Origin of the sequence: Campylobacter sp. IFREMER_LSEM_CL2101, assembly GCF_025771825.1 — a bacterium.
In the GTDB taxonomy this organism is placed as follows: Bacteria; Campylobacterota; Campylobacteria; order Campylobacterales; family Campylobacteraceae; genus Campylobacter_D; species Campylobacter_D lari_C.
Genome location: NZ_JAKMQZ010000007.1, coordinates 1 through 85344, shown reverse-complemented (window position 1 = coordinate 85344; position 85344 = coordinate 1). Strand labels below are relative to the sequence as shown.

Below are 85344 nucleotides of genomic sequence, written 5' to 3'. Positions count from 1 at the left end.
CCTTTTCTTGTATTTTTATAGAATCAGCTTGTATTTTATCTACATCAATACTTCCAACAATATCAGCAATAAATTCACTTAAATCTATTTCACTAAAATCTAACTTTTGAAATTCTTCTGGAGTAAATCCTCTACAATCAGGACTCTTTGGAGAACCCCAACCTCTTTTAATTTGTGGGCATCCTTGTTCATTAAATATTCTTGCTAATTTTGAATTAAAACAACAATGTGTTTTTTTATGCTGAATACAACCTATGAATTTAATTTTTTTAGAGCAATATTCACCAACTTCTACACATCTATTTTGCTTATTGAGTTTTGCTAGCTTTTTTTCATCTTCTTTACAAGGTACAAGCCCTATAAATACTTTATTTTATCACAGCAACCACCACCAGTTAAACCAAAAAATTTGTCTTTAGAGCGACATCTATTATCTTTTCCATTAAAGATAAAAATTTGTCCTCCACAAGAACCATCATCTTCCCAACCATTATTATTTTCATCATTAATACCAACTTGAGTATCTTCATCTTCGATATGGCTAGTGCTTTTTTAAAACACAACTATTACATTTAAAATAGTTATCGTTTTAAACATACAATATCTTTACTAACTTCTAAAACTATCTAAAGCATAGCATTTATATTTTATTTTACAGTATAAACAGGACATAAAATAAAATATTTAGTATAGTATAATGTAGAAGAAAAAATTTAAATGGTAATGATTTTAAAAATGTTTATAGCTTTGAAAAAATAACTAAAATTATACTAGGGGTTAAATCTTTAAAATAAGATTAATCTACTTTAGCAATTCATATAATAGCAAATATTCTATTTTTGAAATTGTTTCTTGAATATATTAACACTTACTCTTCATTAGTCAGGCAGTATTTTTCTTTATTAGAATTTAAATTCACAATATTCTTTCCTTGAAATTCACACTCTAAAAATTTTAATACATCACCTATTTAGCAAAACAATATCACTTTTTTACACATTTTTACAATAAAATACAAAGTATGTGCAAAAGTATGTGCAAATGAAAAAATATTTCATTAAAGTATGGATATTTAGGAGTTTAGTTGGTAAATTACACGCCTGCTAAATCCACCATTTTATTTAATCTCATATTTTTATTTTGGTTAAAACTTTTTTTAAATTTCATTCTTATTTTGATTATTTTTTATATGTTTTGCGTTAAAACCAAAAAATACATAATTTCAAATTTCTTATATGTTTAATTAGAGTATTAAAAAATACTCAAGAGGCTAATGAAAATCATTAAAAGTAAGATTAATAAGTTTTTATTTACTCTATAATTAATTCAAATTCTTTGAAAAAATTTCATTAGGAATTGGTTGCGAAGGGGAGATTTGAACTCCCGACCTTCGGGTTATGAGCCCGACGAGCTAACCACTGCTCTACTTCGCGGCATCATATGAAGTGGATGGGGTAAAGGGATTCGAACCCCTGAATGACAGGACCAAAACCTGTTGCCTTACCGCTTGGCGATACCCCAATAAATGAAGTAATTTTTAAATTAAAAGTGGTATTATATATTATTTTTTACATAATGTCAAGAAAAATGTTATATAATTTCTTAAAAAATAAAAAAAGGAGATTAATAGTGGGATATATTAGTGTAGAACAAGCTATAAAAGAACTTCAAGATGGCAAAATGCTAGTTATGGTAGATGCGGAAGATAGAGAAAACGAAGGAGATTTGATTTTCCCTGCACAATTTAGCTCACAAGAAAAAGTAAATTTTGCCATTACTCATGCAAGAGGTGTGGTGTGTGTAGCATTGAGTGAGAATTTGGCTAAAAAATTTGAACTACCTTTAATGGTGCCTAAAAATACATCAAATCACGAAACAGCTTTTACCATAACCGTTGATGCAAAAAATGCAACAACAGGGGTAAGTGCCTATGAAAGGGATATGACTATACAAATTTTTGCTGATGATAATGCAAAGGCAAGTGATTTTGTGCGTCCTGGCCATATTAATCCTTTGATAGCAAAAAAAGGCGGGGTTTTAGAAAGAACAGGTCACACAGAAGGCACGGTGGATTTATGTCGCTTGGCAGGATTAAAAGAAGCGTGCGTGATATGTGAGATTGTTAAAGATAATGGAGATATGGCTAGAAGAAGCGATTTGCTTGAGTTTTGCAAAAAACACGCTATTAATATGATTACTATTTCAGATTTAATCGAGTATCGTCTAAAAAATGAAAGTTTGATTTCTTTAATTAAAGAAGAAGAAAGTATTTTAGCAGGTTTTAAAGCTAAAAAAATGACTTTTAAAGATCACAATGAAAATGAACACATAGCTTTTAGCTTTGGCACTTTGAAAGAATGCGAGAATGTTAAATTTTATCTTAGTGGAAGCGACTTTGAGCTTCTAACTTCTAATAAATTTAATGAATTATTAAAACAGATTGAATTTTTAAGTCAAAAAGGTGGTGTAATTATTTTCATGAAAAATGAAAAACAAGAAAACACACAATTTAAAAATTACGGCATAGGAGCGCAAATTTTAAGGTATTTAAAAATTTCAAAAATCAAACTTCTAAGTCAAAATACCGATAAAGAATTTATAGGCTTAAAAGGTTTTGGGCTTGATATTACAAGCAGTGATTTTAAAGCTTAAATTCTAAAAACTTAAACTTATCGCCAAAGTTAAACATCAAATTTTTACTTTGGTTGATAAAGTTTTTACAAATTTGAGGGTTAGTATTTTTAGCTTGCTCGATAATTTCTTCTAAGCCAAAGTCAATTAAAGCTTGATTTTGATTTTTATATTCCAACACCTCAAAGCCCTCTTCTTTTAAAACTTGTAAAAAATGATCAAAATTTACATTATATGTAATATCACTTTTAGCAAAAAAATCTTTTAAATTCTCTTCAAAAAGATTATACACTTGATGATTTTTATACATTCTAATACTAATTTTTTCCTCTTTTTTTGCATAATCAAAACATGCAAAAGTTAGTTTTTCACAAGTTTGTTTTAATTTGGATAAAAAAGGTTTATAAGAGATACAAAGCTCACTATTAGTGATAGCATATTTTTCACATTCTTTTAAAAGATCTTCACTCATAGGCTTAAAAACAATGTTTAAATCATCATCAACATATGCCATTGTTCTATCTTTTATAAGTTCACACGCAAAACAATCAAATAATTCATTAGCATAAAAAAAGGCGTTTTTAAAATGACATTCTTCTAAAGAATTATAAATTTTCACGTCTAAATCATACTCATCAAAAAGTTTTTTTTGAACACATCTTAACTTTTCATGCGGCTCTATGACAAAACACTCAATCTGCTCTAAAACATCAGCTCTAAGAGTGTATAAAGCTTGTATGAAATCAAGCATTAAATGCCCTTCATTTGCCCCTATTTCTACAACTTCAACCGGTAAAGTTAATTTTTTATCATCTATAAGTTTTAAAAAATGCTTAGCTAAGAGCACACCAAAAAGATTTCCCACACTAACTGCAGTATAAAAATCTCCATTTTTGCCAACACTCACAGCTTGGGAGTAATATTTATCAATCCAATTTTGAAAAAACTCACTAAAAGCTATCATTATAAAGCATTAAATTTAGCGATAAAATCAAGTGGATCAACTTGCACACCATTGACTAAAATTCCAAAATGCAAATGTGGCCCTGTAACCCTACCACTAGCTCCACTCAAACCTACAAGTTCGCCTTTCTTTACCTTTTGTCCTACTTTTACATTAAGTTTTGATAGATGATAATATTGAGAATAAATCCCATATCCATGATCAATCACTACTGAATTTCCCGCATAGTAACGATTTGAAGCAATCCTTACAATACCATCATTGCTAGCATAAATTTTTGTCCCACTTGCTGCTCTAAAATCAGTTCCACTATGATAACTTTTAAGAGTATCATTAAACAATCTTGCCTTTCCAAAATCACTTGTAATTTTACTTTCTAAAGGGTATGTAAAACTGCCTTCAAATAAAGCTGTATTAGTATAAGTATTATAAACCTTAATAGCTTCTTGATATTCTTTGCTAATGCGATCAAGTGTTTCTTTAGGTGGATTAACCTTAGAAGCACTAACTTTTAAAAATTCTTTTTTGTAATTTCCTTGGCTAAATTTTATGTTAATTTCTTCTTTAGAATTATCTTTAAATTCAGCTATTAATTTTCTATCTTTAGGATTTTTATAAGGCATAGCTATACTAACAATAACTTTATTTTTATACTCAAAAAAAGGAAGTTTTTTAGAATTTGAGCTAATTTGTAAAAAATTATTTTTATCAAATTCTAAAAAAACTACTTGACCTTTTACAAGCTCAATCTCTCTAGCTTCTAAAGTAAAAATCAAAAAACATAGAAAAAAAAGAATTTTTCTCATACACTAAGCTCTTTAATATCAGCTATTTTTAAAAACTCACGATAAATTGCACATACTAAAGCTTGGCGATTGTTTTTAATATTTTCATCTTTGTCATTAATCATTACTTTATCAAAAAAAGCATCAATTTGCGGTTTGAGTGCAAAAAGGCTTTCTAAAAGCTCTTGGGTATTATTTTCTTTTGTTTTACAACACGCAAATGTTGCTGCCGCTAGAATGGGGAAAAAAACTTTACCTTGAGTGCTATTTTCTTTTGTTTTACACTGCATAAAAGCTTGGTATAAATCTTTTTCCTCTTGAGTCTTAAACAAATTTTCATTAACTTGAGCTTCACTCAATACTGCAATATTTGCCAAACGCTTAAAAGTAGCAAAATTTTGACTAAAATCTGCCTTATTTGCGCTTTGAATTAAAGCTTTAATACAAGAATCAATATAAATAACATCATAAGTTTTAGAGCTAAGCACAGCTTTAACAAAAGAAGCATTTACTTCATAAAAAGTATATAAACGCTCTAAAATAAAATCTAATAAAATTTTCAAATCAAAGCTTTTATACTCGCTAGCTATTGTTTCTAAAAATATCTTAAGATCAAAATTTTTATTTAAAGCTAGGATAATTTTTAAAACACCATTTGCTGCTCTTCTTAAAGCATAAGGATCTTTTGTACCACTTGGGATTTTTCCCATTGAAAAAAGCCCCATGAGTGTATCAAACTTATAAGCTAAAGCTACAATAGAGCTAAATTCATTACTTGGCATAGCTGAATTATCGCCATTTGGAAGGTATTGCTCTTTAATAGCCAAAGCAAGCTCATCGCTCATACCCATAGCCTTGGCATAATAAGATCCCATAATGCCTTGAAGATCAGTAAATTCATACACCATTTGAGTACTTAGATCAGCTTTTGAGTATTCTATGGCTTTTAAGATTTCATCTTTTTGAGTATTAGCAAAAATCTCACAAAGCTTAGTAGCGATTTTTTGTTCTCTAATGATTTTATCTTTTAAGGTTCCAAGTCCTTCAAGATAAACCATTTGGCTTATTTTATCATTATTTAAGCCCTGTGCTAAGTCATTTTTCCAAAAAAACATCGCATCGCTTAATCTTGCTCTTAAAACTCTTTCATTTCCATTAATGATTTTAGAATAATCCTCACAAACCGCATTAGAAACTACAATAAAATGATTGCTCAAAGTATTGTTTTTAAATACTGCAAAATAGCGTTGGTTTTCTCTCATGGAAGTGATGATTACCTCACTTGGGATTTCTAAATACTCCTTTTCAAAACGCCCTAATAATGCCTTTGGATACTCTGTGATAGCTACAACTTCAGCCAAAAGCTCATCATCTTCTGCAATAGTAATATCATTTTCTTTTTCAAGTGTCTTTAGCTGTTCAATGATAAGTTTTTTTCTTTGTTCTTGATCTAAAATAATATAATTTTGCTCTAAAGTTTTAAAATACTCATCAATGCTTTCAAAAGCTATCAAATCATAACTAACACTTCTATGCACAAAAGTACTTTTTGCACTTTTAACACCATAGCTTTCAAACTCAATCAACTCATCATTTAATACACAACAAAGCGAGCGAATAGCTCTAATAAATTCAAATCTACCATCACCCCATCTCATAGTTTTACCAAAGCTCAAGCTTTTTAAGAAAGCTTCGATCATTTGAGCTAAAACTGCTTTGCTTTGTAGGCCTTGCACTTGTTTTTGACAATACAAGACTTCTTTACCTTTAATTTCTTTAAATTCAAGCTCTTCTTCTTTTAAACCACTTTTTTCTAAAAAACTAATTCCTGCTTGAGTAAGTTTTCCATCTTTATAAGCTATCGCCCTAGGTGCGCCTATAAATTCCACAAAAGAATCATCTTGTTTTTCTTTAAAATTTTCATGGATAAAAACCAATCTTCTAGGAGTATAGAAAAATTTAAATTCAGATTCTAAATGATACTCTTGTAAAATCTTTTCCCATTTTTTAGTAATATTTGGAAGCTCTTTTAATAAAGGAATAGCAGGAAGTTCTTCTGTGCCTACTTCTATTAACAATTTCATTTTACACTCTTTTTTAAAAATTTTTAGTGTATTTTACCTATTTTTTTTAAAATCTTTCTTTGTTTTTAGTTTTTCTTCTCTTTGTTTAGCTTTTTCTTGCATTTGGCGGTTAAAGCCAAACACAAGAAAAACCATAAAAGCTACAAACAAAGCAATAATAATATAATCTATCATTAGTCCCAACACTCTGCGTTTTTAATACCAAGTTTTGAAGCACTAAATACCGGATCTCTACCTTGTCTTTTTTGCTCGCTAAAGTCTTTTAATACCTTTTTCACTATACCACCAAGCAATAAAATAGAAATGATATTAATCGTAGCCATAAACGCCATGGTAGTATCAGCTAAATCCCACGCAAATTTTAAATCCATATTTGCACCAATAAAAATCATAAGCACAGCGCTTGCTTTAAAAAGATTAATAATAATAGGATTTTGAGTAAGGTATTTAATATTTGCTTGAGCATAATAATAATTTCCTATCAAAGAAGTAATAGCAAATAAAACTATACTAACAGTAGTAAAATGCACACCTAAATTTCCATAATATTCTTTCATGGATTCTTGCACCAAAGGCAGTGCTGTTAAAATAGGCTTACCATCTACACCGATATTATTTGCATAAGCAAGTGAAAACAACACTAAAAATCCTGAACTTGTACAAATAATCACATCAATTAATACAGAAAATGCCTGAATAACCCCTTGTTTTGCAGGATGAGTTGTAAGAGCTGAAGCTGCTGCATTTGGCGCTGAACCCATACCCGCTTCATTAGAAAATAATCCTCTTTTTATACCTATAACCAAAGCAGAACCTGCAAATCCGCCAAAAATAGCTTCAAAATCAAAAGCACTTTTAAAAATCATAGAAAACACTTCAGGAATTTTATCAAAATTCATAAACATTGCTATGATAGATAAACCTACATAAATCATCGCCATAATAGGAACGATAACCGAACTTACTTTACCTATTTTAGTGTGATCGCCAAAAAACATATAAGCAGCAAAAACAGCTAAAATTGCTCCTATTACAATAGGCCACCAACTTTGAGCAAAACTCACTTCGCTAGCATCAACCATGCCTTTATAGTAAAACTCAAATGCTGAAGTCATAGTTTGGCTTTGAAGACCATTAAATCCATAAGCATAAGTGATGATCAAAATCACCGCAAAAACAGCTCCAAGCCATTTTAAATTTAAGGCTTTACTAATATAATAAGCAGGACCACCTTTAAAACTTTTACCATCACGGCTTTTATAAACTTGTGCTAAAGTACTTTCTGCAAAAGCTGAGGCACCACCAAAAAACGCCATAGCCCACATCCAAAACAAAGCACCTGGCCCACCCAAAACAACCGCTACTGCAATACCTGCGATATTTCCTATACCAACTCTTGAAGCTGTTGAAATCATCAAAGCTTGAAAAGGAGTAATATGGTGTTTTTCATGCTTTTCTTGCTTTTCTGTTAAGATATCAAACACATAAGGGAGCATTCGAAATTGCACAAAACCGGTCAAGTAACTATAATAAAACCCTGTGACAATAAGTAAAATTACTAAAATAGAATAATACTGATTATTCACAAAGGCAACAAATTGGGATATCAAATCCATATTTATCTCCTTTTTTATAATTTCTGAGCATAAATTTATCATAAAAAAATGAATTTGTCATAAAAAAATATAATTTTAGGTTAAATTTATTTTATTTTTTAAAGCTATGTGAAAATTTAACTCAAAATACTAGTAATAAAATCATATAAGACACCTTTAAGTAAAAAGAAAACTTAATTTTTATACACTTAGATTTTTAAAATTTTACAAGGTGCGTAAGTTGAAACAAAATACGATGAAAATTTTTGTATTTTTTGCCATTATTGTTTTTTGGGCTTATTTTTCATTTCCTATTGAAATTTTACAAGTTAAAGATCAAAATGGTTTAGCCACAGGTGAATATGCTTATACTATAGAAGCCAAAGCTTATGTTCATAGTTATTTCACAACACTTGGTTTAACAGTGGGTGGAATTCTAATAGGCATTGTGCTTGGTTTTTTTCTAGCATTTTTAAGATTTTTAGAAATCCAAAGTTTAAATTTTATTATAGATGAATACATAGACATTATACGCGGAACCCCACTACTTTTACAACTTTTAATTTTTTCAGTAGTGATTTTTGCTACTTGGAGTGATAATTTTTATGTGGCTATTATCGCGCTTGGACTTAATAGTTCTGCTTATGTAGCCGAAATCGTAAGAAGTGGAATTCAAAGTGTAGACAAAGGACAAATGGAAGCAGCAAGAGCAATGGGGCTTAATTATTCTGCTTCTATGAGACTAATCATCTTCCCACAAGCAATTAAAAACATTTTACCTTCTTTAATGAATGAATTTATTTCTTTATTTAAAGAAACTTCAATAGTAGGCTATATTAGCGTTATGGATATTACCATGCAAAGTAAAAGCTTGCAAGCAATTTATTATAACCCTAAACCTATTATTTTTACAGGACTTGTGTATTATGTAAGTGTTAAAATTTTAACACTCATTGCAAGATTTATAGAAGTGAGATTAAATAAACATGATTAAAATAGAAAATTTGATTAAAAAATACGGAGATTTAGAAGTTTTAAAAGATATTAGTGTTGAAGTACATAAAGGCGATATTATTGCTATTATAGGGCCTAGCGGGGGTGGAAAAAGTACTTTTTTACGCTGTTTAAATAAACTTGAAACACCAGATAGTGGTAATATTTATATCAATAACATTAATATACTTGATAAAAAAACAGATATCAATAAAATTCGTCAAAAAGTTAGCATGGTGTTTCAACATTTTAATCTTTTTAATAATAAAAATGTTTTAGAAAATTTATGCTTAGCACCAGTACAAACTAAAATCATGAGCAAAGATGAAGCAGCAAAAAAAGCACGAGAATTACTCAAAAAAGTTGGCTTAAGTGATAAAGAAAGCTATTTTCCTCACAAGCTTTCAGGTGGACAAAAACAACGTATTGCTATAGCAAGATCATTAATGATGAATCCTGATGTGATTTTATTTGATGAACCAACTTCAGCTTTAGATCCTGAGATGATAGGTGAGGTTTTAAACATCATGAAAGAAGTGGCTAAAGAAGGTCTAACCATGCTTGTAGTTACGCATGAAATGGGCTTTGCAAGAAATGTAGCTAATCGAATTTTCTTTATGGATAAAGGCATTATAGCAGTAGATGAATGTCCTAAAATAGCATTTGAAAATCCAAAAAATGAAAGACTGAAAGAATTTTTAAATCAAGTTTTAAATCATTAAAATTTTTCAAAAGAGGCAAAATTTTGCCTCAAAGCCTCATAACTCACTATACCTACACTCGTAGCTAAATTTAAACTTCTACCACAATCTCTCATCGGTATAGTAATAGCATTTTCCCATTTTTTTTGCATTAAATCCATAGGTAAACCAAAACTTTCACTTCCAAAAAACAAAAAATCGCCTTTTTGATAATTTACGTCAAAGTAAGCTTGAGTGGTTTTAGTTGTTGCAAAGAAAAATCTATCTTGAAATTTTTCATATTCTTTTAAAAAATCTTCTAAATTATCCCATAATAAAGGATTTAATTTTTTCCAATAATCAAGCCCTGCTCTTCTAACCGCCTTTTCATCAATACTAAAAAGTGGATTAATAATATGTAAAGTAAATCCTGCATTAAAACACATTCTACCTATACTTCCTGTATTTTGTGGTATGCGAGGTTCAACCAAGACTATATGAAACATCTTTTTCCTTAAATGGTGTCCCCAGCAAGGTTTGAACTTGCGGCCTCAGAATTAGGAATTCTGCGCTCTATCCAGCTGAGCTATGAGGACAAATATTTTTATTATTTTAAGAAAAAATTTATTTTATAGAGCTTAAATTTTAAGCTCTATAAAAAAACATTTTGGATTTTCATCAAAACCTAAAATCCCATTATGTGCATCAATAATTTGTTTTGACAAAGAAAGCCCTAGACCATTGCCTTTTAACTTGGTTGTTTTAAAAGCTTCAAAAACCATTTTTTTATCTTTAATGCTTACTCCATTATCATAAACTTTGATAAAAACTCTATCTTCTTTTTGCTCACATTTAACTTTTATACAACCTTCATCATTTTCGCTTTCTTCAATAGCATCTATGGCATTATAAAGCAAATTTTGCAAAACTAAAGCAAGCAAAGATTTATCTGCATTGATTTTTAAATCCAAAAATTCAAATTTAAAATCAATATTAGCTAGATAATTATAAGCTCCAATAGCTTGTTCGCATTCATCTTGTAATTCTTTTAAATTAAACTCATTTAAATTAACATGCACACCTTTTGTAAAAAGCAAGGTAGAATTTACAATACGCTCCACTCTTGAAATTGCTTTTTGAATTTCTAAAACTATATGTTTGTTTTTTAACTCACTTCTTTCAAACAAAGTAGAGCTTAATAAAGAAATAGAACCGATAGGATTGCGTATTTCATGCGCTAAGTGTGCAGCAACCGTTCCCATACTGGCTAATCTTTCATTTCTTTTTTCATCACTAATATCTGTTGCATTCACTATAAGTTTATCAGTATGAGAGGTAATTTTGATTAAATAAAATTTATGATCAAACTCAAGCTCATAATGCGTTTTATCAAGATCAATACACTCTAAAAGCTTTGGCTTTTGTGTAGCTAAATTATTTTGCAAAATGATATTTTTATTTGCATCTAAAATCCATAAAGCCATAGGTAAAACCTCTATAATCTCACTTACCATTTGTCTTAATGCTGTGTAGTTTTCATTAAGTTGCTTATATTCATTTTCTATAACATAGGTTTGTTCTATTAATGCTTTTAAACCTTGTTGTAAGTTTTCTTTTTCACTAGAATCTAAACTTTTTAAAATATTTTCATCCATATTAATCCTTAATCAAAAAATCAAAATCATCTAAAGTATATAAAAGCAAATTACGCTCTTTATTTAATACAAGCTCTTTGCTAAAACCTTGCTTTGAAAAAAGCACATACAAATTTGGTTGAATTTGCAACTGCTTTGCCTTATTTTTTAAAGTATTTAAAATATTTTTACATATTTTTCTTTCTTTAAATTTAACCTCACCTAAAACACAAAAATTATTTTCATGATAATACAAATCTATTTCATGGTAATAATTCCAAAAACTATATACTTGATCCACTTTAAGCTTTTTGGCTAAAAATTCTTTACACAAAAGCTCAAAAGTAAAGCTTTGATATTTTTCTAAATTTTCTTGGATTATTTCTATTAATTCATTGTATTTTTTTATCGCAACTAGGTTTAAATTAGGATATATAAAATAAAAGAAAAATCTCAATCCTTGGTTTTTAAAAATAACCTTATCTTGAATACTATAAGAGCGTAATTCTTTTTTAATTTTTTGTCTTTTATTTTTTATAATAGGTTTTTCTTGACTTTTTTCTAAAATCAAAATATTTCTTTCTAAAAGCTTATTGATAAGCCCTAGTGCTTGAAAATGCGGAATGGATTTATTAATAGAATAGCGTTTTCTATCATTTTTACTCAAAACACTTAAAGCTTTTAAGCTATTTTCATCTAAATTTAAATCAGCTAAAATATCAAAAGCATTTAAAACAAAAACATTTAAAATATTATCATATAAATTTAATTTCAAATCAAATTCAAATTCATCAAAAACACTATAAAAATCAAAAACACTTTTAAGCTCTAAAGAATCACAATGCTTTGAAAATTCACTAAATTTTATAGTCATATCCTTATTTTAAATATTTTGTATGTTATAATTTTAACAAATTTTTAGGGGAATTTTTTGAATATTGAAACATTAAAAAAAGATATTATTTTAAAAAAAGGAATATATTATTTTGACTTTACAGCTAGCGCTTTAGCTCTAAAAAGCATAGAAAAGGAAATTAAAAAAATTCTTATTACCTATGCAAATACACACTCAGATAGCTCTTTAAATTCTTTCATCACACAACAACATTATGAAAATGCAAGAATAAATTTAAAAAAATATCTTGAATTAGATGATAGCTTTGCTCTTATAGCTTGTGGGAGCGGATCTTCAGCTGCTATTAAAAAATTTCAAGAACTTTTAGGTCTGTACATACCCCCGCTTATTAAAGAAAAATATTTTAAAAATACAGATAAAAACACCTTGCCTTTGGTTATAGTAGGACCTTATGAACACCATTCTAACGAACTTTCATTCAGAGAGGCTTTGTGTGAGTGTGTTCGCATACCCTTAGATAAAAATGGCGAGCTAGATTATGTTTTTTTGGAAAAATTATTAAAAAAATCTAAAAATAGACAAATCATAGCAAGCTTTAACGCAGCTTCAAATGTCACAGGAATTTTAAGTGATTATAAAAAAATCTATACCCTAATCAAACAATATAATGGCATAGTTGCTTTTGATATTTCCACCTTAGCTCCTTATGCTAATTTAGATCCTAAATTTTACGATGCAGTGTTTATTAGCTCTCATAAGCTACTTGGAGGTGTAGGATCTTGTGGTTTGCTTGCTATTAAAAAAAGTCTATGTGGTAATACTCCTAGCTTTGCTGCAGGTGGAACCGTAGGTTATGTTTCAAGAACTTCTCAGCAATACTTATGCGAGGTTGAAAATTTAGAAGAAGGTGGTACACCTGGAATTATTCAACTAATTAGAGCAAGTTTAGCTTTTAAAGTACGCAATGAAATAGGTTTAAAAAATATAGAAAAAAAAGAAAAAGAGCTTTGTGAGTATTTTTTTAAACAATGTGCAAATTTTCCAAAAATGATCTTATATGCAAAAAATATCACTCATAGATTACCTATTTTTGCTTTTAATATAGAAGGAATTTCTCCTTTTGATTTAGCTTATAAATTAAGCAAAACCTATAAGATAGAAACAAGAGCAGGTTGTGCTTGTGCAGGACCTTATGGGCATGATTTACTCAATCTAAAAGATAATCAAGAATTAAAATTTAAACCAGGATGGCTAAGAGTGGGTTTTCATTATACGCATACAAAAGAAGATATAGAGTATTTTTTTAAAGCCTTGAAAGCAAGTATCAAGGCTTTAAGTTAATTATTGTAAATCGTATTTTTCTACGATTTTTTGGTAAGTACCATCAGCTTTAACTTTTTCTAAACCTGCATTGATTTTTTGAACAAGCTCAGTTTGTTTTCCTTTATCAAAAGCTACACAAAAACCTGAACTTCCATCATTTTCTTCTAAAAATGCTTCTAATTCTTCATTAGTTTTTAAATAACCTTTACCGATATCCTTATCTGTTAAAACCACATCTATTTTACCAGCTTTTAAAGCTAAAATCGCAGCTAACATTTCCTCGCTAGCTACCACTTGAGCATTTGGAATAGCCTTAGCAGCACTTTCTTGAATAGTTCCAAGTTGAACACCTATTTTTTTACCTTCTAAACTTTGCTTATCACTAACACTAGAATCTGTTTTTAATTTTAAATATAAATTTTTAGTATTAAAATAAGTATCACTAAAATCCATACTTGTTAATCTTTGTGGTGTTGAGCTCATAGCAGAAGCTATCATGTCAATCTTTCCAGCTTTTAAAGCAGGGATTAAACCATCAAAACTCATATTTACCCATTCAAGTTTTAAATTTTCTCTTTTTGCTATCTCTTCTAATAAATCAACATCAAAGCCGGTAATTTTTGCATCTTTAATAAAATCAAAAGGAGGATAATTTGCAGCTATACCTACTTTATAAACCTTTTCACCAGAAGCACTAGCTTGATTTTTATCGCTTGAGCAAGCACCTAAAGCTAATATACCAAATAACGCTAAAACAACATATAATATTTTTTTCATTTTTTTCCTTTGTTAAATTAAAATAAAATTGATAAATGATTATAATGTGTTTAAACGCCTGTATTTCTTCATATCCGCCTCCTTTATAATAAATGTGAGCATAATTATAGCAGAAAAAAGTTTTTTGTAAAGAGTTGTTATAAAATATTTTTTATTTAAGTTAATTTTTATATATTTTAACTAATGTATTTAAATTTTTACTTTCTTACTAATCATTAAAACATAACCTATTCCAAGACAAATAGACCACATCGAACTACCACCATAACTTAAAAGTGGTACAGCAACTCCTTTTAACGGGGTTAAAGAAATAATTCCAAAGGCATTCATAAAAAATGAAAACAACAAAAGCAAAGCTACGCCTGAGCAAAACAAAAAATGAACCTTATTTTCACAACGCCCTGCTATTCTAAAAATTCGAAGTATTACCATCAAATAAATAAAACATATAATGCTTAATCCTAGCAGTCCTATTTCTTCAGTAATCCCTGATAAAACAAAGTCTGTATGAACCTCGCTTAAAAATCCTAGTTTAAAAGTTCCAAGTCCTAAACCCTCTCCAAAAAATCCACCATGAGCTATAGCATTTAAACTATGTGAAATTTGATAAGGCTCTGAATTATGACTTACCCTTAAAGCGCTTGCTAACCAATCAGGAAAGAAAGGCAAAAATGCATCTTGGATATTTCCCCACCAAGCAGAAATACGCTGAATTCTTCTTTGATTACTTAAAATCACCAAAACACCAATCATTCCAACAATAACCACACCAAACGCAAAAAGTCTTTTGCTAGCTCCTGCAAAAAAAGCTAGAGCAAAAACCAAGAAAAAAGAAATAACACTTTGCCCTAAATCATTTTGTGTCATATAAATATAACCAATAACAAAAGCAGCTAAAATAAAATAAGGAATTAAGATTAAAACTTCATGCTTGATTGCTTTTTTACTATCATCAATCCTTCTTGTATAAGACCAAGCAAGGAAATAAATCAAACCTATTTTAAAAAATTCAACTGGAGAGATAGATAAAGGACCAAGCCTAATCCACCTTTTAGCACCACCTGCTGCAGTAGCAAGAAAGGTAGGCAAAAAAGGTAAAATAAGTATAAATAAAAAAGAGATGAGTAAAACGCTTATCATTAAATAATGCGCCATTTTACTATCAGGATTTAATCTTGAAACAAAATAAATAATAGCTATACCACTAAGCCCAAAAAAAAGCTGTCTGATAAAAAAATGAAATTCATTATACTCTAAATAAAGCACAGTAAAAGCACTTAAAGAATATGAAAAAAGTATTCCTATAGTTATAAGAATACAACTTAAAAAAAATAACTTTCTATCAGCAACCAATATTATTCCCTAAATTTTTATAAAAAAGTTAATTTTAATAAATTGCAACTTAAAATGATGTTATTTTAACTTCAAGTATTATTTTTATATAAAGATTTTAAACTCTCATAAGCAAGTTGAATTTTCTCAAATTCTTCACGGCAATAAGCTTGCTCGATCTTACTTTTACCTTGATGACGATCAGGATGATAAATTTTAACTAAATTAAGATAATTTTGTCTAATAGTAGCAAAATCATCACTAGAATTACACCCCAAAGTTTGAAAATAATTTTCAAAAAGCTTTGCTAGAGCATTAAATTTCCAATTAGTACTAGCTTTGTTTTTCATTTTATTTCTAAATTCTAAAAGCTGAGTTTCATTAATTGTAAAATCAACACAATATTTTAAATGCTCATTCACACTTGCTAAAATTTCTAAAAGATTTAAAGTATTATCGTCTTTGTATTCTACTGAAAAAATACAATTTTTTTCATCATACACGCTTTTATGATCTTTAAAATACTGCTCTAAATATACAGCAAATAATTTTTCATTCGAACTTAGTGTGATTAAAATATTCTTTTGTGCAAAGCCTATTTTAGCAAAGATTACAGGTTTTAAAGTATTTGCTTGAGCAAGGTTTAACTTAAAGGTTTTATAGTGCGCAAAGGCAAGATTATCGATTTGATTTCCAGTATTTTTTTTATATTTATGATTAACAAGTTTTAAAAAATACCTTCTTTGAGGAATTTCATTTTCTACAAAAAAAGATAAGGTTTTATTTTTGTTACCTATAACTTTAGAAAAATTTTTACGGATAAGATCTTGAAAATATTTAAACATTAAAAAATCATCAGTATTAACACTAACTGATTCTAAAGTTTGTACTACTTGCATAAAATCCTCTCTATAAAACTAACTCCACAAAAATGCTTGCTCATTTAAAGCACTAGTGTGTTTTAAAATTTCATTTGGACTATAATCGGCTTTATATGATAAAGATTGACACCCTTTTACAAAATATCCCAAATAAATATATTTTAATTTTTTTAATTGCGCAAGCTTGATTTCTGTTAAAAGTGAGTATTTACCAAGACTTAGATGAGAAAAATCAGGATCATAAAAACAATAAATACTAGAAATTCCATCTTCTAAAATATCAATCAAATCAACACAAACCAACTTATTATCGATATAAAAATCAAGCTCGTATCCAAAAGTACCTGCATTATCCACATAAAGATTATAATATTTTCTAAAATTTAAATCATAAATTTTCCAATTTCTTTTATCTTTTTGATAATGGTGGTATTTTTCATAAAGTAATAAATGCTCATCACTTAAAGAAGGTTTTTGTAAGATTATTTTAGTAGCTGTATTTTTTTTCAAAACTCTACGATAGCTTTTGCTAAAATGGAAATTTTCTACCAAAATACGCAAATTTTGACATTCATTACAATCATTACATATTGGTCTTGAAAAATACGAGCCAAAGCGACGCCAACCTCTTGAAACTAATTCTTGATTTTGTGCTTTATTAATAAAAGATACATAATTATACTCATTTCTACAATATCTATTTTCAAGATAAGGGCATTCTTCCTCTAAAGTACAAAAACCAATAATATTATTCATTAGATCTTTTTTATGTCGCTATTTTTTACAAATTCCATAAATTCATTAGCTAAACGCTCTTCTTTTAAAAACATATCTTCAAATTCTTGCTCTTGTTTTTTATCTTCATTTTGCTTAGCCAAGTCTTTTTGTATAGTATCTAAGTCAGCATTTTTCATACTCACTCCACTTTTACTTGCTTTAACTTTTTCTTTTTTTGTTTGACCTTGTTCTTTTTGGAGTGCCTTTTTTATATCTTTTAATTCATCTAAAAAACTCATGATTGTCTACTTTCTTTTATCTTTTGTAAGGCTGCAGCTATAGCAGCAATTACTTCTTCTTTATTTTCTTGGTGTCTATCTTCTGTTTTTTCCAAAAGCTCTTCCATATGTGTTTCTATAAAAGAAGTATCAAAATACCCTCTTCTAAATTCTCTTATTTTGGTAATTGCAATCAAAAATGGCACAGTTGTTCTAATATCATCAATCACAAATTCTTTCAAAGCTCTCTCAAGTCTATTAACCGCACTATCATAACTTGAACCTTTAACGATTAATTTTGCAAGCAAAGAATCATAATAAGGTGGCACAGTATAGTCTTTATACAAATGACTATCCACTCTTACAGACGGTCCTAAAGCTGGAAAATATTCTGTGATTTTACCCGGACTTGGAATGAAATTTTTCCATACATTTTCTGCTGTAATCCTAGCTTCTATTGCAAAGCCTCTTGGTTTTATATCGCTTTGCTCAAGATCTAAAATTTCCCCATTTGCTATACGAATTTGTCTTGTGATAAGATCAATTCCTGTGATTTCTTCTGTGATTGGGTGTTCTACTTGTATTCTTGTATTCATTTCCATAAAATAAAATCTATTATAATCATCAAGCAAAAACTCAACCGTCCCAACATTCGTATAACCTACAGCTTTCGCAGCAGCTACTGCGGTAACCCCTATGGTTTTTCTTAATTTTTCTGAGATACTTGGACAAGGTGCAATTTCAATGATTTTTTGGTGTCTTCTTTGTATTGAGCAATCTCTTTCACAAAGATGAATGATATTACCATAATTATCTGCTAAAATTTGAAACTCAATATGCCTTGGATTAATAACATATTTTTCCATAAAAACTTCATCATTTTTAAAAAAGCTTAATGCTTCTCTTTTACAAGCTTCAAAAGATTTTTCTAAATCTTCTTCTTTATGTACTACGCGTATACCTCTACCACCACCACCACCGCTGGCCTTTAAAATCACCGGATAACCTATTTTTAAAGCTTGAAGTTTGATTTCTTCTAATGTGCAATGGTTTAATTTTTCAGTACCTGGAACCACAGGAATTCCATTTTTTTTCATTAGATATCTTGCTATATTTTTATTTCCCATTTTACGAATAACATCTGATTTTGGCCCTATAAATATAATCCCTGCTTCTTCACATTCTTTAGCAAATTCATAATTTTCACTTAAAAAGCCATATCCAGGATGTATAGCATCAGCTCCACAAGCTTTAGCAATTTCAACTATTCTTTTACCATCTAAATACCCTCTTATTGCATCAGTTCCTATTCTATACGCTTCATCAGCAACTTTTACATGCAAACACTCATGATCAGGTTCAGTATAAACAGCAACACTTTTTATATGCAAATCCCTACAAGCACGGATTACCCTTACTGCAATCTCACCTCTATTGGCTATTAAAATCTTATGTATCATTACTTTGCCTTAAGCTAAAATATTATTCAAAGAAGATTAGCATAAAAATATAAAAATTCTATAAAATTGCTTATTTTTGCTAATTTTAAGAATTTTTTGATAGAATTACTCTTTTATTTTGCGCCCATAGCTCAGCTGGATAGAGCATTTGATTGCGGTTCAAAAGGTCAGAGGTTCGAATCCTCTTGGGCGTACCACTTTATTTACATTCTTTGTCTATAAAATTCTTTTCTAAAATTTTCAAATTCATCTTTTATGATAGCTTCACGCATTTGCTTTACCAAATTTAGATAGTAATGCAAATTATGAATACTTGCAAGTCTAAAAAAGGTTAATTCTTTAGCTTTAAATAAATGATTTAAATAAGCTCTTGAAAAGTTTCTACATGTATAACAAGAACATTTATTATCTATAGGAGCATGATCAGTGATAAATTCTGCTTTTTTGATATTAAATTTTCCAAAGCTAGTAAACAAAGTTCCATTTCTTGCATTTCTTGTTGGCATCACGCAATCAAACATATCCACACCTCTTGCTACATTTTCTACTAAATCCTCAGGTGTACCAACTCCCATTAAATATCTAGGGCGATTGTTATCCACATAAGGCATCATAGCTTCAACTGTATCATACATAGCCTCATTTTCTTCTCCTACGCTTAATCCACCTATAGCAAGTCCATCAAAGTCCATCTCACAAAGTGCTTGAGAACAAATTTTTCTAGCTTCAAAATCCGTTCCACCTTGGATAATACCAAAGATATTTTGCCCTATTCCCACACCTTGGCTTTGCTTTAATTTATGATAATCAATAGCTTCTTTTGCCCATTTTATAGTGCGTTTTAAAGAAAGCTCTATCCTTTCTTTGCTTGCAGGTAAAGCCACTAAATCATCTAAAATCATCATAATATCTGAGTTAAAATCATATTGTGCATCTAAAACGCTTTGCGGGGTAAAATAATGCAAACTTCCATCAATATGACTTTTAAATTGAATTCCTTTTTCATCAGGTTTGGAATTTTTACTTAAAGAAAAAGCTTGAAAGCCTCCACTATCTGTTAAAAAAGAACCATTAAATTTACTAAAACCATGCAAGCCACCCATTTGCTTAATCACCTTAGAACCTGGTCTTAAATACAAATGATAAGTATTTGCTAAAATAATTTTTGCATTTAAAATTTCACTCATATCAACAGCATCTAAACTTTTAATCGCAGCTAAAGTCCCAACTGGCATAAAGATGGGAGTTAAAATTTCACTATGTGTAGTTTTTATACGACAAGCTCTAGCATTTGCACTTTTATATTGAACTTCAAATTCCATTGATTATCCTATATTTTTTTTGCATAATCATACCAAAGACTTGCTTATAAGTTTTTTGAAAGAAAGCCTGTTTTTAACAGGCTTAAGAAATTAGTAGTTTTTTACAAATTCAACGATTTTTTCACAACCTTCAATGATATCTTTTTCATTAGTTGCATAAGAAAGTCTAAAATACCCTTCCATACCAAAACCTATGCCTGGTACTAAAGCTACTTTTTGCTCTTCTAATAATCTTTTACAAAATCTCATAGAATCACTATCAACTTCTTTACAAGAAATAAATAAATAAAAAGCTCCTTGTGGAATTTGTTCTAATTTTAACTTATCGCTTTTAGATAAAATTTCACACGCTAATTCTCTACGCTTTAAAAAAGCTTGTCTCATCATTTCAATATCACTATCTGCTTTTCCAAGTAAAGCTGGTAAAGCTGCATGTTGAATGATTGAGCAGATATTTGAAGTGCTTTGTCCTTGTAATTTTTTAACAGCATTGTTAAACTCACTCATTTTGCTTGCCATATAACCAAAACGCCATCCTGGCATAGCACCGCATTTACTAAGACCGTTAATACTTACAGTTCTATTTAAAGCATCTTCACTAACTTGCGCAAAAGCACAAAATTCTCCATCATAAACTAATTTTTCATAAATTTCATCACTTAAAACTACGATTTTAGTTCCTTCTAAAACCTTAGCTAAAGCAGTAATTTCTTCTTTAGAATATATGGCACCTGTAGGATTTGATGGGGAGTTAAACATTAAAACTTTAGTTTTTGGAGTAATAGCTTGTTTTAATTGCTCAGGAGTGATTTTAAAGCCATTTTTTGCTTCACCTTCTATAAATACAGGAGTTGCGCCTGCAAATTTCACCATTTCAGGATAACTCACCCAATAAGGACTTGGTATGATAACCTCATCACCTTCTTCAACCAAACACTCAATCGCCATAAATAAAGAATGCTTAGCACCAACATTAGTAATGATTTCACTTGCTTTATATTCTAAATTATTATCATTTTTAAATTTATATTGTATAGCTTCTATAACTTCTTTTATGCCAACAACTGGAGTATAAGCCCCACAACCTTTTTCAATAGCTTCAATTGCTGCTTTTTTAATGATTTCTGGAGTATCAAAATCAGGCTCACCTGCTGAAAAACTAATAACTTTTTCACCGTTTGCTTTTAAAGTTTTGGCTATATCAGTCATTACTAAAGTTAAGGATTCTCCTAAATTTTGAGATCTTTGACTTAGCATTTTTTATCCTTTATTTTTTGCTTTGATTTTTATTTGTGTTAATTGTTACAACTTGGAGCTTAAAAAAATCTACGAATAAAATTAAGAGTGTATATTTTTATAAATTTGTGTAGAAACTATACATTTTCTACACATAAAAATTTTATATTGTTTCTTTGAGTAATTATTCTAAAGCTTCTATATCGCTTTCATTATGATGGATAAAACGCCCATCTTTTTCTATAGTTTCAACCAAACGCCCTACTCTTTCCCATCTAACTTTTTTATTTTCATCCCATGAAAAATAAATAAACCAAGGTTGACCAACTATGTATTTATAATCTACACTCCCCCAAAATCTACTATCACTAGAGTGATCACGATTATCACCCATCATAAAATACTCATTTTCAGGCACTTTATAATAATAAGCATTAAAACCATAAATATTATTAGCACCTAATTCATCAAAAGAAGCAGGCTTCATAGCAAATTGACCTAAATTTAAATAGCGAAAAAACACACTTTCTATATCCACTCTAGAATCATAATGTATTCCTTTTTCTACAAAAGGCTCTTTTACAAAAAGTCTTCCGCCTATGATTTTTGTTTTATTAGGATAATAATCTTTCATATACTCATCACCCTCAACCATACGCACATATAAGGTTTTATTTGCAAAAACAACCTCGTCCCCACCCTTAGCCACACATCTTTTTACATAATGAATTTTTGGCTCATGTGGATATCTAAATACTACAATATCTCCTCTTTTAGGACCTTCAGCGCTTACTAAATGTCCATTTTTATTAAAATCAGGTAAAACAGGAATTTCCACCCAAGGAATATGCGGAGTTGGAATACCATAAGAGAATTTTTTTACAAATAAAAAATCCCCTACTAATAAAGTATTTTTCATAGAACCACTTGGTATGGTAAAAGCTTGTATAAAGAAAAATATAATCAATAAAACAACTATTAAAGTCCCTGTCCAAGATTGCGTGAATTTATAGATTTTTTTCAAAAAATTCATTTTTTAATCCTATTTTTAGCCGATTTTATAGTATTTTCTAAAAGCATTGCTATAGTCATAGGCCCTACTCCACCTGGTACAGGAGTAATATAACTAGCTTTTTTACTTACATTTTCAAAATCAACATCACCTACTATTTTTCCATCAACCCTATTAATCCCTACATCAACTACTATCACACCCTCTTTAACCATATCTTCTTTCAAAAGATTTGGACAACCTGCTGCTACGATGATAATATCAGCATTTTTTGTATAAGCTTTTAAATCTTTTGTATAAATATGACAAATACTCACACTAGCATTAGCATTTAATAAAAGCGTAGCCATAGGACGACCTACTATATTAGAAGCTCCTATTACAACTACATCAGCACCTTCTAATTTTATATCATAATGTTCTAAAATTTTCATAACACCCAAAGGTGTGCATGGCAAAAAACCACCTTTTAAATTTAAATTTAAATTCCCGACATTAAAAGGATGAAAACCATCTACATCTTTATTAAAATTAATACTTTCTAAGATTATATCTTTATTAATATGTGCTGGTAATGGAAGCTGAACTAAAATTCCATCAACACTATCATCATGATTTAAGGTATTAATCAAAGCCAAAAGTTCATTTTGAGTTGTATTTACATCAAGTCTATAAACCAAAGACTTAATCCCACATTGCTCGCAAGCCTTTGCTTTAGAACCCACATAAGTAGCACTAGCAGGATCTTCACCTACTAAAATCACGGCCAAACAAGGCTCTATACTTTGGGTTTTAAGTTCTAATACTTCTTGTTTTAGATTATTTTTTATCTCATCACTTAGCTTTTTACCATCTAAAAGTGTCATTTCTTTCCTTAAATTTATAGCTTTCTTTAACTTAAAAAATTGTATCATAATAAAACTTCTTTTTTGTTAAAGGTGATAAATGAAAATTATTTTATTTTTGTTTTTTATAGTTTATGGTGTTTGGGCTGAAGATTTTATCTCACCTAAAGAATACCAAGAATCCCTTTACAAAAATCCAAGAGGCATAAGTTGTGCTAAATGTCATGGTGATGGAGGACAACAAATACTAGGATATTATACTAAAAATGGAGAAAAAACACCTTTTATAGTGCCAAGTATTAAAAACACTCCTTATACACGTTTTAGAGAAATTCTAAGCCAACCTCAAGAGGCAAAAAGCATTATGCCAACTTACTCATTAACAGAAGATGAGATGAAATCGCTTTATGATTATATTACTAACAACAAAAGGAGTAAAAAATGAAAAATAATAAAAAAGCCTTTGAAGAAGCTTGTGAATATATAGCGGGCGGGGTTGATTCTCCTGTGCGTGCTTTTGCAAGTGTAGGTAGCAATCCTTTATTTATCAAGCAAGGAAAAGGTGCTTATATTAGCGATATAGAAGATAATACTTATATAGATTATGTACAAAGTTGGGGGCCTTTACTTTTTGGGCATTGTGATGAGGATATTGAAAAAGCTTGCAAAAAAGCTTTAGAACATGGTTCAAGCTTTGGCGCACCAACCCTAGCTGAAACCAAATTAGCTAAATTTATCTTAAAAGATTGGCCACATTTAGACAAAATACGCTTTGTAAGCAGTGGCACAGAAGCTACTATGAGTGCTATTCGTCTTGCAAGAGGATTTAGCAAAAAAGATAAAATCATCAAATTTGAAGGATGTTATCATGGGCATTCTGATTCTTTATTAGTAAGCGCTGGAAGTGGTGCAGCTACTTTTAACACCCCAAGCTCACTAGGAGTTTTAACCGATGTAGCTAAAAATACTCTAGTGGCTATTTATAATAACATTGATAGTGTTAAAAACTTAATCAATAATGATGATAATATAGCTTGTATCATTATAGAGCCAATTGCAGGAAACATGGGTTTAGTACCTGCTAAAATAGAATTTTTACAAGAGCTAAGAAAACTATGTGATGAGCATCAAATTCTTTTAATTTTTGATGAAGTTATGAGTGGCTTTAGAGCTTCATACCTAGGCTCTTTTGGAATTAATAATATAAAAGCTGATATAGTAACTTTTGGTAAGGTTATAGGCGGAGGTATGCCTGCGGCTGCTTTTGCTGCAAGAGCTGAGATTATGGATTTATTAAGTCCTTTGGGCGGGGTATATCAAGCAGGAACACTAAGCGGTAATCCTCTTGCTATGGCTGCAGGTTATGCGAGCTTAAAAAAAGCAAGAAATTATGAAGGTTTATATGAAAAATTAGAAAAACTAGGTAAAAGACTTACTCAAGGCTTTAAAGAAGCTGCAAATGATTGTAAAATTCCTTTGCAAGTTAATTGCGTTGGTTCTATGTTTGGATTTTTCTTTTGTGAAAACCCTGTTAATAATTATCAAGATGCTTTAAAATCAGATACTAAATTATTTGCTAAATTTCATGCACAAATGCTAAGCAAGGGTGTGTATTTGGCACCATCTCAATTTGAAACAGGTTTTATATGTGAATGTATGGATAAAAAAATCATTGATAAAACCATACAAGCAGCACAAGAAAGTTTTAAAGCCCTATGAATAAAAGACAAAAAATCATTCGCAAAGGTATAGAAGCTGCAGATGGATTAAGCCTTGGCATATCCATGGTTGTAGCTGTTTTAATCGGGGTTGGTATAGGCTATTTTTTAAAAAATTTAACCGGTATAGCTTGGCTTTTTTGGGTAGGAGTGTTTATAGGAGTAGCTGCGGCGATTTTAAATGTTTATAAAGCTTACAAAGCACAAGTAAAAAGCTATGAGGAATTTAAAGAAGAAAATCGCTATAAAGATTTAAAAAATGATCCTAAAGCCTAAAATTTTACTAAAACTCTTGCTAGGATTAAATTTACTTTTCTTAGCAGGAGTTTTTTTCTATAAAGAATTAAGCTTTAAAACCTTTATAAGCTTTGAATTTGGCTTTTTGGCTCAAAATTTAATCATTCTGATATCTTTTTTAAATTATAAAAATTTTATTTTTAAAGCAGCTAAAAATTATAATTTTACACAAAGACCTTTGCAAATTTTTGCTAAAAAACAATATTCTTTGCCAAAAATTATAAAATTTATCCATATAGATGACGATTTAAAACCAAAATTTAAAAGTATTTTTAAAAACGCATTAGCTTTTTTTTCTTTATTTAAAATTTTTGCTTATGTGTTTTTAATAGCAGGATTTTTATTTTTAGAGTTTCAAGGCTTAATGAGTATTTTTGCCTTGTTTTGTGCAATGTTTGTCACACCCATAGCGGTATTAATATATAATTTTTTAATAAGAAAATGTTGAGCTCAAAGAGAACGATTAGATCATTAACTGCATTGTTTTTTGGTATGATTTTTGTTTTTATAGGAAGTGCTTTAACGGTAAATTCTATAGCAATTATTTTAAAACATAACGATGTTAGTAATTTTTATATAGGGATAATAGGAAGTTGTTATTTTCTTGGTGCTATGGTAAGCACTATTAGCGCTCATAGGATAGTCTCTAAAGTAGGACATATAAGATCTTTTGGAATTTTTGCCATCATTTTTGGTATAGCCACTATGCTTCATAGTTTAAACTCTAATCTATATTTTTGGATGGTTTTGAGATTTTTGCTTGGTTTTTGCTATTATGCACTTTTAATGGTCATAGAATCATGGCTTAATGAAAAAGCAAAAAATGCTATTCGCTCAAGAGTAATAGCCTTTTATGAAGTAGTATTTTACTCATCATCAGGCTTTGGAATTTTACTTATGTCATTTGATTTCCCAAGTAATACAGTATTTATTTTAAGCGCTAGTTTTATTATGTTTGCTTCTATTCCTTTATTTTTAATCCGTATTAAAGAGCCGGTTTTACCACAAAAAACCAAAATTTCCATCCCTAAAGTTTTTGACATAGTACCTTTAGCTTTAGTGACAAGCTTTATAGCAGGTATGCTTTTGAATGGATTTTTCTCCATGGCTTCTTTATTTATACTCATACAAGGATTTGGCGCAAAAGAAGCTTCGATTTTTATATTTTGTACCATGCTAGGAGGGTTTATATCTCAACTTTTCATCGGAACCCTTTCTGATAAAATTAGTCGTAAATTTGCTATTATTTTATGCGCTTTTACCGCTTTAAGTGCTATGCTTTGTATTTTATTATTAAGCTATAATATTTATTTAAAATACTTTTTTGGCTTTTTACTAGGTATGGGAATGTGTTGTTTATATGCTCTTTCTTTAGCTAGAGCAAATGATATGCTTGATGATTCTAGCAAAAGAGTTGAGCTAGGTAGAGCCGTTCTTTTTACTTATTCTTTTGGTGCTTTATTTGCACCTGCTGTGCTTGGAACTTTGATGTATTATTTTGAAGGCAATGGTTTTATGTATTTTTACATTGTTTTATTAACTGTTTTAATTGCCTTTGCTATAGATAAACCAAAATTTAAAAATCTAACCAAATTTAAAAGAAAACCAGGTAATATGGTAATGCTAGATGATAACTAATATTTCTAACAATCAAAATCAATTTGCAAAAAACGAAACAAGCAAAGACAACAAAAGCGAGAAATCAGACAAAAAAACCTCACTTAATGATGCTTTAAAAAATCCTTTATTTTCTAAAAATGATCCTGAAGTCAAATTACCTAAAGATTATGTAAGCAAAATCGATCAAAAGCTACAAGAATTATTAAATAAACTTTTAGATCAAATCAAAACCAACAAAGATCCTGATTTAGCAGTATTAAAAAATCACAAAGATTTAAATTTTGCACCTAATTTTGCTAATGAAGTTAAAAAACTTCAAGCAGAGCTTTCTAAAAATCCTGAATTTGAAAAACTACTTAAAGTTTTAGAAGATCTAGTTAAACCCGCTAAAGATATCAACAATAAAAATCTTTCATCTTTGGTAAAAAATTCAGGTGTATTTTTAGAAGCAAAACTCAATCATTCTTTAAAAGAACAAAATTTACCACAAAGCTTTTTTAATCTTTTAAATACCATAAAAGGGGCTACTAGCGAAAATCTAAAACGCGATATAAGTAATTTAGATCTTAAAAATCTTGACACCACAAGTACACTAAAAGAACTTATTCGCATCTTACAAAATCATAAAAAAGATAATAAAATTTCTTTAGAAAATACAAACTACAAGACACTTTTTAAACTATTTGATAAAATAGAAAATTTTAAAAACTATATCAATAAAAACCCAAACTCCATTAGTCAAGAAAAGCTACAAAATATTGCTAATAATTTCATTAAAAATCTTAATAAAAATTTAACACTTATCAATAAAGAACTAGCTAAACCTGAAAATATAAAAATTCAAAATACGCATATACTAAAAGAACTTAGTCAAAACATTAAAGATCTTATAACACTTTTAAAAGACATAAAAAATCACAAAAACAAAACTGAAACAACACAAGAAAATTTAAATAAAACTCCACACACTAAAGACATTAAAGAAGAGTTAAAAGAGGAAATAAAAACTCCGCAAAAAAACACAGAGGATAAAAAAGAAGCTCAACAAAAACAAGAAAGCATAGCAAAAGATAAAGAAATTCAAAACACAAAAGAAGAAAAAATACCACAAAGCAAAGATATCAAAGAAAATCCTAAAGAAGAACCAAAAACACTACAAAAAAATGCTGAAGAACCAAGCAAAAATGATAGTAAAAGTCAAAATTTACAAACAAATAATACTAAATTAGAAGATATATTTAAAAGCACTTCGGGCAAAATTTTACTAGAAGATATTTTCAAACAAAATGTAAGTAAAAATCTTAATTTTAGTCAAAATTTACAAGAAGAGCTTTTAAATAATCTAAACAAAGAACTAGGCTTAATAGGAAGAAAACTCAATGAGGTTTTAAAAGCTTTAGATCCTAAAAATTATGAAGCAAAAAATTCTTTAGATGATATAAAAAACATAGAAAAAAAATTAGAACTTTCTATAAAAGATCTTGGAAAAATTACTCCAAAAGATACTGCAGAAATTTCTTCAGAATTACAAAAAGATATCAAATCCACTCTTTTACAAGTTTCCAATCTGGCTAAAAATTTAGACAATGAAAACATACTAAATCAAGCAAATCGTCTTATAGCTCAGCTTGAGTTTAACCAGCTTTTATCTTTAGCCAATAATAGCATTCATACTTTTTTACCTTTCTTTTGGGATGATTTAGAAAAATCCAATGTAGTTTTTAAGCGCGGCAAAAAAGATAAATTTTATGCGCAAATTAATCTTGAATTTGAAAAATTAGGAAAAATCAATGTATTTTTATCTCTAAGTAATGATAAATACATTGATATAAATATGATGATAGAAAATGCTAATTTTAGAAAAAAACTTTACGAAAGAGCACATGAGCTAAAAAAAGCCTTAGTTAAAGTAGGACTTCTAAGCTCTAATTTTTTCATCAGTGATATAGTTAAAAGCAAATTTCACAATCAAGAAGAATACAATGACTTTAATATGGGTTTTGACACAAGGGCTTAAAAATGGCTAAAAAAACAAAAAAAGCCGTTGCGCTAGGCTATAACAAAGAAGATCAAAATGCACCAAAAATTCTAGCTAATGCTAAAGGCGAAAACGCTGCTAAAATCATCTCTTTAGCTAAAGAAAATGGCATACCTATAAAAGAAGACAAAGACTTAGTAGAAGTTCTTAGTAAGCTTGACTTAGGTGATGAAATCCCACCTAATATGTATAAAGCAGTGGCTGAAATTTTTGCCTTTTTATATAAAGTTGCTAATGAAGATGAGACTAAACAAAGTCCGCAATCTTCTTAGAAAATTCAACTTGCTCATAAGCATTTTTGCTAAATTTTAAAAACCCTTTTTGAGCGATTAAAACTATAGTTGAACCTAGCTCAAAATTTCCAAGTCTTTGGCCTTTTTTTACAAAAAGATCTTCATAAGTATGAGTAAAATCAAAATTTGCAGCATTAGTTTGTATACTAGTATCAAAGCTAAAGTGCATTTTACCAACATTTAGCGCACCCACAAATACCATCCAAAGTATAAATTTTTCCTCCACTAAACACTTTAAAACTACTCTTTCATTTTTAGTATAAAGATTTATAATCTTGGCTAACTTTGCCTCACTCACGCTAAATAAAGCCCCACTCATATAAGTAGCACTTAAAATTTGCATATTACAAGGTGCATGATAATGATGATAATCTTTTGGAGATAGATAAATATTTGCATAATCTATGCCATTTTCTAATTCTTCTTTACTAGCTGAGTTTTTTAAAAGCTCTTCTATACTATAACTTGAACCTTTAATGCTAAAGGCTAAATTTTCTTTTAAATCATTTTGAAAGCTACTTCCAAGTTCTAAAATTTTACCATCACTTGGACTTATAAAGCCATCTTCTAATTCTCGCTCATTTAATAAAGTTCTTGTAAATAAAGCATTTAAACTCTCATATTCTTCTAAAGGTTTAAATTCACTCATATTGATATTAAAAGCATTTACATAAGCTTTATTTATATTTTTTTGTATAATTTTTGGAAATTTATATTTTGCTATGATTCCAAACATTTTTGAAGCACTATTGCTAAATCCCACTCATTCTCCTTTTAATCTAATCAAAGCTATCTCACTAGGAGCTAAAAATCTCACAGCAGGCCCCCAAAATCCAGCTCCACTACTTACATAAAGCAAACTATCTTTGCTTAATTTATAAAGCCCATACACAAAGCCTTGCTCTAAATATACTAGCAAAGAAAAAGGAAAAATTTGTCCTGCGTGTGTATGCCCTGATAAAATCAAATCAAACCCACTCACATCATAAGTTTTTACATATTTTGGCTGATGCGTGATTAAAATATTAACTTTTTCTTGATTGATTTGAGTTTTGATTTTTTCTATATTGCTTTCTTTAAAACCCAAACGCTTAGCAACCAAATCCAAAGTCCCACTTAAAGTAAAATCTCCAAAATCAATACTTTCATCTTCTAAAACTTTGAAATTTTTAAGCGTTTTAAGCTTTTTGCTTATTGCATTTATATCATTGTAATACTCATGATTTCCATAAACAAAATAAGTACCATATTTTGATTTAAAATTTTCTAACAAATTAATATAAGACATGCTAGCTATATCTGCATCGATTAAATCCCCAGCGATAATGACTATATCAGCATTTAAAGCATTAACCTCATCGATTAAGGTTTTTAAAAAATCTTCTCCTAAATTTTTCCCCAAATGCACATCAGAAAGCAAAGCTATGTTTAAATCTTCTTTTAAATTTTTAATTTTAATATCTACCTCATTAACCCTAGGTGTACTAATAGCATTTACAAAACCTTTAAACACCATACTAACGCTAAGTATAATAAGCCAAGAATCAAAAATTAATTTTAAAAACTTTCTTCTTTGGACACTGAAAATTTGCTCTTTTTTATTTCCATTAAAGAAAATCCAAGAACCAATTTCAAAAACCACTCCAAAAAGCAAGAAAAAGCAGGTAATGGTAGGAAAAATTGCTAAAATATAATAAAGCTTTTCATGCAAAAAATCCCCGCGCATATTTACAAAAAAGATTAATTCACATGCAAAAACTATTAAAACAAGAGCTAATACAAACTTCTTATAAGGTTTTAAAAAATCAACCTTACTTAAAAATCTTTTATAAATATACCAATTTGCCAAAGCAAAAAATAAAACTAATAAAGTAAAAAAAACAAACACTCTCATAGTGTAATTTTATTTAAGCAAAATTAATACTTTTTAAAGTAAAATCGCAAAAAACATTTGGGAAAGAAATTTGGCTTTAATAGATTTAATCGATGCAAATAAGAAATTTAATACAAAAATAGTTTTAGAAAATGCAAATTTTAGTGCAAATTTAGGAGAAAAAATCGCCATTATAGGCAAAAATGGCGAAGGAAAATCAAGCTTTTTAAAAGCCCTTATGGGAACTTTAAAACTAGATAGCGGTAGAGTGATTAAACAAAATAACACTAGCATAGGCATGCTAAGCCAACAAGTAAGCTTTGAAAGCACCTTAAGCGTGAGCGAAGCCATCAAAAAAGAACTTGAAGAAATTTATCAAGCCTTAAAAGAATTTGAAAACTATAACGAAAAACTAGCTCTTGATCCTGAAAATAAAGAATATTTAAAAAAAGTAGATGAATTAAGTTTATTTATAGATTCAAAAGATGCATGGAATTTAGACCAAAAAATACAAAGAATACTAGAAGAGTTTAAACTATTAGAGTATAAAGACAGAATACTTTGCTCTTTAAGTGGAGGCGAGATAAGACGCGTAGGGCTTTGCACGCTTTTGCTAAAAAATCCTGATATATTATTGCTTGATGAGCCAACTAATCATCTAGATGTATATATGAGTAGTTTTTTAGAAGAAAGATTAAAAGCTTCTAAAATGTGTGTTATTTTCATCTCTCATGATAGGTATTTTATCGATGCGATAGCGCAAAAATGCGTAGAAATAGAAGCAGGAAAATTAAGCGTTTTTGAGGGTGGGTATACGCAATATCTAGAAAAAAAAGCAGCTATTTTAGCCTCCTTAGCTAAAAGCCACGAAACCCTACTTAAGCAACTAAAAAGTGAGGAAGAATGGCTAAGAAGAGGAGTTAAAGCTAGACTTAAACGCAACGAAGGACGTAAAGAACGCATTTTTAAAATGCGTGAAGAAGCTAAGAAAAATCCAGGAGCTATCAAACGCTTACAGCTTGAAATCAAAAGAGCAAGTAAAAATTTCAATCAAACCCAAAGTCAAAACCGCAAAAAAATGCTTTTTGAACTTAAAAATATTTCAAAATCTATCGCCAACAAGACACTTTTTAAAGACTTTAATGCACGAATTTTACAAGGTGAACGCATAGCTATAGTAGGTAAAAATGGCTGTGGTAAATCTACTTTTTTAAAAATTTTACTTGATCAAATTCCGCTTGATAGCGGGGAAATTAAAAGAGGTGAAGTTAAAATAGGTTATTTTGATCAAAGTAGAAGCTTACTCAATACCGATAAAAAACTTTTAGAAATTTTTTGCCCAAATGGTGGTGATCATATTCAAGTGCGCGGTAAAAATATGCATGTTTATGGGTATTTAAAACAATTTTTATTTCCAAAAGAATTTTTAGAGCAAAGTGTGAGTGTGTTAAGCGGGGGCGAGAAAAACAGAGTTGCCCTAGCCTTGCTTTTTACTAAAGAATATGATGTATTAATCTTAGATGAACCAACAAATGATTTAGATATAGCTACAATAAATATCTTAGAAGAATATTTACTTTCTTTTGAAGGTGCGATTTTGCTTGTATCACATGATAGATATTTTGTTGATAAAATAGCAACTAAACTTTATGCTTTTGAAGAGAATGCAAATATTAACATAGAAGTTCTTTCTTATAGTGAGTATTTAGAAAATGAAAAAGAATATAAAGACTTTGAAGAATTTTCTAAAAGTTTAGAAACAAGCACTACAACAAGTGTAAAAACAAAAGAAAAATCAAGTAAAAAACTAAGCTATAAAGAAAATGAAATTTTAAACTCATATCCTGATAAAATTCATAAATTAGAAGAAGAAATCAAAGAAATCAAAAATGCTCTAAGCAATCCTGCAATCTATCAAGAACTAGGTATAAATACCCTTTATGAAAAGCTAAATTCCTTAGAAAATGAACTTAGTATTTTAGAAGAAGCTTATTTTGAGGTTTTGGAAAAAAGTGAAAGCACTGATTAACTTTATATATTTTAAATAAGATAAAATTACTCAAATTTATTTAAGGAAAAATTATGACTTTAATATCTATTTTATGTATTTACACGGCCTTTTTGGTTTTTATATCTTATATGCAAATTTCTTTTTTAAAAAAAGAAAGAGAAAAACAAGCGATTATTTTAAATGAGCATGATTATAAAAATGCTGCAAATATCGCCATAGAAAATGAAAAATACAAAATCTTTTCTAATCTTTATAATCTGATGATTAATATTTCTTGGATTAGCTTTGGCTTTTTGTATTTAAAAGAAATTTTTATAAAAGAAAATTCTACTTTAGAAAATACTTTATTTTTACTTGCATTTTTATTGATTATTAGTATTTTAAATTTACCACTTAGTTATTATGAAAGCTTTATAAAAGATAAAAAACACGGCTTTTCAAATATGACTTTAGCACTTTTTATTAAAGACAGCATTAAATCTTTAGCTCTAATGCTTATTTTTGGCTTTTTAATCATCTATGCTTTAGTGTTTTGTTTTGAATTTTTTAGCACATACTGGTGGATTGTTGCTTTTGCTTTAAGCTTTATAATCATACTTATTATAAATCTCATCTACCCTACTCTTATTGCACCTATATTTAATAAAATGAAAAAACTTGAAGATGAAAATTTATTAGAAAAAATCACTAATTTAATGCAAAAATGTGGTTTTAGCGCAAATGGTGTTTATGTTATTGATGCAAGTAAAAGGGATAAAAGATTAAATGCTTATTTTGGCGGTTTATTTAAAAGCAAAAGAGTAGTGCTTTTTGATACACTTTTAAATGCTTTAAAAGAAAAAGAACTCATTGCTGTTTTGGGTCATGAGCTAGGACATTTTGTGCATAAAGATTTGCTAAAAATGTTATTTTCTAGTGCTTTGATGCTTTTTGCTTTATTTTTTATCTTTGCACATTTACCAAGCTTTTTTTATATTGAAAGTCATTTAGATGGAGTAAATGCTGGAGTTTTTGCGCTTTTATTGATTTTTGGAAATATTTTTACTTTTATTATCTCTCCACTACTTAATAAAATGAGCCAAAAAAATGAATTTAATGCTGACTTACATGGAGCAAAACTAAGTTCTAAAGAAGATATGAAAAATGCCCTCATAGCCTTAGCAAAAGAAAATAAAGCCTTTGTTAAAACAAGTAAAATTTATACTTTCTTTCATCTAAGTCATCCTTGTATTTACGAAAGAATTAAAGCTTTGCAATGATTTCAATCAAACAAGCTTTAAAGCAAGCTTACGCAAAAGATCCTACTCACAAAGAATATATACTTTTTATTCTTTGTGAGCTTTTACAAAAAGATAAGGCTTGGATTTTTTTAAATCCTGAATTTCAAATCGATGAAAAAGTTTTTTTAGAATATGTGGATAAATTTTTAAATGGCGAGCCTTTTGAGTATTTATTTCAAAAAACGCAGTTTTATGGTTTAGATTTTTTTATTGAAAAAGGGGTTTTAATACCGCGTTTTGATAGTGAAATATTACTTGAAAGATGCTTAGAAATTTTAGATCATAACTCTTTTAAAAATATACTTGAGATCGGCTTTGGGAGTGGAATTTTAAGTATCTCTCTAGCAAAGTTAAAGCAAATTTTCATACAAGCTTGCGATATTAATCCAAAAGCGCTAGAGCTTGCTAAAAAAAATGCAGATTTTCATAATGTTTCAAATTTAATTAATTTTCAACTTTGTGATTTTAAAACTATGCAAGGAAATTTTGACTTTATTTTTTCTAATCCTCCTTATATAAAAAATAATTATCCTTTGGATAAATGGGTGCAAAATGAACCACATAATGCTTTATTTGGCGGGGATAAAGGTTGGGAAATTTTACATGAAATTATCCTTTTTGCCAAAAATCATAACACAAAAGTCTTAGCGTGTGAGTTTGGCTATGATCAAAAAGCAATTTTAAATAAAATTTTAGAAGAAAATGATTTTAAAGCTACTTTTTATCAAGATTATAATGGATTTGATAGAGCCTTTGTTGCGTGGAATTTAAAAAATTAGACTATAATTATCTTTTTATAGGAGAAAATATGAAATCAATATATTTATTTTTACTAGCAAGTTTAATTGGGATTGAAATTAGCATAGGCGTATTTTTAGCTCCGACTATATTTTATCCTGCTAAATTCATAGGCGAAGGGGTTTTAACTCATTTTCAAAGCGGACTTTTAATGACACACATTTTTGTGCAATTTGGTTATGTTTTGCTAGGTGTGAGTGTTTTATCTATTTTAATGGAAATTTTCTCATTTAAGGATAAAAATTTAACTTTTAAAATAAATTTTTCAAAATTTATGCTTTCTTTGATCATTTTGGCACTAAGTTTGCTTTTTGTATTTTACTTCACTGCTTATGTTTTAGAAGCACAAAGCTTAGGAGAAGAAGCAACTAAGACTCAAGAATTTATAAAAATTCATGGTGCAAGTGAAGTTGTGATGAAAATTATCATGTTATCACAAGTAATTTTGTTTTTTTTAAATTTTAAAACAAAAAAGTGATATAATAAATAAGTCTTTAAAAGGAGTCAAAGATGAAAATAGGCGATATAGGAACAACTCAACAAAACCATTACTTAAATCAAGCTCAAAAAAGCCAAGAAAAAGCTTTAGAAAATATAGCCGCAATGCGTGCTATAGACGGGAGCGATGGGGCAAATTTAGCCATAGCTGATTCTTTAAGAAGTCAGTATAGCACTATAGATCAAGGTATTTTAAACGCTTATGACTCAGTGGGTGTTTTGCAAATTGCAGACTCAGCGCTAAATAATATCTCAGCTACTGCAGATAGACTTAATGAACTTTCAGTACGCTCAAATAGTGCTGCATTAAATGATAGACAAAAAAGTATGCTAAATACCGAAGCAAATAAACTCATCAGCTCAATCAATGATGCATTTTCAAATGCAACTTTTAATGGAAAAAATGTTTTCCAAAGTATGGATTTTGTTGTTGGATCTGGGGTTGAAAGTATCAATTTAAATCAACCAAGCACAGCAAACTTAAGCCTTGAAAACCAAGATGGAATTCGTGATTTTCAAGATCAAGTAGGTTCTTTACGCGCAGATATTGGTGCTGGGATCAATGCTATCCATTCTAATATCAACTCATCTTTGCAAACTAGCATTAACACTAAAGAAGCTGAAAGTAAATTGCAAAATAATGACTTAGCACAAAATATCAATGATTTTAATGCAAATTACCTAAAAGAAAATGCATTTTTATTTGCAAATGCTCACTCAAATGTAATGCTACAAACTAAATTAGCAAGCCTACTTCAATAATAAAACTCCCAAATAAGGGAGTTTTTCAAGGAAAAATATGCAAGATAATGCTTTGTTAAAGCAAGTTTTAAAACATCCTTTATATGAAAAAATTCAAAAACTTAGCACAAAAGTTCAAAACTCAAATTACCTTATAAATGAAAGTTTTGATATTTTTTGTGATAAAAGCTTAGATAATGAGATTAAGGACATTGCCTTAGAATTAAAACCTTGGCGTAAAGGACCTTTTAAAATTAATGATTTGTTCATAGATACAGAGTGGCAAAGTTTTATTAAATTTAACATATTAAAGTCTTATATGCAAGAAATCAAAGACAAAGTGGTCGCAGATATTGGCTGTAATAATGGTTATTATATGTTTAAAATGCTTGAATTTAATCCTTCAAAACTCATAGGTTTTGATCCTTCTATTAAGTATTATTTGCAATTTTTACTTTTAAATTCCATTGCAAAAACTCCTATACAATATGAGCTTTTAGGTGTGGCTGATGTACCAAATTATGGCATAAAATTTGATGTGATTTTTTGTCTTGGCGTAATTTATCATCGTAGTGATCCTATAGCCATGCTAAAACAACTCAAGCAATCTTTAAATAAAGATGGTATAGTCTTTTTAGATACTATGTATATAGAAGATGAAAGAGAAATTGCACTTATTCCTCAAAAAACTTATTCAAAAATACCAAATATTTTTTTCATTCCGTCGATATTGGGTTTAAGAAATTGGTGTTATAGAGCTGGATTTAGTGAATTTGAAGTTATAGCAACTAAACAAACTGATTTTGAAGAACAAAGAAAAACACAATGGATTGATTCTTATTCTTTAGATCAATTTTTAGATGAAAACGACTCAAATTTAACTTGCGAAGGCTATGAGGCACCAAAAAGAGTTTATGTTAAATTAAAGGTGTAAAAATGGCAAGAACAGTAAGTGCTGTTAGTATAGAAGAATTAATAGATCCAGAAGAATTAAATCGCATTAAATCAGAACTTATCACTTGTCCAGGGATAAACAATACTTTAGCAGGAAGCATTTCTCATATAGAAAAAAATTTCGCCAAGGGTATTTTAATCACAACCCATGATATGGCAGTAGATGAGCTAGGATTAGTGCATAGTGGTTTTGTATTTAATGCAGCAAATTATATAGCACAAGCTGCAATCAATAAAGAATTTAGTGTATTAATAGGCTCAAGAAGTTTTTTTTATGCTCCTTTAAAAGTTGGAGATATTCTAAATCTTGAAGCAAGTGCATTATTTAGTGATGACTCAAGAAAAAGAGAAGTTAAAGTGGTTGGTTTTGTCAATGAAATTAAAATTTTTGACGCATCATTTCAAGTAATTACCACCGATGATCATATATTTAAACTCAAACAAAATCAAACTGCCACAAACAACAATCAAAACCAACAAGAACCAGCCAAACAAGAAACTACACAAGAAGAGCTTAATGCAGTCTTAAAAGGAATCGGGGGTTAAAGGCAAATCCACCCAATTCTTTGGGCATTCTTTATGATAAGTCCCGCTTGCATCATAATATTCTTTACAATCATCATAAAAGCGGTTTGAAATTCCTCTTTCATTTACAAAGCAACCGCTAAAAAATAATACTAAAAACCCTAGAAAAAATACACTTTTAAACATTTCTCATCCTATTTTAATCTTATTTGCTTACGCCATTTATAAGGCTCTATAGGATTTTCATCAACCCATAAACCTTTTTTGTTTTCTTTGGCATAAGTTTGCTCATTTACATACAAATCACTATAATGTTCATAAGCCCAAGCAAAGCCATTTTTAACCATAACTTGATTAATATCTTTATCATTTAAATATACAATGGCTAAAATTCTACCATATTTATCCTCATCTTTTACATTCAAAACCACTTCTTTATTCAACACAATTGCATTTAAAAATTGCGTAGCCATTTTTCCATAGGCTTGATCACTCTCAGGCGCGTCTATACCAAAAAGTCTAATTTTAAGCTTCTCATCTTCAAATTTAGCCTCAATAGTGTCCCCATCTATCACACGACTTATTTTAGCATTAATATACGAGCCACTATCATAATTTAAAATATAAGCAAAAGCAAACAAAAAAAGTACAATTAAAAATTTCTTTGGATCTTTTAATAAAGTTATCAATAATTTAATTTGCTTTTTAGAAATTTTCATTTAAACCTCATCTATATAAAAATATGCCATAATTACAATAAAAAGGAGATTTTATGCAAAAAATTATACAAAATTTTAAACAAATTACTCAAATACCTCATTGTAGTTTTAAAACCGAAGAATTAAAAAATTTTCTCATTGACTTTGCTAAAAGTCAAAACTGCCAAGTAAGTGTTGATAAAGCAGGTAATATCCATGCATATAAAGGAAACCCTAAAATTTGCTTACAAAGTCATTATGATATGGTTTGCATGGGAGAAGCTCCAAATATACAAATGTATAAAGAAAATGGATATTTAAAAGCTAAAAACTCAAGTTTGGGTGCAGATAATGGTATAGGAGTATCATTAATGATGCAGGCTTTAAAAGACTTTGAAAATATCGAATGTCTTTTTACCAATGATGAGGAAGTTGGACTTTGTGGAGCAAATAATCTTGCACATACTTTAATTTCAAACAAGCTGTTAAATTTAGATCATGAGAGTGATGATGAAGTTGTTATAGGTTGTGCTGGTGGTGTGGATATTTTTGCTAACTTAAACTTAGAAATAGGCGAAAAAGAAGGCGAATGCTATGAAATAGAGGCAATTGATTTTAAAGGCGGACACTCGGGAATTGATATTGTTAAAAATATTAAATCATCTATTAAAGAAGCAAGTTATTTTATCACTCAAAACCAAGGCGAGCTTTGTGAATTTAGCGCAGGTGAGAGAATTAATTCTATACCAAAACATGCTAAAATCATAGCATTTTTTCAAAATCCTCCAAAAGAAAATAATCATTTTAAAGTAAATTATCTAGGTAAAATCAAAAGAACATATTATAAAAATTCTCAAATCATTTTAAATCTTATCAATGCTTTTGCACAAGGTGTTAGAACTTTTAATCATCAATTAAATTTAGTCCAAACAAGTATCAATCTTTCATTAGCTTATGAAAAAGAAGGTAAATTTCATTTTGAACTTTTTGCAAGATCAAATGATTTACAAGAGCTTAAAACTATAGAATTTGAAACCTTAACTTATTTTAAAATGCAAAATTGTGAAGTTTCAAGTGCGAATTTTTATCCACCTTGGGCTAATAAAGATACTAATTTTGGAGAAGAAATTCTAAGCTATTTTAAAAAAGAAAATCCAAATGCCAAACTTTACACTATACATGCTGGTTTAGAATGTGGCATTATCAGCGAAAAACAACCGCTAGAATGTTGCTCCATAGGGCCAAATATCCATAGCCCTCACTCAACAGATGAAAAATGTGAAATAGCTTCTATTGAAAAAATCAGCAAAATTCTTTTTGCTGTCTTAAAAAATTACCAATAAACTGAAAAAAACCAATATTTTGACAAACAAATTCAAAATATTGGTAAATATTTATTTAAATAATAAAAAATTTTATTTACTATTAATAAAACTTACACTATACTCTCGCATATTTTAAAAACAAGGAGAGAGTATGGAAATGCTAACTAGCCTTAGCGAAGGCACTCAATTTAGTATCCAACTAGCCGTAGTTCTCATTTGTCTTTTCTATGGGGCAAAAAAAGGTGGTATCGCTCTAGGTTTATTAGGCGGTATAGGTTTATTAGTTTTAAGTTTTGGTTTTGCTGTAGCACCTGGAAAACCTTCAATCGATGTTATGCTTACCATATTAGCTGTTGTTGTTGCTAGTGCAACTTTACAAGCTAGTGGTGGTTTGGATGTAATGTTACAAATCGCAGAAAGAGTTTTAAGAAGAAATCCTAAATTTTTAACCATCTTAGCTCCTTTTGTAACTTGTTTTCTAACCATGCTTTGTGGAACCGGACATGTTGTTTATACTATGATGCCTATTATTTATGACATTGCTATTAAAAATGGCATACGCCCAGAAAGACCAATGGCTGCTTCTAGCATTTCTTCTCAACTTGGGGTTATAGCAAGTCCTGTTTCAGTTGCTGTTGTAAGTTTAACTGCATTACTTTTAAATCCAGAAATCAATAAACATCCTTTAGCGGGATTTGATGGCTATGTAGATTTACTTGCTATTACTATACCTTCTACTTTAGTAGGCGTTTTAGCTATAGGAATTTTTTCTTGGTTTAGAGGAAAAGATCTTGATAAAGATGAAGAATTTCAAGCTAGAATCAAAGATCCAGAGCAAAGAGAATATATCTATGGCGATAGTAAAACTCTTCTTGGGCAAAAACTTCCAACTATTCAATGGGTAGCTATGTGGATTTTCCTAGGCGCTATTGCAATAGTGGCTATACTCGGAGCCTTCCCAGAACTTAGACCACAATTTACCTCAAAAGGTGTTACTAAACCTATGAATATGGTCGCAACCATTCAAATGTTTATGCTTTTAGCAGGTGCAGCACTCATCATCTTTACTAAACTTGATGCAAGTAAAATTGCAAAAAATGAGATTTTTAAATCAGGTATGATAGCTTTAGTGGCTGTTTTTGGAATTTCTTGGATGGCAGATACTATGTTTGCAGTACATACTCCTATGATGAAAGAGTCTTTAGGTAATATCGTTATAGAACACCCTTGGACTTATGCAGTTATGCTTTTATTAATTTCTAAATTTGTTAATTCTCAAGCAGCAGCGATTGCAGCATTTGTACCACTTGCATTAGGTATTGGTGTTGAACCAGGTATTATCATTGCTTTTGCAGCAGCTTGCTATGGATATTATATTTTACCAACCTATCCAAGCGATCTTGCAACTATACAATTTGACAGATCAGGTACTACAAAAATAGGTAAATTTGTTATCAATCACAGCTTTATCTTACCAGGTTTAATTGGTGTAATTGTTTCTTGTATAGTAGGTTATTTCTTAGCTTTAGGTGCAGGATATTTATAAAACTAAAGGGCTTTAAAAAAGCCCTTTTTTTATTTAAATGCTTTTTCCAAATCAATAGGCATAGCCTGATAACCAGTACTTGCTCCACTAAAGCGAATTTGCACCGAAGGTTCTTTAGCTCCCCATTTAAACTCATCTATTTCAGGTTTTGGTTCTCCTATAGCAACACCCTTGCTTAAGTCAAAAGACATTCCAGCACTAGCGCTATAAACCATAATAGAATTTTTATCTTTATGATACTCAGTTAAAGAAGTAATAGGTGAAAACCATTCATTGCCTCTTTGCTTTCCGTATTCCCATACCTGTTCTACGGTTTTATTTTTTTGATCTATTTTATATACAACCGCTCTTGAATATTTCATCGAAGCAAAAGCAGGTTGTGTTATAGCTCTTGCATCGCCATTATCAAAAGCTGTAATGTAAATATATCTTTTATTAGATTTTTCATCTATTCTAAAGGCAGTATGCTGTGTCCATGTAAAATCAAAGCCACCTTCCTTGTTTTTATAACCAGGACATTTACTATAATCATCTTCACAAATTATATTTTTGCCATTTTTATCAATAGGTTGTAAAAGTGCTTTTTTATACTTTTCTCCCCAGCCCTTATGTGCTCCTAGTATCCATTTTACTTTTTTATCACGTCCGATTTTTATAATAGCACTTTGATGACGACTTGAAATGATAATGCTATCATCACTTGGATCATAATCTACACTATTTACATGAGCCCAGTTACGCCCTACTCCAGTGCCTGCTATATCCCCAAAAATTTCACTTGTATCCATTTTGGCTAATTCTTCATTGCTTAGAGTTTTACCCGCTTTTGAAACATCTACATTTAAACAAACCGCACCTTGATCTAAAACTTTGATAATATTAGCTCTATATGGATCTAAAATTTCAAAAAGCCTCCACTCATCTACTACATTGCCATTTTTATCAACTTCTACTATCACATCACGCACCGAGCGCACATTTTTACCATCAGGACGCTTAACATTAGCCAAGGCCACTCTTAAAAGATAATTACCATTTGGCATTTGGCTCATAGAATGAGAAAAATCTATATAAGAAGAAGGTAAAAGGCGGTTAAAAATTTCTCTACCCATTAAATCATATTTTACATATCTTTGACCAAACCCAAAGCTTAACGCCCCATCTAAGTTTTGTCTAAAGCCCATCATAATGCCACGATTATAAATATTGTTTTTATCCATTAGTTTATCATTATCTAAATACCAACGAATTTCACCCTTTGTGTCGACAATGAAGACATTAGAAGCCTCATCCCATTCTAAAGCACCACCACTTGGATTATTCCATATAGCTTGAGAGCTTTTTGCACTGTATTTTCCTGGAGTATTATTTACTAGATACAATCTATCTTCAAATTCTTTACCTACTTTAATCACTTCCACTTTTTCAAAAGGCACACCTCTTTGCATAAGACTTCCACTTGGCTCTATATTTACCCCACTAGTTGCTATTTTATATACCTCATCTATTATTTTTTCACTTTTTCCAAAAGCACTTTTAGTATAACTTACTTTTACTGTATTAAAATACGATGGATAAAGTCCAAAAACAGGAATTCCTCCATAAGTTTTGATTTTACTAGGGCTAACCTTATAAGATATAGTTTGCCCATTTGGTTTTGGAACTATAGTTACGCTTACATCGCTTAGTTTATATCCACCATCCATAATTACAGCGCTAAGCGGAGATAAACCATAAGGATTAAGCTTTATAGCTCCAATTTGCCCTTGCACTTGATAATCCACTTTAGCACCACTCATCCCACCTATACCAAAAGCAACATTAGGTAACAAAGCCATGCTTGCAAGCAAGCTAATGCTAATGATTTTTTTAAATTTCATATTTTTTCCTTTTTTAGCGGATACATATCACTTAGCAGAAAGTTCTTTAACTATACGGACTAGTTCTTCCAAAGAAGTGATATACTCAGGATTGATTTGATATTTACCATTTACCACAAAAGCAGGTGTGCCATAATTTCTTGAAATTTCATTAGCCACATCATAAGCAGCTAAAAGCTCTTTGGCTTCTTTAGTTTGTAAAAATTTTTGCAATTCTTCTTTACTAGCACCAATAACATTTAAGCCTATTTTATAAAACAAATCAAGATCATTTAAATTTAACTTTTGCTCAAAATGACTTATAAAATACACATCAGCAAGCTTATAAGTAAGACTTTTTTCACTAGCAACATCTAAACCTAAAGCTTTTTCTTTAAAAGAAGCTAAAGCAAACATCTCATTTAAAGCACCACCATACTCACTCATAGAACTTACCGAGAAAAGATCATATTTTAAATTTGGCAAAGCTTCTTTAACCTTTGCTAGAGTGTGAAATTGATGATGATTATAGCAATGAATACAACGATAAGAAAAAATTTCTATCAGTGAATTTTGTGCATTTGGGATAGGTGTTTTTAAAGTAATATACTCTTTACCCTCACTTAACGCATTTGCGTTTGTACTAAAAACAAAAGCTATAATAGCTAATAATTTAGACATTTTTTGCAACACTTGCATGATTTTCCTTTTTTTGATGATATAAAATACAATTCTAACATAAGATATAAAATCAAGAATGTTTTATGCTTTTCTTATAGCGTTTTAGATAAAATTTACTAAAATTTATAAGGACTTTCATGCGCTTTGATTTAATACCACTTCAAGAATTCATCAAAAATAATGCAAAAACGCCAACTAAAGACATCATAAAAGATTTTAAAGTCAAAATAAATGAATTTTTATCTCAAGCTTCAAAAGCAAATGAAGAAGATTATCAAAAGAAAGAAATATCAAATTTTTTAGAGAAAACATACAACTACAAAACAAACATAAAAGGCAATATAGATTTAACTATATATGTAGATGATATTGCAAATGTTATATTTGAAATAAAATCCACTATAAACAAAAAAGAATTCCCACAATCAAACCAAGACTTATCATCTAAAGCGTTTTATGAAAGTGTTTTGTATTTTTTAAGAGAAAGAAAAGGCAATAAAAACAATTTTATAAAATTCATCATTATTTGCACTGCAAAAGATTTTTTTATCATAGATGCAAAAGAATATGAAAAATTATTTGAAAATGATAAAACTATCATCAGGCATTATAAAAATTGCGATGAAAAACAAGGCACTAACACAAAAACACAAGAATTTTATGATCAACTTTCATCTTATTTGAAAACCCTTGATAAAAATTTAAAATACACACATTTTGAATTAAGAGATGATTTAGACGAAACAACACTTAGCTATATTTATCAAATTCTCTCACCGCAAGTTTTATTAAAAGAAAAAACAACCCAAGATGCTAATGCTTTAAATGAAAATTTTTACAAAGAATTGCTTTATATACTAGGTTTAAAAGAAGAGGGAGATAAAAGCAAAAAAATCATCTTATCAGACACTCCAAACACACTAAGCCATGCTATAAGACAAACTTATAAAGATATAAGTTTTGATGATATTTTTGCTCTTTTAATTACTTGGAATAATAGAATTTTATTTTTAAGATTATTTGAGTCTATGCTTTTATCTTTTAATCACATGCAAAAACCTTTCTTAACAATAGAAAAAATTCCAAATTTTGCAAAATTATCCGAGCTTTTCTTTGAAGTTTTAGCCAAAAAAGAAAACCAAAGAAGTATTAAAGAATTTGATTTTATACCTTATTTAAATTCATCTTTATTTGACAAAAACACACAAGAACAACAGCACAAAGACATAAGATTGCTTGATTCTAAGCCACTTGAAATTTTTCAAGGCTCTAAATTATCACAAGAATACAAAAATCTAAAATCCTTACCGCTTTTAGAATATCTTTTTACGTTTTTAAGGACTTATGATTTTACTACCACAAGCAAAGATATACAAGATAATCAAAAAATCAACCACGACAAACTCATAAACGCAAGTGTTTTGGGAAATGTTTTTGAAAAGCTAAATGGTTACAAAGAAGGAAGCTACTATACGCCAAGTTTTATCACTTCATACATGTGCAAACAAAGCATAGAAAAAGTCGTGCTTGATAAATTCGAACAAGAGCATTCTTTAAAAGCAAGCTCGATAAGTGATTTAAGAGTATTAATCGATAGAAATTTCACTCTAGAAAAACAAAAAGCTTATCTTGACACCATACTAAGTATAAAAATCTGCGATCCAGCTGTAGGAAGTGGGCATTTTCTAGTTTCAGCTTTAAATGAGCTTGTTTATATTTTATATCAACTAGGGCTTATAAAATCTTTACTTAGAGAAAAACTAATCCTAGAAAATGATGAGCTTATCATCTATACTAATGATAAAGGAATTTTTAATTACCAAAAACCAACTTTTCAAAACGATCCTATTCATCAAATTCAAAAAGAGCTTTTTGAGTGCAAAAAACTCATCATAGAAAATTGTCTTTTTGGGGTAGATATCAACCCAAACTCATGTGAGATCACTAAACTAAGGCTTTGGATAGAGCTTTTAAAATATAGCTTTTATATCTTTGAAAATGACAAAAACACAAATACACTTCAAATTTTACCAAACATCGACATCAACATAAAATATGGGAATTCTTTAATAAGCTATTTTAACGCAGATAGAAATTTTTCTAATTATCCAAACATTAAAGAAAGCATTAATCAATACAAACAAGCCGTAAAAGACTATAAAGAAGGCTTTTATGAAAATAAAGCTAAGTTACTAGAAAAAATACTTCACATTAAAGAAAGTTTTAAAAATTTCTGCTTGAAAGACATTTACGCAAATAAAATTAAAGACCTTGTAAGAGATGCCAACAAATACTCTGAAAAATATGGCGATTATTTAGCACAAGATGAATTAGATCCTAAATTTAAATTTTTATTTTCAAAAAATATTTTTGAAATTGACTTTGACAAAACGCAAGCAAAAAAAGAATTTGAAGCACTTAAATCATCTTATGAAAATATTTTTAACTTAGAAAAATTTAATCCTTTTGAATGGCGTTTTGAATTTCCTGAAATTTTAGATGAAAATGGTAATTTCAAAGGGTTTGATCTCATCATTGGTAATCCACCTTATATATCAGCGCCATCACAACTTGAAAATGAAAATTTAGCACTACAAAGACAAACAATAGCCGATTTAAAAAAATATAAAAGCTTATATCAAAAATGGGATTTATACATACCATTTATTGAACTTGGAATTTCAGAACTTTGTAAAGAAAATGCAATATGTGCTATGATAATACCTTATCCTTTTACAAATCAACTCTATGCAAAACCATCAAGAGATATAATAACAACAGAATTTAACCTTTATGAACTCACAGATTTACAAGATGTGAAAGTTTTTGATAATGCAGTAGTAACAAATTGTATAGTATTTATCTCAAAAAACAAATTTCAAAATAATATCACTATATCAGGCATTGATGAAAATTTACAAATACGTGCTTTTTTAGACAAAACCTATGACAATCTAATCCAAGATAAAAAAACCTTAATTTTTAACACAACATCACAAGAGAGAAAAATCGACAAGCACAAAGATTTAAATACTTTGGGAGATTTTTGCTATATAAGTAAAGGTATGGTTTTAAATGCAGACGAAAAAACAGCCAAAGGGGAATTTAAAAAAGATGATTTAATTAGCAATATCAAAGATAAAATTCATTGTAAAGAATACGTAGAAGCAAAAGATATAGAAAAATATACCATAAAAAGAATAAGATATTTAGAATACAACACTCCACGCTCTCCATCTAAACTAAGTCGCCCTACTTTTCCACAATTGTATGAAAATGAAAAGATAATGATTAATACCTTAGGTAATATTAATTGTATATTTGACACTAACAATATAATCCACAATCATTCTTTAACATCATGTGTTTTATGGAAAAATTTAAAAGGTGTGGAAAACAAAAGCATAAGTGGTAGTATTAAAAAATTTTCAAGATTTTCAAGAGACGAATTAGAAAAACTATCTTTAGATATGAATTTAAAATACATACTAGGAATTTTAAATTCTGAATATGCGAATATTCTACTAACTAATATTAGAGGTGATGCTAAAAATATATACCCAGAATATATTAGAAATATCCCTATCCCAAAAATAAATTCTAAAAATGAAAAACTAGCAAACGAGCTTATAAGTTTAGTCGATGAGATTTTAAAAGCTAAAGTTCAAGACAAAAACACAAACACCAAAACCCAAGAAGATAAAATAAACTCTATCGTTTATAAACTTTACAACCTAAGCAAAGAAGAAATAAAAATCATTGAAGGTAAGTAATGGAAAATATAAATATTTTAATAGCAAAGGAATTGAAAATTCCAGTTGAAAAATGTTATTTAAATCATGACGAGCTAATTATACAATCTGTAGATCTAGAAGAAGTAAATATTTATATCTTGCAAAATAATTTTAATATACAAAAGCTATATATTGAAGAAAGTAATATTCAATCTATAGTATTTTCTACCAATGTCACTATGAGGATTGATTTTGTAGGATGTAAGTTTCAAAATTTTCATTCTCAAACTATCTCGTATAAAGAAAAAATAAATATAGCGCATAGCGTTTTTTATGGAAATGCTTATTTTTCTTATGCTGAATTCCAACAAGAAGTAATATTTAAAAATGTTGTTTTTGAAAAAAAAGTAACTTTTGCATCATCAGAATTTAAAAAATATGTAGAGTTTGATGTAGTGTATTTTAATGGAGAAACAAATTTTGATTATTCTGTTTTTAAAAGCAGAGTCATGTTTAATGAAACATATTTTAATGCAGAACAAAAATCAAATAGATTGGATATTATTACAAGTAATGATAATATAGAAACTAGTTTTAGAGGTGTTGTTTTTGAAGATAAAATTGACTTTCAGCACTCTTTTTTTTATTCTAGAGTTGATTTTGTTAAAGCCAAATTTAAAGATGAGCTTTGTTTTCAAAAAACCAAATTCTTAGCTGAAAATACATATAATAATATAGAAATTAAAGAAAATTTCTTCACAGACACAATTTTTAAAAAAAAGGTAATTTTTGTTAATGTTATTTTTAAATCTAGTGTATATTTTAGACTTTTAGTTTTTGAAGATGAAGTTAGATTTGTAAATACAATATTTCATAGAAATATTTGTTCTTTTGATGAAATTAGATTTTCTAGATTTAGTTTAATAAATGATAAAAATTATAAAACTGATATTTCTATAGATTTTACCAATTCATCTTTTGATGGAATGGTATTTTTTAATAATGTCAATTTTGTTGGAATGAAATTTAATAATGTGATATTTAATGACAATGTTAATTTTAACAAGACAAAATTGTTAAATAAGCCAGAATTTATAAACTGTACCTTTTCTAATCAATTTAATATAGAACATAAGCATATAGAATATAATTTTAGTGAGATTGAAAAAAAACAAGAATACGATAAATTGTTAAACTATAGAGATTTATTTAGAAAATTAAAAAGCAACCGTATAGCTCATCATAATCTAATCGATGCTTCAGAGCTTAGAACACAAGAGCTTTATGCTAGAGAATTAGAACTAAAACATAAAGAAAATAAAAATTTAAAAGATACTATCGAGCAATGGCAACTTTTCTTTTATCGCAAACTTTGCGATCATCATACAGATTTAGTTTTAAATGCAAAATGGCTAATTTTTACCATAGCTTTATATATCTTGCTTATAGGAAAAATTTGGTATATATATCCCATAGCATTAATAAGTTTTTTTATTATTGATGTTTTTTTTAAAACAAAAAATACCTCTATAATAATATCATCTATAATAATTTTTATAACATTATGCAATCAACCCAAAATGATTTTAGCAATACCAAATTTATTAAGTAATGATTTTAACTGGTGGCAAAATTTAATCACATCAATTTATATCATAGTTTTTGGTTTAATCATCTTTTCCTTGCAAAAAACAGCAAGAAAAAATACTATCATACCAAATTAAAGGATTTTAAATGCAAATACGAATTTATTATGAAGATACCGATGCAGGTGGGGTGGTATATCATAGCAACTACTTAAAATTTTGCGAAAGAGCAAGAAGTGAGATATTTTTTCAAAAAAATGCAAAAATTTTTGATAAAAATACAGGACATTTCCTACTTACTAAAGCAAATTGTAACTTTTTAAAACCCGCTAAACTTGGAGATCTCATAGAAGTAAAAACATTTATCACAAAGATTAAAAAAGCTTCAGTTTGCATAAAGCAAGAAATTTATAAAGAAAACACCAAGCTTTTTGAAGCTGATTTTACCCTAGCTTTTTTAAAAAATGAAAAAGTAGCCCCTATAGATGAGGCTATAGCTAGGGTTTTTACTGATCTTGCAAAGGAGTAAAACCTAAGCCTTGCGAGCGAATGATTTTAACCTTATAGTCAAATTGATTATCATTTAAACTCTCATCGAAAATTCTTTGAGAGTCTTTATCTAAAAACTGCGTATAAAAATAATCAAGACCCACGCTAGTTGCATACGCTATCCAGTTATAATTAATATTTTGCGAAAAAAGCTCATTAAGATAGCTTAGGGTTTGATCTTCATTAGAAATGGAATTTGCTAGCAAAAGTTTTTTTCTATCATTAATTTGCGTTAAGCTTAGCAAAATAGGATTATAATTAATCTGAGTTGATAATAGCACAAAAGGTTCTATATCATAAGTTCTTATTTGCGAGCTTATAAGTGCTGTTTTTATCAAAGAAGTATTTAAAATAATACTAGAATCTTGAAAACTTCTATTTTGATTTAAAATACTTCTAAAATCAAATTTAGAACTATTAATAGTATAAATTTTCTCACTACCATTCCCTGCGTTTAAAACATTCTCATCTAAGCGATTTGCCAAAGGTGTTCCGTCTGAAAAAATAATATTTTTACCATTTGAATACTCTAAAAGTCTTTGAATTTGTTTTTGATAATCTATACTTCCAAAATATACATTTTCATTTTGCGTATCAAAATTTCTTTTGTGCGCAGTTGGTATGAAAACTTTTACATTTAAATCAAGATTTTCTTTTAATAAATTTTTCACACCCTTATCTGTAAAACCTGCGATAATATAATTAAATTTTTCTTCTTGAGCTTGTTTAAAAGCTTTAGTTATCTTGTTCTCATCTTCTGTGCCTATTAAAAACACCTTTACTTTTATTTGCGCTCTTTGTCTTAGCAAATACGCTATGCTTGAATTTATAATAGTATTAGAATAGCTTTTAATCGTTTGCTCAGGTAAAATAATAGCTAGTTTTACACTAGCATTTTTTTGAATTCTTTTTTCAAAATCTATAATGGAATTTAAAAGTTTAGTATAGATATTAACCAAAAGTTCATTTGCATTATCACTGTTAAATCTTGATAAGAAATTAAAATAAAGTCCTGTTTCTAACAAAGTAAATAAACAATCATTATCACAATTTTGAAATTCTAAATTAGGATAAAAAGACTCACTAGGTTCTATGGGTGATGGTTTTTGCTCTTTTGCAAAAGCACTTAAAGTTAAAACAAAACTCATCATCAAACAAACTAAACTTTTTCTCATAAATAACCTTTTATTTTTTTAATATCTTCTATAAATTCAGTATAAAAGCTAGGATTTTTACTCACAAAATTCAAATCATAACTTGGCAAAAGCAAAGCATTATTAAAACGCATACATTGCCCTTTGTATTTTTGAAAATTCTCAAAACCCAAACTCGCAAAAGCTTCTTGACCAAGACATAAAATAATCTTTGCTTTTACAAAATCAAGCTCATTATAAAAATATGGCAAGCATAATTTTAATGCTTGATCATCTATTTTAAAATTACTAAAACATTTAAACATATAAGAAAAATATATTTCATCTTCTTTTAAATTTAAAAGCTCTTTGCATAATCTTAAAAACTCTTGCTTATTTTTAGAAGCAAAAAACTTTCCACTTTCATTTTCTTCTCTATCAATAAAAGCTTGATAAATCAAAATTTTAGCATTTTTGGCTTCTTTTTCCATTAAACTATACTTTCTTAATTTAGAAAAATGACAAAGATTGCAAGTTTTCACTCTTTCATTTAATTCTTTAAAGTTTAAGTTAAAATGTCTAATTTTCTTTTGTTCGTTAAAGTATTCATAGCCAAAAGCTTTTAGATAATACAAACTGCGTTTATTCATCACATCAATGCTTCTAAATTTTCACCCTCTAAACGATAAGTTCTCCACTCGCTCATATGTCTTGCATTTAACTTGGTATAAAATTCAATACCCAAATCATTATCATTTAAACAAACCCACTCTAAGCGTTTGAGATTTTTTTCTTTACAAATTTGTGCTAAGTATTTAAAAACAGCTCTAGCATAGCCTTTTTTTCTATGTTTTGGCTGTATGTAAATATCTTCTAAGTACAACCCACCCAAACCCCAAAAAGATGAAAAAGTAAAATAATACATCACATAACCTATTATCTCACCATCAACCTTTAAGCTCAAAGCCTTAGCGTATTCATATTTAAAAAACGATTCTTCAAGTTCTTTAGTTGTGCATTTTACATCATCAAGCATATTTTCATGAATAGCAAGCTCTTTGAGTAATTCCAAAATTTTTTCTAAATCTTCTTTTTTACTCTCACAAATTTCAAAAGCCATTATTTTTCCTTAATTTACAAAATAAAATCAAAATTTAGCAAAAAGTTTTAAAATAACTCTTAATTAAAAGCAGATTTAAGTAAGATTTTGCTAACATACTCGCTTATTATTTTGTTTTTTATTTTAAGTTAAGGAAAAAATATGAAAAGAACATACCAACCACATAAAACCCCTAAAAAAAGAACTCACGGCTTTCGTGTACGTATGAAAAGTAAAAATGGTCGCAAAGTGATCAATGCTAGACGTGCTAAAGGTAGAAAAAGATTAGCGGTATAAAAGATTTTCTAAGTATTAATGACTTAGGAGAGTTTGCAACAATTTATAAAGAAGGTAAAAAATGGCATTGCGAAGGCATGATCATCTTTTACATTTTAAGCGATGAAAAAAAATTCGCTGTTGTTGCTAGCAAAAAAGTTGGAAAAGCTGTCGTAAGAAATAGAGCCAAAAGGCTCTTAAGATCAGCTTTTTTTCAGGTTAAAAATCAAGTTGAAAACGGAAAATACATACTTGTAGCTAAAACAAGTATTAATGAAATTCCTTTTTTAAAATTAGAAAAAAACTTGAAATGGGGTTTGAAAAAAATAGGATGTATAAAATAGCTTGTCTAAAACTTATCAGATTTTATCAACTCTTTATCAGTCCTTTTAAACCACAATGCTGTAGGTATTACCCAAGTTGCTCTGAATATGCCTTGTGGCAATTTAAAAAAAATAATATTTTTAAAGCATTTGGTGCAGTTTTTTTAAGAATTTTAAAATGCAATCCGTTTTTTAAAGGTGGTATTGATTATCCTAAGATACGCAAGAATAATCTAAACTCAGGTATATGTTTTAAACCTAGTTTTAACGCTTTAAAACAACTCAACTATCTTTATATCCCTTGCAACGATAATCAATTTTTTTTAATTAAGATTATATTTCCAAAGGACAATCCGTGTCAGAAAATTTATCTCAACAAAAACGCATTTTAATTGCTGTTGTATTATCATTTTTATTTTTTGTAGTTTATGATTATTTTTTTATCCCCAAAGCTCCACAAACTGAGCAAAATATCACCCAAATAGAACAAAACAACTCAGCTCCACAAACCACAACTGCAAATACAAATACACAAGCTCCAAAAACAGAACTTAGTGTTAATCAAAAAGAAGAAATAGCAGTTGTTAAAAGTGAACATTTTGAAGCACATATTGACTCTTTAGGTAGGATAGCTAAATTTTATCTAAGTGATGAAAAATATAAAGATGAAAATGGTAAAAGTATTAATCTAGTAGATACTTCCTTATCGCCTTTACCACTAGAAGTAAGATTTAGCGATGCAAAAATCAATCAAGAAGCTTTTAATACTTCATATACCACAAGTCAAAAAACTATCAATGTAAGCAATGAAAACACAACTTTAATTCTTACTCAAAATCTAAACGATTTAGTAGTAACTAAAAAAATTACTTTCCATAAATATGGAAACTATGATTTAGAGGTTAATCTAAGTAAAGACGCAGCTTATTTTATCACTCCAGGTTATCGTCCAAATATAGCAGTTGATAGCTATACAGTGCATGGGGTTTTAATCTTAGATAAAGATGATAAAATCACAATGTTAGAAGATGGCGATGTAGAAAATGATGAAAGTTTTTCTAATGTAACCCTTATGGCAGCTTCAGATCGCTATTATAGCGCCTTCTTTTATAATTTTGAAAAACCACTTAATGCTGTAGTTACTAAAGACAATCACGAAAACTCTATCGTTTTTGCAAGTGCGACAAATACTTTTAAAGCAAGCGGTTATGTTGGCTCAAAAGAGCATGAAATTTTAAGAAGCATTCATGCGGATTTAGATGATGTTGTGGAATATGGTTGGTTTACTTTTATAGCTAAGCCTATGTTTGAATTTTTAAATTTCTTACATGGCTACATGGGCAACTGGGGTTGGGCTATTGTAGTGATGACTTTAATCGTGCGTATTATTCTTTTCCCACTTACTTATAAATCAATGATTTCTATGAATAAGCTCAAAGATTTGGCACCTAAAATGAAAGAAATCAGAGAGCGTTATAAAGGCGATCCACAAAAAATGAATTTACATATGATGGAACTTTATAAAAAACATGGTGCAAATCCTATGAGCGGATGTTTGCCAATACTTATTCAAATTCCAATTTTCTTTGCAATTTATAGAGTTTTACTAAATGCCATAGAACTTAAAGCTGCACCTTGGGCTTTTTGGATTACAGATTTATCTGTAATGGATCCATGGTTTATTTTACCTATATTTATGGGTCTAACTATGTTTGTCCAACAACTTATCACACCAATGGCCATACAAGATCCTATGCAAGAAAAGATTATGAAATTTTTACCATTAATTTTCACTTTCTTCTTCTTAACCTTCCCAGCAGGTTTAACTTTATATTGGTGTGTAAATAATATATGCTCACTTATTCAACAAGTGATCGTAAATAAACTTTTCAAAAACCACAAAAAAGAGGAAATAGCTAAACATGAACATAGAAGCTAAAGACTTACAAACCGCACTCATAGAAGCCTCAAAACAACTTGAGTGCTCTGTGATTGATCTAGAATATGAAGTTATTCAACATGCTAAAGCAGGTTTTTTTGGTTTGTTTAGAAAAAATGCTATTATTTGTATTAAAGGGCATAAAAAAACTCAAAAACCTCATCAAGAAAGAGCTAAAAAATTCCAAAATGAGAAATTTAACAAGCATACACAAAAAAACTTTGATAAAAATGAACCAAAGAAAGAATACAAAGAAAATTTTCAAAAACCAATTGAAGATATTACTCAACCTAAAGAGCACTATAAAGTAAAAAATGATGCCATTTTTGATTCATTTCATAAAGAATCCTCAGAAGAAAGAAACATCGCTTCTTATATTGATGAGATAAAAATTTCACTAGAAAAGCTACTAGCAACTTTTGATTTTGACATCAAAGTTGTACAAGTTAGCATTTGGGATGAAAATTGCGTACTAATAAAACTTGATGGAGAAGATGCGGCTTTACTTATAGGAAAAGAAGCTCATAGATATAAAGCTTTTTCTTATTTACTTTATAACTGGCTTAGCGCTAAATACAAAATTCAACCAAGACTAGAAATTGCTCAATTTTTAGAAAATCAAACCCAAGCTATAGAAAATTATTTAAAAATTCTTATAGAAAAAGTAGAAAGTACAGGAAGAGTTCAAACAAAACCACTTGATGGAATTTGGCTAAAACTTGCTTTAGAAAAATTAAGAGAACGCTTTCCTGACAAATATGTAGCTATCAAACAAAATGACGATCAAAGATATATCGTTGTGAATGATTTTTTGAAGAAAAATGAATGAATGACACTATAGCTGCCATTGCCACAGCCCATGGAGTGGGCTCTATAAGTATTATTAGAATAAGTGGGGAAAAAGCTTTAGAGCTTGCATTGAAAATTACCCACAAAAAAGAGCTAACACCACGCTATGCACATTTGTGCAAACTTTATAAAAACAGCAATGATTTTTTAGACGAAGCTTTAGTGATTTATTTTAAAGCCCCCTACTCTTTTACAGGAGAAGATATAGTAGAATTTCAACTTCATGGGGGTTTTTCTTTGAGTGAAATTTTACTTGATGAGCTTATTTTAGCAGGAGCGCGTCTTGCTAATCCTGGTGAATTTAGTAAAAGAGCTTGTTTAAATGGCAAGATGGATCTTTTAAAAGCTTTAAGCATACAAGATGCCATCATGTCAAAATCAACAAGTGCTGCAAATATCATAGCAAAAAACATTAAAGGTGATTTAAGTAAATTTTTAAATACCATTAGAATGGATCTTGTTCAAACCCTTGCTTTTGTAGAAACAAGCATTGATTATGCAGATGATGATTTACCGCAAGATTTACTTGATCGAATCATTGCCATGTGTGAAAAAAATTCAAAACTTTTACGTGATATAGTAGATATTTCTTTAAGTAAAAAAGGACTTATAGAAGGCTTTAAAGTTGCTATTATCGGTAAGCCAAATGCAGGAAAAAGTTCCTTGTTAAATTCACTTTTAGCTTTTGATAGAGCTATTGTTTCTAATATTGCAGGCACCACAAGAGATCGTATCGAGGAAAGTTTAAAAATAGGCTCACATTTAATCAAAATCATCGACACAGCAGGTATAAGAAATGCAGATGATGAGATAGAAAAAATCGGGGTTAATTTAAGCTATGAAAGTATTAAAGAAGCAGATATTATCATAGCTGTTTTCGATGGATCTAAAGAATTTGAAGAAGAAGATGAGCGTATTTTACAAGCTTTAAAAGATTGTGATAAAAAAATCATTTATGTTTTAAATAAAAGTGATCTAGCCACCAAATTTCAGCATGAAATTAGCACTTCTTGTATACGCATTTGCGCCCAAGAAAACACTCAAGCCATTAAGGAAAGTTTAAATGAATACTTAAATACTTTAGATGGCGATGGAATGCTAATTAGCAATACCTTAATACTTAATGCTTGTAAAAATGCTAGCGAAGCTATTTTGCGTGCAAGAGATTTATTAAAAGAAAGTTCTTTAGAACTTTTTGCTTTTGAATTAAATTTAGCCATAGGAGAAATAGCTCAATTTACAAAAGATTTTGAAAGAGATGAAATTTTAGATGCTATGTTTAGTAATTTTTGTTTAGGAAAATAAAAAGGAGAGAAAATGGATAAAGAAATTATAAAACAACACAAAATTAGCGATGAGGAATATCAAGAAATTTTAAACATACTAGGTAGAGAGCCTAATTTGCTAGAGCTTGGAGTAATTTCTGCTATGTGGAGTGAGCATTGCTCATATAAATCAAGTAAAAAATACCTTAATGGCTTTCCAACCAAAGCTCCTTGGGTGATCCAAGGTCCTGGTGAAAACGCTGGGGTGATAGATATAGGCAAAGGAATGGCGGCTGTATTTAAAGTAGAAAGTCATAATCACCCAAGCTTCATAGAGCCATTTGCAGGTGCAGCAACAGGTGTGGGCGGAATTTTACGTGATGTTTTTACCATGGGTGCAAGAGTTGTTGCAGGTATGAATTCTTTAAAATTTGGCAATATCCACGATGATAAAATAGGCAAACATCAAAAATATTTAGTTAAAGGTGTAGTAAGTGGAATTTCACACTATGGTAATTGCATGGGTGTGCCTACCATAGGTGGAGAATGTGCTTTTGATGAGTGTTTTAACGGAAATATCTTAGTTAATGCTTTTGCACTTGGAACTTGCAAAATCGAAGATATTTTTTATGCAAAAGCTGAAGGTATAGGTAATCCTGTAATTTATGTGGGTTCAAAAACTGGTCGTGACGGGCTTGGTGGAGCTGTAATGGCAAGCGATAGTTTTAATGAATCTAGCAAAAGCTTAAGACCAACCGTGCAAATTGGCGATCCATTTGCTGAAAAATTATTAATGGAAGCTTGTTTAGAACTTTTCAAAACTGATTATATAGTTGGAATTCAAGATATGGGCGCAGCAGGACTTACTTCAAGCTCTTTTGAAATGGCAGGACGCAGTGGTAGCGGTATGAAACTTTACCTTGATAAAACTCCTATGAGAGAAGAAGGTATGACTCCTTATGAGTTAATGTTAAGTGAATCTCAAGAAAGAATGCTAATTTGTGCTAAAAAAGGCTATGAAGAAAAAGTTATTGAAATTTTTAACAAATGGGGGCTTGATGCAGCTATTATAGGCGAAGTTACCGATACTGGTAAAATGGAACTATTTTGGCATGATGAATTAGTTGGCTTGATCCCGATTGAGCCACTAAGCGAAAAAGCACCTATGCTTGATAGACCTGTGGCTAAACCAAAATACTTAGATGAGATAAAAAACTATCAATTTAAGCTTAACATTCCTACTCAAGAAGCATTTGAAAAACTCCTTGCAGATGAAAATGTTAGCAATAAAGCTTATATTTATGAGCAATTTGACTCAAGCGTACAAACCAATACTTTAAAAAGTGATGGGGCTTTAGGTGCAAATAGTATTAGAATTAAAGAAAATAACTGCTTACTTTCTATGGCAATTGAATGCAACTCAAGATTAAACTATGTAAATCCAAAAATCGGTGCAGCAGCAGCCGTTGCAAGCGCAGGAAGAAAAATAGCATGCTCAGGAGCTAGACCTTTAGCAATTAGTGATTGTTTAAACTATGGCAACCCACAAAATCCTGAGGTAATGTGGCAATTTGCCCAAGGTTGCGAAGGTATTAAATTAGCTTGTAAAGAACTCAATACCCCTGTAGTAAGCGGCAATGTTTCTTTATATAATGAAACCGATGGTGTAAGTATTTTTCCAAGCCCAACTATAGCTTGCGTTGGTGTAAATGAAAAAGCAGAAAATGTTCTAAAATCATATTTTAGTAAAGACACTAGGGCTATTTATCTACTTGGAGAAAGCAAAGGTAGTTTTGGTGGATCTTTAATTGCTAAAGTGCTAGATCAAAAAGTAGCAGGAGAGCTTGAAGATATTGATTTTAAAGCAGAATTAAAACTATGGGATTTTCTGTTAAAAGCAAACGAAGCAAAATTACTTGATTGTGCTAATAGCATAGGCATAGGTGGTCTTGCTATTACGTTAGCTAAAATGAGCGCAAAAGCAAATTTAGGCATTGAAATAAAAACTGATTTTGAAGATAAGAGTTTTATTTTCGAAGAAAGTCCGACAAGAGTTATAGTTGGTGTTAAAGATGAGGAAAAATTTATTAAATTTGTAAATGAAATGGGAATTAAATTTACAAAACTTGGAAATTTAAATGAAAAAGATTTCATTTTAGATGATATTAAGATATCTTTAGCAAAACTACAAACAATTTATTTTGATAAATTTAATGAGTATTTAGGATAAAAATGCTTTTTGTTTTACTTGTATTGGCAATTTTGGCATTTTATTGGTATTATAAAACATGGGGCAAAGATAATCTTTTAGGCTCTTTTAAAAAAGGGGCTAAAAGTTTCTCTCAAGGTTTTAAGCAAGGTTATCATGAAGAAAGAATTGATGGCTTTAAAAGAAGATTAAACTACTATACAATAGCACTTTTAGCAAAAATAGCAAAAAGTGATGGCAGGGTTAGCGAAAATGAAGCTAATATGATCTCACAAATTCTTGATTATAACGCTAAAGATTCAAGAGAAAGAGAATTTTTAAAACAAAGTTTTAATGAACATAAAAATACCTTAAATGATACCTATGAAGTAGCCAAAGAACTCATCAAAGAAGTACCTTTACCTCAACAAGAAAGAATTAATATATTAAATGTTTTGGTTGCAATGGCCTTGATTGATGGAGAACTTAACAGCACTAAAAAAGATGTATTAAAAGCCATTGTCAAAGCCTTTAATCTTGATCTAAATATACTTGAAAGACTTCTAAATTCTATGCAAACTCAAAAAGTAGGCATGAATTTGCAAAAAGCATGTGAGATTTTAGGTGTAAGCGAAAATGTAAATTTACAAGAGCTTAAAAAACGCTATAGAGAACTTGCTAAAAAATATCATCCTGATATTTTAAACGCGAACAACAGCGATGAAGCAAAAATAAAAGAAGGTGTAAAAAAATTTCAAGAAGTTAATGAATCTTATGAATTTTTAAAACAATACATAGAAAGGAAAAATCAATGAAAGCACTAATTAGCGTCAGTGATAAAGAAGGAGTAGTAGAATTTGCTAGTGAGCTTGCAAAATTAGGTTTTGAGCTTTTATCTACTGGAGGCACTTATAAGCTTTTAAAAGAAAATAACTTGCAAGTACAAGAAGTTAGTGATTTTACTCAAAGTCCTGAAATGTTTGAAGGACGTGTAAAAACCTTGCACCCAAAAATTCATGGCGGAATTTTATACAAAAGAGAAGATGAAAATCACCAAAAGCAAGCTAAAGAACATAATATAGAAAGCATAGACTTACTTTGTGTAAATTTATATCCTTTCAAAAAAACTACAATTTTAACCCAAGATTTTGATGAGATTGTAGAAAATATCGATATCGGCGGTCCTGCTATGATACGCAGTGGTGCAAAAAACTTTAAAAATGTCATTGTGGTTTGCGATATTTTAGACTATGGTAAAATCATACAAGCTTTAAAAGATAATACTTTAGATCTTGATTTTAGAAGAACATTGATGATCAAAGCTTATGAGCATACAGCAAATTATGATGCTTATATAGCAAACTATATGAACGAGCGTTTTAATGGTGGTTTTGGGGCAAGTAAATTTATTGTAGGTCAAAAAGTATTTGATACAAGATATGGAGAAAACCCTCACCAAAAAGGTGCCTTATATGAATTTGATGACTTTTTCACGCACAATTTTACAACCTTAAAAGGTGAAGCAAGTTTTAATAATCTAACCGATATTAACGCAGCTTTAAATTTAGCAAGTGCTTTTGATAAAGCTCCAGCAGTAGCCATTGTAAAACATGCAAATGCTTGTGGATTTGCCATAAAAGAAAACTTACTCCAAAGCTATATCCATGCGCTTAAATGCGATACCTTAAGTGCTTATGGAGGAGTTGTAGCTATTAATGGAACTTTAGATAAAGAATTAGCGCAAAAAATCAATGAAATTTATATAGAAGTAATCATTGCAGCAAATGTAGATGATGATGCTTTGGAAGTATTTAAAGATAAAAAACGTATTAAAATCTTTACACAAAAAGCGCCATTTTTAACTAGAGCCTATGATAAATATGATTTTAAACATATAGATGGTGGTTTTGTATATCAAGATAGCGATGAAGTTAAAGAAGATGAATTAAAAAATGCGGTATTAAAAAGCGAAAGAAAAGCTAATGAACAAGAATTAAAAGATCTTGAAATAGCTATGAAAATTGCTGCATTTACCAAATCAAATAACGTAGTTTATGTAAAAAATGGCGCTATGGTGGCTATTGGCATGGGTATGACAAGTCGTATTGATGCAGCTAAAGCAGCTATTAATAAAGCTAAGGAAATGGGACTTGATTTAAATGGTTGTGTTTTAGCAAGCGAGGCTTTCTTTCCATTTAGAGATAGCATAGATGAGGCTAGCAAAATAGGTGTAAAAGCTATTATTGAACCAGGTGGAAGCATAAGAGATGAGGATATCATCCAAGCTGCTAATGAATATGGTATTGCACTATATTTTAGTGGCGTAAGACACTTTTTACATTAACACAAGGAGCTTAAATGTTTAAAAGCATAGGTGCAAAGATATCTTTAGCAATGATTTCTACATTGCTAATTAGTTTTATTATTATGCAAATTATTTTACAAAAAGACTCTCAGCAAACGACCGATAGAATCAGTCGTGCAAATTTAGATACCTTAAGCACTTCTGTTTTTCAAACACTAAGAATGGCGATGAATTTGGGTGATCCTGCTATTATAGAACAAGCTATAAAAGAAGCAGGTGAGATAGAAGGTATAAAAGATATTAAAATTTATCCTTCCAAAAGCACCGTTGAGCTTTTTGAAATGCAAAAATACACAAAAAGTAACGAAAGTATTATCAATGAGCAATTTAACAAGCCAGAAATTAAAGCAGTTGAGATTAACAATGATCAAGGACATTATCTAAGGCTTATACGTCCATTAATTGCTAACGAGGGTTGTCTTGCTTGCCATGCAAATGCTAAAGAAGGTGATGTTTTAGGGGTTATGGATATGTATAATGACTTAAAACATGTAGATGATGATTTAGCAAGCTCAGCTAGAACTTATATTGTTATTTTTAGCATAGCTTTACTTTTTACTGTTTTTGCTGTGCTTTATATTTTAAAAATAGTTGTAGGTAATCCTGTTTTAGATCTTTTAAAACATGCCAAAGAGCTAGCTAGTGGCGATGGAGATTTACGCGCAAGAATTAACATAAAAAGCACTGATGAGATAGGCAAAGCTTGTACTTATATTAATCAATTTATTGAAAAAATTCAAAATGCAGTAATTTCTACTAATGAAAATTCTCAAATGGTAGATAAACAATCTAAACTTTTAAATGCTAATGCACTTGATCTAGCAAATAGGACTAAAGAAGGTCATACAAAAACTGATGAATCTTATCGTTTAAGTGAGCAAATTCATACAGAGTTACAAGATCTTGCTGAACTTTCAAATAATGCAAACAAGGCAAATACAAAATCTTTTGAAGTTTTAAATACTATGCTTGATTCACTAAATCAGGTAGCAGATAAAGTAAGAGTTGTTGCAGACAATGAAGATGTGTTATCTCAAAAAGTTGAAGTTATGGAAAAACAAGCAGAAGAGATTAAAAAAGCTTCTGATATGATGGGAGAAATTGCCGATAAAACTAATCTTTTATCATTAAATGCAGGTATTGAAGCAGCACGTGCTGGAGAATTTGGTCGTGGCTTTTCAGTTATTGCTGAAGATGTAAGAAATCTTGCTCAAAACTCAGAGGAATTTTTAAAAAATATTGCTATTGTCACCAAGCAATTAGTAGATAGTATTAATGAAGTTTCCAAAGAGTTAAAACACAATGCTAAAGAAATTAATTCTTTAAATCAAGATGCAAAAGATCTTGTAGAAGGAACTAATGAAGTAAAAGTTTGCAATGAAAATGCAAGAGATTTAGCAAATGCTTGTATGCAAAAAATCTCAAGCACACAAGAAACTTTACAATCTTTGCTTGATAAAATGCAAGAAACAGTAAAATTAAGTGATAAAAACGAAGAAATTTCAAAAATTTTACTTGATGTTGCTCATGAGTTAAATGTAGTTTGTCAAAATTTAGAAGATGAATTAAAACATTTTCATGTATAAGGAGAATCAAAATGAAAAAAATAATTACATTAAGTATAGCAAGCTTAGCTATTTTTAGTGGGTGTTCTGTGGCAAATTTAAGTGTTGATGATTTACAAAATAAAGAATTTAGCATAAGTTCTTATGAAGCTAATGGAAAAAGTTATGAACTTCCTCAAAATTCTAAAGCAAGTATTAGTTTTGATAATAAAGATAAAAGAGTTTTTGGTGTTTCAGGTTGCAATAGATTTTTTGGAAACTATAAAGATCAAGGGAATAGCATTAAAATAGAAGATAATCTTGCTTCAACAAAAATGCTTTGCGATCAAGAATCTATGAAATTTGAAGATAATTTCTTAAGAAATTTCAACGGAGATTTTCAAATTATTAGCGACGATGATGGAATTATTTTGGAAAATAAAAAAATGAAAGTATATTTAAAATAAGCCTTAAGGCTTATTTTAAATGCTCTAATATATCCTCGCAAACCTTTCTAGGTTCTTTTGCTTTATAAATAGGTCTTCCAACCACAATAAAATCTGACAAATTATCCTTAGCACACTGTATATCAGCTACTCTTTTTTGATCGTCTGAATTTTCTTTAAATGGACGAATTCCAGGGGTTAATGTGATAAAATTTGAATTAGTGTTTTCTTTTATCAACAAACTTTCATATACCGAGCAAACCATACCATCAAGACCACTTTCATAGCTAATTTTAGAAAAATCTTTAACAGCTTGTTTAATATCTTGTTTATATATACTAAAAAATTCTTGCTCGTCAAAACTAGTTAAAGCAGATACAGCAAGCACCAAAGGTCTTTTACTTAAAGCATTTAAACGCTCCATAATCATACACATAGCACTTTTACCTGCACTTGCATGGATATTAAACATATCCACATCAAGCTTAGCAAGCTCTTCACAAGCATCTGCCATAGTATTTGGTATATCATAAAGTTTTAAATCTAAAAAGATTTTAAAATCATCTACCTTTTTAATCGCCTCTAAAAGCTTTACCCCATCTCTTAAATACGATCTAAGCCCTATTTTAACCCAAAGGTCTAAGCCTTTTAATTCTTTGGCTAAATTTATACATTCATCATAGCTTGCCACATCAAAAGCCACACAAAGTTTCATTGCGCTTCCTTGTTGATTTTATCTAGTACTCCATTGATAAATTTAGGAGCATTATCCCCTGCCATTTCTTTAGCAAGCTCTATAGCCTCATTGATGATAATCGCTTTTTGCGTAGAAGTAAATAAAATCTCATAAGCACCCAAACGCAAAATGGCCTTTTCTATACTAGCCACTCCATCTAACTTATGCTCTTTCAAACACTCATTAATTTTCTCATCAAGCAAAGTAAGTTGCTCATTAATGCCATTATATAAATCTAGAGTGAATTTTCTTTGATCATTGCGAATTTTTTTCTCATCTAAAAACTCATTAATAAAATCTTTATTTTCTTGATTTAACTGTGCTGCATAAAGCAAAGAAACTATACTTTGTCTTACTTGGTGTCTAGTAGCCATTTTAAGCCTTAATTTTTTGGATTAAATTAAGCATTTCAACTACAGTAAGCATAGCTTCAAAACCTTTATTACCTGCTTTGCTACCTGCTCTTTCTATAGCTTGTTCTAAAGTATCAGTTGTTAAAACTCCAAAGCTTACAGGCATATTAGCTCCAAGCCCTACACTTGCTATACCTTTAGTAGTTTCAGCTGCCACATAATCAAAATGTGGCGTACTTCCACGAATTACTGCTCCAACACAACAAATTCCATCAAATTTTTTACTCTCACAAGCTTGTTTTAATGCAAAAGGAATTTCAAAAGCACCTGGAACTAAAATAAGACTTAAGTTTTCTTCCTTGCCCCCATGTCTTAAAAAAGCATCTTTAGCACCTTCAACTAAACGATCTGTGATAATGTGATTAAATCTTGCATTGATAATTGCAATTTTCTCATCACCTTTTAAACTTAAATTTCCTTCTATTATATTCATATTTTTCCTTTTTAAATGATTTCTTGAATTTTTAAAAGCGTATTTACGCAGTTTTTAAGTCTTGAAAGATCAAGCATATTTGGTCCATCGCATAAAGCCTTACAAGGATCAATGTGCGTTTCAAAGAAAAATCCATCCACACCCACACTAGCAGCAGCTCTTGCTAAAGGTTCTACAAATTCACTTTTGCCTCCACTACTTCCACCATTTGCTCCTGGCATTTGCACACTATGAGTAGCATCAAAAACAACCGGAGCATATTTTCTCATGATAACCAAACTTCTCATATCTACAACCAAATTTCCATAGCCAAAACTCGAACCTCTCTCAGCTACAAAAACACCATTTTCTTTGGCTATTTCAAAACCTTCTTCGTTAATGCCTCTAGTTTGTAAAATTTTAGCTACGCTGTATTTAATATCTTCGGGATTTAAAAATTGCCCTTTTTTTACATTTACCTTAGCCTTTGTTTTAGCAGCAGCTACTAATAAATCAGTTTGCCTGCATAAAAAGGCAGGAATTTGTAAAACATCTACAACTTCAGCCGCAATACTTGCTTGAGAACTCTCATGAATATCAGTAAGAATTTGCATACCAAATTTATCTTTAACTTTTTGCAAAATTTCCAAGCCTTTTTCAATGCCTGGCCCTCTAAAACTATTAATACTAGTTCTATTTGCTTTATCAAAGCTTGATTTAAAATAAAAATCAATTCTATCATCTTTTAAAAAGCATTCAAGCTCTTGTGCAACTTTAAAAACAAGTTCTTCATTTTCTATCACACAAGGCCCTGCTATTAGTATCATTTTTTTCATCATTTTTCCTTGTTTTTTATTATTTTACTTTATTTTTATTATTTTCTTCAAGAGGGAAAACAAAATTTAAAATAATAGCTGTAATCCCACCTGCTGCAATCCCTGAAGAAAATAAAGTTTTAAACCACATTGGCATAAATTCTAAAATATCAGGATTATTAGAAACTCCAAGCCCTATACCCAAACTCATAGCTATAATGATAATAGAACGACGGTTTAAATTTTCTTTAGAAATAATCCTAACTCCTGTTGCAGCTATAGTGCCAAACATTACTAAAGTTGCTCCACCTAAAATAGGCTCTGGAATTTGCAAAGTAATATCAGCCACAATAGGAAATAAACCTAAAATCATCAACATAAAAGCTACAATAAATCCAACATAGCGACTTGCAACACCTGTTAGGGCTATGACACCATTGTTTTGCCCAAAACATGAGTTTGGAAAAGTATTAAAAAAGGCCGAAACAAAAGAATTAAAACCATTTGCCAAAACTCCACCTTTTAATCTTTTTGCATAAAGTTCGCCTTTAACTGGCTGATTTGAAACTTCACTAGTAGCACTAATATCACCAATTGTTTCTAAAGAAGTTACCATAAAAACCAAAATCAAAGGTAAAATGAGATTATAATCAATACTCAAACCATAATGTAAAGGATCAGGTAAAAACACTAAAGGCAAATTTTCATTAAAATTAAAGCTAAAATTTTCAAAAGTCATAGCTACCAAAAGCCCTATTATCATAGCTATAAATAAAGAAGAAATTCTTATATAGGCATTATTAAAACGATTTAAAATAATAATACTTAAAATTACAACTCCGGCTAATAATAAATTTTGCAAAGAACCAAATTCACCACTTGCTTTAGCCGCAAATCCACCTCCTGCACTCACAAGGCCAACATTAATCAAACTAAGACCTATAATCATCACTACTATACCAGAAACCAAAGGCGAAATCACTCTTCTTACAAAAGGTAAAATTTGAGAAATAATCATTTCGGTAGTAGAACAAAGCATTAAAGTACCAAAAATAGCTCCAAGCATTGCTTCTTGCGATAAACCATTATTTTTTAACACAAGCCCACCTAGTATAATAGGCGCAACAAAGTTAAAACTGGTCCCTTGAATAGATAAAAGCCCACTCCCTATAGGACCCCAAGTTTTAATCTGCAAAAGCGAAGCAACACCTGAAGCAAAAAGCGACATACAAATAATTCTTGCTGTATTAGTATCATCTATTCCAAGACCTTTGCAAATTAATAAAGCAGGTGTAATCACAGCCACAAACATAGCCATCAAATGCACTAATGCAGCAAAAAATGCTTTAGCAAAAGGTGGTTTATCTTCTAAACCATAAATTAAATCTGTTTTATTTTCCATTTTTCTTTCCTTTTGTTTGCTTACTAACCAAAATAATTCCTCCTAAAATAATGCTAAAAATTCCTATAAAAACCATAAAACTAGGAAATTCATCTCCTAATAATATACCTAAAAACAAAGTAAAAACTACATCTATATAACTAACTCCTGCAACAACCCCTGCCTTTTTTGCTACTCCATAAGCTTTAGTAACATGAATTTGATACATTGCTCCAAAAATTCCCATCAAAACAATAAAAATCCAAGCTTTAAGACTAGGCATAACAAAAGGAGCAATTAAAAAATCAAGCTCTTTTATTTCATAAAAAGAACCTATAATCATAGACATTAAAGGCATCAAAGTGCCGATTAAAACAAAAGATAAAGCTATAAAAGGCGCTGGGTATGATTTTCTAAGTTCTCTTACACTAGTTAGCGCTAAAGCTGCACAAAAACCACTTAAAATTCCCAAAATACTATTTTTTAAATCAAAACCTGAATGCGTAGTGCTATCTGCAAAAGGCTGACAAATTAATAACACTCCTATAAAAGCAATCAAAATCCCAAAACAAGCTTTTAATCCTAAACTTTCTTTAAAAAACAAAAAAGCGATCAAAGCTATAAAAATAGGTGCTGTTTTTTGAAAAGCAAAAGCACCACCTAATGAAATATTAGAAACATTATAAAAGAAAAGATATAAAGCGATTGTCCCTATAACACCTCTAAAAATCAGCAAACCTAAATGCCCACCACTTTTATGAAAATTTAATTTTGAAAGCGCATAAAGCATAAAAGCTGTGCCTATGATATTTCTAAAAAACATAATTTCGATCGATGATAATTCTTCACTAAGAATTTTTGCACAAGCACCTACAAGTGCAAATTCTATAGAAGCAATAATCATAAAATATATACCTAAATTCTTTTTAACTATTCTTAACATATAAATTCCATATAAAAATTCCCGTTATTTTAGTCTTTTTTGCTTAATTTTAAGGCAATTTTTATATAATCACAAATAAAAATTTAAAAAATGAGTATTAATGCAAAGTATTATTTTAATAGGAAAACCAAATGTTGGCAAATCAAGTCTTTTTAATAGACTTGCAAGAAAACGCATTGCCATAACTAGCGACATAAGCGGAACTACAAGAGATACTAACAAAATAGAGGTAGAAATTGATGGCAAAAAAGCCCTATTAATAGATAGTGGCGGACTTGATGAGAGCAATGAGCTTTTTAAAAATGTCAAGGCAAATTCATTAAAAGCTGCTAAAAGTAGTGATATTATCTTTTATATGGTGGATGGAAAATTTTTACCTGATGATGAAGATAAAGCATTTTTTTACGAAATGAAAAAACTCAACAAACCCATAGCTTTAGTAATCAATAAAGTCGATAACAAAAAAGATGAGGAAAGATCTTGGGAATTTTCTAATTTTGGAGTAAAAGAAGTTTTTAACATCTCGGTTACACATAATATAGGCATTGATGAGCTTTGCATGTGGGCTGGTAAGTTTTTAAATGAAAGTTATTTAAATGCAGATGAAGAAGAAGACTTTGAAAGTTATTTAGAAAATTTTGATGAAAATAGCGGAGATTTTAAACTAAAAACCATCAATGAAAACCATATTAAAGTAGGAATTATCGGCAGGGTAAATGTGGGAAAATCAAGTCTTTTAAATGCTTTAGTAAAAGAAGAACGTAGCGTGGTAAGCGATATAGCAGGTACTACGATTGATCCTGTTAATGAAAGCATTATGCATAAAGATAAAATCATTGAGTTTGTAGATACTGCAGGGATTAGAAAACGCGGGAAAATACAAGGCTTGGAACGTTATGCGCTAAATAGAACTGAATATGCCCTAGCTAATGCTCAAATTGCACTTTTAGTACTTGATGCAGCTGAGGGTTTTAATGAACTTGATGAGCGTATTGCAGGACTTGCTGCTAAACATTGTTTAGGTGTGATTATCGTGCTTAATAAATGGGATAAAAGCGAACTTGATTTTGATAAAACTTTAAAAGAATTAAAACTAGATCGTTTTAAATTTCTAGCTTATGCACCCGTTGTAAGTGTATCAGCTTTAAGCGGAAAAAGAGTACATGTGCTTTTAGATAAAATCTTAGAAGTTTTTGCCAATTTCACGCAAAAAATTCCAACTGCAAAATTAAATGCTTTAGTGGAAGAAGCCACAAGAGCTCATCCACTACCACATGATTATGGTAAATTAGTAAAAATTTATTATGCAGTTCAATATGACTTAGCACCTCCAAAAATAGCTCTAATTATGAATAGACCAAAAGCTTTACATTTTAGCTATAAGCGCTATTTGCAAAATCAAATTAGAAAACAATTTAATTTTGAAGGTGTTCCTTTGATTTTAGCTTCAAGAAAAAAAGGTAGCAAAGATGAACAAGAAGGATAATCTCCTTTTTGTGGGTTTTATGGGCTGTGGTAAAACAACCATAGCAAGAGCTTATGCTAAAAAATATGATAAAATCTTTTTAGATACAGATAGTTTGATCAAAGAAAAATATAATCTTGAAATTAGTGAAATTTTTAAAACATATGGAGAGAAAAAATTTCGTAAAGAAGAGCAAAAAATAGCTTTATTTTTACATTGTTTGCAAAATTGCTCCATTGCAAGTGGCGGTGGTTTTATAGAGCAAAAAAAATTAAAAAATATTGGTATTATTGTTTATTTAAAAGCAAGTTTTGATTATCTTTTACAAAGACTAAGCAAAGAAGAATTAACCACTAGACCTTTATTTGCAAATACAAATAATGCCAAAATTCTTTTTGATCAAAGAGCAAAAAAATACGAAAAAAAGGCAAATATTATTATAGATATTGAAAATAAAAACGTTAATGAGATTATTAAAGAAATTAAAAAAGAGGTAAAATGAGAGTTATTACGGGATTACAGCCAAGTGGGGATTTACATATAGGAAATTATTTTGGCTCTATAAGGCAAATGCTAAATATGCAAGAAGAAAATCAAATGTATATGTTTATAGCAAATTATCATGCTATGACTTCAAGTTTTGATGGAGAAAAACTCAGACAAAATTCACTCAAAGCTGCAGCAGCTTTTTTGAGTTTAGGGATCGATCCACAAAAAAGCGTATTTTGGCTACAAAGTGATGTAAAAGAAGTAATGGAGCTTTATTGGATTCTTTCTCAATTTACCCCAATGGGGCTTTTAGAAAGAGCGCATAGCTATAAAGATAAAATTGCCAAAGGTTTAAATGCCAACCATGGACTTTTTTCTTACCCTGTTTTAATGGCTGCAGATATTTTACTTTTTAATGCTCAAGTAGTTCCTGTGGGTAAAGATCAAATTCAACACGTTGAAATAGCAAGAGATATAGCCTTAAAAGTAAATAATGAATGGGGCGAAATTTTTACTCTACCTCAAGCTAAAGTTAATGATGAAGTTGCTGTAGTACCTGGTACTGATGGAGCTAAAATGAGTAAGTCCTATCAAAATACAATTGATATTTTCAATACACCAAAAGCTATTAAAAAACAAATTTCTTCCATTGTCACAGATAGTACAGCTTTAGAAGATCCAAAAGATTGGCAAAATTGCAATATATTTAAAATCGCAAAATTGTTTTTAAACAAAACAGAACAAGAAGCTTTAAAAAGCCGTTATGAAAAAGGTGGCGAAGGCTATGGGCATTTTAAAATGTATTTAAATGAAATCGTTAGTGAGTATTTTGCCTTGGCTAAGGAAGAATATGAAAAATTATTAGCTAATCCTTCTAAAATCGAAGAGATTTTAGAATTTGGAGCAAACAAAGCAAAAAAACAAGCCCAAGAAACAATGGAAAAAATTTATGCTAAAATAGGACTATAAAAGGAGTTAGAATGTTAGATTTAAAACTTTTGCAAAATAATTTTGATAAAATTGCACAAAAACTAAAAGCTAAAAAAGTGGATGAAAATTTACTTAAAGAACTGAGTGATTTATTTATAAATTTAAAAAAAGAAAAAGCACTTTTAGAAGAATTTCAAGCTTTTCAAAACAAATTTAGCAAAGAACTTGCAACAGCGCAAGATAAAGAAAGTTTAAAAGCACAACTAAGTCAAAATAAAGAAAAAATTAATACTCAATCAAAAATCGTTAATGAATTAGAAGAAAAACTAGAACAAATTGCTCTAGCAATACCAAACACCCCTGATGAATGCGTGCCTTTTGGAGAAGATGAGGATGAAAATGTGGAATTAAAAAAAGTTTTAACTCCACCTAGTTTTGATTTTGAAATCAAAGAACATCATGATTTAGGAGAAAAATTAAATTGGCTTGATTTTACAAGAGGAGTTAAAATCTCACAAAGTCGCTTTTGTGTGCTTAAAAACGAAGGGGCTTTACTAAGTAGAGCTTTGGTAAATTATATGATAGATTTTAATAGAAGCAGAGGTTTTGAGTTAGTTAATGTGCCATTTTTAGTAAATAGTGCGACCATGTATGGCACCGGACAACTTCCTAAATTTAAAGATGATATGTATAAGGTAGAAAATGATGACTTATACCTCATCTCAACTTCTGAAATTCCTGTAACTAATCTTTATTCTAATGAAATTTTAACTCAAGAAGAATTACCTTTAAAAATGACTTGCTATAGTGCTTGTTTTAGACAAGAAGCAGGAAGTGCAGGTAGAGACACAAGAGGTATTATAAGACAACATCAATTTGAAAAAGTAGAGCTTGTTAGCATATGCAAGCCTGATCAAAGCGAGCTAATGTTTGAAGAAATGCTAAATTGTGCTAGTGACTTACTAAGTTCTTTAGGTCTAGCACATAGACATTTGATGCTTTGTACTGGGGATTTAGGTTTTTCAGCTGCAAAAACAGTGGATTTAGAAGTTTGGCTTCCATCGCAAAATAAATACCGTGAAATTAGCTCTGTATCTAATTGTAAAGATTTTCAAGCAAGACGTGCAAAAATTCGCTTTAAAAATGATAAAGGCAAAAACGAATTAGTACATACACTTAATGGCTCTTCATTAGCTGTTGGTAGAACCTTAGTAGCTATTATGGAAAATTATCAAGAAAAAGATGGAAATATAAGAATTCCTGATGTATTAAGAAAATACTTTTAAGAGAAAACATGGCCGAAGAAGTAACACTTAAAGAACAAGATAATCAAGAAAAAGCTTTTTCAGAGATAGATGAAAATCCAGGAGTAGAAGAACAAGCTATCCCTCCTGGTATGATACCTCCTGAATTAGAGGAGGAAGAAAGCACCTTTCAAAGAGTAGAAGAAGAACCTCAAATACCACAACCTGAAGAGAAAAAAAAGCTTTTTGATAAAAAATTTATTATTTTAATTTCTGCGCTTGGAGGTCTTGCTCTAATACTGCTTATAGTTTTAATTTTACTCATAGTCTTCAAAGAAGATAAAAAATCCGCTTTAAATACTCAAATCTTAGATGATAATACTAGCACAAGCATCACTAAAGTAAAACAATCAGCATTAGATCTTGTAGTGCAAAAAGCAAATTTATTATACGAAAAAGGTGATGTAGAAAGCGCTTTGGAACTTTATAATAATATTAATATTTTCAATCAATCCTTATCTAGCTATAATCTTGGCGTAGCTCAAATGAAACAAAAAGACTATGCTAGTGCCATTGAAAATTTTAAACAATCGCTAGAATTAGAAGAACATAAAGTAGCTGCGGCCATCAATATAGCTGTATGCTATTTTAATCTTGGTAATAAAGAAAAATTTAATTATTATCTTGACTTAGCAAAAGTACATTTACCACAAGATTCTAAATCATCTTTGTATGATTATTACCTAGGCTTAATTAATTATTATCAAGGATTTTATCCTGAAGCTTTACAGATGTTTATGCGTTCAAATAATATTAATGGATACCAAAGTGAATCTTACTACCTTGGAGCAAAAATTTATGCATTATTAAAATCAGAAAAAAATGCTATTGAATTTTTACAAAAACAAGAAGATTATGAAGCAAGTTTGCCCTTGGGCTTATTATATGCAAAATCAGGTGAATATCAAAAAGCTAAAGAATATCTTGAAAAAGCTTCAAAAATAGAAAATCATGAAGCAAGAAGTAAAGTTGCTCTAGCTTTAGTAGAATTAAAAACAGGGCAATTTGAAAGCGGAGCTCAAATTTTAAAAGCTTTATATATAAAAGATAGAAATATAGGTTCAAAATATTATAATATAAAAACTAGATTAAAAAGAAATTTTTCAAATATCGACATAGCCCAACAGCATTTTGCCAAAAGATTGATTACCGGAAAACAACAAATTTATGATTTGCTGTTTTACTTCTCGCCTTATCGTGTTTTTGATGTTAAGCAAAGTATGGAGCTTATCACAAAGGCTGATTTGGGTAATTTTATACAAGGTTATGAATACGAAAATGAACTTCTTGTTAAAAGTAAGGCTTTATCAGGGGTTAATATAGAATTATCTCATGCTATTGATTTAGCTTTTAATTTTCATTTAAGAGAAGCAAATCAAGAATTTAAAAATTTAAGTGAAATTTATCATGCTCATGATGTAATTCATTATAATCTTGCGCTAACTTATGCACAATTACAAGATTATAACAATGCCTATAAGCATTTTTCAACCGCATATCATTTAAATCCCAAAAATTATATCGCAGGGATTTTTGCTATATATTGTATGGATTTAGTAAAAAAAGATTATACTAAACTAGCTAATGAGCTTTTAGAAAATCTCCAAGCAGACAACACTATAGATCAAAATCATAATATATTTAAATACCTATTGCATTTAGCCAAAAATGATTTTACCGCCATGATCCCTTATTTAGATAATCTTTCAAACACAAACAATACACCTTTAGAGCTAATGTTTGCTATTATAGCCGCTAATGGCAATAATCTTGAAACTTTAAGAAATCAAAAAATTAAGGAATTAAAAGATCTATTAAATGAAGATATTATTAGCAATATTTTATATTTTAATTCTAAAAATACAAATCTTGATATTAAAGAGTATGCCAAACAAGCACAAATGTATTTTTTAACTACCAAACTTGATTATAATTCTTTATTTGGTGGAGCTGGAATAGTTAAAGATAGTTATGTAACACTTATGCAAATAACAGGCTTGCTTAATCATGTTAGAAACGATATTAAGAAAAGACTTGCCATGAGCAATAAAAACTCCATCGGGCTGATTTTTGCTCTAGCTTATGTTGATATTTTTGCAAAAGAATACCAAGAAGCATACACGCTTTACAATATTTTAATAGATGATTATAAAATCAAAGATGCGCAAACTTTATTTTTAGCTGCAGTTGCAGCAATAGGCTCAAACAATCCAAATTCAGCTATAGCCTTACTTGAACTAGCAAGATTGGAAAACGAAGAAACCTTAGAAGCAAGGCTTGCTTTGGGACTTTTATACCATGAAGTGCAAAACCTAGAACCTGCTATGTTTCAATATGAAAAAGTAGGTAATAATTTTGAAAGCAAATTCTTTACTTTTGATATTAAAAATTAGTATTTTCATAAAACAAGAAAATACTAATTAATTCTTAAAAAATATATACAAAAATAAATTATAAATTAACTTGTTAATACACTATAATATATGGGAATAATTTTATGAAGTGGCTCCGGATGTAGGATTCGAACCTACGACCAATCGGTTAACAGCCGACTACTCTACCGCTGAGCTAATCCGGAACATCAATAAATAAGAAATGGTATTATATAAGAAAAAACAACTTTTGTCAAGAGTTTTTTGCAAAAAATTATATTTTTTTATAAAAATTTACTCCTGCTAAATTTTTTACAACGACTTTTTGCTCTTTAATTAATTTTTCCAATACCTCTTTGCTATATTGACTAAATTTATTTTCTATATCAAATTCACTTTGCGCTCTAAGCTGTAACATCTTCAAAAGCTCTTGAGTATTAAAATCAATCTTTTCGCCTTTATAATAATGCTTAGCAAGCACAACAGGCACACTAGTAATATACATACTTAATTCTTCTAATTTTTCCAAAGATATACCTTTAACAGGATAAGCTGGAGGTCTATCAATGGTGCTAAAATCTACTCTTGATGGCTTTATTTTATCAAATACTTCATTTAAAGCTAACATTTCTTCTTTACTATCATTTAAGCCTTGTACAATCAATACTTCCATGATAAGCTCACCTAGAAATTTTTTCCTAAAAATTATCATTTTTTCAATCATTATTTCAAGCTTAATTTGTTTTAAAGCCCTATCTATCCTATAAAATGTTTTTTCTTTAGCACTATCAAGACTAAATTTAACCACATCAATATCCATTAAAGCATCAAAAATATCCGAATTTAAAACTCCACTCCCATTGCTTAGGATCAAGAGTTTTTTATCTTGTTTTATTTTATTTAACTCACAAACTAATTCTTTTAAATGGGGATATAAACTAGGTTCACCATTTGCAGTTAATGTCAGAAATTCAAATTTCACATTACTAGATAAAGCTTGTTTTACCTGTTCTAAGATATCTTGAATTTTTGGATATACTAAAGATTTTTCCACGGGTTTTGCAGCTTGCAACTCACAATACACACAATCAAAATTACATTGCTTTTGATTTGGACTTAAATCAACCCCTAAAGAAAGCCCAAATCTTCTTGAGCTTATGGGGCCAAAGGTAATTTTATTCACTTTTTAGATTTCTCTTGAACTAGCTTGATAAAATATTTAGCATTTTCAACAGGAATGTCAGGCAAAATACCATGTCCTAGGTTAAAAATATGTGCACTATCTTGCATGATATTTAAAATTTTATCCACACCTTGTTCAATAGCTTTTTTATCATACAATCTACAAGGCTCCATATTACCCTGTAAAGTATATTTAGCGCTTAGTTTTTCTTTTGCTAATTCTAAAGGCGTACTCCAATCTACACCAAAAACATCAAAATTTCCACTTATATCATCTAAAAATCCACTAACACCTTTAGGAAATAAAATCACAGGAATATGTGGATATTTTTCTTTAATAAAATCAGCAATTTCAAGCATATATTTAAAAGAAAACTCAAAAAACATTTCTTTTTCTAAAGCACTTGCCCAACTATCAAATATCTGTATAGCATTAGCACCTGCTTTAATTTGCTCTTGGATATAATACTTTAAAGCCAAAGTAAGTTTAGATAAAATTTGATGTAAAAATTCAGGATTTTGGTAAACTAATTTTTTACATTTTGCATAATTTTTACTACCACCACCCTCTATCATATAAGTAGCAATAGTCCAAGGACTTCCACAAAAACCAATCAAAGCTTTATCATGCACAAGTTTTTCTCTAGTAAGCGCTAGTGCATCATAAACATAAGAAAGATTTTTAACACTTTTTTCAACATCTAATCTTTCCAAATCTTCCTTGGTTTTAATGGGATTTGAAAATACCGGCCCTTCGCCTTTTTCAAATTTTAAGTCCATACCCATTTCTAAAGGCACCACCAAAATATCTGAAAAAATAATAGCTGCATCAACACCCAAAATATCCACAGGTTGCAAAGTAACTTCACTTGCTTTTTTATAGTCCTTACAAAGTGATAAAAAGTCCCCAGCGCTTGCTCTAACTTCCATGTATTCAGGTAAATACCTTCCTGCTTGACGCATCATCCAAACTGGAGTATAAGGGGTTGATTTTTTAAAACACGCATCAATAAAAATCATTTTTATTCCTTATTAATGATCACTTTTATGCAAGAAATAAAGCCCCACACAAAGAGCCAAAATAGAACCTGCCAAATAAGTCATATCCAAAACTGTATTAAGTTGCATTTGTAAAATTCTTTGGAAAAAATTTACAACTAAAACCATGATGATTACTTTTGCAAGTTTATCTTTTAGCTGATCCAAACTATGCACTTCTAAAACTTTTGATTGCTTTGTTTGTTTAAAATCTTCTATTTCGCTAATAAAAAGCTCATAAATTCCAAAGGAAAAAATAAATAAAACCAAAGCCATTAAATATAAATCTACAGCCCCTATGATCAAACCAACAATGTCTTCATGCAAATCTACCGTAGAATTTGGCAACATAAAATACTCAAATACATATTTTAAAACTTTAATCACATCATAACTTGCGATAAAAAATAAAACAAAAGCTCCTATTAAACCAAAAATTACAGGTAAAATAGTAACCAAACGACTCTTAACTAATAAATTTTCAAAAAATCTTTCTAGCATTTTTCTCCTTTTTAAACCAATTCTAGCCATTTTTGTGCGATACGCACTGCATTTGTAGCAGCTCCTACACGAATTTGATCAGCCACACACCATAAGTGCAAAATGTTTTTGTGATTAATATCACGTCTAATTCTTCCTACATAAGTTTCGTTAGTATCACTTGTAAAAAGTGGCATAGGGTATTTTTTATTTTCTACATCATCAATCACAACAACACTTGGTGCTTTAGAAAGTATCTCTCTAACTTTAGCAATATCAACATCTTTTTCAAAATGCATAGTAATGGCTTCACTATGACTTCTAAGCACAGGGACTCTTACGCAAGTGGCTGAAATTTCAAGTTTTTTATGCAATATTTTTTGCGTTTCATTCACCATTTTTAATTCTTCTTTGGTGTAGCCATTGTCGCTAAAAACATCAATTTGAGGAATCAAATTTAAAGCTAAGGTATAAGGAAAAGTTTTTGCTTCAAATTCATCTAATTTAAAAGCAAAAAAACTTTGCATTCCTTGAACTAGTTCTTCCATACCTTCTTTACCTGCACCACTTGCTGCTTGATAAGTACTTACGTCTACTCTTTTTAGATTAAATACATCATCAAGTGGTTTTAAAACATGTACCATTTGTATAGTAGAACAATTTGGATTAGCAATAATTCCTGTTTTTTCCCAATCTTTAATATCCTCACTATTACATTCAGGAACTACTAAAGGAACATTCTCATCCATTCTAAAATGGCTCGTATTATCAATCACTACAGCACCACATTCTACTGCGTATTTTGCATACTCAGCACTTATATTTCCTCCAGCGCTAAAAAAAGCAATATCTACAGGATTTTCTTTAAAAACACTTGGAGTTAATTCTTTTACTTTATAACTTTTACCTCTAAATTCTACTTCACTACCTGCACTTTTTGCACTTGCTAATGGTAAAATACTTTCAACTGGAAAATCAAGCTCGTCTAAGACATTTAAAAGTTCTTCACCAACTGCTCCTGTTACACCTACAATAGCTATTTTTTTCATTGTCCGTCCTTTTTAAGTAATATTGTATTTTTTCATTTTTTCGCTAAAAATTTTCTCACTCATCCCTATAAGCTTAGCTGCTTCTGTAATATCTTGTGAATTTTTTAAAGCTTCTAAAATCAATTCTTTTTCAAGATTTTTAATATCTTTACTTTTTCTACTTTCTAAGAATAAATCTTGAGCACTAATCTCATCATTTTCACTTAAAATACAAGCTCTTTGTATAATAGAAATCAATTCCCTAATATTACCTGGAAAATCATAAGCTAGCAAAGCATCTTGCGCTTCTTGGCTTAAAGTTTTTTCATTAAAATCATATTCTTTACATGTATCAAGTAATACCTTTTGTGCAATTTGCAAAATTTCTTCTTGACGCTCTCTTAGCGGTGGTATATTAATAGGAATAGTATTAAGCCTATAATATAAATCTTGTCTAAACTCATTATCTGCAATCTTTTTTTCTATATGAGCATTAGTTGCACTGATAATTCTTACATCAATCTTTATACTTTTAGTACTTCCTAATCTTGTAATTTCTTTTTCTTGCAAGGCTCTTAATAATTTTGCTTGAATTTCATAAGGCATTTCACCTATTTCATCTAAAAATAAAGTGCCTTCATTAGCAAGCTCAAATAATCCTATTTTAGTAGTATTAGCATCAGTAAATGCACCTTTTTCAAAACCAAAAAGCTCACTTTCTATCAAATTTGATGGAATTGCCGCCATATTAATTGCTACAAAAGGCTTTTGTGCTCTTTTTGAATTTTTATGCACAAAATTTGCAAAAACTTCTTTACCTACCCCACTTTCTCCAAAAAAAAGCACACTTGCATCTGTTTTAGCAGCTTTTGTAGCTAATTTTAAACAATTTTCCAAAGCCTTAGAAGTGCCATAAAAATCTTGATTTTCATCTTTTTTGACAGTCTTTTTATTTGTTTTTTTAGAAGTCTTTTCTTGAATTATTTTTGCGCGTTTTATCGCAGTTACTAAAGTATTAATATCAAATGGTTTTACTAGAAAATCTTTTACTCCAAGCCTTACTGCCTCTATAGCACGATTTAGTGTTGCATTACCTGTAATAATAATAAAATCATATTTATTCTCACAAGCTTGCACAAATTCAATACCATCCATACCTGGCATATTAATATCTGTAATAATCAAATCAACATCATCATTTAGTTTCTTTAAAGCTTCAGTTGCTGATTTATAAGATTTTATAGTAAATTCTTCATACTCACTCAAAGCAATTTCGAGTGATTTTCTCATATTTATATCATCTTCAACTATAACTAAATTCATTACATACCTTAAGCTAAAATACCTTTTTTAGGACCACTTTTACCATGGCACTCTTTATATTTTTTACCACTACCACAAGGACAAGGTGAATTTCTAGGCACTTTAGTAATTTGTGCTTCACCATTTTCATCAACACCACTTTCTGTAGTACTAGCTAAAAACTGCTCGTTTTGCTCGTGGCTTTTTTCTTCAAAATTTTGTGCTTCTTTTTGAGTAAAAACTACATTAAATAGTAATTTCAAACTATCAAATTTAACACGCTCAACAAGCTCCATGAAAAGATTATAACTTTCTTTTTTATATTCTACCAAAGGATCTTTTTGATTATAACTTCTTAAACCTATACCAGTTTTTAAAATATCCATTTGGTATAAATGTTCTCTCCATAGATTATCTAAAATTTGAAGATATAAAATTCTTTCAATTCTTCTAGCTTCCTTATCTTCAATAATACTCATTTTGTCTTTATAAGCTTTTTCTAAAATTTCACTTAATTTGTTTTCTACTTCAATCACACCTAAATCTTTAAAATCAGCTTCGTTTAGTTCAAGGTTACACTCATAACTTACTTTTTGCTTTAAGCTTTCAAAATGTTTAACATCATCTTCAAGCTCTGCATTTAGATAAATTTGACTTACCAAATGATTGCTATATTCAGCAATATTTTTTAAAATTTTATCTTGCAAATCAAATTCTTCATCTAACAATTCATTTCTATAATTATAAATAGTCTTTCTTTGTTCATTAGCCACATCATCATATTCAAGCAAGTGTTTTCTACTTTCAAAATGCAAGCTTTCAACTTTTTTTTGTGCATTTTCAACAGCTCTTGTAACAATGCGACTTTCTATATGCTCACCTTCTTCTATACCTAATCTTTCCATGATATTTTTAATGCGATCGCCGCCAAAAATTCTCAAAAGATTATCCTCTAAACTTAAATAAAATCTACTTACACCAGGATCACCTTGACGCCCTGCACGACCACGAAGTTGATTATCTATTCTTCTACTTTCATGGCGTTCAGTTCCTATAATATAAAGCCCTCCTAAAGCTCTTATTTCATCATCTATTTTTATATCAACGCCACGACCTGCCATATTAGTAGCTATAGTTACTGCACCTTTTTTACCCGCATCTTGAATAATCAAAGCTTCTTGCTCGTGATTTTTAGCGTTAAGCACATGATGAGGAATGCGTTCTTTTACAAGCATATTATGAAATACTTCACTTCTTTCAATACTTGCAGTCCCTACTAAAACCGGTTGACCTTTTGCGTTTGCTTTTTTTATCTCTTCAATAACTGCTTTAAATTTTTCTTCTTGTGTTTTATAAATCAAATCATCTTTATCTATTCTTGCAACCGGTATATTTGTAGGTATAGACACTACGTCTAAATTATAAATTTGAGAAAATTCTGTTGCCTCAGTTTGTGCAGTACCTGTCATACCTGCTAATTTTTTATACATTCTAAAATAATTTTGGAAAGTAATATCTGCTAAAGTTTGACTCTCTTCTTGAATTTTTACTCCTTCTTTAGCCTCTAATGCTTGGTGCAAGCCATCACTAAAGCGTCTTCCTTCACTTAGCCTTCCTGTAAATTCATCAACAATTACAACTTCTTTATCTCTTAATACATAATGCACATCTTTTTCAAATAAATTATGTGCTTTTAAGGCCTGATCAAGTTGATGGGCTAATATTGCATTATCTAAACTATATAAATTTTCTACTCCAAATAATTTTTCAGCCTTAGAAATTCCAGCCTCTGTAATCATGATAGTTCTATTTTTCTCATCGACAACAAAATCACCACTTGGTAATTCTTGAGGAGTAGCAGCTGCTTGGCCTTTTTGCATTTGTTTTGCTACTTCATTTGCTTTAATATAACCATCTAAAGTTCTATTTGTAGGCCCACTTATAATAAGTGGAGTTCTTGCTTCATCTATTAAAATACTATCTACTTCATCAACTATAACAAAATTATGTTCTCTTTGCACTTTTTCAAGTTTTGAAAATTTCATATTATCACGCAAATAATCAAAGCCAAATTCATTATTTGTACCATAAGTTATATCACACTCATAAGCTTTTTTATGCGCCTCATCGCTATTTTGTTCTGAAAGTATCACCCCCACACTAAAACCTAAAAAATTATAAATGGCACTCATTTGCCCTGCATCTCTTTTGGCTAAATAATCATTTACAGTAACCACATGCACGCCCTTACCGCTCATAGCATTTAATACAACAGGTAAAGTTGCAACCAAAGTTTTACCTTCCCCGGTTTTCATTTCAGCGATTTTTCCCTCATGCAAAACCATACCACCGATTAATTGCACATCAAAATGACGCATATTAAGCGTTCTTTTTCCTACTTCTCTAACTATTGCAAAAACATCATTTAATATTTGATCTAAAGTTTTTTCTTCTTTTTGAATTTGTGTTTTAAAATCTATAAAATTTTGTTTTAATTCATCATCGCTTAAATTTTGGTATTTTGACTCTAAAGCATTAATTTGTGCAACTCTCTTTAAATATTTTTTTACTTCTCGATCGTTTTTTGTGCCAAATATTGCTTTAAATACGCTAGAAAACATTTTTTTACCTTTAATTACAAAAATATATGCTAGATTATACCTTGATTTTAATTAGAACTATATAAAAGTTTTATTTGCATAAATTTTATATAATTTGTTAAATTTTAAAGGATAATTATGAAATATTTTATATTTTTAATGATATTTGCTTGTAATATTTTTGCTTTTGATATAAATTTTAAAAATTTTAGCAGTGATTTTGAGCAAAAAGTGCAAAGCAACAATTCTTCGCTAAATTATAAAGGAAATTTTATCATTACTCAAAATAAAGCTTTTTGGAATTACACTAAACCAAATAAAAAACAGATTTATATCAATAACAAAGAAGTTGTTATCATAGAACCTGAATTAGAACAAGCCATTTATACTCAATTGCAAAATTTACCAAATCTTCAAGCAATTTTTAAAAAAGCAAAATTAATATCTCATGAAAATTATGAAGCAAAATACGAAAATATCACATATAATATCAAATTAGAAAATGATAGCCTTAGTAGTATTTCTTATAAAGATGAATTAGGAAATTTAGTTAGTATTTATTTTCACAATCAAAAATTTGATCAAAATATTAACGAAAATATTTTTATACCAAAAATCCCAAGCCATTTTGATATAATCCAATAATCAAAATGGTATCTCTTTAAACAAATCTTGTTCTTTGCTTGGTGCTAACATTTGCATTTGAGTATTTTCCATAGTTTTTAAAATCATATCCATAGCTTCTTTACTTGCATTAACATCTTGATTAAAACTTATATTACTATCTTTAACACTGCTTGTTTGGGTAACATTTATATCTTTTGATTGGGTATTATTTTGATCTGAAGTTTTAGTAACTTTAAGAATATTTTGAATTTCTTCTTGTTTAGCAGTTTCTTTTAAATCTTCGTCCTTTTTTTCTAAATCTTTTACAAAACGCTTCAACTCTTCTATATCAAATTGACTCACTGAATTAATTTTTAGAATATAAATATTTTTTATTTGAGTTTTGTATTTTTTATTGCTAAATTTAAGCAAAGTTTCTTTAAAGTTGTTTTTACCCACTTCTGTGAATAAATCTTCATAAAAATAACTAGATACAATAGTATTTAAAGCATCTATGATTTTTTTTTGATCTAAATTTTCTCCCTCAAAATCCAAAGTCATTTCAATCTTTTTTAGAGTGTTATTTCCAACCTTTGAATACAAATCTGTTCTAAAATCTTCTATACTTAAAGAATTAGCATAAATACTACAAAAAGAAAAAAATAAAATTACCGCCCATCTCATAATCATTCCTCATCTTATTCTAAATTTACAAACTTTTCTTGTAAATAAAATTGTTTTACCTCTTTATCGAATTTTAAAATTTTTAAAAAATAATCCTCAAAAGGCATTTTATAATTATATACGATTTTTAAATTACTTGGATTAATGGCTCTTGATAAACATACATATAATTGTCCTTTTTCAAAAATTCCATCAATATCACATATTAATTTATCTATACTCATACCTTGAGATTTATGGATTGTTATAGCATAAGCTAATTTTATAGGAAATTGAACAAATTTAGCTTTTATCTTAACTTCTAGTTTTTCATCTTTATCTAGCTCATACTCTTCTAAGGTATATTCATATGGTTTTAATTTCAATCTTTCACCATTATTTTTTTCTATCAGAATATATTCTTGCTCTTTATCTTTTATAAAATCTAAAACAACACCTTGCTCCCCATTATAATAATTTTCTTCTTTATTATTCACACAAAAAATAATCTTAGCGCCTATTTTTAATTTTAACTCACCCAAAGAATTAAGTCCGTTAATCCACTGCTCGTAGGTTTTATCATCTAAGGTACAATCTAGTTTTTCAGCTTTTGCTTTAAATATACTTTCTTTACCTTGTAAAAGATTTAATTTTTCAGTATTAATATAATTAGTTTTTTTATTTGTGGCACATAATAGAGTATATTCATCCATATATTCAAGTAAATTTTTTGAACTAATTAACATTTTTTTAAAGAAATTTAGCATTTCTTTATTTACTTCACCCATTCTAAGAAAAAACAAATATTCATAAAATTGCTTATCTAAAGTTCTTTTTGTAACGCTAAGTTTTAGATTAATAAATTTAAGATCATTCCAGGCTTGCGAAGAAAAAGCATATAAAGTATTTTGAAATAAAGTACTTTGAATTTGATTTTCTTTATGCTTAACCACGGGTGGAAGTTGAAAAAAATCTCCAACTAATAAAATTTTACCATTAAAGCCACTTCTTGATAATCTATAATAAATCATTTCCATCAACGAAGCACTTACCATAGAAATTTCATCTATAACCAACAAATCACATTGTTTTAAAATTCTCTTTAATTTTTCTAGTTTATCTTTTTGCTTTCTATCTTCATAATACAACTCATCATAATTTTGACATCTTTTAAAAGCAAAAAAACTATGTAAAGTAACCCCACCTATATTAAAAGCACTAAGAGCAGTAGAACCCAATACAATAACAATTTTTCCTTGAACTCTATAAGATTTTATAAGTTCCATAGTTAAAAAAGACTTACCAACACCTGCACCACCACTTAAAAATATGTTATTATCTCTTAAAAAATTTTCCAATCTACTCAATATCATCTTAACATTATATTATAATCTAGTAAAACCCTTATAAAAATCCCTTACAAACTAATTCATATTTTTTATCAATTAATACCTTATCTAATATAAACAACTAAAACATATCATCCACAATTGATTCAAACACCAAATTAAAATATTACTACTAGCCCAGCTACTACCCCACCCAAAAATCCATCACAAACTAAAAATATAAAAACCACTAAAAACCTAAAAAACAAATTTACTATAAGCAATTTAAAATTGAAAAATTAAAACAGTCAAGCCAATTAAATTACTAAAGATATAGAAATAAAAACATAAATCAACCAAGTCAAATTATCCAACCACCCAAAAAACAAAAGCTAAATCAC

General features: G+C 29.4%; 82 protein-coding genes and 5 tRNA genes. 41 read left to right on the top strand and 46 right to left on the bottom strand.

The genetic code is table 11. The features are described from left to right. From traN to L8V88_RS05790, 3 genes are all read right to left on the bottom strand, one after another. Positions 1-361, bottom strand: a 361-nt coding sequence (gene traN, locus L8V88_RS05800) for a conjugal transfer protein TraN (RefSeq protein ID WP_263727219.1), incomplete at its 3' end; no start/stop codon positions are given. A gap of 996 nt (positions 362-1357) precedes the next feature. Continuing rightward, positions 1358-1433: transfer RNA gene (locus tag L8V88_RS05795), tRNA-Met, on the bottom strand. Positions 1434-1446: 13 nt separating this feature from the next. Continuing rightward, positions 1447-1521: transfer RNA gene (locus tag L8V88_RS05790), tRNA-Gln, on the bottom strand. 108 nt (positions 1522-1629) lie between these two features. Between L8V88_RS05790 and L8V88_RS05785 the strand changes: the two genes are divergently transcribed. Next, the gene (locus tag L8V88_RS05785; RefSeq protein ID WP_263727217.1) at positions 1630-2652 is read left to right on the top strand and encodes a bifunctional 3,4-dihydroxy-2-butanone 4-phosphate synthase/GTP cyclohydrolase II; all 1023 of its coding nucleotides are present in this window, start codon (positions 1630-1632) and stop codon (positions 2650-2652) included. Here L8V88_RS05785 and L8V88_RS05780 read toward each other — a convergent pair. From L8V88_RS05780 to L8V88_RS05760, 5 genes are read right to left on the bottom strand one after another with little or no spacing between them, the layout of a single operon-like run. After that, a complete protein-coding gene (locus L8V88_RS05780; RefSeq protein WP_318529684.1) occupies positions 2642-3592 on the bottom strand; it encodes an SAM-dependent methyltransferase in 951 nt (316 codons plus the stop codon). The genes L8V88_RS05785 and L8V88_RS05780 overlap by 11 nt on opposite strands. Positions 3593-3594: 2 nt before the next feature. Beyond that, on the bottom strand, positions 3595-4401 hold the full coding sequence (locus L8V88_RS05775) for a M23 family metallopeptidase (RefSeq protein ID WP_263727215.1): 807 nt from the start codon (positions 4399-4401) through the stop codon (positions 3595-3597). Beyond that, a complete protein-coding gene (gene glyS / locus L8V88_RS05770) occupies positions 4398-6464 on the bottom strand; it encodes a glycine--tRNA ligase subunit beta (RefSeq protein ID WP_263727214.1) in 2067 nt (688 codons plus the stop codon). Before glyS ends, L8V88_RS05775 begins: the two co-directional genes overlap by 4 nt. A 33-nt stretch (positions 6465-6497) precedes the next feature. Further along, positions 6498-6638, bottom strand: a complete 141-nt coding sequence (locus L8V88_RS05765; RefSeq protein ID WP_087685579.1) for a hypothetical protein — start codon at positions 6636-6638, stop codon at positions 6498-6500. Continuing rightward, positions 6638-8080 (bottom strand): alanine/glycine:cation symporter family protein, encoded by a 1443-nt coding sequence (locus tag L8V88_RS05760; protein WP_214100050.1) that lies wholly within the window; start codon positions 8078-8080, stop codon positions 6638-6640. The genes L8V88_RS05765 and L8V88_RS05760 overlap by 1 nt, the downstream gene beginning before the upstream one ends. 220 nt (positions 8081-8300) lie before the next feature. On the opposite strand from L8V88_RS05760, the gene L8V88_RS05755 reads away from it, so the two are divergent. Continuing rightward, positions 8301-9053 (top strand): amino acid ABC transporter permease, encoded by a 753-nt coding sequence (locus tag L8V88_RS05755; protein ID WP_039617975.1) that lies wholly within the window; start codon positions 8301-8303, stop codon positions 9051-9053. Further along, positions 9046-9774 carry an amino acid ABC transporter ATP-binding protein gene (locus tag L8V88_RS05750; protein ID WP_263727213.1) on the top strand — a complete coding sequence of 243 codons (729 nt, stop codon included), beginning with the start codon at positions 9046-9048 and terminating at the stop codon, positions 9772-9774. Before L8V88_RS05755 ends, L8V88_RS05750 begins: the two co-directional genes overlap by 8 nt. On the opposite strand, the gene L8V88_RS05745 is transcribed toward L8V88_RS05750, so the two are convergent. The 4 genes from L8V88_RS05745 to L8V88_RS05730 form a co-directional block, all read right to left on the bottom strand. Beyond that, positions 9771-10238: a tRNA (cytidine(34)-2'-O)-methyltransferase gene (locus L8V88_RS05745; RefSeq protein ID WP_263727212.1), complete on the bottom strand. Its 468-nt coding sequence runs from the start codon at positions 10236-10238 to the stop codon at positions 9771-9773. The two genes, L8V88_RS05750 and L8V88_RS05745, sit on opposite strands and share 4 nt — an antisense overlap. A 13-nt stretch (positions 10239-10251) precedes the next feature. Beyond that, positions 10252-10328, bottom strand: a tRNA-Arg gene (locus tag L8V88_RS05740). Positions 10329-10370: 42 nt separating this feature from the next. Beyond that, complete coding sequence (locus L8V88_RS05735) at positions 10371-11387, bottom strand: sensor histidine kinase (RefSeq protein ID WP_263727211.1); 1017 nt, start codon at positions 11385-11387, stop codon at positions 10371-10373. 1 nt (position 11388) lies between these two features. Further along, complete coding sequence (locus L8V88_RS05730; RefSeq protein WP_263727210.1) at positions 11389-12240, bottom strand: DUF234 domain-containing protein; 852 nt, start codon at positions 12238-12240, stop codon at positions 11389-11391. Positions 12241-12297: 57 nt separating this feature from the next. Here L8V88_RS05730 and L8V88_RS05725 point away from each other — a divergent pair, with 57 nt between their 5' ends. Then, the gene (locus L8V88_RS05725) at positions 12298-13563 is read left to right on the top strand and encodes an aminotransferase class V-fold PLP-dependent enzyme (protein WP_263727209.1); all 1266 of its coding nucleotides are present in this window, start codon (positions 12298-12300) and stop codon (positions 13561-13563) included. Here L8V88_RS05725 and L8V88_RS05720 read toward each other — a convergent pair whose 3' ends face one another. The 6 genes from L8V88_RS05720 to L8V88_RS05695 form a co-directional block, all read right to left on the bottom strand. Further along, on the bottom strand, positions 13564-14322 hold the full coding sequence (locus tag L8V88_RS05720; protein ID WP_263727208.1) for a transporter substrate-binding domain-containing protein: 759 nt from the start codon (positions 14320-14322) through the stop codon (positions 13564-13566). A 189-nt stretch (positions 14323-14511) separates the two neighbouring features. Continuing rightward, on the bottom strand, positions 14512-15675 hold the full coding sequence (ftsW, locus tag L8V88_RS05715) for a putative lipid II flippase FtsW (RefSeq protein WP_263724011.1): 1164 nt from the start codon (positions 15673-15675) through the stop codon (positions 14512-14514). Positions 15676-15746: 71 nt separating this feature from the next. Continuing rightward, the gene (locus L8V88_RS05710) at positions 15747-16553 is read right to left on the bottom strand and encodes an adenylosuccinate lyase (protein WP_039617961.1); all 807 of its coding nucleotides are present in this window, start codon (positions 16551-16553) and stop codon (positions 15747-15749) included. Between the two features lie 18 nt (positions 16554-16571). After that, the gene (locus tag L8V88_RS05705; RefSeq protein ID WP_263724010.1) at positions 16572-17291 is read right to left on the bottom strand and encodes an arginyltransferase; all 720 of its coding nucleotides are present in this window, start codon (positions 17289-17291) and stop codon (positions 16572-16574) included. After that, a complete protein-coding gene (locus tag L8V88_RS05700; RefSeq protein ID WP_263727207.1) occupies positions 17291-17551 on the bottom strand; it encodes a hypothetical protein in 261 nt (86 codons plus the stop codon). The genes L8V88_RS05705 and L8V88_RS05700 overlap by 1 nt, the downstream gene beginning before the upstream one ends. Continuing rightward, positions 17548-18990, bottom strand: coding sequence for an acetyl-CoA carboxylase subunit A (locus L8V88_RS05695; RefSeq protein WP_039617956.1), 1443 nt, complete (start codon positions 18988-18990; stop codon positions 17548-17550). The genes L8V88_RS05700 and L8V88_RS05695 overlap by 4 nt, the downstream gene beginning before the upstream one ends. 120 nt (positions 18991-19110) lie before the next feature. On the opposite strand from L8V88_RS05695, the gene L8V88_RS05690 reads away from it, so the two are divergent. Next, positions 19111-19187, top strand: a tRNA-Arg gene (locus L8V88_RS05690). 6 nt (positions 19188-19193) lie between these two features. Here L8V88_RS05690 and tgt read toward each other — a convergent pair. The 4 genes from tgt to folD form a co-directional block, all read right to left on the bottom strand. Continuing rightward, positions 19194-20312 carry a tRNA guanosine(34) transglycosylase Tgt gene (tgt, locus tag L8V88_RS05685; RefSeq protein ID WP_263727206.1) on the bottom strand — a complete coding sequence of 373 codons (1119 nt, stop codon included), beginning with the start codon at positions 20310-20312 and terminating at the stop codon, positions 19194-19196. 90 nt (positions 20313-20402) lie between these two features. Beyond that, the gene (locus L8V88_RS05680) at positions 20403-21569 is read right to left on the bottom strand and encodes a pyridoxal phosphate-dependent aminotransferase (protein ID WP_263727205.1); all 1167 of its coding nucleotides are present in this window, start codon (positions 21567-21569) and stop codon (positions 20403-20405) included. A gap of 163 nt (positions 21570-21732) precedes the next feature. Continuing rightward, positions 21733-22581: a signal peptidase I gene (lepB, locus tag L8V88_RS05675; RefSeq protein ID WP_263727204.1), complete on the bottom strand. Its 849-nt coding sequence runs from the start codon at positions 22579-22581 to the stop codon at positions 21733-21735. Further along, entirely contained in the window at positions 22578-23426 is an 849-nt protein-coding gene (gene folD / locus L8V88_RS05670; RefSeq protein ID WP_257904703.1) for a bifunctional methylenetetrahydrofolate dehydrogenase/methenyltetrahydrofolate cyclohydrolase FolD, read from the bottom strand. Before folD ends, lepB begins: the two co-directional genes overlap by 4 nt. Before the next feature lie 79 nt (positions 23427-23505). On the opposite strand from folD, the gene L8V88_RS05665 reads away from it, so the two are divergent. Genes L8V88_RS05665 through L8V88_RS05635 form a run of 7 tightly spaced genes read left to right on the top strand, consistent with a single transcriptional unit; the run spans position 23506 to position 29350 of the window. Beyond that, positions 23506-23850: a c-type cytochrome gene (locus L8V88_RS05665; RefSeq protein ID WP_012661297.1), complete on the top strand. Its 345-nt coding sequence runs from the start codon at positions 23506-23508 to the stop codon at positions 23848-23850. After that, entirely contained in the window at positions 23847-25124 is a 1278-nt protein-coding gene (gene hemL, locus L8V88_RS05660) for a glutamate-1-semialdehyde 2,1-aminomutase (RefSeq protein ID WP_263727203.1), read from the top strand. Before L8V88_RS05665 ends, hemL begins: the two co-directional genes overlap by 4 nt. Next, positions 25121-25399: an AtpZ/AtpI family protein gene (locus tag L8V88_RS05655; protein WP_039617942.1), complete on the top strand. Its 279-nt coding sequence runs from the start codon at positions 25121-25123 to the stop codon at positions 25397-25399. The genes hemL and L8V88_RS05655 overlap by 4 nt, the downstream gene beginning before the upstream one ends. 16 nt (positions 25400-25415) lie before the next feature. Next, complete coding sequence (locus L8V88_RS05650) at positions 25416-25868, top strand: hypothetical protein (RefSeq protein WP_263727202.1); 453 nt, start codon at positions 25416-25418, stop codon at positions 25866-25868. After that, positions 25865-27058 carry an MFS transporter gene (locus tag L8V88_RS05645; RefSeq protein ID WP_233431018.1) on the top strand — a complete coding sequence of 398 codons (1194 nt, stop codon included), beginning with the start codon at positions 25865-25867 and terminating at the stop codon, positions 27056-27058. The genes L8V88_RS05650 and L8V88_RS05645 overlap by 4 nt, the downstream gene beginning before the upstream one ends. Continuing rightward, a complete protein-coding gene (locus L8V88_RS05640; protein ID WP_263727201.1) occupies positions 27048-29057 on the top strand; it encodes a flagellar hook-length control protein FliK in 2010 nt (669 codons plus the stop codon). Before L8V88_RS05645 ends, L8V88_RS05640 begins: the two co-directional genes overlap by 11 nt. 2 nt (positions 29058-29059) lie before the next feature. Then, positions 29060-29350 carry a FlhB-like flagellar biosynthesis protein gene (locus L8V88_RS05635; RefSeq protein WP_012661291.1) on the top strand — a complete coding sequence of 97 codons (291 nt, stop codon included), beginning with the start codon at positions 29060-29062 and terminating at the stop codon, positions 29348-29350. Here the strand turns inward: L8V88_RS05635 and L8V88_RS05630 are convergent. Further along, entirely contained in the window at positions 29325-30134 is an 810-nt protein-coding gene (locus L8V88_RS05630; RefSeq protein WP_263724001.1) for a phosphatidylserine decarboxylase, read from the bottom strand. The two genes, L8V88_RS05635 and L8V88_RS05630, sit on opposite strands and share 26 nt — an antisense overlap. Beyond that, positions 30135-31265, bottom strand: coding sequence for a metallophosphoesterase (locus L8V88_RS05625; protein ID WP_263727200.1), 1131 nt, complete (start codon positions 31263-31265; stop codon positions 30135-30137). Between the two features lie 70 nt (positions 31266-31335). On the opposite strand from L8V88_RS05625, the gene abc-f reads away from it, so the two are divergent. From abc-f to L8V88_RS05590, 7 genes are read left to right on the top strand one after another with little or no spacing between them, the layout of a single operon-like run. Then, positions 31336-33273: a ribosomal protection-like ABC-F family protein gene (gene abc-f, locus L8V88_RS05620; RefSeq protein WP_263727199.1), complete on the top strand. Its 1938-nt coding sequence runs from the start codon at positions 31336-31338 to the stop codon at positions 33271-33273. Positions 33274-33326: 53 nt separating this feature from the next. Next, positions 33327-34514 (top strand): M48 family metallopeptidase, encoded by a 1188-nt coding sequence (locus tag L8V88_RS05615; protein ID WP_263727198.1) that lies wholly within the window; start codon positions 33327-33329, stop codon positions 34512-34514. Then, positions 34514-35314 carry a HemK/PrmC family methyltransferase gene (locus tag L8V88_RS05610; RefSeq protein WP_263727218.1) on the top strand — a complete coding sequence of 267 codons (801 nt, stop codon included), beginning with the start codon at positions 34514-34516 and terminating at the stop codon, positions 35312-35314. The genes L8V88_RS05615 and L8V88_RS05610 overlap by 1 nt, the downstream gene beginning before the upstream one ends. A 29-nt stretch (positions 35315-35343) precedes the next feature. After that, positions 35344-35811, top strand: a complete 468-nt coding sequence (locus L8V88_RS05605) for a DUF4149 domain-containing protein (RefSeq protein ID WP_039628182.1) — start codon at positions 35344-35346, stop codon at positions 35809-35811. 32 nt (positions 35812-35843) lie between these two features. Next, positions 35844-36593: a flagellin gene (locus tag L8V88_RS05600; protein ID WP_263723996.1), complete on the top strand. Its 750-nt coding sequence runs from the start codon at positions 35844-35846 to the stop codon at positions 36591-36593. Between the two features lie 37 nt (positions 36594-36630). Then, positions 36631-37506, top strand: a complete 876-nt coding sequence (gene cmoB, locus L8V88_RS05595) for a tRNA 5-methoxyuridine(34)/uridine 5-oxyacetic acid(34) synthase CmoB (protein ID WP_263727197.1) — start codon at positions 36631-36633, stop codon at positions 37504-37506. Positions 37507-37508: 2 nt separating this feature from the next. Then, complete coding sequence (locus L8V88_RS05590; protein ID WP_263723994.1) at positions 37509-38072, top strand: hypothetical protein; 564 nt, start codon at positions 37509-37511, stop codon at positions 38070-38072. On the opposite strand, the gene L8V88_RS05585 is transcribed toward L8V88_RS05590, so the two are convergent. Together L8V88_RS05585 and L8V88_RS05580 are read right to left on the bottom strand one after the other, a co-directional pair. Then, the gene (locus tag L8V88_RS05585) at positions 38052-38237 is read right to left on the bottom strand and encodes a hypothetical protein (protein WP_263727196.1); all 186 of its coding nucleotides are present in this window, start codon (positions 38235-38237) and stop codon (positions 38052-38054) included. The two genes, L8V88_RS05590 and L8V88_RS05585, sit on opposite strands and share 21 nt — an antisense overlap. A gap of 8 nt (positions 38238-38245) precedes the next feature. Then, a complete protein-coding gene (locus L8V88_RS05580; protein WP_263727195.1) occupies positions 38246-38770 on the bottom strand; it encodes a thermonuclease family protein in 525 nt (174 codons plus the stop codon). 53 nt (positions 38771-38823) lie between these two features. Here L8V88_RS05580 and L8V88_RS05575 point away from each other — a divergent pair, with 53 nt between their 5' ends. Continuing rightward, entirely contained in the window at positions 38824-40092 is a 1269-nt protein-coding gene (locus L8V88_RS05575; protein WP_263727194.1) for a M20/M25/M40 family metallo-hydrolase, read from the top strand. Positions 40093-40225: 133 nt separating this feature from the next. Then, positions 40226-41620, top strand: a complete 1395-nt coding sequence (locus L8V88_RS05570) for an anaerobic C4-dicarboxylate transporter (protein WP_263723991.1) — start codon at positions 40226-40228, stop codon at positions 41618-41620. A gap of 29 nt (positions 41621-41649) precedes the next feature. On the opposite strand, the gene L8V88_RS05565 is transcribed toward L8V88_RS05570, so the two are convergent. Together L8V88_RS05565 and L8V88_RS05560 are read right to left on the bottom strand one after the other, a co-directional pair. Continuing rightward, complete coding sequence (locus tag L8V88_RS05565; RefSeq protein ID WP_263727193.1) at positions 41650-43500, bottom strand: aryl-sulfate sulfotransferase; 1851 nt, start codon at positions 43498-43500, stop codon at positions 41650-41652. Positions 43501-43527: 27 nt separating this feature from the next. Then, on the bottom strand, positions 43528-44178 hold the full coding sequence (locus L8V88_RS05560) for a thiol:disulfide interchange protein DsbA/DsbL (protein ID WP_263727192.1): 651 nt from the start codon (positions 44176-44178) through the stop codon (positions 43528-43530). Positions 44179-44297: 119 nt separating this feature from the next. On the opposite strand from L8V88_RS05560, the gene L8V88_RS05555 reads away from it, so the two are divergent. Genes L8V88_RS05555 through L8V88_RS05545 form a run of 3 tightly spaced genes read left to right on the top strand, consistent with a single transcriptional unit; the run spans position 44298 to position 50009 of the window. Then, entirely contained in the window at positions 44298-47933 is a 3636-nt protein-coding gene (locus L8V88_RS05555) for an Eco57I restriction-modification methylase domain-containing protein (RefSeq protein WP_263727191.1), read from the top strand. After that, complete coding sequence (locus L8V88_RS05550; RefSeq protein ID WP_263727190.1) at positions 47933-49618, top strand: pentapeptide repeat-containing protein; 1686 nt, start codon at positions 47933-47935, stop codon at positions 49616-49618. Before L8V88_RS05555 ends, L8V88_RS05550 begins: the two co-directional genes overlap by 1 nt. Positions 49619-49628: 10 nt before the next feature. Beyond that, positions 49629-50009 carry a YbgC/FadM family acyl-CoA thioesterase gene (locus tag L8V88_RS05545; RefSeq protein WP_263727189.1) on the top strand — a complete coding sequence of 127 codons (381 nt, stop codon included), beginning with the start codon at positions 49629-49631 and terminating at the stop codon, positions 50007-50009. Here L8V88_RS05545 and L8V88_RS05540 read toward each other — a convergent pair. The 3 genes from L8V88_RS05540 to L8V88_RS05530 are packed head-to-tail and all read right to left on the bottom strand — an operon-like array spanning position 49987 to position 52285. Further along, the gene (locus tag L8V88_RS05540; RefSeq protein WP_263727188.1) at positions 49987-51204 is read right to left on the bottom strand and encodes a hypothetical protein; all 1218 of its coding nucleotides are present in this window, start codon (positions 51202-51204) and stop codon (positions 49987-49989) included. The genes L8V88_RS05545 and L8V88_RS05540 overlap by 23 nt on opposite strands. Beyond that, positions 51201-51812 (bottom strand): uracil-DNA glycosylase family protein, encoded by a 612-nt coding sequence (locus L8V88_RS05535; RefSeq protein WP_263727187.1) that lies wholly within the window; start codon positions 51810-51812, stop codon positions 51201-51203. The genes L8V88_RS05540 and L8V88_RS05535 overlap by 4 nt, the downstream gene beginning before the upstream one ends. Then, positions 51812-52285, bottom strand: coding sequence for a GNAT family N-acetyltransferase (locus tag L8V88_RS05530; protein WP_263675213.1), 474 nt, complete (start codon positions 52283-52285; stop codon positions 51812-51814). The genes L8V88_RS05535 and L8V88_RS05530 overlap by 1 nt, the downstream gene beginning before the upstream one ends. Before the next feature lie 138 nt (positions 52286-52423). Between L8V88_RS05530 and rpmH the strand changes: the two genes are divergently transcribed. Genes rpmH through L8V88_RS05475 form a run of 11 tightly spaced genes read left to right on the top strand, consistent with a single transcriptional unit; the run spans position 52424 to position 63477 of the window. Further along, the gene (gene rpmH, locus L8V88_RS05525) at positions 52424-52558 is read left to right on the top strand and encodes a 50S ribosomal protein L34 (RefSeq protein WP_012661270.1); all 135 of its coding nucleotides are present in this window, start codon (positions 52424-52426) and stop codon (positions 52556-52558) included. Further along, positions 52555-52881 carry a ribonuclease P protein component gene (rnpA, locus tag L8V88_RS05520; RefSeq protein ID WP_192866626.1) on the top strand — a complete coding sequence of 109 codons (327 nt, stop codon included), beginning with the start codon at positions 52555-52557 and terminating at the stop codon, positions 52879-52881. The genes rpmH and rnpA overlap by 4 nt, the downstream gene beginning before the upstream one ends. Next, positions 52869-53252 carry a membrane protein insertion efficiency factor YidD gene (yidD, locus tag L8V88_RS05515; RefSeq protein WP_263727186.1) on the top strand — a complete coding sequence of 128 codons (384 nt, stop codon included), beginning with the start codon at positions 52869-52871 and terminating at the stop codon, positions 53250-53252. The genes rnpA and yidD overlap by 13 nt, the downstream gene beginning before the upstream one ends. Then, the gene (gene yidC / locus L8V88_RS05510) at positions 53216-54799 is read left to right on the top strand and encodes a membrane protein insertase YidC (protein ID WP_263727185.1); all 1584 of its coding nucleotides are present in this window, start codon (positions 53216-53218) and stop codon (positions 54797-54799) included. Before yidD ends, yidC begins: the two co-directional genes overlap by 37 nt. Continuing rightward, positions 54783-55628: a Jag N-terminal domain-containing protein gene (locus L8V88_RS05505; protein ID WP_263727184.1), complete on the top strand. Its 846-nt coding sequence runs from the start codon at positions 54783-54785 to the stop codon at positions 55626-55628. The genes yidC and L8V88_RS05505 overlap by 17 nt, the downstream gene beginning before the upstream one ends. Continuing rightward, a complete protein-coding gene (gene mnmE, locus L8V88_RS05500) occupies positions 55625-56953 on the top strand; it encodes a tRNA uridine-5-carboxymethylaminomethyl(34) synthesis GTPase MnmE (RefSeq protein WP_263727183.1) in 1329 nt (442 codons plus the stop codon). Before L8V88_RS05505 ends, mnmE begins: the two co-directional genes overlap by 4 nt. Positions 56954-56965: 12 nt before the next feature. After that, complete coding sequence (gene purL / locus L8V88_RS05495) at positions 56966-59143, top strand: phosphoribosylformylglycinamidine synthase subunit PurL (RefSeq protein WP_263727182.1); 2178 nt, start codon at positions 56966-56968, stop codon at positions 59141-59143. Between the two features lie 2 nt (positions 59144-59145). Continuing rightward, positions 59146-59916: a DnaJ domain-containing protein gene (locus L8V88_RS05490; protein ID WP_263727181.1), complete on the top strand. Its 771-nt coding sequence runs from the start codon at positions 59146-59148 to the stop codon at positions 59914-59916. After that, positions 59913-61445, top strand: coding sequence for a bifunctional phosphoribosylaminoimidazolecarboxamide formyltransferase/IMP cyclohydrolase (gene purH / locus L8V88_RS05485; RefSeq protein WP_263727180.1), 1533 nt, complete (start codon positions 59913-59915; stop codon positions 61443-61445). Before L8V88_RS05490 ends, purH begins: the two co-directional genes overlap by 4 nt. Before the next feature lie 14 nt (positions 61446-61459). Then, positions 61460-63052: a methyl-accepting chemotaxis protein gene (locus L8V88_RS05480; RefSeq protein ID WP_263727179.1), complete on the top strand. Its 1593-nt coding sequence runs from the start codon at positions 61460-61462 to the stop codon at positions 63050-63052. Between the two features lie 11 nt (positions 63053-63063). Continuing rightward, a complete protein-coding gene (locus L8V88_RS05475; protein WP_263727178.1) occupies positions 63064-63477 on the top strand; it encodes an META domain-containing protein in 414 nt (137 codons plus the stop codon). Positions 63478-63487: 10 nt separating this feature from the next. Here the strand turns inward: L8V88_RS05475 and pyrF are convergent, their stop codons facing one another. Genes pyrF through L8V88_RS05445 form a run of 6 tightly spaced genes read right to left on the bottom strand, consistent with a single transcriptional unit; the run spans position 63488 to position 68156 of the window. After that, on the bottom strand, positions 63488-64171 hold the full coding sequence (pyrF, locus tag L8V88_RS05470) for an orotidine-5'-phosphate decarboxylase (protein WP_263727177.1): 684 nt from the start codon (positions 64169-64171) through the stop codon (positions 63488-63490). Further along, positions 64168-64566 carry a transcription antitermination factor NusB gene (gene nusB, locus L8V88_RS05465; RefSeq protein WP_257397005.1) on the bottom strand — a complete coding sequence of 133 codons (399 nt, stop codon included), beginning with the start codon at positions 64564-64566 and terminating at the stop codon, positions 64168-64170. The genes pyrF and nusB overlap by 4 nt, the downstream gene beginning before the upstream one ends. 1 nt (position 64567) lies before the next feature. Continuing rightward, positions 64568-65038 (bottom strand): 6,7-dimethyl-8-ribityllumazine synthase, encoded by a 471-nt coding sequence (ribE, locus tag L8V88_RS05460; RefSeq protein ID WP_257938136.1) that lies wholly within the window; start codon positions 65036-65038, stop codon positions 64568-64570. Positions 65039-65049: 11 nt separating this feature from the next. Beyond that, positions 65050-65853, bottom strand: coding sequence for a 3-deoxy-8-phosphooctulonate synthase (kdsA, locus tag L8V88_RS05455; RefSeq protein ID WP_240386734.1), 804 nt, complete (start codon positions 65851-65853; stop codon positions 65050-65052). A gap of 19 nt (positions 65854-65872) precedes the next feature. Then, a complete protein-coding gene (locus tag L8V88_RS05450) occupies positions 65873-67234 on the bottom strand; it encodes a uracil-xanthine permease family protein (RefSeq protein WP_263727176.1) in 1362 nt (453 codons plus the stop codon). After that, positions 67224-68156: a DMT family transporter gene (locus tag L8V88_RS05445; RefSeq protein WP_263727175.1), complete on the bottom strand. Its 933-nt coding sequence runs from the start codon at positions 68154-68156 to the stop codon at positions 67224-67226. The genes L8V88_RS05450 and L8V88_RS05445 overlap by 11 nt, the downstream gene beginning before the upstream one ends. 100 nt (positions 68157-68256) lie before the next feature. On the opposite strand from L8V88_RS05445, the gene der reads away from it, so the two are divergent. Genes der through L8V88_RS05420 form a run of 5 tightly spaced genes read left to right on the top strand, consistent with a single transcriptional unit; the run spans position 68257 to position 74737 of the window. Beyond that, the gene (gene der, locus L8V88_RS05440) at positions 68257-69642 is read left to right on the top strand and encodes a ribosome biogenesis GTPase Der (protein ID WP_263727174.1); all 1386 of its coding nucleotides are present in this window, start codon (positions 68257-68259) and stop codon (positions 69640-69642) included. After that, on the top strand, positions 69626-70123 hold the full coding sequence (locus L8V88_RS05435) for a shikimate kinase (protein ID WP_263723969.1): 498 nt from the start codon (positions 69626-69628) through the stop codon (positions 70121-70123). Before der ends, L8V88_RS05435 begins: the two co-directional genes overlap by 17 nt. Next, entirely contained in the window at positions 70120-71079 is a 960-nt protein-coding gene (gene trpS, locus L8V88_RS05430; protein ID WP_263723968.1) for a tryptophan--tRNA ligase, read from the top strand. The genes L8V88_RS05435 and trpS overlap by 4 nt, the downstream gene beginning before the upstream one ends. An 11-nt stretch (positions 71080-71090) precedes the next feature. Then, entirely contained in the window at positions 71091-72326 is a 1236-nt protein-coding gene (gene serS / locus L8V88_RS05425) for a serine--tRNA ligase (RefSeq protein ID WP_263727173.1), read from the top strand. Positions 72327-72334: 8 nt separating this feature from the next. Continuing rightward, on the top strand, positions 72335-74737 hold the full coding sequence (locus L8V88_RS05420) for a tetratricopeptide repeat protein (RefSeq protein WP_263727172.1): 2403 nt from the start codon (positions 72335-72337) through the stop codon (positions 74735-74737). A 110-nt stretch (positions 74738-74847) separates the two neighbouring features. Here L8V88_RS05420 and L8V88_RS05415 read toward each other — a convergent pair. From L8V88_RS05415 to secA, 7 genes are all read right to left on the bottom strand, one after another. After that, positions 74848-74922: transfer RNA gene (locus tag L8V88_RS05415), tRNA-Asn, on the bottom strand. A 68-nt stretch (positions 74923-74990) separates the two neighbouring features. Beyond that, a complete protein-coding gene (locus tag L8V88_RS05410) occupies positions 74991-75899 on the bottom strand; it encodes a radical SAM protein (protein WP_263727171.1) in 909 nt (302 codons plus the stop codon). Beyond that, positions 75896-76918 (bottom strand): uroporphyrinogen decarboxylase, encoded by a 1023-nt coding sequence (hemE, locus tag L8V88_RS05405; protein ID WP_263727170.1) that lies wholly within the window; start codon positions 76916-76918, stop codon positions 75896-75898. Before hemE ends, L8V88_RS05410 begins: the two co-directional genes overlap by 4 nt. A 12-nt stretch (positions 76919-76930) precedes the next feature. Further along, on the bottom strand, positions 76931-77437 hold the full coding sequence (locus L8V88_RS05400; RefSeq protein WP_012661246.1) for a YqhA family protein: 507 nt from the start codon (positions 77435-77437) through the stop codon (positions 76931-76933). A gap of 11 nt (positions 77438-77448) precedes the next feature. Beyond that, positions 77449-78465 carry an aspartate-semialdehyde dehydrogenase gene (locus L8V88_RS05395; protein ID WP_263727169.1) on the bottom strand — a complete coding sequence of 339 codons (1017 nt, stop codon included), beginning with the start codon at positions 78463-78465 and terminating at the stop codon, positions 77449-77451. Between the two features lie 12 nt (positions 78466-78477). Continuing rightward, positions 78478-79767: a sigma-54-dependent transcriptional regulator gene (locus L8V88_RS05390; RefSeq protein WP_263723962.1), complete on the bottom strand. Its 1290-nt coding sequence runs from the start codon at positions 79765-79767 to the stop codon at positions 78478-78480. Positions 79768-79775: 8 nt separating this feature from the next. Further along, positions 79776-82367 carry a preprotein translocase subunit SecA gene (gene secA / locus L8V88_RS05385; RefSeq protein ID WP_263727168.1) on the bottom strand — a complete coding sequence of 864 codons (2592 nt, stop codon included), beginning with the start codon at positions 82365-82367 and terminating at the stop codon, positions 79776-79778. A 117-nt stretch (positions 82368-82484) separates the two neighbouring features. On the opposite strand from secA, the gene lolA reads away from it, so the two are divergent. Further along, positions 82485-82991, top strand: coding sequence for a LolA-like outer membrane lipoprotein chaperone (gene lolA, locus L8V88_RS05380; protein WP_263727167.1), 507 nt, complete (start codon positions 82485-82487; stop codon positions 82989-82991). On the opposite strand, the gene L8V88_RS05375 is transcribed toward lolA, so the two are convergent. Together L8V88_RS05375 and L8V88_RS05370 are read right to left on the bottom strand one after the other, a co-directional pair. Next, on the bottom strand, positions 82992-83636 hold the full coding sequence (locus L8V88_RS05375; protein WP_263727166.1) for a flagellar basal body-associated FliL family protein: 645 nt from the start codon (positions 83634-83636) through the stop codon (positions 82992-82994). A gap of 14 nt (positions 83637-83650) precedes the next feature. After that, on the bottom strand, positions 83651-84985 hold the full coding sequence (locus L8V88_RS05370; protein WP_318529683.1) for an ATP-dependent DNA helicase: 1335 nt from the start codon (positions 84983-84985) through the stop codon (positions 83651-83653). Positions 84986-85344: the final 359 nt, after the last annotated feature.

Coding starts and splice junctions, on each gene's coding strand:
- L8V88_RS05775 (WP_263727215.1), bottom strand. CDS start 4,401: ATGAGAAAAATTCTTTTTTTTCTATGTTTTTTGATTTTTACTTTAGAA.
- glyS (WP_263727214.1), bottom strand. CDS start 6,464: ATGAAATTGTTAATAGAAGTAGGCACAGAAGAACTTCCTGCTATTCCT.
- L8V88_RS05765 (WP_087685579.1), bottom strand. CDS start 6,638: ATGATAGATTATATTATTATTGCTTTGTTTGTAGCTTTTATGGTTTTT.
- L8V88_RS05760 (WP_214100050.1), bottom strand. CDS start 8,080: ATGGATTTGATATCCCAATTTGTTGCCTTTGTGAATAATCAGTATTAT.
- L8V88_RS05750 (WP_263727213.1), top strand. CDS start 9,046: ATGATTAAAATAGAAAATTTGATTAAAAAATACGGAGATTTAGAAGTT.
- L8V88_RS05745 (WP_263727212.1), bottom strand. CDS start 10,238: ATGTTTCATATAGTCTTGGTTGAACCTCGCATACCACAAAATACAGGA.
- L8V88_RS05735 (WP_263727211.1), bottom strand. CDS start 11,387: ATGGATGAAAATATTTTAAAAAGTTTAGATTCTAGTGAAAAAGAAAAC.
- L8V88_RS05730 (WP_263727210.1), bottom strand. CDS start 12,240: ATGACTATAAAATTTAGTGAATTTTCAAAGCATTGTGATTCTTTAGAG.
- L8V88_RS05720 (WP_263727208.1), bottom strand. CDS start 14,322: ATGAAAAAAATATTATATGTTGTTTTAGCGTTATTTGGTATATTAGCT.
- L8V88_RS05710 (WP_039617961.1), bottom strand. CDS start 16,553: ATGCAAGTAGTACAAACTTTAGAATCAGTTAGTGTTAATACTGATGAT.
- L8V88_RS05705 (WP_263724010.1), bottom strand. CDS start 17,291: ATGAATAATATTATTGGTTTTTGTACTTTAGAGGAAGAATGCCCTTAT.
- L8V88_RS05700 (WP_263727207.1), bottom strand. CDS start 17,551: ATGAGTTTTTTAGATGAATTAAAAGATATAAAAAAGGCACTCCAAAAA.
- L8V88_RS05695 (WP_039617956.1), bottom strand. CDS start 18,990: ATGATACATAAGATTTTAATAGCCAATAGAGGTGAGATTGCAGTAAGG.
- tgt (WP_263727206.1), bottom strand. CDS start 20,312: ATGGAATTTGAAGTTCAATATAAAAGTGCAAATGCTAGAGCTTGTCGT.
- L8V88_RS05680 (WP_263727205.1), bottom strand. CDS start 21,569: ATGCTAAGTCAAAGATCTCAAAATTTAGGAGAATCCTTAACTTTAGTA.
- lepB (WP_263727204.1), bottom strand. CDS start 22,581: ATGAATTTTTTGAAAAAAATCTATAAATTCACGCAATCTTGGACAGGG.
- folD (WP_257904703.1), bottom strand. CDS start 23,426: ATGACACTTTTAGATGGTAAAAAGCTAAGTGATGAGATAAAAAATAAT.
- L8V88_RS05665 (WP_012661297.1), top strand. CDS start 23,506: ATGAAAATTATTTTATTTTTGTTTTTTATAGTTTATGGTGTTTGGGCT.
- hemL (WP_263727203.1), top strand. CDS start 23,847: ATGAAAAATAATAAAAAAGCCTTTGAAGAAGCTTGTGAATATATAGCG.
- L8V88_RS05655 (WP_039617942.1), top strand. CDS start 25,121: ATGAATAAAAGACAAAAAATCATTCGCAAAGGTATAGAAGCTGCAGAT.
- L8V88_RS05640 (WP_263727201.1), top strand. CDS start 27,048: ATGATAACTAATATTTCTAACAATCAAAATCAATTTGCAAAAAACGAA.
- L8V88_RS05635 (WP_012661291.1), top strand. CDS start 29,060: ATGGCTAAAAAAACAAAAAAAGCCGTTGCGCTAGGCTATAACAAAGAA.
- L8V88_RS05625 (WP_263727200.1), bottom strand. CDS start 31,265: ATGAGAGTGTTTGTTTTTTTTACTTTATTAGTTTTATTTTTTGCTTTG.
- L8V88_RS05615 (WP_263727198.1), top strand. CDS start 33,327: ATGACTTTAATATCTATTTTATGTATTTACACGGCCTTTTTGGTTTTT.
- L8V88_RS05605 (WP_039628182.1), top strand. CDS start 35,344: ATGAAATCAATATATTTATTTTTACTAGCAAGTTTAATTGGGATTGAA.
- L8V88_RS05600 (WP_263723996.1), top strand. CDS start 35,844: ATGAAAATAGGCGATATAGGAACAACTCAACAAAACCATTACTTAAAT.
- cmoB (WP_263727197.1), top strand. CDS start 36,631: ATGCAAGATAATGCTTTGTTAAAGCAAGTTTTAAAACATCCTTTATAT.
- L8V88_RS05590 (WP_263723994.1), top strand. CDS start 37,509: ATGGCAAGAACAGTAAGTGCTGTTAGTATAGAAGAATTAATAGATCCA.
- L8V88_RS05585 (WP_263727196.1), bottom strand. CDS start 38,237: ATGTTTAAAAGTGTATTTTTTCTAGGGTTTTTAGTATTATTTTTTAGC.
- L8V88_RS05580 (WP_263727195.1), bottom strand. CDS start 38,770: ATGAAAATTTCTAAAAAGCAAATTAAATTATTGATAACTTTATTAAAA.
- L8V88_RS05575 (WP_263727194.1), top strand. CDS start 38,824: ATGCAAAAAATTATACAAAATTTTAAACAAATTACTCAAATACCTCAT.
- L8V88_RS05570 (WP_263723991.1), top strand. CDS start 40,226: ATGGAAATGCTAACTAGCCTTAGCGAAGGCACTCAATTTAGTATCCAA.
- L8V88_RS05565 (WP_263727193.1), bottom strand. CDS start 43,500: ATGAAATTTAAAAAAATCATTAGCATTAGCTTGCTTGCAAGCATGGCT.
- L8V88_RS05560 (WP_263727192.1), bottom strand. CDS start 44,178: ATGCAAGTGTTGCAAAAAATGTCTAAATTATTAGCTATTATAGCTTTT.
- L8V88_RS05555 (WP_263727191.1), top strand. CDS start 44,298: ATGCGCTTTGATTTAATACCACTTCAAGAATTCATCAAAAATAATGCA.
- L8V88_RS05550 (WP_263727190.1), top strand. CDS start 47,933: ATGGAAAATATAAATATTTTAATAGCAAAGGAATTGAAAATTCCAGTT.
- L8V88_RS05545 (WP_263727189.1), top strand. CDS start 49,629: ATGCAAATACGAATTTATTATGAAGATACCGATGCAGGTGGGGTGGTA.
- L8V88_RS05540 (WP_263727188.1), bottom strand. CDS start 51,204: ATGAGAAAAAGTTTAGTTTGTTTGATGATGAGTTTTGTTTTAACTTTA.
- L8V88_RS05535 (WP_263727187.1), bottom strand. CDS start 51,812: ATGAATAAACGCAGTTTGTATTATCTAAAAGCTTTTGGCTATGAATAC.
- rpmH (WP_012661270.1), top strand. CDS start 52,424: ATGAAAAGAACATACCAACCACATAAAACCCCTAAAAAAAGAACTCAC.
- yidD (WP_263727186.1), top strand. CDS start 52,869: ATGTATAAAATAGCTTGTCTAAAACTTATCAGATTTTATCAACTCTTT.
- L8V88_RS05505 (WP_263727184.1), top strand. CDS start 54,783: ATGAACATAGAAGCTAAAGACTTACAAACCGCACTCATAGAAGCCTCA.
- mnmE (WP_263727183.1), top strand. CDS start 55,625: ATGAATGACACTATAGCTGCCATTGCCACAGCCCATGGAGTGGGCTCT.
- purL (WP_263727182.1), top strand. CDS start 56,966: ATGGATAAAGAAATTATAAAACAACACAAAATTAGCGATGAGGAATAT.
- L8V88_RS05490 (WP_263727181.1), top strand. CDS start 59,146: ATGCTTTTTGTTTTACTTGTATTGGCAATTTTGGCATTTTATTGGTAT.
- purH (WP_263727180.1), top strand. CDS start 59,913: ATGAAAGCACTAATTAGCGTCAGTGATAAAGAAGGAGTAGTAGAATTT.
- L8V88_RS05480 (WP_263727179.1), top strand. CDS start 61,460: ATGTTTAAAAGCATAGGTGCAAAGATATCTTTAGCAATGATTTCTACA.
- L8V88_RS05475 (WP_263727178.1), top strand. CDS start 63,064: ATGAAAAAAATAATTACATTAAGTATAGCAAGCTTAGCTATTTTTAGT.
- pyrF (WP_263727177.1), bottom strand. CDS start 64,171: ATGAAACTTTGTGTGGCTTTTGATGTGGCAAGCTATGATGAATGTATA.
- nusB (WP_257397005.1), bottom strand. CDS start 64,566: ATGGCTACTAGACACCAAGTAAGACAAAGTATAGTTTCTTTGCTTTAT.
- ribE (WP_257938136.1), bottom strand. CDS start 65,038: ATGAATATAATAGAAGGAAATTTAAGTTTAAAAGGTGATGAGAAAATT.
- kdsA (WP_240386734.1), bottom strand. CDS start 65,853: ATGAAAAAAATGATACTAATAGCAGGGCCTTGTGTGATAGAAAATGAA.
- L8V88_RS05450 (WP_263727176.1), bottom strand. CDS start 67,234: ATGGAAAATAAAACAGATTTAATTTATGGTTTAGAAGATAAACCACCT.
- L8V88_RS05445 (WP_263727175.1), bottom strand. CDS start 68,156: ATGTTAAGAATAGTTAAAAAGAATTTAGGTATATATTTTATGATTATT.
- der (WP_263727174.1), top strand. CDS start 68,257: ATGCAAAGTATTATTTTAATAGGAAAACCAAATGTTGGCAAATCAAGT.
- L8V88_RS05435 (WP_263723969.1), top strand. CDS start 69,626: ATGAACAAGAAGGATAATCTCCTTTTTGTGGGTTTTATGGGCTGTGGT.
- trpS (WP_263723968.1), top strand. CDS start 70,120: ATGAGAGTTATTACGGGATTACAGCCAAGTGGGGATTTACATATAGGA.
- serS (WP_263727173.1), top strand. CDS start 71,091: ATGTTAGATTTAAAACTTTTGCAAAATAATTTTGATAAAATTGCACAA.
- L8V88_RS05420 (WP_263727172.1), top strand. CDS start 72,335: ATGGCCGAAGAAGTAACACTTAAAGAACAAGATAATCAAGAAAAAGCT.
- hemE (WP_263727170.1), bottom strand. CDS start 76,918: ATGATTTTTATTGATGCGTGTTTTAAAAAATCAACCCCTTATACTCCA.
- L8V88_RS05400 (WP_012661246.1), bottom strand. CDS start 77,437: ATGCTAGAAAGATTTTTTGAAAATTTATTAGTTAAGAGTCGTTTGGTT.
- L8V88_RS05395 (WP_263727169.1), bottom strand. CDS start 78,465: ATGAAAAAAATAGCTATTGTAGGTGTAACAGGAGCAGTTGGTGAAGAA.
- L8V88_RS05390 (WP_263723962.1), bottom strand. CDS start 79,767: ATGAATTTAGTTATAGTTGAAGATGATATAAATATGAGAAAATCACTC.
- secA (WP_263727168.1), bottom strand. CDS start 82,367: ATGTTTTCTAGCGTATTTAAAGCAATATTTGGCACAAAAAACGATCGA.
- lolA (WP_263727167.1), top strand. CDS start 82,485: ATGAAATATTTTATATTTTTAATGATATTTGCTTGTAATATTTTTGCT.
- L8V88_RS05375 (WP_263727166.1), bottom strand. CDS start 83,636: ATGAGATGGGCGGTAATTTTATTTTTTTCTTTTTGTAGTATTTATGCT.